Here is a 115,343-nt window from a genome sequence, read left to right as displayed (position 1 = left end):
CCACCGTCCAGCGAGGCATTCACTTGGCGATCAATCGGCGTATCGACCGGTACGTATGGCTGCTTCCGATGGCCCTGGTCATCTACCAGTGGCGCCGCCGCCTGCTCGATGATGCGCGGCAGAACCTCCTGTACGCCGCCGAGGCGGCGGAAACCGTGGCCGCGCCGGTCGATTGCGCCATGGTCCGCCGTTCGCTGGCAGGAACCCATTGGCGGCTCGGTGAGTACGACTTGGCGGTGGGCGCCCTGCGCAGGGCCGTCCGGCTCAGCGAGGAGGACCGCACCTCGGAAGGCCAGCTGAGTCTGGCCCGTACGCTGCACCGGCTCGGGCTCACCCTGCGCAAGCAGGACGACCTGACGGGAGCGGACGAAGTGCTCCGCCGTGCACTGGAGTTGTGCCGGGAGGTGTCTGACCGGGTCGGGGAAGCGGCTGTTCTGAACGTCCTTGGCGCGATCCACCTCGACCGGGGCGAGCACGAGCGGGCGCTCCGTCGGTGCGCCGACGCCCTGGGCGTGGTGGAGCGCACGACGGAGCGCAGCGGCCTGGCCGATGTGTTGTTCACCCTGGCCAAGGTGCACCTGGCCCGTGCCGAACGGGACGAGGCCATCACCCTGTACCGGCAGGCCTCCGACATCTACCGCGAACAGGAGAACTGGCCCAACGAGGAGAAGGTACGGATGCTCTTCGCTGATGTCCTGGTGTCCGCCGGCGACACCGACGGGGCGGTGCGGGAGTTGGAGAGAGTCATAGTGCTGCGTGAGCTGATGGACGGTGAGGGGGTGCGGGAGGTCCGGGCGCGGCTGGAAGGGCTGAGGTGACCCGCCCAGTCGGTGGCCGTCGGCTCACCGTCATAGCCGGGGCGGATGCGTGCGGTAGTACTCGGTCGGGTCCGGGCGCAGGCGTTTCGGTGGCCGTCGCGAGCCGAGCCGGGGCAGATACGGCCGGAGCCGGTCGAACACCTCACGGACGTCCGCCGGGCGCTCCGCCGCCTCCCACCGGACCATCCACAGCGCCAGGGAAGAGAACTCCGGGGGTAGTTCGGCGAGCCGGTCGGTCGGCAGCACCGGGGTACCTGCTTCCGCCAGCTCTTCGAGCCCGCCGTAGGGCAGCCGCATCACGGTCATCTCCAGCAGGATGCAGCCGAGTCCGAAGATGTCGGCCCGTCGTGTCAGCCGCCCTGCCGGGCAGGCGTCGGACTGCTCGGGAGAGGCCCAACCGCGGGTGCCACGTGACCAATCAGTCTCTTCACCCGCCACGACCGCGAGGCCCATGTCGATGAGCCGGAGGCGACCGTCCGGTTGCACGATGACGTTCTCGGGTTTGAGATCGCAGTGCACCAGATTCCGGTCGTGGACTTCCGCCAGGATTTCGCACAACTGGCCGATGACGGACGCGATAATCCCTGGATGCTTAACGGGCCGAGCCGCCCACAGGACGTTGTGCAGTTGGCGGCCCTCGACGAACTCCATGATCAAGCATCGGCGTCGTCGGTGTGTCCCCATGGCGATGATTTCGGGGATCGCCTGGATTCCCGACAGCATCATCATGTGTGACCCCTCCTTGACGAGATGCATGCCGGCCGAGCGGAAGGCGCTCTCGGGACCGAGGTCCCGGGCCTTCTGAAGCTTCAACGCCACCTTCTGCCCGCTGCTGCGGTCACGCCCGAGGAAAAGGTCGCCTTGGCCGCCGTCGCCGACCATGTCCAGCACTTCGTAGTGCCTCTCCACATCGCCGACCTCCTTGATCTCCCTCACGGCCGTCCACCTTTCCTCCGTACGGAAATGGAGCATGAAATGTCACAGCCATGGCTGCCACCCGACGGGGTGACTCGCACGTCCGACGTCATCACGGTATCCGCCGGAATGTTCAAGGGGGGAGAGTTCCGATGCCCCGCCGCTGACGCTCTCAAGACCCGCGGTTACCACACCACCGACCCCGTACCGCGCCGCCGTGAGCGGCTGGAGCACTTCGCCCTGGGCCCCTTCATGGCTGCCTGCGACATCCGTTCGGGGCCTGCCGGCCACCCGCCCCGGACACGTACCGGGCCCTTGCACGACGGTCTGCGGACCTGGTCCAAGCACGGCGTGACGTTGTACGAGGCGGCTTTCCCCCTCGACCCGGAACGCCCCCTGCACGAGGTGCCCGAGCCGTGGACGTACCGCTACCGGCCGTCCGGTCCCGACCCGCGCGACGCCCAGGAGTACCGCCTCACCGTGTGGGGCCGCTGCCTGGCTTCCCCCGACGGTGCCTACCGCGAGCTCCGTCTGCCCGTGCACCGCCTGCGGGACCTGCCGCCCGACGGGTTCACCGCGGCCGTCGCCCTGGTGCTGGCCGAGGGCGCCCCCGGACCACCGCCGGAGCACGTACGGATCGTGGAGTTCGCGCTCTTCGACGGCCGTACGCGGGAACTCTTCTCGGGAAGCCGGGAAGAGGCGCGAGCCCGGTACCGCGAACACGGCCCCGCTGCCCTGGCCGGTGTACTGGACGGGCGGGAATACCGCCCGGGGTCCGCCTGCGGCGGATGCCCCTACCTGTCGGTGTGCCCGGCCCTGCGCACAGCGCCCGGACTGCTGGGCGTCGAGACGAACGACCGGCCCCGCCGCAGCTGGTCGGTCACCAACGGGCGGGCCTACCGAGCCTGCCCGGCGCGTGACCACATGCGCCGGCTGCACCTGCCCACGGCGGATTCCGTCGAACGCGAGGTGACGGCCGAGCGCGGCCGGGCACTGCACGCCTACCTCGCCGAGCGGCACGCCCACGGATCGCCTCGGCCCTGCACGGTCGAGGTCCCCGAGGAGTGGGTACCGGAGGGATTCGACCTGCCCGCACACGAACGCGCACTCGGCGCCCTGCTGTTGCGGCGGCACGCCGCGGTCTGTCCGCTGCGGTACGTCCGGGACGGTACGGATGTGCGGACCGAGCCCCGGGTGGTGCGGCACGACACAGCTGCCGATGTGGTGGTCCTGGCCGCGCCCGACCTGCTCTACCGGGATGCCGGGTCATGGGTGTGGCGCGAGGCCAAGACCTCGGTTATCGATCGGCGGTCCGACCGCCCCCTGCTGGAGCGTTATCCGCAGTTGGCCCTGGCCGTCGTGCTGATCGCCCGCGGTGACCTGGGCGGTGATCCGTTCCGCGCGCGGGTCGAGTTGGAGGTGCTGCGCCCCGGCGGCGCCGACCTGGAGGTCATCGATCCCTTCGCCCCGGCCAATCGAGTCACCGCCGAGAAGGTGCTGCGGGCGATGGTGGCCGACTGGCACGGGGACGACCAGTACGCGGCCCGGCCCGGCCGCTCCTGCGAGCGGTGCGAAGTGGCACGCTGGTGCACGGTGTCGTCCGTCAGCGAGGCCGTGGCATGAGTGCGAGGTCGGCCGGTCGAACCGATCGGCTGGATGCCGGCGGGGGGCCCGAGGGCGTGGGCAGCGACCTCTTCGGCGAACTTGCCCGCATGGTGGCGGCTCTCTCCGAGGTCCAGGGGCTCCGCTCCTTCACCCTGCCCTATCCCGGCCTCGCCCAGCGGGCGCTGGATCACACGGTGATGCGCTGCGTCGATGTGGGGGAGGCGCCGCCGAGGAGTCTTCCGGAGCTGTGGGAGTGGTGCCGGACCAGGCCGTCCGACGACCCACTCTTCGCGGTCCCCTCCTCCCTGGTCTCGCCGGGCACCACGCTGGTGCACCGGGTCGGCCGTATGCCGACCCGGTCGTGTCTCGAGGTGGCCTCGCACGGACCGGACGGAGGCGTGGCGGGACACGCCCGCGCGCTTCTCGGGGACCTGCACGCGCGGAGTGGAACGGAGGAGCGCTACCGGCAGTGCAGGGCGTTCCTGGCGCGTCACCCGGTCGTCCACCAGCAGGACCGCTTCGCGCCGGGTTGGAACAGGGCGGTCTGGAGCCGGGTCAAGAACCTCTACGGTCCTTTGCCCGAGTTCCTGCTCGTCGACGGAGACTTCCTGTACTGCGCCTCGTGCAAGCTCCCCGCCCTGCCCCAGGATAGCGCGGTGCCCGTACCCGGACCGTCCGGCACCGGCGCGGAAGTCTGGTGCGAGGGGGAGGACTGCCCGCGCGACGCCCCTCCGCAGTTCATCCGTGAGCCGGACCAGGCGTGGATCCTGCAGCGCTCGCTGCGGTGGTACCTCGTACTGTCGCACCGCACCGACGAAGCCGCCTGGGAGGCACTGGAGCGCGCCGGCGTCGCGTACGAGACCCTGCCCGGTCCTTTGCCCGCCTACCGGCTCAGGGACACCGGCCCCCGCATCGTGGACATCCAGGTGTACGACCGCCTGCAGCCAGCGCTCCTCGCAGCCCATCTCACCGACAACACACCCCTCGCGGACCGCACCCTCGTCGTGGTCCCTGACGCGCTCGCCGGACGGGACGGCTACCGGCAGGCCTTTATCGATGCGCTTCCCGCGCTCCTGCGGGACCGGCTGTTGCTCACCATCCCCATGGACCTCGTGCCCGACCTGGGACAAGCCCGGCGAGAGGTGAAGGACGATGCGTAGTATCACCCCGCCCTTGACAGACGTGTTCAACGCGCTCAAAGCATTTCTGGGGTCCTCCGTGCCCCAGCCCGCGCTGGAAGCCCTCTGCCAGGTCGAACTCGGCCTGTACCTCCAGCAGAAGATGATGCCGGGCAGCCCCGCGGGCAGCGCCTGGGTGCTGTTCAGCGGGTACGGGTTCGCCGAGGCGCACTGGGCGCCGATGCCATCCGATGCGGCGAAGACCCTGCGTATCGCCAGGTACTCGCTGTGGACGCTGCGCCGGAGCCGTACCTGGCTCGAGGCGCTGGACACCTACCAGAGGTTCGACCCCAGGGTGCGCGCCTACGACGTACCGGACGCCGAGACACCCGCTGCCCGCCGCGACCTCTCCGTCGCCGGCGACCGCTTCTCCGTCTACGAGCAACTGCTGCGTGCCGCACCACCACTGGCGGGCAAGCGCCTGTCGGTTGCAGGTCAGGGCCCGCACGCCTTCCCCGTCAGTCGCACCATGGCCGTCGTCGACCTGCCGCCGGTCCCCCGCATCCCCCTCGTCGCCCACGACATGGACCTGGAACCGGCCGGCGGCGGCGAGCCCTTGATCTTCACCAGGAAGAAACTGGAGCGCACGGCGGCGGAGATGGACGCCCAACACGCTCGCTCCGGCAAGGGCCGGGCACCGCGGTGGCTGGAGCGGCTACGGTCGTTCGACCTGTCCACCAAGGAGAACGGAACCTTCCGCAAGGCGAGGGAGGACGAGGACTTCGCCTTCACGGTCGATGGCATCCAGCATCTGCTCGGCATCGTCGGCGCAGGCAAAAGCACACTGCGCGACATCATTGCCGTCCATCTCGCCAAGCTGGGCAAGCGCACCACCATCGTCGTCACCGATGTCGCTGAGGTTCTCAAGCTCGTCCGGCTCTACGACCTCTACACCGACGGCGCCGCCGCACCCGTGCTCGGCTCCTCGGGCCGTGAGCGGCACGCCCAGCGATTGCACCGTCGGCTGGCGGGCCGGGGCGAGCACCGACTGCTCGCCCACGACGACCCCGCCTTCGCCTACCTCGGCACGTCCTGCCTGCTCAACGTCAGACGGCAGGGCGCCACGTCGACGACCGAACCACTCGCCTACGGTGAGGCCCCCTGCTCCCGGCTCCGACCCCCTTCGGCTCTGCGGCGTGACCCGAGCGACGGACGGCACTCCGAGTGGCATAAGAGGGCGACGAGTTGCCCGTACTGGTCCGCCTGTCCCCGTCATCACGGAGCACGCACCCTGGTCGGCGCCCTGATCTGGGTGGCCACGCCGGCCGGACTGATCGATGCCGAGCCGCCCCGCCCCCAGAACGGCGAGCGCATCCGCTTCCTCGAACTCGCCTGCCGCCGTAGTGACCTCGTGATCATTGACGAGGCCGACCGTGTCCAGATGCAGCTCGACCAAACTTTCGCACCCGCCGTGGTCCTCGCCAGCGACGAGGACAAGGGCCTCATCGACCAGCTGAGCCGGCACAAGATCCGGGAACTCGCGGCCGGTGGACGCACTCAGCTCTCCGAACGGGACGTCGAGACCTTCGCCGCCGCCCTCAACACCGCAGGCGCGGCCACCGACCGGCTGTACGCGATGCTCGTCGCCGGGTACGAGCTTCGCAAGTGGGTGCGGACGGGCTACTTCAGCGCCTGGACGCTCCAGCTGGGGCTCCTCGACGAACGCTACGAACTCCCCGACGACAGCGGCCCGGACCACCCTCATCACGCCCCCCGCGAGGCTCTCGGGAAACTGCTCGACGCGTTCCGGGACAACCCCTTCGGTGACCGTCACCGCAGGACGGAGGAGGACTTCAGCCGGTTGACCGCCCTCCTCAACGAACTGCTCCACACCGGCAACCCGGAGAACACCCGGCGCCGCCTTACCGAGGTCATGGACGAGGTCTTCGCCATCGACCCGCAGTACATGACCGCCCGGCAGCGGAAGTACCAAGAGGCGTACGACAGGTGGCGGCGCGAGGAGGAGGAACAGGAGAAGAAGCGCGGACGCCGCAGGAAGCCCAAGCCTCCGCCCCAGACTCCCGAGGAATGGCGGAAGCAACTCGCGGAGCGCTTCGAGTTCACACTGTTGCTCAGCGCCCTGGAACCACGGCTCGCCATGATCAACGCCATGTGGCCACGCGCCGAGGCCGCCCTCAGCCTGGGCTTCAATACGATGTACCGTCGGCCGCCTGACTATGGCCCGATGGTGCCCGAGGCCCCGATGGGCAATGTGCTCGGCTTCCAGTTCCGCGTCCCGGGTGAGGACAAGGGCGGAGTCCGCAGTGGCGAACTGACCTTCTTCCGGTGCAGCGGCGTGGGACGTGAGCTGCTGCGCGCCATCCCCGATCTCACCTCCGTCGACGGCAGGCCCGGTGCTCACTTGCTGCTCATGTCGGGCAGCAGCTGGGCGGGCGCGTCCAGCCGCTACCACGTCTGCGTCCCGGTCGGTGTGGTCATCGAACCGCCGACCAAGGTGACCAAACGCATCGCCGACGAGAGCTCCATGCGCTTCGAGTTCATCGACGACGGCGACGAGAAACTGCGCATGTCGGGAACCGATCCGGACGACCGCCCGGAGAAGTTGCGCCGCATCGCGTGCCATCTAGGTGAGGGCGGAGACGAGTACGAGGTCACTGAAGGTGGTCCGCTCCAGCAGGAGTTGCGCTCTCTTCCTCCAGGGCGCGACCAGATCCTTCTACTGGTCGGCAGCTATGCCGAGGCCCGTGTGGTGGCCGACACGCTGCACAACCTCAACGTCCGCTGGCGCAACAAGGTGCTGTGCCTGGTGTCGGACGACGAGGAGATCACCGCAGAGGACGAGGCGCCGTCCGCCTATCACGCCCGATCACTGCGCCGGGGCGACGTCGAGCATCTGAAGGACCTCGAGGCGGACATCCTGGTGGCGCCACTGCTCGCGCTGGAACGCGGCCACAACATCCTCAATGAGGAGGACGAGGCGGCCATCGGCACGGTCTACTTTCTGGCACGGCCCCATCCGCACCCAGAGGACCTCCACCTGGCCGTCAATGCCGTCAACGACTGGGTCGTCCGCGCCGTTACCGGCGGTGACTTCGCCACCCTGGTACAGGGAAAACCCACCGTCGAGGAAGGAGCGGAGGAGTTCCGCCGCCTCGCCCGTTCGTACTGGTACCAGGTACTCGCCCGTTCGATGGCGTGGAGCCGTCTCGACGACGATGTACGAGAACAGATCACCTGGGACATGCTGGTCCTGTTGTGGCAGGTGATCGGGCGACTGGTACGCGGTGGCGTACCGGCCCGGGTGGTCTTTGTCGACGCCGCCTTCGCCCCCAACCGCGGTGCCGTACCGGCGCGGCCCGACACTCCCGAATCCAGTCTGCTGCACAGCGTCCTCGCCGTCCTGGACCCGTATTTCGACGGCGGCACGACGACTGCGGAGGAGCAGTTCATCGTCGGCGCCCTGTACGCGCCACTGCGCAGCATGCTCACCCGGCTGCTCGCCGCCGTACCCGCCCACCCGTAAGTGCCGAACCCCTGTCCCAGGAGGTAATTCCGTGTACCACCACATTCGCGTCGCGGCCTACGAACCCGATCCGCTCCACGGACCCTGGCGGGAGGAGATGAAAGTGCTGCGGCTCGGCGAGAACCTGCACGCCGAGCTCACGGGGATGCATGCCGAGGCGGACAAGAACTCCGTCCACCCCCACCGGCTCCCCGTGCGCAGGCTCAACTCCCTGCTCCAGGCGATGGCGCCAGGCGTCATCGCGACCGGTCGCAACGCCGGGACGGACGGCCGTCTGCCGTGGCTCTACGCGCGGGAAGCCGCCCCACCGGACGTGCTGGCCCCGGTGGTAGGAGCTTGGGCGGCGGGCATGCACCGGGAGGACGACGACTCGGAGGGCGCCGATCTCGAGGAGAGGCTCCGCTCCGGTGACCCGGCCGAGACGGTACGTCTGCCCCACTGGGAGACGGAATCGGTCGACCTCGCCGAGAGCGTGCTCTCGGCGGGCGGAACCGCCGAACCCGCCGCGCGACTCTACAGCCTGCTGCCCGAGTGGATCGCCTTCCGGCTGGCCGCCCGGACGTTCCGCACGGGCGGCACCACACTCCACTTCCGCGTCGAGAGCTCGGGTGACGGCGCGCGACTTGTCTCCTGGCCGCCTCAGCGATACGAGCGCCGACGGCAGACCTGGTACTACTCGGCCTGCCTCACCATCACCGTTCACACCGTGCCGTTCGCCCCGCGGTTCCGCGTCCATGTGTCCACCCAGGTACGCCGGTGGGCCACCCGACTGGATGTACGCCCCCACCAGCTCGGCGGTACGACCGTCCTGCTCGACACCCCACTGCCGTGGCCGGAAGGGCCGGACCGGGGCCACCGGCTGATGGTGAACACGATGGGCTACGACCGGCGGTCGAAGGAACTGGCCTGGCGCCGGCACAGCCCCGCACCGCTCGTGCCCGAACTGGACATCGTGCGCAATTATCCCCGGCCCGAAGCGCTCTTCTCCGACCCCGAACGCTGGATAAACGGCTCCGGGGACGTGGCCGCCGGCATCGTCTACCACCCGTCGATCGGCCCGCACGAGGTCGGACCCGGGCTCATGCCACGGGAGCGGGCGGATCTGGACGCCTGGGTCGAGGAAGGGCTGCGCCCCCTGCTGACCCGGGTCCCCGACCTCACGCGCGTCACCCGGAGCAACACACCCACCCTGCTTCCCCGTTCGGGCGCCGGACGCGTCCCGAGCGTCCGTGACGCCCAGCTGGCTCTGCAACGGCGGGCGGCGCTGACACGCGAACTGAATGGCCGCCCCCTGGAGATCGACGTCTTCTGGCAGTCCCCGGAAACCCGTGCGGCGCTGCTCGCCGAGCTGCCCAAGCTCATTGGTCTTCCCGCCGGGCAGCAAGTGCCGTCGGCCGACGGGGAAACCTGGCAGTGGCAGTGCGAGGGGGTCGACATCCGCGTCCGGGCCCGGCCCGCGGGACCTTTGGCCGAAGCCCTGCCGACCACCCGAGCCCGCGGGCGCCTCAGGGCCGTCCGGCTGGCCGAAGCCATCGAAGGGCGCTGCGGGCTCGTGGCGGACCGGGCGGCCCCGCTCCTCGGCGGGGCCGGAGTCGTGATCACGGAGATCGCCGGCAAGGAGCGCTTCGCAGCCGTCCCGGACTCCGACCCCAAGCACGCGCTGCGCATCGCCTGGGCACGGCAGGGACGGCTGACCCAGTTCGTGAACTCGCCCGACGACACCGACAGCGCTCTGGAGCACCGGGCCAGGTGGACCTGGCTGGATGCCTTCCGGCAGCTGGGCGCGATCAGCCCGCCCGCCCATCGGGTGGGAGCCGGCATTCCGGGCGACCTTCAGTACGCGGCCCTCTGGCTCGTGCGCCACACCAGGAAGGGGCCCACGCGATGCCCCGTCCACCGGCTGGTGGCGGTGCGGGTGCGCCCCGGGGACGGATCGGGCGTCATCGAGGGGTGGGACGCAGACCGAGCCGAATGGGTGCCGTATCCGAAGCTGTTGTTGCTGCTCTCCCAGGCACGGGAACCGGCGGCGAGCGGTGGGAAGGAGACCGGCACGGGGAAGCTCGTCGATGACTCGGCAGCCCCGGGGGGATCCCGGCCCACTGCCCGCCCGGGCGTGGAGCAGGACAGGCAGCGGGAGACCGAGCGGCAGATCCGAGCACTGCTCTTCCAGCTCCGCGACCGCCCGACGCTGCTGCTGGCGGACGCCGGCAATCTGCGCCAGTGCTGGCCTGGCCTGCGCAACGGTGCACTGGACCGCGACATGCTCGGCTTCGGGGCCGAACCCGCACAGCGGCACACGCTCTACGGCCACGACCTGCGGGTGCTGCTCGTACGGGACGCCAACGCCCGGGGCGAAGTGGCGGAGTGGTACGCCCACGACACCGAGGACGGGGTGGGCTTCGCCGAGGGTGTGTGGGGGACGGCGGCTACGGAGGGCCGTGTATTCGCGAGTACGGCCTCGAAGCCGCACACGGTGGCGAATCTGCCGAAGGGGCTCATGAAGCTGGTGCCCACAGCACAGGGCCGGACAGCGCCCGGGAAGACCGCGTGGAACCCCGGGCAACTGGAGATCACCGTGCTCGGCTGTCTGTCGGAGAAGGCGCTGACGGACTCGGGGCGTGCGGGTGACTCGCCCGACAGGCCAGCGGAGTGGGCGACGCTCGCGCACCAGCTGCGCTACCACGACGACTATCCGCCGCTTGCCCGGCCTCTCCCGCTGCACTGGGCGCGTCTCGCCGGTGAGTACGTGCTTCCGGTGGCCGGTACGAAGTCAGCGGAGAGTACGTCATCCGCTTCCTGAGCGAGGTGCCGCCTGCATGGAACGGCCCAAACGATCGACGCTGCTAAGAATCGATGCTTCCCGCGTGTGGGTGCCCGAAGCCGGCACCTGACCACGGTGGACGACGCGTGGTGCACTCCCTGCTGGGGTCACTGGGCGTCATTGTTTTCTCCGCCGTGACGCTCGTTTGACGCTCTTCGCGCCTGGTGGCTCCAAGGCGGACGAGAGACTTCACCTGACCTGCGGTTTTCTCTGATCCCACCCGGGTGACATGCTTCCGATGACTCATCATGTGGAGTGTGTGGCGATTTTGGAGCCTGCTGAGAAGGGCCGCTGACCCGCGGGTTCTCTGCGGCATCCGCCCCCCCCGGCACACACCCCCCGGCCCCCCCCCGCATCCGCCTGTGGCACGCACCTCCGTGCGGGCCACAGGCGTCTCGTGGTGTTCCGTCCCGTCAGCGGAGCGATCGGTGTGCAGGTGTTGTCTTCCGCTTTTGCGCCTCTGCTGGATGCTCTGGTCGAAGAGGAGGCGAAGAGGGGGCGAATAAGGTGTTCGGCGGGGTGCGTGTGCTCAGCGTCGAGCGTTCTCCGGCACCATGATCTGGCGCTCGCCCCAGCTCATCCGGGTCGTCGCCGTGTAGTTCACCGTCGTGCCCGCGTCGAGGCCCGCCTTCCGGGCGTCGGGCGACGGAGCGACCAACACCGTCTGGTCGGCGAGCATGTCGCCGGTGGACGGGTCCACGATCAGTCGCTGTTCCACGGTTCCCAGGGGTGTCCGTGTCGTGCCCGGGGCAGTGAATCCGGCGCCCGCGCGGCCCAGCGGATCGGTGACGCGTCCCAGTCCTCGGACGCCCGGCAGCTCCGCCATCACCCGGTACGCCGCCGCCCTGACGGCGGGCTTCACCGGCATCGTGATGAGGTCGGCCGCCACCCGCAGTACGTAGGTCGTGCGGCCGGCGCGGGTTTCGGCTCCGTCGGCGTCGGTTCCTTGGTCCTGCGCGTGCAGCTTCTCCAGCTGTCGGCGCAATTCCCCGCTGTCGGAGGGCAGTTCGCGCAGGTCCTGGTAGGAGACGTTGCGCGGGCCGAGGGCGTAGATCTTGTCCTCGGAGTCCGTCCGCATGACCGTCGGACGTGCGGGGCCCATCGTGTGACCGAGCGTGCCGCCCCCGTCGTTGCCCGGGACCTTCGCCTGCAGCGTGGCGGGGGAGCCGGCGGCTCGCCACCGTGCGGCGTCCGCCTCGGTACGGGGCTCGGTCACCGCGCGCAGACCGGAGACCAACAGACTCCGGGTCCCCGGGCGCACGCCCACCGACCACTCTGAAGTCGACTTGGTGCGTACGGCGATGGGGCGTCCCTTGTCGCCGTCCGCCGGGCCGGCGACGTTCACGTCCTGCGAGCGCGTGGTGGTCTGCCAGTACGTTCCTTCGGCGGTCGGTGCCTCAGCCTTCTTCGCCACGGTGAGCAGTTGGAGGCGGGTGTCTCGGGCGTCTCCGTGGCCGTTCGATGCCGATGAGCCCGGCTCCGTGGCCGCGTTGGAGGACTGCGCGGGGCCGCCGCCCGGTGGGTTCTGGTCGAGGGTGCTCACGACCACCGCGGTCGCCGCGACGGCGGCCAGGGCGGCTGCGGTTCCGAGCGGCCGGATCCCGAACGGTCCTCGCAGTCGTCGGGGCGCGCGCAGCCGTCGGGGCGCGCGCAGGCGTGCCGCGTGACTGGCAACATCCGTATCCGTATGCGCATCCGTCACCTCGGCCATGATGCGCGTCAAGTCCTCCTGCATGCGCGGGGAGTTCGCCAGACCGGACGGGTCCAGTTCGTCGGGCCGGGCGCTCGCGAGCACCTTCATGACGTCAGTCCTCGCGGACCGTTCGCGGGTGTTCTTCTTCATGTGAGTGCTCCTTTGCGGTCACTGCCGCAGGGGGGCTGTGCGAGGGGTGCGGGGGGTGCGGGGGGCGTCCTGCGTTCGGAATCCGGCTTCCGCTCGGGTACCGGTCCCGGCACCGGGGGCGTATCCGCCCCGTACGCCGGCTCCAGCGCCTTCCCCAGGCGGCGACGGGCCCGGTGCAGCCGCACGGTCAGCGTCGCGGTGGCGCATCCGAGGACCCGTGCGGCCTCTTTGGCGGTCAGCCCGTGCCAGGCGATCAGGGTCAGCAGTTCCCGGTCGGCGTCGGACAGGCTCGCCAGAGCCTGCAGCGCCGCTTCGCGCTCGGTGACGTCCGCGGCGACGTCGCCGACCGCAGCCCTGTCACCGCCGGTGAGGCGCTGGGCCTCCGCGGCGGCCAGGAGGTATTGGTGGCTGTCCCGGCGGCGCAGCTCGCGCACCAGGTTGCGGGCCACTCCCAGGAGCCAGGGCAGCGCGGGCTGCGGAATGTCCCGCACCCGCCGCCAGGCCACGGTGAACGTCTCGCTGGTCAGGTCTTCGCCCACCTGGCGTCCCACCAGGCTCGTGGTGTAGGCGAGAACGCGTGGATAGCACTCCTCGTAGATGTCCCGGAAGCGTTGGGCATGTGTCATGCGCCGTCCCTCGTATCGGCTCTCTTACCGAGCAATGCGCGCCGAGGACCACTTCTTACACAGGGAGCCGAAATTCATGCGATGGATGAGCTGTTCCCGGGCGCGAGGTGTCGCTGAGGCGCGTCGCCGGTGAACGGGACATCATGGCCATCGGCATGGCGATGGGCGGCATTGCCATGAGCGGCTTCGTAGTGGGCGGAAGGAACGGTACGTGGAGGAGTCGGCGTCAGGAGCTGTCTCGGGGAAGCGGGAGCGGGAGCGCGAGCTGGGGCCGGGGTCTGAGCGGAGGGTGCCGCCGGAGCCTGAGCAGCAGGCGCTCTTCGGGTGGGCGGACACCTCATCGGCACCGCCCGCCGCCACGCACGGCGCCTTCCGCGACAGTCCGCGGGCCCGCCGCATGCTCGACGTGCGCGAGGTCTACGCGGAGCGCGCCGCCCTCGACTCCCCGCGCGGTCAGCAGATCATGGCCCGGTTGCCGGGAGTGCGCGTGACCGAGGTCGACAGCCACTGGCGCATCCCCGCCCTCCACGGCAACGACGGCAACATCGCCCGGTGGGTCCGCACCAAGACCGAGACGCTCGTCCTCGGCGTCAAGCACACGCTCGCGACGCGCCCCAACGGCAGGTCGGCCGACTGGATCGCCCCCGGCCCTTCCAACGGCTGCGCGATGGCCTGCGCCTACTGCTACGTCCCCCGCCGCAAGGGCTTCGCCAACCCCATCACGCTGTTCACCAACATCGAGGCGATCGTCGCCCATGTCCGGCGCCACGTACGGGCCCAGGGGCCCAAGACCGAACCCAACCAGTGCGACCCCGAGGCCTGGGTCTACGACATCGGCGAGAACGGCGACTGCTCCGTCGACGCGCTCGTCTGCGACAACACCGCGGACCTCGTCGCCGCGTTCCGCGCGCTGCCGACGGCGAAGGCCTCCTTCGCGACCAAGTTCGTCAACCCCGACCTGCTCGCCCTCGACCCGCAGGGCCGCACCCGGGTGCGGTTCTCCCTGATGCCGCCGGACGACGCGCGCCTGCTGGACATCCGCACCAGCCCGGTCGGCGAACGGATCGCCGCTGCCGCCGACTTCCTCGACGCCGGGTACGAGGTCCACTTCAACCTCTCACCCGTCGTACTCCGTCCGGGCTGGCAGCGGGACTGGGCCGAGCTGTTCGATCATCTCGACGACGTCCTGCCCGCCCGCGTGAAGGAGCAGGCGGCGGCCGAGATCATCATGCTGACCCACAACCAGGCGCTCCACGACGTGAACCTGGGCTGGCACCCGCGCGCGGAGGACGTGCTGTGGCAGCCGGCCGCCCAGGAGACCAAACGCTCCCAGAACGGCGCCCTCAACGTCCGCTACGCCCAGGAGGTCAAGCGGCAGTCCCTGGCCCGCATCCAGGAGCTGCTGGCGGGCCACGCGCCGTGGCTGCGGGTCAGGTACGCGTTCTGAGCACGGTCAGGTACGCGTTCTGAGCACGGTTCGGCGTGCGGACCGCGGATCCAACTGACCAGGCACCGTCGTCCCCGTTCGCACCGACACCCTCCACCCTCATTGATACCTTTCGCTTGTCGAGTGAAAGCAAACGATGTCACTCGCGAGGAGAGGGGTAAGCGGCGTGCTGACCGAAGAGCGGCGTGAGGCGATTCTGCGCATGGTGGAGCGGCGGGGGGCGATCAAGGTCAAGGAGACGGCGGCCGAGCTGGGCGTCTCCGCCGTGACCCTGCGCCAGGACGTGCGGGACCTCGCCGGGCGGGGGCTGGTCGTGCGGGTGCACGGCGGTGCCCTGTCGAACGCCGCCGCCCAGCAGGCCGAATCGCCCGGACCCGCCGCCCCTGGCGCCGTGCCCCGGTCGACGGCCACGGGGCAGACGTACGCCCTCGGCCTCGTCGTTCCGCCGGGGAGCTACTACTACCCGGAGGTCATCCGGGGCGTGCAGGACGCGGCGCGCGCCCACGGCGTGCGGGTCGTCCTCACGGTCTCGGGCGAGACACTGGCCGACAACCAGGAGCAGGTGCGGCGGCTCGTCGCCTCCGGTGCCGACGGGCTGCTGCTCATGCCGCGCGCCGGGCTCGAACCGGCGGAGCGGGCCGAGCAGTGGCTGAGCGGCATCGACGTGCCCGTCGTCCTGATGGACCGCCGCGCCGGTGCGCAGGCAGGACGGCTGGAGCAGGTCGCGTCCGACCACGCGTACGGCGCGGGCCTCGCCGTACGGCACCTCGCCGCTCTGGGACATCGGCGGATCGCCCTCGTCGCCCGGGTGGAGAGCCCCAACACCCCCCTGATCCGTGAGGGTTACGCCGCCGCCTGCCAGGAGCTGGGCCTTGCGGCGGGGCCGGAGTGCCGCATCGGGTCGGCCGGTGAGCCCGCCCCCTTCGAGGCGCAGCTCGCGGAGCTCGTACGGGTCGTCGAGGCGGGCGAGGTGCGGGCCGCGCTGGTCCACAACGACCTGGACGCCGTCACTCTCGTCGGGCTGCTCCAGGCCCGTGGCCTGCGTGTTCCCGAGGATCTCGCCATCGTCACCTACGACGACGAGGTCGCCGAGCTGAGCGACGTGCCGCTCACCGCCGTGGCGCCGCCCAAGCGGGCGGTGGGGACGTGGGCCGTGGACCTGATGATGCGCCGGCTCGCCGACGTGGGCGGGCCGCTCGCCGAGTTGCTGCTCCGCCCCGAGCTGCGGGTACGTGCCTCCAGTGGGGCTGCTTCCGGTGGATCTTCCACCCCTTAGGCAGGAGGTCTGGGCGACCATAAACATCATTTGCTTTCGTTTGGCATTGAATGAAAGCAAAAGCATTGACGATGTGCTGCACCTGGCGAATGCTTTCGTTCGACACCCCAGCGAACGATCGGTGAACGTCATGCTGCGCAGAACCTCAGCCACCCTGGTCGGCTCCGTCACCGCCCTCGCCCTGCTCGCCACGGCGTGCGGGGGAGGGGGAGACGGTCAGGGAGACGGCGACTCCGCGGCCGAGAAGAGCGGAAAGATCACCTTCTGGTCCTTCGTGAAGGGTTCCGACGAGGTGGCCGCGGCCTTCAACCGGAGCCACCCGGACATCAAGGTCACCTTCGAGACGGTGCCTTCGGGCCAGGAGTACTACTCCAAGCTCACCAACGCCGTGAAGGCCGGCACCGCTCCGGACGTCGCCGTCGTCGAGTACCCGAACCTGCCGGAGTTCGCGTCCCAGGGGAAGATCGAGGATCTGAGCGGATCGCTCGGTCCCCTGGTCGAGGACCGATTCCCGGAAGCGTCCCGCCAGTTGGTCGACCTCGGCGGCAGGACCTGGGGGGTTCCGCGCGACGCGGCGCCGCTGATGATGATGTACCGCAAGGACTTCTTCAAGCAGCACGCCATCGGCGTACCCACGACCTGGGACGCGTACCGGGCCATGACCGAGAAGGTGAAGAAGGCCGACTCGCGCGCCCGCGGCGGGGTGCTCTTCACCGACAACCCCGGCCTGCTGAGCGCCCTCAGCTGGCAGGCCGGCGGGCAGTGGTTCAGCGCGGGAAAGGACGCCTGGAAGGCCTCCGTCGACGACGGGCCGTCCAAGAAGGTCGCGAGCTACTGGGGCGACCTCGCCCGCAAGGACCTCGTCCGCTCGCTGAGCACCCTCGACCCGTTCTGGACGAGCGTCCAGAAGGGGCAGACCGTCGCCTATGTCTGCACCAGCTGGTGTGCGGGGGCGCAGCAGGCGACCGTCCCCGACCAGAAGGGCAAGTGGGCCGTGGCCCCCGTGCCGACCTGGGACGGCAAGCCCGCATCGGGCATGTACGGCGGCTCGTCCTTCGTGATCCCGAAGGGGTCCGACCACAGGGGTGCCGCCGCCGAGTTCATCAAGTGGATCACCACGGACCCCGAGGGCATGAAGGCGTGGGTCACGTCCGGCACCAGCAGCATGTTCCCCGCCGACCCGAAGCTCGTGCCGGTCACCAAGGCCGCTTTCGGGACGGAGTACTTCGGCGGTCAGGACGTCTATGCCATCGGGGCGAAGTCCTACAAGGCGATCCGGCGCGGCTGGACCTGGGGACCCGTCATGGGCACCACCAACACCGCCATCGTCGACCAGCTCCCCAAGGTCGCCGACGGCAAGGCCGACCTGCCCGCGGTGCTCGCCCGCGCCGAGCGGACCACCGTCGCGCACATGAAGCAGCGCGGCATGAAGGTCACCACACCGTAAGCGCCGCCGGCTCGCGCCGCCTGCCTCCGCGCCCCGGCCGCCCCCGTCGCGCGCCGCCCCGCCGCGCCCCGCCCGACCGAGAAAGGCCGGTATGGCCACCCCCTCCACCCGTGGACAGCGCAGGACAGCCGCGCTGCTCCTGTCACCCTTCTTCGTTCTGTTCACGGCCGTCACCCTCGCCCCGCTGGTGTACGCGGGGTGGCTGAGCCTCTTCACCACCCGCACCTCGGGCCTCGGCTTCGGCGGCACCGAGGACGTCTTCACCGGCCTGGACAACTACGCGCGGGCGCTGAGCGATCCGGAGTTCCTTGGCGGCTTCCTCGTCGTCCTCGCGTACTGCGCCGTCTACATCCCCGTGATGATCGGCGGCGCGCTGGCCCTCGCCCTGCTGCTCGACACGGGCCTGGCCAAGGCCCGGTCCTTCTTCCAGCTGGCGCTGTTCCTGCCGCACGCGGTGCCGGGGCTGATCGCCGCGCTGATCTGGGTCTACCTCTACACACCGGGCCTGAGCCCGGTGATCGACCTGCTGGGCTCCGCCGGCATCCACGTCAGCTTCCTGTCGGCCGGCAACGCCGTCTTCTCCGCGGCCAACATCGCCGTCTGGGAGTGGATGGGCTACAACATGGTCATCTTCTACGCCGCCCTGCAGGCCGTGCCCCGCGAGACGCTGGACGCGGCGAAGGTCGACGGCGCGGGCGCCCTGCGGACGGCGCTGTCCGTCAAAGTGCCGATGATCCGCCCCGCCGTGGCGCTCTCCGTCCTCTTCACCGTCATCGGGTCGATCCAGCTCTTCACCGAGCCGAAGGTCATCTACAACGCCTCCAGCGCGATCGGCAGCAGCTGGACCCCCAACATGTACGTCCAGACGGCCGCCTTCCAGAACAACGACTTCGGCCTGGCGGCAGCCGCTTCGCTGCTCATCGCCCTGTTCGCCGCCGTCCTCTCGTTCGGCGTCACCCGTCTCTCACGCCGCGGGAGCAAGCCGTGACCAAGTCCTCCACCCTCGAATCCCGCGCCCGCGCGCCCAAGGACCCGCCCGCGACCGACCCCGCCCCGCGCGCCCGCAAGCGGCGGCGCTCCGCCAAGCCGCCGTCGGTCCTGCTGTCCAAGGCCGGGGTCACCGCGCTGCTGGCGCTCGCCACGCTCTACACCCTGCTGCCCCTGACCTGGCTGCTCCTGTCGTCCACCAAGAGCCGCGAGGACCTGTTCGGCACGAACGGGTTCGCCCTCGGCGGCGGGATCCACCTCGGCGAGAACCTGCGCCGGCTCTTCGACGCCGACGGCGGCGGCTACCTGCGCTGGGTGCTCAACACGGTGGAGTACGCCGGTGTCGGCGCCCTGCTGGCCTCGCTGTTCAGCGTCGCCGCGGGCTACGCGTTCGACAAGCTGACCTTCCCCGGCAAGGAGCGACTGTTCTCGCTGGTACTGCTCGGCGTGATGGTCCCCGGCACGGCCCTCGCGATCCCGCTGTACCTGCTCGCCGCCGAGGTCGGCGTGGTGAACACGTTCTGGAGCGTGTTCGTCCCCGGCCTCGTCTTCCCGTTCGGCGTGTATCTGGCGCGCGTCTTCAGCGCCGCCTACGTGCCGGACGAGGTGCTCGAAGCGGCGCGGATGGACGGCGCGGGGGAGTTCAGGGCCTTCTGCCGCATCGCGCTGCCGATGCTCGCACCCGGCTTCGTGACCATCTTCCTCTTCCAGTTCACGCAGATCTGGAACAGCTTCTTCCTGCCCCTGGTCATGCTCTCCGACAAGGACCTCTACCCGGTCAACCTGGGGCTGTACGTCTGGTACTCCTCCGCGCTCTCCCAGGGCCACCCCGAGGACTACCTGCTGGCCGTCGTCGGCTCGCTGGTCTCCGTCGTCCCGCTGATCATCGTCTTCCTGATGCTGCAGCGCTTCTGGAAGTCCGGCATGACCGCCGGCGCCGTCAAGTAGGCCACCACCGTGAGGAATCCCCGTATGCCCGCGCACGCAGCCTCCCGCCCCCGCGCCCTGTTCGCCATGGGCCGCCGGCACCGGGACGCGCTGTTCCCGCCCTGTGAGACACGGCGTCTGACGGCGTACGCCGACCTCGACCCGGACCACGTGGCCGAGGACTTCGACGGCGAACCGGCCCTGCGCGACGTGGAGGTCCTGATCACCTCCTGGGGGTGCCCGGTCATCGACGGGGACGTCCTGTCGCGGGCGCCCGCGCTGAAGGCGGTCGTGCACGCCGCAGGAAGCGTCAAGCACCATGTGACGCAGGCCTGTTGGGACCGCGGGATCGTGGTCTCCTCGGCGGCGGCGGCCAACGCCGTGCCCGTCGCCGAGTACACCGTCGCCGCGGTCCTCTTCGCCAACAAGCGGGTCCTGGAGATCGGCGGCCTCTACCGCGACCACCGGGCCGTGTCCGACTGGGCACGCCGCTTCCCCGGCTTCGGCAACTACCGCAGGACCGTCGGCGTCGTCGGCGCCTCGCTCGTCGGCCGCAAGGTGCTCGAACTGCTGCGGCCCCACGACCTGGACCTGCTGCTCGCCGACCCCCATGTCGACGCGGGACAGGCCGCGGCGCTCGGCGCCCGCCACGTCGGCCTCGACGAACTCGTCGCGGGATCCGACGTCGTCTCGCTGCACGCCCCGGCCCTGCCGGAGACCGACCACCTCATCGACGCGCGCAGGCTGGCGTCGATGCGGGACGGCGCCACGCTCGTCAACACGGCCCGTGGCTCCCTCGTCGACACCGCCGCGCTCACCGCCGAAGCCGTCACCGGGCGCCTCCACGCGGTCATCGACGTCACCGAACCGGAGATCCTGCCGGCCACCTCACCGCTCTACTCCCTGCCGAACGTCCTGCTCACCCCCCACATCGCGGGCTCGCTCGGCGGGGAGCTCCGGCGCATCTCCGCCGGCGCCGTGGACGAGGTCGTGCGCTACTGCGAGGGCAGACCGTTCGCCCACGCCGTGCACCGCGCCGCCCTCGCGACCTCCGCCTGACGGGCGGCCCCGTGCCGATCCCGCGATGCCCCGCGCTTCCGCGCGGCCCGCCAGCCCCTCCGGGTGCCCCCTCACGCCAACGCACCGCAAACCGAAGGAGTTCACATGCGACCACCCCAGCCGACGAGCAGGCGCAGCGTGCTGCTGGCGGGCGGCGGAATCGCGCTCACGGCCGCGGCGGCACCGCTGCTCGCCGCGCCCGCCCCCGCACACGCGTCCGCCCAGGCAGACCAGGACCGGCCCCGCGTCCGCATCACCGACCTCGGCCCCGGCCTCGTCCAGTTCTCGCTCATGAGCGGACTCCAGGTCGGCGACACCGTCTACATCGGATCCCGCAACCTGGCCCCCACCAAGGTCATCGGGTTCCACCTGCCGACCCGCAAGGTCGTCTCCGAGACCGTGCTGTCCTCCGGGCAGTCCGTCCAGGCGCTCGCCGCCGACCCGACCGGCAGGTACCTGTACGCGGGCGTCCTGTCCAAGTCCGGCGACGACAAGGCCAACCTCTTCCGGTGGGACCTGACCGCCCCCGACGAGCCGGCCGTCGCCCTGGGCAAGACCGGCGACCGGGACGTCCGCGACCTCACGGTCGCCCCGGACGGCACCGTGTACGCCGTGGGCGGGATACCGGGCAAGGCCCCCGCCCTGTGGCGGTACGCCCCGGCCGACGGCAAGGTCACGAGCCTCGGCGTCCCCGACCCGAAGGCCACCCTCGCCAGGGCCGTCACCGCGACGGACACCACCGTCTTCGTCGGAGCGGGCAGCGTCCTGTCCGGCGGGGGCGGCGCGGGCAGGGCGTCGCTCTACGCCTACGACCTGTCGGCGCGTACGTTCACCGACGTCACGCCGGCGGAGCTCGCCAAGGATCCCAGCATCCGGGAACTCGCCGTGATCGACGGCCGGTTGGTGATCGGCACCTCGGGGTCGACCGAGCCCGCGAAGCTGGCCGTGCTCGACCTGGCCGGCCTCTCCTCCGGCGGTGACCGCACGGTGGTCGCCACCGACGGCACGACGGTCAAGAACTTCACCTCGGACGGCGAGGGGATCTACTTCGCGGGCGACACCGGCCTGTTCCGCTATTCGACGAGGACGAAGGAGATCGCCCCCGTCGATTCCGACGCACCCGACCTCGGCGAGATCTGGGGCGTGGACCACGCCGACGGCACTCTGGCCGTCGTCTCCGCGTACGGCTTCGTCGCCGCACTGGACGTGGCCGCCCGCACCTGCGTCGTCACCGAACTCGCCGCCGCGGGAGCGCCCCTGGCCCCACAGCTCGGCATGGGAATCGCGGCCGACCGCCGCTACGCCTACCTCGGCGGCAACGGCGCCATCGCCCGCCACGACCTGCGCACCGGGAAGGTCGTCAACCTCCGGGCGCCCGGCGAGGCGAAGGACGCCGGCGTACTGCACGGAGTGCTCTACACCGGCCAGTACAACGCGCAGGGCATCTGGACGTACGACCCCGCACGGGGCAGGCCGCCGCACCAGGCCGCGGACTTCCCGAGCGAGCAGAACCGGCCGCTCGACCTCTGCTACGACCCGGTCAACCAGCTGCTGCTCACCGGCGTGCAGTCCGACACCGAGGGCGGCGGCGCCCTGTGGACGTACTCACCCGCCACCGGCCGGTCCAGGGCCCACGCCAACCCCATCGACGACCGCCAGCTCGTCCGGGCGGTCGCCACCCGGGCCGGCATCGCCTACCTCGGCGGCGACAACCCCTACAAGGAGGGGCCGCGCGGCACGCTCGTCGCCTTCGACCCCGTCGTGGGACGCGAGCGGTGGCGCCTGGATCTGCCGCTGCCCACCGGCGTGGCCGCGCTGGCCGTCCGCGGCGGGCACCTGTACGGGCTCACCCTCAAGGGCGGCTTCTTCGTCGTCGGCCTGCGGGCCCGCGAGCTGGTGCACACCGCCGACCTGCACGGCATCTGTCCCGGCTTCTCGGCCCTGGTCACCAGCCGGGGGGTGGTCTACGGCGTCTCGGACACCACCCTCTTCCGCTTCGACCCGAGGACCTTCGCCGTCACCACCGTCGTGCCCGAGATCAACGGCGCCTGGTACAGCGGTCCACACGTCAACGCCGACGACCGCGGTCGGCTCTACACGATGCGCGGCCACCACCTCGTCCGCGTCGACGACAGGCAGGTGAGCTGAGAATGGGGAACAGCATGCGGAACACGACGCGGCGGACGCACACGCGGTCGAAGAAGAACAGGATGCGCACGCGGGTGGCCGGAGCCGCGGCGCTGGCGGGGACCTTGACGGTCGCTTTCCTGGCCACCGCCGAGGCCGGTCAGGACACGTCGGACCCCGCCGCGCCCGGCAGGGCGCGCGGCTCCTCGACCCTGCTGGACGTCAACTACAAGGACGGCAGCAAGAATTCGGGCATCGCGGGGCTGACCACGAGCCACGCCGAGGCCAAGGACGCGTCGTACGTGGTCGACTCCGGGGACGACCACGCGATCGCCCACAAGGTGACGCTCGGCGATCCCGGCTACGAGTCCGACGGGGCCCCGCGCAGCGAGAGCGCCACCAACGACGTGCCCGGCGGGAAGATCCACGTGGGCGACGAGCACCGGTACGAGTTCAGCGTCCTGCTGAAGGACTGGAAGACGTACGAGCCGGGCGACTCGGACACCGGCGACATCATCTTCCAGGGCAAGCACGCCGGCGGCAACAAGCCGTCGTTCTACCTGATGACCAAGCGGAACGGCATCGCGTTCCGGTCGCCGGTCCTCGGCCTGCAGTCCACCGTGGTCGAGGACTTCAAGCCGCACATCGGCCAGTGGATGACCTTCCGCGTCGACGTGAGCTGGACGGACGACAAGACCGGCTACTACAAGGTCTCCACCCGGATGCCGGGCGAATCGGACTTCACCCTGCGCACGACGTACGACCACGTGCAGACCTTCCACCCGGAGAACCCGACCGACTTCGGTTACATCAAGTGGGGTCTCTACCGGCCCGACGAGTCGATCGAGAACGGAGACGTCCCGACGCGCTTCGTCTACCACGACGACATCCGCGTCACAGATCTCTCCTGAGACTGTCCCTGGTCGGCCGGCTTGCCGGGCTGGTCGTGGGTGGAGCAGTGGATGCCCCCGCCGCCGGAGGCGATGGTGTCGATCGGGATCTGCACGATGTCGCGCTGGGGGAAATGTTCCCGCAGGATGCCCTTCGCGCGCTGGTCGGCCTTCCTGTCGCCGAACTCGGGCAGGAAGACCGAGTCGTTGGCGACGTAGAAGTTGGCGTACGTCGACACGAAGTCGTCACCCTCGCCGGTGATCTCGTACAGATCGGGCTGCGGCAGGTCGATGATCTCGAAGGACCGGCCCTCGGCGTCCTTCGCCCCGCTCAGCACGTCATGCGCCTGGTCGGCCGCGCGCGACCAGGAGTCGGCGGGCGTGTCGGGGTGTGCGCGGTCCAGGAGCACCACACCGGGCGCGGTGAACCGTACGAGACTGTCCACATGGGCGTCGGTGATGTCCTGGCCGCGCACGCCCGCCAGCCAGATGACCTTCCTGATGCCCAGGGTCTCCTTGAGCTCGGCCTCGATGGTGTCCCGGCTCTTTCCGCGGTTGCGGTTGTCGTTGACGATCGAGCTCTCGGTGATGAGCAGCGTGCCCTCGCCGTCGGTCTCGAAGGACCCGCCCTCGGCGACCAGCGGCGCCTTCGCGCGGGGGATGTCGTACTCGGCGAGGAGGGTGCGGCCGACCTTGCCGTCGTGGGGGTGCTCCTGCTTGTTGCCCCAGCCGTTGAAGTTGAAGTCGACACCGACGACCTTGCCGTCGTCCTCCACGAACACGGGCACGGTGTCGCGGGCCCACAGGTCGTCGACGGCCAGCGGGATGACCTCGACGTCGCGCCCGCACGCCTTCTGGGCGGCCTTCTGCTGGTCGGGCCTGGCCATCATCACGACGTACTCGTACTCCGCGATCGCGCGGGCGATGCCGGCGATGTCCTCGCGCACGTCACGGAGGTCCTCGTGCCACACCGACTCCAGCGCGGGCCACGACATGAAGGTGCGCGCGTGGCTCTCCCACTCCGCTCCCATGCGCAGCCCGCCGGCGGCCGTGTCCTCGTCGCCCGCGGTGCTCGCGGCACCCGCGAGGTCGTCGCCGGGGCCGCAGGCGCAGGCGCCGAGCACCACGGTGCCGAGGCCGGCGAAGGCGCGGAGGGCCGAACGGCGGGAGGGGAGGGCGAACGACACGGTGAACTCCGATCATCGTGAGGGGATCAAGCTATCCGTCGGCTCGGTGGGCCGCCCGGCGAGCGGCTCCGACTCTGACACGGACTGAAAATTCAGTCAAAGCTGTCGCGTGGGCCGAGTGGGCCGAGTGGGCCGAGCGAACGGTCACTGGCCGCGGACGGAGGCCGCGGACGGAGGGGCGCGTCGCCGGTGCGCCGTCCCCGTCTCACAGGGCCCGGGTGTCCTCCGGCGGCCTGTCGCCCGAGATCACCGGGGCACGGCGCGCCCGGTAGGGTTCGGCTCCATGGCGCCTCGCACTACTCGGATCCTCGAAGCGGCCGCACGGCTCATCGCCCGTCGCGGAGTCCGTGGCCTGCGCGTCGAGGAGCTCGCCGCCGAGGCCGGCGTCTCGACCGGGCTGATCTACTACCACTTCAAGGACCGCACCGGGATCCTGCGCCACACGCTGGAGTTCATCAGCGACCGCGCCGAGCGCTACACCGCGGGCGGCGTGACGGACGCCGTGCCGCTGCCGCCGCGCGAGGAGCTCGCGGAGACCCTTCTCCTGGAGCTGCAGGACACCCCGGTGGTCAGGGAGAACAGCTCCGCCTGGGGCGAGCTGCGGGCGAGCGCCGTCTTCGACGAAGTGCTGCGGGAGGACCTCGCCAGGGCGACCCTGGTGTGGGTGCAGGAGGTGGCGGCCCTGCTCGGCCAGGTGCGGCCGACGGCCCCGGCGCCCGCTCTCGCCGCGGCCGGTGAGCGGCTCACCTCGCTGCTCGAAGGGCTCAGCATGCGCTGGCTGAGCGGCGGCCTCCAGATCGATCACGCGCGTGACCTGATGCGCGGCGCCATCGACGCCGAGCTGGCGCTGCTGCGGGAGAAGCAGCGCCAGGCCATCGACTGAAAATTTGATCAGTCGCCGCGAGGCTGCACGGCCCCATCGGTGACAGGGCCCGGTCCACCGACCGTGACAGGGGCGGGGTGACCGAGGGCGGCGCCTTGGATACGGTCTGGGATGTGCTCACGGAGGAGAGCACCGCAGGGCCCACGTATCCCCGTGTGCCCGGATCCCGAGAGGTGGAGGCCGCCCGTGAGTGACAACCAGATCCCGGCAACGCCCGGCGTCGTGGCCCCCGTCGGGGAGACGGGCACCGCCGAGTCCCCCGTGGACGGCGTGTGGTCGACGGAGGAAGGACTGCGGGTGGAGGCCCGGACCCTGCGCGAGCGGGTCTCGGGTCTGGAGAAGCAGGTGCGGGCCCGCACCCGGGTCGCCCTGGCCCAGGGCGTGCTCGTGGGCCGCTACGGCCTCGCGGACGCGGACGAGGCGTTCGAGGTGATGCGGGTCGCCTCGCAGCGCTCCAACATCAAGCTGCACCAGATCGCCGCGGCCCTGACGACGACGGCCGCCCCCGAACCGGGCGCCGCACAGTGGTTCCCCGGGCGCAAGCGCACACCTCCGCCCTCGCTGTCGGGGCTGCGCGCCGGCACGCTCGACGCGAAGAACCAGGCGCAGGTCCTCGGTGTCGCACTGGACCGCGTGCGGGAGATCACCGGGGGCGACGCGGGCAACGCCCAGCTGGCGGAGGCCGGGACGCTGCGCATGGAGAGACACGTGAACCACCCCCAGGCGTTCACGGACTACTTCGCCTTCGTCGAGGGCGGTACGTCCTGCTCCCGGGCTGCCGACGCTTCCCTGCAGGTCACCGTGCGCGACGTCGCCGTCGCGGACGTCTTCGACGACGAGACCCGCCAGGTGATCCTGGCGAGCGGCAGCCGGGCCTGCCACAGCGTGCCGATGAGCGGCCCCGACGGCCTGGTGCGGTGCGTGATCTCCAGCCACCACGCCCGTCCGCTCAAGGGCCTCGCGCAGACACAGCTCGGCGCGCTGGCCCGGGTCCAGGAGACGGTCGGCCCGTGGCTGCAGTGGTACGGCGACACCGTGGTCCTCGACGCGCTGGAATACCTTCACCACAGTGCCCGGAGCGCGACGCGCGACTCCTGACGGACGGCCCCGGGGCCGTCGCCGCAGTCGAGGGTGTGCTCCAGGACGTCCCGCAGCGGGTCGTCGATCTGGCCGGTGTTGACCAGGCCGGCCGTGGGGGCGTTGTCGTGCGAGTTCTCGAGCACGGATCGCTCACCCTGGGGCAGCCCCGGCACGGTCGGGAGGTCACCGACGATCACACGAAGGCGATCATACGAATGGGTCGTCTTTCAGGTGACTCATGTCGTTGTAGAACACGAGCGTCGCCGGGCGGCCGGGCGCGTAGCGGATGAGGGTCAGGGCCGCGTTGAAGTGGTACAGGCCGAGCCAGCGCGACGGCGGGGCGTCCAGTGCCGCCCGGATCAGCCAGGCGATCAGGAAGTTGTGCGTGACGAGGAGCTCGTGGCGCGGTTCGTCGCCGGGGACGGGGCCCGTGAAGCGGGTGACCGCCTCGCGGGCGAGGGCGGGGCCGGGACCGCGCTCCTCCTCGGGGAACTCCGCCAGGCGCCGCAGCGTCATGTCCGCCGTCTCCGGAGGCAGTTCCTCCCTCGCCGGGATGTACGGGACGTAGTCGCCCGCGGCCGCCGAGGGGCGCAGGGGGACGTCGTCGAGCTGCCCGGCGATCAGTCGGGCGGTCTGCTCGGCCCGGGGGAGCGGGCCGTGGTGGATCGCCGCGAGGGGAACGGTCCGCAGCCGCTCGCCGAGGAGCGCGGCCTGGCGGCGGCCCGCCTGCGACAAGCCGCTCTCGTCGGGCGTCGCCTCGCCGTGCCGGGTGACGTAGAGATGCCGTTCGGCGGTGGCGGGCGCGGTCGCGGATCCTGTCATGGCGGTGGGGCCCTCTCCGTTACGCATACGAGCCGGTGGCGTGCGCCCGGCGTGGCAGTGTCCAGGGACGCCGTCGCGCCCGCCCCGGTTCCGCCGGCGCGCTGTCGCCCGTGCCGCGTACGTACAGTGGCGGGACGCGAGAGACGAGGAGTGCGACATGGCCGCCGCGGGAAACGCCGGAGCGAAGCCCAGGGCCCTGGAGGGGCTCGACGCGATCAAGGGTGAGCTCGCCGGCCTCTATCGCGACCTGCACGCCCACCCCGAGCTGTCCTTCGAGGAGCACCGCACCGCCGCCGAGGTCGCCCGCCGCGCCGCCTCCTACGGGTACGAGGTCACGAGCGGAGTCGGCAGGACCGGCGTCGTGGCCGTGCTGGAGAACGGCGCGGGGCCGACCGTGCTCCTGCGCGCCGACTTCGACGCGCTGCCCGTCACCGAGGGCACCGGACTTCCGTACGCCTCCCGCACCGAGGGGGTCATGCACGCCTGTGGCCACGACATGCACGTCACCTGTCTGCTCGGCGCGCTGAAGCTGCTCGCGGACTCCCGCGCCGACTGGTCGGGCCGGATCGTCGGCGTCTTCCAGCCCGCTGAGGAGATCGCCAAGGGCGCGCAGGCCATGGTCGACGACGGGTTCTACGCACGGTTCGGCACCCCGGACGTCGTCCTCGGCCAGCACGTCGCGCCGTTCCCCGCGGGGACGATCGGCGCGCACCCCGGGCCCGCCTTCGCGGCGACCGACGCGCTGCGCGTGCGCATGTTCGGCAAGGGGGCGCACGGCTCGCGGCCCGAGGCGTCGATCGACCCCGTGGTGATGGCCGCGTCGACCGTGATGCGGCTGCAGACCGTGGCGTCCCGGGAGATCGCGGGCACCGAGACGGCCGTCGTCACCGTCGGCTCGCTGCGGGCGGGCACGAAGGACAACATCATTCCCGACGAGGCCGAGCTGCAGCTCAACATCCGCACGTACACGCCCGAGGTCCGCACGCGGGTCCTCGCGGCCGTCGAGCGGATCGTCAGGGGCGAGGCGGTCACCGCGGGCGCGGAGAAGGAACCGGAGATCACGGAGATCGACTCGTTCCCCGTCCTGGAGAACGACGCCGACGCCGTCGAGCGGACGATGGCCGCGATCGGGGGCGTCATCGGGCCCGACCGGGTCTTCGACCCGGGGCCGGTGACCGGCAGCGAGGACGTCGGGCACTTCGCGACCTCCGCGGACCGCGACATCCCGCTCTGCTACTGGCTGTTCGGGGGCGCCGACCCGGCGAAGGTCGCCGCGGCCCGGCAGGCGGGCACCTTCGAGCGGGACATCCCCTCGAACCACTCGCCGTTCTTCGCGCCGCTCGTCGAGCCGACCCTCAGCACCGGGGTCACCGCGCTGACGACGGCCGCGCTGGCCTGGCTGGACGGCCGGCCGTCGCGATGACGGCCGGCCGCCGGGCGGCGACGGGGGCTCAGCCCTCGTCGCCCCCGTCCTCCAGATTGCCCTCGGTCTCCAGGTAGGCCTGCTTCAGGGCCTCCAGGACCGCCGGGTCCGGCTTCGCCCACATGCCGCGCGACTCCGCCTCCAGGAGGCGCTCCGCGATGCCGTGCAGGGCCCAGGGGTTGTTCTCCTGGAGGAACTGCCGGTTGGCCGGGTCCAGGACGTACGTCTCCGTGAGCTTGTCGTACATCCAGTCGGCGACGACGCCCGTCGTGGCGTCGTACCCGAACAAGTAGTCCACGGTGGCGGCGAGTTCGAAGGCGCCCTTGTAGCCGTGGCGGCGCATCGCCTCGATCCACTTGGGGTTGACGACGCGGGCGCGGAAGACGCGGCTCGTCTCCTCCACCAGCGTGCGCGTGCGGACCGTCTCGGGGCGGGTCGAGTCGCCGATGTACGCCTGAGGGGCCGTGCCCCGCAGCGCGCGCACGGTCGCCACCATGCCGCCGTGGTACTGGAAGTAGTCGTCGGAGTCGGCGATGTCGTGCTCACGGGTGTCCGTGTTCTTGGCCGCCACCGCGATGCGCTTGTACGCCGTCTCCATCTCGGCGCGGGCCGGGCGGCCCTCGAGGCCGCGGCCGTACGCGTAGCCGCCCCACACCGTGTACACCTCGGCGAGGTCCGCGTCCGTGCGCCAGTCGCGGGAGTCGATGAGCTGGAGCAGGCCCGCGCCGTACGTGCCCGGGCGCGAACCGAAGATGCGGGTGGTGGCCCGCCGCTCGTCGCCGTGCTCGGCGAGGTCGGCCTGCGCGTGGGCGCGGACGTAGTTGTGCTCGGCGGGCTCCTCCAGCGACGCGGCGAGCCGCACCGCGTCGTCGAGCAGGCCGATCGTGTGCGGGAACGCGTCGCGGAAGAAGCCCGAGATGCGCAGCGTCACGTCGATGCGGGGACGGCCCAACTCCTCGTACGGGACGGCCTCCAGGCCCGTGACCCGGCGCGAGGCGTCGTCCCAGACGGGGCGGACGCCGAGCAGCGCCATGGCCTCGGCGACGTCGTCGCCCGCGGTGCGCATCGCGCTCGTGCCCCACAGGGACAGGCCCACGGAGGTGGGGTAGCCGCCGTTGTCCGACTTGTAGCGCTCGACGAGGGAGTCGGCCAGGGCCTGGCCCGTCTCCCACGCGAGGCGGGAGGGGACGGCCTTGGGGTCGACCGAGTAGAAGTTGCGGCCGGTCGGCAGGACGTTGACCAGGCCGCGCAGCGGGGAGCCCGAGGGGCCGGCGGGGACGAAGCCGCCGTTCAGGGCGTGCACCGCGTGATCGAGCTCGGCAGTGGTGGCCGCCAGGCGCGGGACGACCTCATGAGCCGCGAACTCCAGGACGGCGGCGACCTGTTCGCCCTGGCCCGCGGCCACCGAAGCCACCGCCGCCGGGTCCCAGCCCGCGTCGTCCATCGCCTGCACCAGCGCGCGGGCCCTGTCCTCCGCCTCGTCGGCGCCGGCCCGCGTGGCGGCGGACTCGTCCAGACCGAGCGCCTCCCGCAGGCCGGGCAGGGCCGTCGTGCCGCCCCAGATCTGGCGGGCCCGCAGGATCGCGAGGACCAGGTTGACGCGGTCGCCGCCCGCCGGCGCCTTGCCCAGCACGTGCAGACCGTCGCGGATCTGCATGTCCTTGATCTCGCAGAGCCAGCCGTCGACGTGCAGCAGGAAGTCGTCGAAGCCGTCGTCGTCGGGACGGTCCTCCAGGCCCAGGTCGTGGTCGAGCTTCGCGGCCTGGATGAGCGTCCAGATCTGCGCGCGGATCGCGGGCAGCTTCGCCGGGTCCATGGAGCTGATCTGCGCGTACTCGTCGAGGAGCTGCTCCAGGCGCGCGATGTCGCCGTAGGAGTCGGCGCGCGCCATCGGCGGCACCAGGTGGTCGATGAGCGTGGCGTGCACGCGGCGCTTGGCCTGCGTGCCCTCGCCCGGGTCGTTGACCAGGAAGGGGTAGATCAGCGGCAGGTCGCCGAGCGCCGCGTCGGGGCCGCAGGCCGCGGAGAGGCCGGCGTTCTTGCCGGGCAGCCACTCCAGGTTGCCGTGCTTGCCGAGGTGGACCATCGCGTCGGCGCCGAAGCCGCCGTCGGCCGCGGGCGCCGCGATCCAGCGGTAGGCCGCCAAGTAGTGGTGCGAGGGCGGCAGGTCGGGGTCGTGGTAGATCGCGATGGGGTTCTCGCCGAAGCCGCGCGGCGGCTGGATGAGGACCAGCAGGTTCCCGCGGCGCAGGGCGGCGAGCACGATGTCGCCCTCCGGGTCGCCGCCCCGGCCCACCCGGCTGCGGTCCAGGAACATCTCGCCGGGCGGCGGGCCCCAGTGGCCCTCGACGGACGCGCGCAGCTCCGCGGGGAGCGTGGCGTACCACCGCTTGTAGTCGGCGGCGGGTATGCGCACCGGGTTGGCGGCGAGCTGCTCCTCGGTGAGCCACTCCTGGTCGTGGCCGCCCGCGTCGATGAGCGCGCGGATCAGCTCGTCGCCGTCGCCGGAGACCAGGCCGGGGATGTCGGCCTCGGGGCCGAAGTCGTACCCCTCGGCGCGCAACCTGCGCAGCAGCTCGACGGCGGAGGCGGGGGTGTCGAGCCCCACCGCGTTGCCGATGCGGGAGTGCTTCGTCGGGTACGCGGACAGCACCAGGGCCAGGCGCTTGTCGGCGGCCGGGATGTGCTTCAGGCGGGCGTGGCGCACGGCGATGCCGGCGACGCGGGCCGCCCGCTCGGCGTCGGCCACGTACGCGGGCAGGCCGTCCTCGTCGATCTCCTTGAAGGAGAAGGGGACCGTGATGAGGCGGCCGTCGAACTCCGGCACCGCGATCTGGCTCGCGGCGTCCAGCGGCGAGACGCCCTCGTCGTTCTCCTCCCAGGCCGCGCGGGACCCGGTCAGGCAGAGCGCCTGGAGGATCGGCACGTCGAGGCCGGTCAGGGCGCCCGCGTCCCACGACTCGTCGTCGCCGCCCGCGGAGGCCTCGGCGGGCTTGGTGCCACCGGCCGCGAGGACCGTCGTCACGATGGTGTCGGCGGCGCGCAGCGCGTCGATCAGCTCGGGCTCGGGGGCGCGCAGCGACGCCACGTAGAGCGGGAGGGGCCGCGCGCCCGCGTCCTCGATCGCACCGCAGAGCGCGTCCACGAACGCGGTGTTGCCGCTCATGTGGTGGGCGCGGTAGTAGAGCACGGCCACCGTCGGGCCCTCGACCTCGCGCGCGGTGCGCTCCAGCGGGCCCCAGGAGGGTGCGGGCGCCGGCGGCTCGAAACCGTGCCCGGTGAGCAGCACGGTGTCGCAGAGGAAGCGGGCCAGCTGCTCCAGGTTCGCGGGGCCGCCGTGCGCGAGGTAGGCGTGCGCCTCGGCGGCGATGCCGACCGGCACGGTGGAGGAGGCCATCAGCTGGGCGTCGGGCGCCTGTTCACCGGTGAGCACGACGACCGGCAGGCCGGTGGCGATGAGCTGGTCCAGGCCGTCCTGCCAGGCGCGGACGCCGCCGAGGAGGCGGACGACGACGAGGTCGACGCCGTCGAGCAGGGCGGGCAGCCCGGTGAGGTCGAGGCGCGAGGGGTTGGCGAACCGGTAGTCGACCGGGCCTCCCGCCGCGCGGGCGCTGAGCAGGTCGGTGTCGGAGGTCGACAACAGCAGAAGCATGCGGGCGCAGGCCTTCCTCGGGGTGTCCGCGCCCCGGGTGGTCGTATGGACGGCAGGAGTTCCTGGCTCACCCCACACGGGTGGGGCTCACAGTGGCGGGACCGCGCCGGAATCGCACCGGGCTTCCTCCCTCGGGTCCTGGTGGACCCACGCCGTCGCTGGCGTCGGCGGACCTGTCGGACCGCCGCCTGCATAGTAAGTCCTGCCCGCGTCCGGCGGGGCGGCCACCTGCCGCGACGGCCCGTCCCGGCAGGCGACCGGCCGGATCCGCGTGGGTATGCTCGCCGCCATGCCGCCCACCCCAGCTCTCCCCCCAGACCAGGGCGAATCCGTCATACGCGACCGGGGTGACGCCTGCCCCGGAGCGCTTCGCCTGCACCTCGCCGACGACGGCCGGCTCGCCCGACTCCGCCTGCCCGGCGGCCTTTTGACGACCCGTCAGGTCGTGGCGCTGGGGACGGCGGCGGAGCGCCTGGGGGACGGGAACCTCAGCATCACCTCGCGCGGCAACATCGAGCTGCGCGGCCTGGGCGAGACGTGCGGCGGCGAGCTCGCCCGGCTGCTCGCCGACGCGGGCCTGCTCCCCTCCGAGCGGCACGAACGCGTCCGGAACATCGTGGCGTCCCCGGCCGCGGGAACCGACGGACTCGGCCACGCCGACGTGCAGTTGTGGGTCCGTGAGCTGGACGGACTCCTCTGCGCCGAGGAGTGGACCGCGGAACTCTCGGGCCGCTTCCTGTTCGCCCTGGACGACGGGCGCGGGGACGTGGCCGGGCTCGGCGGCGATGTGACCTTGATCGCAGAATCCGGCGGGACGGCGGTCGTACGGCTCGGGGACCTCGCCCGCCGCGTCGCCGCGCCGGACGCCCCGCGCGCCGCACTCGCCGCCGCCGGCGCCTTCCTCGCCGCCGCGCGCGCGGCGGGCAACGGGGCCTGGCGGGTGGCGGAGCTGCCCGGCAGCCCGGGTGCGGACCTTGCGGGGGCGCTGGAGCGGGCGGGCATCTGGGCCGAGTCCGTCGGGGCCGGGTCTGGCGGGGCCGGGTCCGCCGGGACCGTGCCGGTCGGGACCGTGCCCATCGGGGTTGCGTCCGCCGAGGCGGTGCCCGCCGGGGCCGTGCCTGTCGAGATCGCGTCCGCCGGGGCGGTGCCCGTTGGGGCTGCGCCCGTCGGGACCGTGCCCAGCGGGGTTGCGTCCGCCGAGGCGGTGCCCGCCGGGGCCGTGCCTGCCGGGACCGCGTCCGCCGGGGCGGTGCCCGTTGGGGCCGCGCCCGTCGAGGTCATGCCCAGCGGGGCTGTGTCCGCCGAGGCGGTGCCCGCTGGGATCGCGTCCGCTGGGATCGCGCCCGTCGGGGCCGCGCCCACCGGGACCCCGCCCGCGGGGACCGCGCCCGCCGGGATCGCGTCCGTCGGGGCGGCGCCCACCGGGGCCGCGCCCACCGGGGCCGCGTCCGTCGGGGCGGCGCCCACCGGGGCCGTGCCCGCCGGGCCCCCGCCGGTGACCCTAGGTGCCCCGCCGGCCCCGGGCGTCACCGGCCGCGCGGTCGCCGTCGACGTTCCCCTCGGCCGCGTCGACGCCGCCCAGTGGCGGGCCCTCCTGCCGCTCCCCGCCGACGAGCTGCGCGTCACCCCGTGGCGCGGCTTCGTGCTCCCCGGCTTCGCCGACGCGGACGCGGCCCGGGACCGCCTCGCCGTCCTGGCCGACGCCGGGTACCTCACCACCGCCGACTCGCCCTGGCGCGGCGTCGGCGCCTGCGCCGGCCGCCCCGGCTGCGCCAAGTCCCTCGCCGACGTGCGCGCGGACGCCGTGCCGGGCCTCGACGACGGGATCCCCGCCCACGGCGCGCTGCCCGTCCTGCCGGTCCATTTCTCCGGCTGCGAACGCCGCTGCGGACACCCGCGCGGCGACTGGGTCGACGTCCTCGCCACCGGCGGCGGGCGGTACGAGGTGACGGCGCGCACGGCCGGCGAGGCGATCCCCGTGCCCGACGGCACCCTGACCGACCGCGTCACCACGGCACGTACCCGCACAAAAACGGTACGTACCACCACGAACACCGCATGCACCACCACGAGAACGACGGCCACGAGATGAGCGAGAGCACAGTGTTCGACTACGAGAAGGACGGCGCGGCGATCTACCGCGAGTCCTTTGCCACCATCCGCGCGGAGGCCGACCTGAACGGGCTGCCCGCCGACGTCAGTCAGGTCGCGGTCCGGATGATCCACGCCTGCGGCATGGTCGACCTCGTGAAGGATCTCGCCCACAGCCCGCGGGTGATCGCCGACGCCCGCAAGGCGCTGCGCGACGGCGCGCCGATCCTTTGCGACGCGAACATGGTCGCCAGCGGCGTCACGCGCAAGCGGCTGCCCGCCGGCAACGACGTGATCTGCACCCTCGCCGACCCGTCCGTGCCGGACCTCGCGGCGCGGCTGGGCACGACCCGCAGCGCCGCCGCCCTCGAACTCTGGCGCGACCGCCTCGAAGGCTCGGTCGTCGCCATCGGCAACGCCCCCACGGCGCTCTTCCGCCTCCTGGAGATGATCGAGGAGGGCGCGCCCCGCCCCGCCGCCGTCCTCGGCATCCCGGTCGGCTTCGTCGGCGCCGCCGAGTCCAAGGACGCGCTCGCCGCGCACTCCTCGGGCCTGGAATATCTGGTCGTACGGGGTCGCAGGGGCGGCAGTGCGATGGCCGCGGCGGCGATCAACGCGATTGCGAGCGAGGCCGAGTGAACACCGAACAGAGGACCGAACGGCTCACCGAACAGAGCACCGAACAGAGCACCGAACAGCGCACCGAGAACGCGACCCGGGCCGCCGGGACCGCGCAGGGGCGGCTGTACGGCGTCGGGCTCGGCCCGGGCGACCCGTCGCTGATGACCCTGCGCGCCGTCGAGGTGATCGCGGCGGCCGACGTCGTCGCCTACCACTCGGCACGACACGGCCGTTCCATAGCCCGCTCGATCGCGGCCGCGCACCTGCGCGCCGACCACATCGAGGAAGCGCTGGTCTACCCCGTCACCACGGAGAGCACCGACCACCCCGGCGGCTACCGCGGCGCCCTCGACGACTTCTACGAGGAGGCCGCCGCCCGCCTCGCCGTCCACCTCGACGCGGGCCGCACGGTCGCCGTCCTGGCCGAGGGCGACCCGCTCTTCTACGGCTCCTACCAGCACATGCACAAGCGCCTCGCGCACCGCTACCCGACCGAGGTGATCCCCGGCGTGACCTCGGTGAGCGCGGCGGCGGCCCGCCTCGGCGAGCCGCTGGTGGAGGCCGAGGAGGTCCTCACCGTCCTGCCCGGCACGCTCCCCGAGGAGGAGCTGGCCGCGCGTCTGGCGGCGACGGACTCCGCGGTCGTCATGAAGCTCGGCCGTACGTTCGGGAAGGTGCGCGGCGCCCTGGAGACGGCGGGCCGCCTGGCGGAGGCCCGCTACGTCGAGCGGGCCACCATGGCCGGCGAGCGCACCGGCAGGCTGGCCGACGTGGACCCGGATTCGGTGCCGTACTTCTCCGTGGCGGTCCTGCCCAGCAGGGTGGCGCCGCTGACCGGCGGCCCCGCGCCCGAGCCGCCCGCGCGGGACGCGGAGCGCGGCGAGGTCGTCGTGGTCGGCACCGGCCCCGCGGGCCCGCTGTGGCTGACCCCCGAGACGCGCGGCGCGCTGGCCGCCGCCGACGACCTGGTCGGCTACACCACGTACGTCGACCGGGTGCCGCACCGGCCGGGACAGCGGCGGCACGGCTCCGACAACCGGGTCGAGTCGGAGCGCGCCGAGTTCGCCCTGGAGCTGGCGCAGCGCGGGCGGCGCGTCGCCGTCGTGTCGGGCGGCGACCCGGGCGTCTTCGCGATGGCCACGGCCGTCCTGGAGGTCGCCTCGCAGGACGCGTACGCGGACGTGCCGGTCCGGGTGCTGCCCGGGGTGACCGCCGCCAACGCGGCGGCGGCCCGCGCGGGGGCGCCGCTCGGCCACGACTACGCGACCCTCTCCCTCTCCGACCGTCTCAAGCCGTGGGAGGTCATCGCGGAACGCCTCGCGGCGGCGGCCGCGGCGGACCTCGTCCTCGCGCTCTACAACCCCGGCTCGCGCAGCCGCACCTGGCAGGTCGGCAAGGCCCGCGAACTGCTCCTTGAGCACCGCACACCGGACACGCCGGTGGTCCTCGGCAGAGACGTCGGAGGCCCCGAGGAGAACGTACGCGTCGTACGCCTGGGTGACCTGGACCCGTCGGACGTCGACATGCGCACGCTGCTGATCGTCGGCTCCTCCCAGACCCAATGGGTCCAGAGGAACGACGGCAAAAAGCAGATCGTCTGGACACCCCGCAGATACCCGGAGACCACACCGACGTAGACCCACGGCGCGCCTCGCGGACGGTACGGGGCACCCCGCGCCGGGGCGCAGGGTGTCCCAGGGGCGCGGGGAACCGCGCGACCGGCCACCACGGACGGGCGGGGCGGAGGGACTACGCCCCGCCCCGCGGGAGGAGGCGTACCCAGTCGGCCGCCTCCCCGGGCGAGGCGGCCACCGAGGCCGCATCCGGCACCGCGGGCCGCCGGACCACGACCACCGGAACCCCCGCCTCACGCGCGGCAGCCAGTTTCGGCGCCGTCGCCCCACCCCCGCTGTCCTTCGTCACCACGACATCCACCCCGTACCGGCGCAGCAGTTCACGCTCCCCGTCGAGCGTGAAGGGCCCCCGGTCAAGGAGCACCTCCATGCGGGCGGGACACGGCGGCTCGGGCGCGTCGACGGACCGTACGAGAAACCACAGCGCCGCGAGTCCGGGCCCCGAGAACGCGGCGAGCCCCATCCGCCCGGTCGTGAGGAACACCCGCTCGCCCAGCGCGGGCAGCACACGCGCGGCCTCGTCCAGGGAGCCGACCGAGTGCCAGTCGTCCCCCTCACCCGCGACCCAGCCGGGCCGACGCAGGGCGAGCAGGGGAACATGGGCCGACGCGGCGGCGGTCGCCGCGTTGAACGAGATCGTCCCGGCGAAAGGATGGGTGGCGTCGATGAGCGCGTCCACGCGGTGCTCGCGCAGCCACGCGGCCAGGCCCTGCGACCCGCCGAAACCACCCACGCGGACCTCGCCCGGCGGCATCCGGGGCGAGGCGACCCGTCCCGCCAGGGAGCTGGTCACCCGCAGTCCCGCCTCGTCCACGAGGAGCTCCGCCAGGCGGCGGGCCTCGGTCGTTCCCCCCAGAATCAGTACGTGCACGGAGTTCGGTTTCCTTCATGAGTGAGGCAAGCAAGCCAGACGAGCCGGGCCGGGCGGGCAAGCCGGGCAGGGCAAGTGAGGCCGAGGGCGGGCGCAGCGCCCAACTCAAGCACACCGGCCTGCGCCCCGGCTGGACGACCGGCGCCTGTGCGACCGCCGCCACCACCGCCGCGTACACGGCGCTGCTGAGCGGCGACTTCCCCGACCCCGTGACCATCACGCTGCCCAAGGGACAGACGCCCGCCTTCGCGCTCGCCGCGGAGGAGCTCGGCGGCTCCCACGCCATGGCGGGTGTCGTCAAGGACGCGGGCGACGACCCGGACGTCACGCACGGCGCGCTGGTGCGGTCCACGGTGCGCCGGCTGCCCACCGGGTCGGGCGTCGTCTTCAGGGCGGGCCCCGGCGTGGGCACCGTCACCCGCCCCGGGCTGCCCCTGGACGTCGGCGAGCCCGCGATCAACCCCGTGCCGAGGCAGCTGATGCGCGACCACGTGGCGCTGGTCGCCGCACGTGCCGGGGTCGCCCCGGACGTCGAGATCACCGTCTCCGTCGACCACGGCGAGGAGATCGCCCGCTCCACCTGGAACCCCCGCCTCGGCATCCTCGGCGGCCTGTCCGTCCTCGGCACGACCGGGATCGTCGTCCCCTACTCCTGCTCGGCGTGGATCGACTCGATCCGGCGCGGTGTCGACGTGGCGCGGGCCGCGGGGCGCACGCACGTCGCCGGGTGCACGGGGTCGACGTCGGAGAAGACGGTCGTCGCCGAGTACGGCCTGCCCGAGGACGCGCTCCTCGACATGGGGGACTTCGCGGGCGCCGTCCTCAAGTACGTACGACGCCACCCCGTGGACCGGCTCACCGTCTGCGGCGGCTTCGCCAAGCTGTCGAAGCTGGCGGCAGGACACCTGGACCTGCACTCGGCCCGCTCCCAGGTCGACAAGGGTTTCCTCGCGGAGCTGGCCCGCAGGGGCGGTGCCGGTGCCGGCCTCGCCGGACAGGTCGCCGCCGCCAACACGGGCCTCGCGGCACTTCAGTTGTGCGCGGCGGCGGGCGTGCCGCTGGGCGACCTCGTCGCGGTGGCGGCCCGCGACCAGGCGCTCGGGGTGCTGCGGGGCGCACCGGTCGCGGTGGACGTCATCTGCATCGACCGGGCGGGGAACGTCGTGGGGCGCAGCGGCCTCACGTGACGGGGCCGGCGCTCCCGCACGTCGCCCCGTCCCGGCCGGGAGTGTCAGCAGTCGTGCCGGTCCCGTTCCGCCGAGTACAGGTGACTGTCGCGGAACTGCGAGGCGCCCAGCGTCCGCCCCACCATGATGACGGCGGTGCGCACGATGCCCGCCTCCTTCACCTGGCCCGCGATGTCCGCCAGCGTGCCGCGCAGGATCACCTCGTCGGGGCGGCTGGCGAGGGCGACCACGGCGGCGGGGCAGTGCGCGCCGTAGTGGGGGAGGAGCTCGTCGACCACGCGGTCCACGTACCCCGCGGCCAGGTGCAGGACGAGGAGCGCGCCGCTGCGGCCGAGCGTGGCCAGGTCCTCGCCCTCGGGCATGGCCGTCGCGCGCTGCGCGACGCGCGTGAGGATCACGGTCTGGCCGACGGTCGGCACCGTCAGCTCCCGCTTGAGCGCGGCCGCCGCCGCGGCGAACGCCGGTACGCCCGGCACCACTTCGTAGGGCACCCCGGCCGCGTCGAGCCGCCGCATCTGCTCGGCCACCGCGCTGAACACGGACGGGTCGCCCGAGTGCAGCCGCGCCACGTCGAGGCCCTGCTCGTGCGCGTGCGTCAACTCGGCGGTGATCTCGTCGAGGTTGAGCCGCGCGGTGTCCACCAGCCGTGCCCCGTCCGGGCATTCGGCGAGCAGTTCGCGCGGCACCAGGCTGCCCGCGTACAGGCAGACCTGGCAGGCGGCGATCCGCCGCGCGCCGCGGACCGTGATCAGGTCGGCGGCGCCGGGTCCCGCGCCGATGAAGTACACGGTCATCGTTCTTCTTCTCCAGACTTGCTGCCGGACTTGCTGCCGGGCTCGGTGCCGGATGTGGCGCCGGACGGTGTGACGGACTCGGTGTCGGCCTTGGTGACGGACCATTGCGTGACCGGCATGGCCTGCCGCCAGCCGGTGAAGCCGCCCACGGGCACGGCCTGCGCGACCGCGAGCCGCACCAGCTCACCGCCGTGGAGCCGGTACCACTCGGTGAGCAGCGCCTCCGACTCCAGCGTCACGGTGTTCGCGACGAGGCGTCCGCCGGGCGGCAGCGCGGCCCACCCCGCGTCCAGGAGGCCGGGCGCGGTGAGGCCGCCGCCGATGAACACGGCGTCCGGCGCGGGGAGCCCGTCGAGCGCGGCGGGTGCGGCGCCGGTGACGACGCGCAGCGCGGGCACGCCGAGCCGTTCGGCGTTGCGGGTGATGCGCTCGGCGCGCACGGCGTTCTTCTCGACGGTGACGGCGCGGCACGACGGGTGCGCCCGCAGCCACTCCACGGCGATCGACCCTGAGCCCCCGCCGATGTCCCAGAGCAGTTCGCCGGGGGCGGGCGCGAGGGCGGCGAGGGTGGCGGCGCGGACGTACCGCTTGGTGAGCTGTCCGTCGCTCTCGTACGCGGCGTCGGGCAGCCCCGGCACGACGCCGAGCCGCAGGGCGTCGGGGGAGCGGCGGCACTCGACCGCGACGACGTTCAGCGCGGCGCCGGGCGCGTGCGTCCAGTCCTCGGCGACCCCTTCGTACGACGACTCCCGCTCCCCGCCGAGCTGTTCGAGGACGCGCAGGCGGCTCGGGCCGAAGCCGCGGTCGCGGAGCAGGGCGGCGATCTCGGCGGGCGTGGCCGCGTCGGCGCTGAGTACGAGGAGGCGGCGTCCGTCGTGCAGGGCGGCGGCGAGCCGGGCCGCCGGGCGGCCGACGACCGTGACGACCTCGGTGTCCTCGACGGGCCAGCCCAGGCGGGCACAGGCCAGGGAGACGGAGGACGGGTGCGGCAGCACGCGCAGCGCGGCGGCGCCGAGCTCCTCGGTCAGGGCCCGTCCGATGCCGTAGAACATGGGGTCGCCGCTGGCGAGGACGGCGATGCGGCGCCCCGCGTGGGCGGCGAGCAGACCGGGCACGGCGGGCCGCAGCGGCGAGGGCCAGCCCACCCGTTCGCCCGGACAGTGCGCCGGGGGCAGCAGGTCGAGCTGGCGGGGTCCGCCGATCAGCACATCGGCCTCGGTGAGGGCGGCGCGCGAGGCGGCCGGGAGCCCGTGCCAGCCGTCCGCCCCGATCCCGACGACGGTCACGGCCGGTATGCCTGCGGGGGGTGCGGGGGTCACTGCTGGTACCTGACCTCGGGTTTCGGGAAGAGTTGCGCAGCCGCACTCTACTGGGGACCGGGCGGCGTACCCTTATTGCGAACTACTTGCAATAAGCTGCGCGGCCGTACCGCGCGGCCCCCTGGGCAGAAAGGCCAACCCGCGATGGGCTCTCCGGTGGTGCTCGGCATCGAGTCGTCCTGCGACGAGACGGGCGCGGGCCTCGTCCGCGACGGACGGCTCCTCGGCCACGCGGTGGCGTCGAGCATGGACGAACACGCGCGCTACGGCGGCGTCGTCCCCGAGATCGCCGCCCGCGCCCACGTCCACGCCCTCACCCCGGTCGTCCGCCGCGCCCTGGACGAGGCGGGCCTGCGCAAGAGCGACATCGGCGCGGTCGCCGTGACCACGGGACCCGGCCTCTCCGGCGCCCTCCAGGTCGGCCTCGCCGGCGCGAAGAGCCTCGCCTACGCCCTGGACGTACCGCTGTACGGCGTGCACCACCTGGCCGGGCACGTCGCCGCCGACACCCTGGAGCACGGCCCGCTGCCCGACCCCTGCATGGTCCTCATCGTCTCCGGCGGCCACACGTCCCTGCTGCTCGTGCGCGACCTCGCCCGCGACCCCATCGTCCACCTCGGCGACACGCTCGACGACGCCGCCGGGGAGTGCTTCGACAAGGTCGCGAGGGTCTTCGGGCTGCCCTACCCGGGCGGGCCCGCGATCGACCGCGCCGCACGCGACGGGGACCCGGCCGCCGTGTCCTTTCCGCGCCCGCTGACCGGACCGCGTGACACCGCGTACGCCTTCTCCTTCTCCGGCCTGAAGACCGCCGCCGCGCGCTGGGCCGAGGGTCACGCGGGACGGGAACTGCCGGTCGCCGACGGGGCGGCCTCGCTCCAGGAGGCCGTCGCCGACGTCCTCACCCGCAAGGCGGTCGCCGCCTGCCGCGAGCACGGCGTCGGCACGCTGGTCGTGGTCGGCGGCGTCGCGGCGAACTCCCGGGTGCGCGCTCTCGCCGAGGAGCGCTGCCGGGCGGCGGGCCTCACGCTGCGCGTCCCGCCGCTGCGGCTCTGCACCGACAACGGCGCGATGATCGCGGCGGTCGGCGACCTGCTGGTGCGCGCGGGCGCCGAGCCCGCGCCCCTGAACGTCTCGATCGACCCGTCGGCGCCGCTGGAGTTCGCCTCGCTCAACCCGGTCGGCACGTTCGGCCGGGCCGTGGCCGCGTGACGCGGGCCGCCGCCGTCCTGCGGGTGACCGGCGCCGAACTGCTCACGGCCCACGCGCACGGCATACGCGCGGTCTACGCGGCGGCCTTCGGGCAGCCGCCCTGGAACGAGCGGCCTGCCGCGGCGGACGCCTACCTGGAGCGGCTCGCGGCCGATGCCGCGCGGCCCGGGTTCACGGCGGCGGTCGCGTTCGACGGTGCCGGGCCACCGGCCCGCGGCGCGGACCCGGCGCCGCGGACGATCGGCTTCGCCACCGCGTGGACGACCGGTACCCCGCTGCCCGACAGCCGTTCCTACCCCCTGGTCACCGCCGCACTCGGCCCCCGGCGCACCGAGCGGTGGCTCCACGGCGCCCTGCAGGTCGACGAACTGGCCGTCCGGCCCGAGGTCCACGGCCTCGGCGCGGGCCGGGCGCTGCTCGCCGCGGTGACGCGGGACGCGCCGGACGGCCGGTGCTGGCTGCTGACGTCGGCGCGGGCCGTGGACGCCGTGCGGTTCTACCGGCGCGTGGGCTGGCACGAGGCCGTCCGTCCCGGGGAGGGTGACGGGGACGTGGCGGTGTTCGTGGGGCCCGGCCATCCGGCCGCCGCCGAACTCCGGGACTTCGCGCGAAGGGCAGGCCGACGGAAGGCGTGATTAGCTTAGGCTAAGCTAAGTTGACGTTGGTGTGCCGGGGGTGAGGCGGCCTCCGCCGGTGCTCGCGAGGGCCGTTCTCCGTCGTGCGCTCTCCGGGGGCGTGCCGGAAATCCCGGAGCGAAAGGGGCGGTGGCCATGCGTACGGGGCCGAACCCCGGAGGACTCGTGGGGTCACACCCCGCGCGATCCACCGGGACGGGTGACGCGGACTCGGCGCGGGCCGACGCGGACGCCGCCGGCGACCACCTCCCCACCCCCGGGCTCGGCCCCACCCTCCAGGCCCTCGCCTCCCGCGTCGCCGCCGCCACCGAAGGGGAACTTCCCGTGCTCCTGGAGCGGTTCTGGGACGAGGCCGTCGCGCGCGGCGGCACTCCGCTGGTCGAGCCCCTCGACGGCGACCCCCGGCACCGGGACGTCACCTTCCTCTGGCGCGGGCACCGGAAGACCCGGCAGGTCCTGCTGATCGCCAACCGTCTCGTCGACCGCGAGCGGCTCGCCGACGCCCTGCTGACGCGGCTGCCCGGCACAGACGTCTGGTACCTCACGCACCGGCTGCGCGCCGACCACCGCGGCTCGTACCGGATCGCCGCCGACCTCGGTGACCTTGCCGACCGCCCTGGGAGCGGCATCCCCGCCGAGCCGGAGGCCCGGCTGCGCGCCCTGGCGACGCACGCGGCCCACGATCCCCTCAACCCCCACCGCATCGGCGACCGTTGGGGCCGGCCCGACGGATCCGTCTTCGCCCTGCCCGAGGCGCCCGCGCAGCCCTGGACGCGGCGGCGCGACGGCATCCCGCGCGGCCGCGTCGAGCGGCACCGGCTGCCCGCGGGGGCACTCGGCGCCGAGCGTGACGTGTGGGCGTATCTGCCACCCGGTGGCCCGCGGCCCGACAGTCCCGTGGTCGTCCTGTGTGACGGCGACATGTGGTTCGGCAGGCTCGCGCTCCAGGACACCCTGGACGCCCTCGTCGCCGACCGCGCCGCCCTGCCGCCGGTCGTCCTCGCGCCGGACGCGGTCGACCTGCTGACCCGCTGGCAGGACCTCACCGCCAGCGACGCCTACGTCCGGTTCCTCGCCGACGAGGTGCTGCCCTGGGCGGCCGGACGCTGGCCGCTGACCGGCGACCCGGCCCGCACCGTCGTCGCCGGCCAGAGCCTCGGCGGACTCACCGCGTTGTACGCGGGGCTGCTCAGACCCGAGCGGTTCGGCGCCGTCCTCGCCCAGTCCGCGTCCCTGTGGTGGCGGCCCGGACTGCCGCAGGGCGTACCCAAGTTGGCACCCAGCGACGAGACGCCGTGGCTCGTCGAGCGCTTCGCCGAGCAGCCGCGGGGCCCTCGCCCCCTCCTCAGGGTCCGACTCGACGTCGGACTCCACGAGGGTGCGATGGTCGACCACAGTCGGCACATGGACCGGACGCTGACCGCACGTGGCCACGCCGTGACCCGTACCGAGTACAACGGTGGCCACGACTACGCCTGTTGGCGCGGCGCCCTGGCCGACGGGCTCGCGGCCCTGCTCGCCCCCTGACCGGCCGACCGGCCGACCCGCCGGACCGCAGCGAGTGGCGAACCTCACGCAGTCGGCGTTCGAGGGCCCTTCGAAAGCCCTTCGAGGGACCGTTGACCCGGTGTTGAGGCCCTCGCCGCCGGCCGCCGCACCGAGCGCCCTCCGTGTCGCTGTTGGGCTGAACGGGTGACTTGGCGTAAGAATTGGCCGGTGCAGAGAACAAGTGCGAGCCAGGACGGGGTGGGCAAGTGAGCAGCAGTCAGCGCCACGACGTCACCGATGAACAATGGGAGGGGCTCGCCCAGGTCGTACCGTTGCGCAGCCGCAACGAATGGCCTTCCTGGCCCGGGCACCGCGCGCTGCCCGAGGCGGAGACGGAGACGCGCCGCCGCTTCGTGGTGATGCGGGTCAACGTCTTCTCGGACGCCCGAGAGGTCGCCGAGACCGTGATGGCGCAGATCCCGGTCCTGCTGGACCTGACCGGCGCCGAGACCGAAGTCGCCAAGCGCGTCCTGGACTTCAGCAGTGGCGTGGTGCTCGGCCTCGGCTGCGGAATGCACCGGGTCGACAAGAACGTCTTCCTCCTCGCGCCGCCCGGCACGGAGGTCCAGGGCCTCGTGGAGGCGGTGTCCCAGTCCTGAGACGGGGACAGGAACGGTGGCGGGGCGGGCGGTTCTGAGTTCCGGGGCAGCGGAGTCTCAGAGCGGGTGCCGGTTCGGCGCCTGCGCCGCGTCCACGTACTCGGGGTACTCGGGGTACTCGGGCAGCTCCACGACGGTGACCCCCTCGACCCCGAGGCGCCCCACGCCTTCCGTGTCCGCCTCGCCCGCCTCACCGTCCGCGCCGGGCGCCCGCCACGCGGTGACCACGCGCCGGATCCCCGCCTCGCGGACGAGCCGGGCGCAGGGGCGGCGGCGTGACGCGCGCCGCGTACAGGGCTCCAGGGGGCTGTGGAGCGTCGCGTCGGCCCGGCGCGGGTCGGCGGGACCCGAATCGGTGCGGCGGGCTAGGACGGCGTCCTCGGCGTGGACGTGGTCCTGTCCGTCGGCGCCGGTCGCGCGGGAGCGACCGCGGGCCAGTTCCGTGCCGTCGGCGGCCACGAGGACCGCGCCCGCGGCGAACGCGGTCCCGCCCGGCGGGTACTGCGCGGCGAGCTGGCGGGCCACCGCCGGCCACGCCCGGTCCGCGGTGGTCACTCCGGTGCCGGGGCCGGGCAGGCCGCAGGCTTCAGAGGTGGGGGTCACGTGATCCCCTTCGGTGCGGGGAGCAGTACCCACAGGTGCCGGTCCTCCGGGGGTCCTTCCGGGCGAACACGTGCGCGGCCGGCTCGCATCGCGTCCGCATCGGGCCCGCTCATGCGTACTCCCCCGATGGCCGGGGCGGGGGATCTTCGGGGTGAATCCCTCATACGTAGGAAGGTCGGTTGGGCGTAACGGTTATGCGGGTTCGCCGCCGCTTACCTTCCGGACATGACGGTGCATTCCCGGACCCCGGCCGCTGAGCCACCGGCGGGCACGGACCGGCCGCAGGTCACCGAGCTGCGGCTGTCCGCCTTCGCCGGGCACCGCGCCACGGTGCTCCCGCTCGGCCCGCTGACCCTGCTCGCGGGGCCGAGCGGCAGCGGCAAGTCCAGCGCGCTCGGCGCGTACGAGGCGCTGGCGCGGCTCTGCGCCGGGGCCGAACTGCCCGACGTCTTCACGGACCCCGTGGCCTGCGTGCCCGAACGCGCCCGCGCCGACCGGCAGCGGCGGCGCGGCTTCCGCATCGGCTGCACGGTCGACGGGCCCGCCGGAACGGTCCGGCTCGACCTCGCCGTGCAGGCCGAGCCGGAACTGCGGGTCGTCGGCGAGCGGCTGACCCGTGACGGCCTGGTCCTTCTGGAGACCGCGCTGCGCGATCCCGGCAGACGCGTGGTCCAGGCGGCCTGGCACACCGCGGGTGCGGCGCCCGTGACGCGCGCCCCGCTGCCGGACGACCGGCTCGGCACGGCGCTCGTACCGCTGCGCGTGGCGGGCAAGACCGACGGGCAGCGGCTGGTGCTCGCGGCGGCGGAGCAGGTCGTGGTCGCGCTGCGCTCGGCGTTCGCCTGCGATCCCAGGCCCAGCCGCATGCGCGCCCCGGTCCCCGCGGGACGGCTCGGCACGGGCCGCCTGCTGAGCGGCTGCGACAACCTCGCCGAGATCCTGCTGCGCACCCGCGCCGAATGCGGGGTGCGCCACGGGATGCTCGTCTCGGCGGTGCGTTCCGGGTGCGCGGGGCCGGTCGCCGACGTGCTGGCCGAGGAGGCGGCGGACGGCACGGTGCACGCCTTCGTCGACCGGGGCGGTGGTGTGCGCACCCCGCTCGGGCGGCTCGGCGACGGCGAGTTGCGGTACCTGGCCCTGACACTCGTGCTGCTGACCGGGCCCGGCGTGCTCGCCGTCGACCCGGCGGCCGAGGTGCCGCAGGCCTACCAGACCCTCACGGTCCTCGCCGACGGCCTGGACCGGCGCCTGGACGCGCGGCAGTCGCGGACCCTCGGCGACCTGGCGGCGCGCACCTGCGGGCGCGGGCACATCCGTCTCGTGGGAGCGGTGGGGGACGCGTCCTGGGCGGCGGGAACCGGAGCCTCGGTGGTAGACCTGGAGTCGTGACGGAACGACTTGATGTGGCGGGACTGCAGCGCAGGCTGGCCGAGTTCGCGGCGGCCCGCGACTGGGAGCAGTACCACACCCCGAAGAACCTGGCCGCCGCGCTCAGCGTGGAGGCGTCCGAACTGGTCGAGATCTTCCAGTGGTTGACGCCGGAGGAGTCCGCGCGCGTGATGCGGGATCCCGGCACCGCGCCCCGGGTGGCGGACGAGGTGGCCGACGTCCTCGCGTACCTGTTGCAGTTCTGCGAGGTCCTCGGGATCGACGTGCTGGCCGCGCTCGCGGCGAAGATCGAGCGGAACGAAGGGCGGTTTCCGGTGCCCGAAGGCCCCTGAGCCGGTGGCGCGACACGCCTCTCCAGAGCTCTGGAATCCCTGATTCCGATACTTTCGTCACTCTCCGGAGTGGATGCCTTGGCCAAACTCGACTGCTTGTCCACAGATTTCCGGCTTCCCCTGGCTTTTCGCCCGGATGGGTATCACTCTGGGTAGTGGACAGGGGAGTTCGGGCAATCGTGCGGCGAGTGCGCGCGGGATGGAGGGGCCGGGCATGAACGCGATGCGGCTCATCGAGGCGAACCGCCGCGCCCTGGCACACAGTCAGGAGCCCGCGGACATCGTCCTGGAGGTCTGGCAGTCCCAGGCGCTCGCGCAGGCGATCGGCAGCCACCTGGCGGTCGCGGGCCCTCCCGAATTACGGGGTGAGGCGCTCGGCCTGAGCGAAGTGGGCGGCAGAGCGTGCGGGGTGCTCGACGTCCCGCACCTCGGCACCGAGGACATACGGGCCACCCGGCTCACGGAGACCGGGGACGCGCAGCAGGTCCTGCTGGGACTCGGCAGGCTTCTCGGAGAGGTCGGCATCGCCCTCGTCGGCGTCGCCATGGGCGCCGAGGAAGAAGGGGTGTACTGGCAGTGCATGGAGGCGATCGACGCCGCCGACGAGTCGAGGGACCGGGTCCTCGAAATGCTGCGCAGGCTCGCGGTGCGGGAGGAGAGCCTGCCCGCGCCCGACTCGGCGGCGGGACCGTCATGAGCAGGCTCCGTGCCGACCCCGCCGCGGGGCAGGGCCGCACAGGCGGGGCGGGAGCGCCGGTGCCCTCAGCAGCGGCCGGGCTCGGCGTCGCCCTGCGGACGGACGCCCGCGGAAGGGGCGCCGGGAGGCGTGGACTGCTGCAGATCGGCGTCGAGCTGGGTCAGATCGGCGTTGAGCGCTGCCATCAACTCCTCCATCTGCTGCAGCAGGCCCTTGGGCGCGCCCTCCTGCGCGGGCACGGGCGCATCGTGCGCGGCCCCCTGTTCCGGCACGGCTTCCTGGGACATCACGGCCTCCTCGGCCCTCGCCCTCCCGCTGGGGGACGGCAGTTGACGCAGGCGACGCACCGGCATCGGCCGCCGGCGCGGGTGCCGGGCGGTCCGGCTCCGCCCGAGCCAACGATCACCCGAGGGACGGGGTCACTGCGGCGGGCCCGCACCGGCCGCCGTGTTGACGGATTTTCACTCGACCGGGGCGGCGGGGGATCGGCGGGACCGGCGGGGTTGACGGGCGTTCGAGCGTGCAGGATGGAGCCATGGATCTTCGAATCTTCACGGAGCCCCAGCAAGGGGCCACCTACGACACCCTGCTCACCGTCGCCAAGGCGACCGAGGACCTCGGCTTCGACGCCTTCTTCCGCTCGGACCACTACCTCCGCATGGGGTCCGCCGACGGCCTGCCGGGGCCCACGGACGCGTGGATCACGCTCGCCGGGCTCGCCCGCGAGACCAAGCGGATCAGGCTCGGCACCCTCATGACCGCCGGCACCTTCCGGCTGCCGGGGGTGCTCGCGATCCAGGTGGCGCAGGTCGACCAGATGTCGGGCGGCCGGGTCGAACTGGGCCTGGGCGCGGGCTGGTTCGAGGACGAGCACAAGGCGTACGGCATCCCCTTCCCCAAGGAGAAGTTCGCCCGCCTCGAAGAGCAGCTGGAGATCGTCACCGGCCTGTGGGCCACGGAGGTCGGCAAGACCTTCAGCCACGACGGCAAGCACTACCAGCTCACCGATTCCCCGGCCCTGCCCAAGCCCGCCCAGACCAAGGTGCCGGTCCTCATCGGGGGTCACGGAGCCTCGCGCACCCCGCGGCTCGCCGCGCAGTTCGCCGACGAGTTCAACATTCCCTTCGCCTCGCTGGAGGACAGCGAGCGGCAGTTCGGCCGCGTCCGCGCGGCCGCCGAGCAGGCCGGACGCAAGGGCAGCGATCTCGTGTACTCCAGCGCCCTCGTGGTCTGCGTCGGCAAGGACGACGCGGAGGTCGCCCGGCGCGCGGCGGCCATCGGCCGCGACGTGGACGAGCTCAAGGCGAACGGCCTGGCGGGCTCCCCCGCCGAGGTCGTCGACAAGATCGGGCGCTACGAGGCGATCGGCGCGAGCCGCGTCTACCTCCAGTGCCTGGACCTGGCCGACCTGGACCACCTGGAGCTCATCTCCTCGCAGGTCCAGTCGCAGCTGTCCTAGCCGCCGGACCGGCCCTCACACGTGGCCGCCGGGCGCACCCCTCCGGTGCCCGGCGGCCACCTCCTCGTCCGACGGGACTGAGCCCCCCGGGGGGCCCGGGGGAGGTTACTGCGTGGAGCCGGTGGAGCGGCCGAGGAACTCCAGCTCGGCGATGGCCACCTGACGGTTCTTCGCGACGCCGTACGCGGAGCGCAGGACCAGACGGGCGCTCACCGCGTTGCGTACGCGCACGTCGATCTTCTGCACGCCGCCGTCGTTGATCCGGCGGTGCATCGTGTGCTCCTTGCCCGCCGAGTCGTTGACCACCAGATCGAACTCCATGGGCCTGGCCTGCTCGGCGGCCTGCGCGCTGCGCGACGAGGTGCCGGGCGTGATCAGGAGGTTGAGCAGGTCGGTGGGCTGGCCGAAGTCGGCCTGCAGCCACTGGCCCGCCGCGTCGCCCGCGTAGCCGGTGCCCCACCAGGTGTTGGAGTAGCCGTCGAAGGCGAGCTTGGCCGCCTGCTTGGGGGCGGAGTGCGAGGCGCTGTAGCCGGTCGGGTGGACGGGGACCCGCTTGGCGAAGTGGTCCTGCACGGCCCGCGCGGCCGGCGGTCCGCCGAAGATCCCGCCGACGATCAGCCCGACGACCACCGCGATGCCCACGGCACGGGCGATCCAGCGGGTGCGGTCGCGGTGCAGCCGGGGCCGCTGGCCCGCGTAGGGGCCCTCGGCGTTCGGGGCGGCCGAGTCACCGAGGGGGATCGCGCAGTTGCGGCAGAAGTGGCGGCGGGGCGCGTTGGGCGTCCCGCAGCTCGGGCACGGCGGTCCGGACTCGGGCTCGGCGGCCACGGCGGCCTGCCGTACGCGGGGCCGGGGGGCGTCGGGCCTGCCCGGCAGCACACTGCCCGGCGTCTCCGGGGGCGCGACGGGCTCGGAGGCCTCGGGGACCGGGACGAGCAGGGACCGTATCGCGGTGTCCGAGGGGGCGCCGGGGGAGCCGGGAGCGGCGGGCGCGCGGTTGCTGACGTCCTGGCCGGTGGGGCCGGCCGGGGGGAGCGGGACGGTGGTGTCGTGGGACCCGGGAGGAGCGGCCGGGGGCGGCCCGGCCGGGCGCTCCGGCGCGGGGGCGTGGTGCGGCCGGCCCGTGTCGGGGGCGGTGGCGGGGGCAGCGGGGGTGCTGGTCGGGCCGCCGGCCGGGGTGTCCCAGCGCAGGAAGGCGCCGCAGGAGTCGCAGAAGGACTGGCCGTGCTGGCGGGCCGGGGTGCCGCACTCGGGGCACGGGGGTGTGGAGGAGGAGTTCGGCATCTCGTTCATCTCGGGCTGCTCGGGCATTTCTAGGTCCCTTCAGGGGAAGGTGCGGCGGTCACCTCGGCCGTGAAAGGGAGGTGGGCGGGGCGGGCTGCGGCGACGACGGACCGCAGGCGGTGCGGGTCCACCGACGCGGGGTCGCGCACGCGCAGGGCGACGTGCAGCGAAGGTCGAGGGGTGCCGGGGAAACCGCCGAGCGGGCGCGCGGACCAGGTCGCGCCACCGCTCTCGGTGATCTGCGGGCGTACGCCGAAGGCGAGTTCGACGGCGGCGGCGAGGCCGCGGCGGGTGCCACGGACGCGGTGCAGGTCCACGGCGGAGGCCACGGCGTGGCGGCGCATCCGCAACGGCTCGGTCCCGTCGAGCTCCGTGCCGACCCAGTCCGTCAGCCAGCCGAGGAAGTCCTCGGGCGCGAGCGAGGGCGTGAAGTACGCCTCCAGGCAGTCAAGGACGGTGAAGACGGGCGCGAGGACGACGTCGAGGCCGGAGACGAAACGCAGCGCGAAGTCGTCGTCGGCGAAGACGGCGGGCAGCTGCTCCCCGATGGGGTGGGCGGAGGACAGCCCCGGCAGCGAGCCGCGCAGCGAGTCGGACCCCGGGTGAACTCCCGCGCCGGGTTCGAGCGTTGCCACGGGGACGTCCTTGACCCACGAGACGGGCCGCCCCGCACCGGAACCGGCGTCGCCTCCCGCGGTGGCCGCGGCCTGCGTCGCCCCTGCCGATGCCTCGGGCGCAGAGGCGTGGGCGCCCGTGAGGTGGCCCGGCACCGTGAACTGGCCGGTGGCCGAGGAGGACTGCGCTCCCGGCACGCGCCAGGACCCCGTCGCGTGGCTGCCGTCCGGACCGGGCAGCTCGTCCGTCAGACGCGTCACTCCGGTGGAGGTGGTCGACCCCGGGGGAAGCTGCGCTCCCGGCGCGTCCCCCGACCCCTTGACGGGACCCGCTCCCGGGCCCGCCTCCGCGCCTTGGCCGGCCTCCGCGGCGGAGTGCTCCGCTCCTGCGGGGTAGGGCTGCGCGCCCGGCGAGCGGCCCGCTCCTGAGGCGGAGTTCCCCTCCGAAGGGTGCTCCGACCGCGCGGCGTGCCGTGCTCGCGGTGCGGGCCGCGATCCCGGGGCGGGCGCTGCTCTCTCGGCTCCCGAGGCGTGCCCTGACGTGGCGGGCCGACCCGTCTCCGCAGGCGGCTGCGCTCCCGGCGCGGGCTGCGCGCCCGGCCCGTGGCCCGCGCCCGGCGTGTGGTCCGGGGTGGGATCAGGGCCCGCGGGCTGTGCCCCCGGCGCATGGCCGTGCCACGCCCCCGACGCGCCGCCCGCCCTCGGGTCGGAGGCGGCCGGCGGACCGGGCTCCGCCCGCGGGGTGTCCTCGGGCCGCGCACGGCGCCTCGGGGCGTCTTGCGAGGAACCCTCACGCGCGGCGCCCCCGGAACGCCCGGAGCCGTCCTCCCGCTCCGGACCCCGTACGTCCTCGTTCTCTCCGTCGCCGTTCGTCATCGTGCCTCGATCACGCGGACGCGGTGGTCGAAGGGGAACAGCAGGGCGGACGGCGCGAGTTCGATGCGGTCCGTGGCGTCGCCCCGGCGGCCGGTGAGCGGGTCGGCGGGGTGCAGCAGGACCTCGTCGACCAGCTCCACGCCGGGAACCCGCTGGAGCGCGGCGAAGATCTCGCCCGCGCGCAGCGGACGGCCGAACTGCCAGCCCTCGCCGTGCGCACCGCCCGTCAGCGGGTCGAGATAGGCGTACAGCGCGTCGAGCGCCTCCGTGCGGACCCGCTCGGCCTGCGCCGCGCGGAAGGAGTGCAGCGTGGCGACCACGGTGACGCCCTGGTAGTAGGGCGGGCCCACCGAGAGGCGGGTGCCCAGCGGGCGGCGGTCGTCGAGGAAGTCGGTGACGCGGGAGAGGAGTTCCTCGCCGGGCACCAGCTGCTCGAAGCGGAGCCGGCCGCCCCGGTCCGGCACGGCCTGGGGGACGACGAGGACGCGCACCGCGTTCTCGCCGACCTCGTTCGAGTCCGCGGCCAGACAGTGGATCCGGGCCGTCTCGGGGGCGGCCCGCCGCGCCAGTTCCTCGTAGTCGCGCGCGGTCACCGCCCGCTCCTGCGCGCGCAGCGCGATCGGCGCGCGGATCTTGGCCTCCTCCACCGTCTCGCCGTCCACGCCGCCGCGCGCCGCCTCGCGGTTCTCCACCCGGGCGACGTAGGGAATGGAGCTGCGCAGGACCTGGATCGCGGAGCGGGCCACGTTTCCGGGGCGCCCGCCGCCGGTGCGGTAGCGGGTCGCGCGGATCGCCGCGCCCTTGCCGGGCACCGCGCCGTACTGCCGCAGCGACCCGTCCGGTTCGCGCACCGCGGGGCCGAAGGCGATCTCGCCGGTGGCCGCGTCGAGCGTGACGTGGCGGTCGTACGGGCCCGAGGCGGCGAAGTGGTCCACGACCTGCCACTCCTCCCAGCCCGTCCCCTCGCCGTCGGACACTTCGAGGACCAGCGGGGGCCGGTCGGCTACCACCGGGGCCTGGGCCAGGCGCACCCGCTGTCCGGGCACCCCCGTGGAGTCGCCGAGGAGTTCGTCGCGCACGACGTCGGCGTGCGCGACGGTGGTGGTACCGCCGATGGTGAACGCGGCCGCCGAACGCACCGTCGGCGACGAGCTGTAGAACGGCTGGCCTGGGGCGGCCTCGAGGACCCGGCAGCGCAGCCAGCCCGCGTCCTGCCGTCCGACGCGCGAGACGATGTGCCCGGCCGGGATGTGCAGGATGACCTCGCCGGGCCGGTTGAGACCGCCGGTGGAGTCCTCGTCCACCTCGCACTCGGTCCAGCCGTCGGCGGTCCACGCCTCCCACACCAGCGGCGGCTGGCGCGGGTCGACGCCGACGCCGTCCACGCGGCTGTCCAGCTGCAGCACGGCCGCACAGCGCGGCACGGCGTTGCTCAGCCCGAACAGGAGGGTGTCGCCCGGCTGCGGGGAGGCCGAGAAGACCGCCACGTCACGGTTGCCGAAGATGTCCTGCCCGCAGTCCTGCGGTGTGCCGCCCGACTCCTGGCGCAGCACGGACTGCAGCTCGCAGGGCACCACCGTCAGGTCCGCCTCGGTCGCGAAGGCCACCGCCTCCTCGGTCTCGGTGCGGCCGGTCGCCACCTCCGTGCCGACGGGCAGGATCACCGGCTCGGCCTGCGGCGCGGAGAGCCAGAAGGTGACGTCCGCGCGGGCCGCGGAGGGCGGGAAGAGGGTGACGCCGAGCAGGTCGAGGAAGGCCAGGTGGTTCTTCTCCGGCACGCGGTTGAGCCGGTAGACGATCTGGTCGGCCATGTGCGCGACCGCCTCGACGAGGGTGACACCCGGGTCGGAGACGTTGTGATCGGTCCACTCCGGGCAGCGCTGCTGGATGTAGCGCTTGGCGTCGTCGACGAACTGCTGGAAGCGCCGGTCGTCGAGGTGGGGTGCGGGCAGGGCCATCGGACTTCAGACTCCGCTCTCTGATTCCGTGGACGGGATCACGTAGAAGGGGAAGACGAGACTGCGCGGATTGTTGGTGCCGCGCACGCTGTAGCTCACGTCGATGAACAGGACGGACGGGTCGTCGGGCGCCGGACTGACCTCGACGTCCAGGACCTCGATGCGCGGCTCCCAGCGGTCCAGTGAGGAGCGCACCTCGTACCGGATCCGGCCCGCCGTCGCCTCGTTGACCGGCGCGAACACCATGTCGTGCACGGCGCAGCCGAACTCGGGCCGCATCGGACGCTCGCCCGGCGCGGTGGCCAGCACGAGCCGGATCGACTCCTCGATCTCGCGCTCGCGCCGGGCCAGGGCGATGCCGCCGGCCGCGTCCGTACGCAGCGGAAAGGTCCAGCCCGCGCCGACGAACTGTTCACTCATGTCCGGTGACCCCCTTGAGGCACACGTCGCTCAACTCTCTCCAGCCCCTGGAAGGGAATGCCGTTAGAAGGGAATGCCGTTGCGCAGGACGGCCGGTGCGCTCAGCGCGACGGTGGCCGGCGAGCTGATGGCGGCCGCCGCGCCCGCGCTGACGGCCACCGCGCCCGCCGCGGTGACGGAGACCGCGCCGACCGCGTTGACGGCCACCGCGCCGGCCGACTTGAGGCTGACGGCACCGGTCGCGTTGATGTCCGCCATGCCGCCCGCCGCGACGCCGAACTTCGCGCCGGCCTTGATGTCGACGGCCCCGCCCGCGCTCATCGTCAGGGAGCCGCCCGCGGTCAGGGAGAGGTTGCCGCCCGCCCTGATGCTGACGTTGCGGGTCCCGGAGATGGACACCGAGCCGTCGCTGCGGATGGTCACGCTGGTCCGCGTCTGGTCCAGGTGCACGGTGAGGCGGCCGTTGCCGGTCTGCAGCCGGATGCCGCTCTTCATACGGGACTTGGCGTCCACCAGCTCCATGGTGTGGCCGCTGCGCGAGGAGATGGAGCGCCAGTTGACGCGCCCGCTGGTCGGGTCGATCGGCTGGAGGCCGTCCGTGTTGGGCGTCGGCTTGTCGACGCCGTTGTACAGGCCCGCCAGCACGTAGGGGTGCTCCAGCGAGCCCCGGTCGAAGGCGACAAGCACCTCGTCGCCCACCTCGGGCAGCATCAGGCCGCCGCCCCGGACGCCGCCCATCTGCGCGATGCGGCACCAGTCGCTCTCGTACTTGTCCGAGAGCCACGGGAAGCGCAGCTTGACGCGGCCCATCCTGAGCGGGTCCTTGGCGTTGCTGACCAGCGCCATCGCGACGCCCGGCATGGGCGGCGCGGCGTCCGCGCCGCCGGAGGCGAGACCGTACAGGGAGCGGAACTGCCGGCCCGAGACGGTCAGCCACGTCGTGAACGGCCGCCCGGACTCGAAGAGATGGCGCACACCGGTCGCCGTGTACTTCCCCTCGAACGGGAATCCGGCCCCCTTCAGCGCCACCGGCTGCCCCGGCTTCAGGTCGGGATTGCCGGTGACCGCTACCTCGATCTCCGCGAACGACCCCGACACGTCGTCGGCCAGCGACTGCGCCGCGTGCGTCACCTGGGCCTGCGTCGTGTAGGGCGTCCCGGTGTCCGTCAGCTCCGCCTTGCCGAACGGCTTCGAGAGCTGGGCCGGGGTGATGTCGGCGACGATGTCCTTGCTGCTGATGGCCGGCGACTTCGCGGACAGGGCGCGCTTGGCCCGCATGTCCCACCCGCGTACCCCGGCCTTGGAGACCTGGCCCGCGGCGGTCACCGAGACCCGGCTGTGCTGCGCGTTGTGCCCGAACTCCAGCACGTACGGGCTCTGCGCGGCCGGTGTGGTGTCGGACGGCGCTCCGGAGGCGGGCTTGAGCTTGCCGAAGCAGAGCTTGCCCTTCTCGTCGAAGGAGAGGTGGGTGTCGTTCTCCTGGGCGAGGCGGGAGAGGAAGTCCCAGTCGGTGATGTTCGGCTGGGTGGCCAGCTCGTAGACCGTCGGCGTGGACTCGATCTTGCCGAGCTTCAGGCTGCTGAGGGCGGCGACCCGGCGCACGATGTCCGAGGCCGTCATGTTCGGGTAGCCCTGCACGCGGCGGTTGCGCAGCAGCCGGTGCCCCGGGTCGTAGCCGCGCACGACCAGGGACTTGCTGCCTCCGTCCGAGTCCACCTCCAGGGCGGTGACCTCACCGGTCAGCATCGGCTTGCCGCGCACCCCGTCGGTGAAGGGACACAGGACCGCCTCGGCGCCCACCTTGATCTGCGGGAACTTCTCCAGGATGTCCCCGCCGTCGTCGGCGAAGGTCAGCTGGAAGGCGGACGGCACGTTCATGCTGGCGTCCACCCAGCCCTCGACGAGCAGCACGGCCAGCTTGTCGGGCAGTACGGAACCGCCGATCTCGGCGTGCAGGACGCTCGTGTACGTCTTCTCGGTCATGCGGACTCCACGTGCGCGGGGGTGGGGCGGGCCTCGTCGGCGGCGGGCAGCAGCAGTTCGGTGCCGGGCCGCAGCCGCATCGGGTCGTCGATCTGGTTGGCCTCGGCGATCAGCCGCCAGCGCGTGGCGTCCCCGTACTCCCGCCAGGCGAGCGAGGCCAGCGAGTCGCCGGCGACGGTGCGGTGCACACGGCGGGCGGAGAGGGCGCCGGAGGTCGGGTTCTGCCCCTTGGTGGGCATCGAGACCTCGGTGAGCGAGAGCGTGCAGGTCGCGCGGATCGGCTCGCCGGTCGGGTTGAACAGGGTGTACGAGGCGCTGACGTTGGTCACGTACGCCACGAACTGGACCGTGTTGAACGATCCCCACGAGAACCGCACCCAGGGCGGCGAAGGACGCTTGGAGGTGACGCTCTGCGGTGTCACCTCGCAGCACGAGAGGAGCAGCTCCACCTGCTTCTGCACCTTGCCGGAGTTGGGGGTGCCCGAGGAGTCGAGGAAGACCTCGAGCTGCAGGGTGGCGGGGGCGGCACCGGTGAACTTGGGCGGGGCGCCGCGCGTGTAGGCGACGGCCCGCTGGGTCCGCCACTCCGCGGAGCGGCCCATCTGCAGCTGCGTCGGGTTGAACTGGAACTCCACCTCGCCGATCCGGCCGCCCATCGACCCGCCGAGGTCGGTGGGCGGCTGGTGGATGGCGAGGGCGGCACGCACCAGGCTGGCCCCGGCCTTGCCGCCGGTCGGCGCGGCCATCTCAGGCACCTCCCGCGTCGGTGAAGCCGTGATGCGCGATCTCCAGCGTCTCCGTCGCCACCGCCGGACTGTCCGGGCTCAGGCTCGGGCCCTGCCAGCGCACGGGCAGCACCTCGACGAGCCCCCACTGCGCGACGATCGAACCGTCCGCGCGCAGCGCCGCGATCTGCGCGGTGGGCCGCGTGATCCCGGTCGCGATGGACGAGATCCAGGAGGCCACCCGGGAGGTGTCGGCGGTCAGGGGCCGGGTGAGGCGGATGGTGGAGAAGGTCACGCGGGTCGGCAACTGCCAGACGAACCCGTTGTTGCCGCCCTCCTGCCGCTGCTCGACCTCCACCTCGGAGGACAGCCCGTCACAACCGTTGAACAGGCCGAGGTCCTGGCCGTCGATGGTGAGCTTGAAGAAGACGGTCGAGCCGGGATCCTTGGTGGAGGGCATGGGTTCTTTCCTGGTTCTTCCTGCGGTGGCTGGGACGGGTCGGGGTCGTGGGGTCGGGGTCAGCGGCCGTGGTCGCGCAGTCGCCCGATGCGCTCGCGGTCACTGCGGAGTTCCGCCCGCAGCAGCCGGGAGAGGGGGGCGAGCAGGCGCCGGGCGAGATCGTCCAGTTCGGCGGGGCTGGTTTCGGCGGTGGGCTTGGCGGCGGAGCCGGACCCCGAACCCGACCCCGAACCCGAGCCGGCGTCGGCGGATTCGGCCTCGGCCGGACCGCTCTTCGCCGAGCCGGAGCCGGAGCCCGCGGGGGTGCGGGCGACGGTGACCGGCCGACGGGGCGCGGCGAGCGGCTGCGGCGCCGGGGCGGGGGCGGGTGCCGGGGTGGGGGTGGGCGCCGGCGCGACCGCCCGCCGTTGGACGGCCGGGTTGGCCGGGGCAAGGGGGGAGGTGCGCACGGTCGTGGTGCGGTCCGGGCCCGGTGCGCGCGCGGGGGACGCGGCGGGCGTGGGCATGCGCCGCGCGGTCGGGGCGGCGGGCTTCCCGAGCGGTACGACGACGGGGGCGGCCTGCGCGGGGGCCTGACCGCCCGTGCCCTGCGGGCCGGCACCGGCGGACCGCTGGAGCGGCACGGGTACGGGGGCGGGCGCCGCGCCTGCCGAGGTGGCGGGCGGGGGAGCCGCCGCCGCGTGACGTGTCCCGGCCGCCGGAGCGGGCGGCGCCGGCGCCGGCGCGCCCGTTGCCGCCGGCGCGACCGTCAGGCCGCGGGAGGGGGCCAGGGGGAGGGGCCTGTGCCGGGCGGCGGAAGCCTCGGCCGGACGGTAACTGCCGGGCGCGATCCGCCGGTTGACCGGCACGACGGGCAGCGGCTGAGGCTCGGGGGCGCGTACGGGCTCGGGAGCGGCGACGGGGGCCGGGACCGGGGCCGGGGGCGTGTCGTTGTGGGCACCGCTGTCGGCGGCGGGGGCGGGCTCCGCCGGGGGCGCGGGAACGGGTGCGGGGGCGGCGACGGGTGTCGTCCCGCCGCGCGCCGCCTTCTGCACGGGAGTGATCGGCGCGCCGATCGGCGTCCGGCGCGGCCGGTCCTGCGGCGCGGGGCCGGGGGACGGCGCGGACGACTGGGGCAGGGGCTGGCCGAGTCCCGGGCGCGGGGCGCCCGTCGGAGCGCCGCCGCCGTCCGGCGCGCGCCGGACCCGTCGTACGTGAGGCCGCCGCTGTACGGGCTGAACGGGGGATTCCGCCCGCACAGCGACGGGGTCGGTGGCCGCCGGGGCGGCTGGAGCCCCCGGGCCGGCGGGGGATGCCGGCCCGGGGACATCGGTGGGCCGGACGCGGGTGGCGGCGTCCGGCGCGGCAGGGGTCGAGGGGGTGGCGCCGTGAGCTGCGGCAGCGGACGGGGCGGTGGCGCCCGTGTCGGTGCCGGGCGTCACCGGGACGGCGCGCTGCGCGGTGTCGTTCGGGGTGGCGGCGGACGGCTTCGTACGCGCCGCTCCGACGGGGAGCAGCCGCCGCTCCGGCACGACCGGAGGCATCGCCGACACGAGCGGGGAACGCGCGGACCTGGCCCGCTGCACGACCGGTACGGCACCGGAACGCGCCGGGGCGTCCGAGCCGGGCGCCCGGTGCGAGGGCCTTGCCTCGCCGACGCCCTTCGCCTGGGCGGCGGGCGCCGGGGTGCTGTCGGCGCCCGCCGGGGCGCCGGGGACGCCGGGGACGGGGAGGGCTCGGGCGCTGGCCAGGGGGGCGGTGCCGGTTGTGCCGGTGCTGCCGCTCGTGCCGGGCCTGCTGGACGTGCTGGTCCTGCTGGTCTTGTCCGGCCCCTCGGCCTTGTCGGTGGCGGCGCGCTGCACGGGGGAGCCGGGTGCGGGGCTCCCGGGGGCGGGGGCGGTGGTGCCCGGGCGGGAGCTGGGGCTGGGACCGCCGCCGGGGGTGTGCGGCTGCTGCGACTGGGGCTGGGACTGCTGTGGGGTCGGGGCGGTGGGCGTGGTGCCGGGGGCCGGGGCGGTCGGCGCGGTCGGGGCCGTCCGGGTACGGGTGCGCGGCGGCTGTGCGCCGGGCGTGGCGCGGCGCTGGACGGGCCGGTCCGCTTCGCCGGCGGTGCCGTAGCCCGCGGAGTCGGAGCCGGCGGAGTCGGCCGGCTTCGGAACGTCCGTTCGTGAGGCGGGAGTCGACGCTCCGAGGAGCGGCTTGTCCTTGGGCGTGTCGGCGCCGGTACCGCGCGTACGGCTGTCGCGCGCTGCCGTGTTCCTGGCCGGTGCGGGCTGTCCGCCGGACGTGGCCGCACGGCGCTGGACGGGCCGGTCCGGGGTGGAGCCGGGGGCGGCGGGGGTTCCGGACGCGGGGGACGGCCGGGCGTCTGCCGCCGGTTCCGGACCCGTCCCCTGACTCGGAGCAGGTCCGGGAGCGGGCGCTGGGCGCAGCGGCTTGCCCGGGGACGTGTTCGTACGGTCCGTGCTGCTGCCCGCAGCGGGCGGCGGGGATGCCTGTGCGGGCGGCTGCGAGGGCCGGCCGCCGGACGTGGCACGCCGCTGCACGGGCGGCCGGTCGGCCGCGGTTCCGGAGTCGACCGGCCGCTGAACCTCGGTCTCCGAGGAGGAGGCGGGAGCCGGAGTTCCGAGGAGGGGCTTGTCCTTGGGCGTGTCCGTACGACCGCCCTGCGCTGCCGGTGCTGCCTGGCCCTTGGGCGGCGTGGTGCGGGTACCGGGGCTCGGCGGGGTGGCGCCCGACGGGGACGACGGCGTACCCGAGGGGCCGGACTCCGGGGTACTGGGTCGGGACTTGGGCCCGGGAGCGCCGGACTTCGCGGCGTCGACACCCGAAGCGGCGGGCTGCGAAGAGCCGGGCCGCGAAGCGTTGGGCTGCGAAGCGTTGGGCCGGGAAGAGCCGGTCCTGGCAGCCGGAGCGTCGCCGGGCCCCGCCGCCACGCTCTTCTCCGCCCCGGCACCCCGCGCCGCCCGCTGTACGGGCCGACCGGCGGGGGGCCGACCGGCAGAGGGCTGAGCCGGGGAAGCGGCGGGCGACGACGCGGAAGCCGGCGCCGGAGCCGCCGGGGAAGAGGAAGCCGGAGCCGCCGGGGAAGGGGAGGGGGCGGAAGGAGAAGAGGAGGCGGCACGGGGTGCTGCCGTCCGAGAAGCCGGCGCGGCGCCGGGCCCGCCGGGAGCGGGCGAGGCGGAGCGGGCCGAGGGGGTCGAGCGGGCCGAGGGGGTCGAGCGGGCCGAGTGAGAGGGGAAGACGACGGGCGGGCCTGCGGGCTCGTCGGGCTCGGGCTCCGACCGCCCCCGCACCGGCAGCCGCAGCGACGGCAGGTCGAGGTCGCCCGGCCGTCCGGCCACCGGCGTGAGGACGTCGCGCAGCAGGCCTCCGGGGGCGGAGGACCGTACCGCGTGGCCGAGCTCGCCGCCGAAGGACGGGTTCTGGTGCGTGGCGAGCATCGCGCCGAAGCCCTGCTCGGCGACCGTACGAGGCGCCGCGAGGACACGCTGGACGGGCGGCACGGCGGCCCAGCCGCCACCGCCGCCACGAGCGCCGTCGCCCCCGGCACGCGAGCCGCCGTCGACCGCGGGCGAACCCTCGTCGAGCACACGGGAGCCACCGCCGTCACCGTCGTCCGTACCGGCACGGCCGTCCGCACCGGCCCGCGGCGCATCCGCCGCGCCCGGCACCGTCGCGTCGTCCGGCGCCGCAGCACCGTCCCGCGACCCCCGCCGCCACCTGAACAAGCCCATCACTTACCTCGACTCACCGACCGGCCACGTCACCGCCGCCCCGACCCGTCCTGCCCCGTCACTTCACTGCCTCGCCTCCGCCTGCTCCACCAACGTGGCGGTCCGCGACACGTACGCGCGCCGGTCCGCGTGTTCGAGGTCGAGGATGTCGTTCATGCCCCAGTGGAAGTGGTAGGCGAGGTACGCGACTTCCTCCTCGATGCGGTCGGCCGCGTACGTCACGATTCCCCCAGGCGGCTCCCGGCCAGCTCCACCTCGAAGGACTCCGAGCAGTGCGGGCAGGCCACCGCCGCGCGGGTGTGGCCCTCCGCGTTGATCTGCCGGTAGAAGTCCTGCAGGAAGGCCAGGTCGGAGGCGAACATGTTCTCCACCGTGCCGTCGTGGACGGAACCGAGCGTGCCGAGCCGGGTGATGACCCGGCCGAGCAGCACCACGGACAGATAGGCGGGGTTCTCGCGCACCCGCACGTCCCGCAGCGGCACCAGTTCGTCGCGTGCCGTCGCGAGCCGCATCGCGCCGTTGCGGTGCACGGCGCCCGACTCGTCCACGAACCCGCGCGGCAGTTCGAACTCGAACTCCGTGCGCAGCGGTTCACGCTCGCCGGTCACCGTCGCTCCGGGGGCTGCCGTGCCGGGTGCAGGCAGCCCCGCCGGGCCTTCGCGCCGCATTATTCGATGACCAGCTCTTCGAAGACGATGGTGACCTGCTCGGTCAGGGCGGCGGCGTCGCCCGCCTTGACCCCGCTGGTCTCCACCTTGCTGCACCAAGCGTTGCGCAGGTTGTACCGCTTCACCGGGCTGTTCTGGTAGTCCATCATCATGATCGTGGCGTTCTTGCGCGCCGAACCCATGTCACCCGCGATGGACTTGTTGATCCACTCGCTGAAGACGGGGCTCTGGGTCATGCCGCGGGTGACCGTGCACTCGCCGGCCTTCTTCACGCCGGGCATCTTCTTGACGACGGGCTTGCCGTCCGCGGAGACCTGCTGGTACTCGATGACGTCCTGCTCCATCGAGAGGCCGCTGACCTCCTGCAGGTACTCGACCATGACGCCGTCGATCTGCAGGCCGAAGTTGTGGGTAGTGAGCGCGTCACCGGGCTGAAGGGACAAGGAAGTTCACTCCTCTTGCGGATCGCGCGGACGCGTGGGCCTCAGGGGCCCACGCGTCCCGCGGATCTTCTGGATCTTGCGGGTGGCTGAGCGGAAGCGGGGTGGTACGGGCGGGGACTACTCCTCCAGCTCGCCGCCACCGCCGGAGAACTGCGCGAGGCGGAACACCACGAACTCGGCGGGCTTGACCGGCGCGATGCCGATCTCGCAGACGACCCGGCCGAGGTCGACCGACTCGGCGGGGTTGGTCTCCTCGTCACACTTCACGTAGAAGGCGTCCTCGGGGCGCGCGCCGAACAGGGCGCCCGAGCGCCACTCGTTCACCAGGAACGCCGAGACGTTGCGCCGGATGCGGGCCCACAGGGCGTGGTCGTTCGGCTCGAAGACGACCCACTGGGTGCCGATGAGGATCGACTCTTCGAGGTAGTTGAAGTAGCGGCGCACGTTCAGGTAGCGCCAGGCCGGGTCGGAGGCCATCGTGCGCGCGCCCCACACGCGGATGCCGCGGCCGGGGAACGCGCGGATGCAGTTCACGCCGACCGGGTTGAGCAGGTCCTGCTCGCCGCGGGTGATCTGCAGCTCCAGGTCCACGGCGCCGCGCACGATCTCGTTGGCGGGCGCCTTGTGGACGCCGCGCTCGGCGTCGTTGCGGGCCCAGATGCCGGCCATGTGGCCCGACGGCGGCACGACGACCGACTGGCCGGACGCCGGGTCGAAGGACTTGATCCACGGGTAGTACAGGGCGGCGTAGCGCGAGTCGTAGCCGGCCAGCTCCTGGCGCCACTGCCGGACCTGGCGGGCGTTGAGCGAGGGCGGCGGGTCGATGATGGCCATGCGGTCGCCCATGAGCTCGCAGTGCGAGATGAGGCCGAGCTGGACTGCCTTGACCTGCTCCTCGTCGATGAGGCCCTGCTGGTAGGCGGCCATCAGGTCGGGGACCGCGACCATGTTGACCTCGTCGAGGGCCTCCAGGCCGCCGAAGCCGGTGCGGTCCGCGGAGTCGCCGATGAACTGGGCGGTCTCGACGCGGGACACGGCGCCGTTCGACGCGGGCACGGCCGGCGGGGCCGCGGGAGCCGGCGGCGTGAGGGTCACGGTCTGCGCGTCGGGCTTGGCGAGCTGGCCGCCGGTCGTCGCCTCTTCCAGGGCGATGGCCTTGGAGCGCTGCTTGACCTGGGTGACGACGTAGTTGCGCGCGGTCTTCTTGGCGCTGACGTCGAAGCTCTCGACGACCTTGTCGCCGTCCTTGACGATCAGCTTGAAGCGGTCCGCCGTGCCCTCGCCCTCGCCGTCCTGCACCTCGACGGTGAGGGCGCCGCCCTCCGAGCTGCCCGCGGTGATCGCGGAGACGGAGAAGCCGCCGAGGGCCACCGGCTCACCGGCGGTGAGCTCCTTGGGCGCCTGCGCGGGGGCCGCGGGGCGCTGCTGCGGCTCGTCGCCGTCGGTGCCGCCGACGCGGACGACGTAGGCGGCGGAGCCACCGTTGTTGAAGAACCCGTACACGGAGTGCGCCAGGTAGTACCCGTCCGTGAACTCGCCGAACGCGGCCACGTACTGGGACCAGTTGGTCACCAGTGTCGGCTCGTTCAGCGGCCCCCGCGGTGCCAGACCGACGAAAGCCGCCACCGACGTGCCGACGCCTTCGATGGGGCGCGAACCGCTGGCGACTTCCTCGATGTAGACGCCGGGGGACAGGTAGTTGGGCATGCTGCTGTGCTCCAAGGTTCGAGGGTGGAGGACCGGCGCACAGCCGGCACGTGTTCGTACCGTGTCGACGATGTCTCACGCGCGGGCCGGTGCGTAGAGACGGAAGGACGTCAACGAGGGCAGATGCCGCTGCCCGTTCAGCCGCCGCGGGGCAGCCGCGGACCCGGGACCGCGCCGCGGTGCGCGTGCGGTCCCCGGCGCGGCGGCGCGCGTTGCCCGTCCGGTCACTCGTGCGGAACGCGGTCCCGGCGCCGGTCGGCGCCCGCACCGCCGCGTCGGCCGAATGTGGACGGTGGATGGCGCATATGGCCCGCCCCGGGTGTGCACAGCGTCAACACCTGGTCAACAAGGTGTGGTGAGTGCACCGCACGGGTCAGGTGACCTTTGGGGTTGACGTAACGTTTGGTGCGTGCGGTCCGGCGCGGCCGGTACGAACGGGCACTTCGCGGTGCGTCACAGGGCAAGGAGTACGGGCTGACAATGCAGGACGACGCGGACGGACTCCCGGGCCGGAGCGGCGAGAGGGACGACGGCCGGGACGACCTGGGCGGTGCGCTGTGGTTCCAGGTCCTCGGCCCGGTGCGGGCCTGGCGGGACGGGCAGCCCCTGGCGCTCGGCCCGCCGCAGCAGTGCGCGACCCTGGCGGCGCTGCTGCTGCGCGCCGGACACCCGGTGTCCGCGGCGGAGCTCGTCGACGCGCTGTGGGACGAGGAGCCGCCGCCGCGCGCGGTCGGCACGCTGCGTACATACGTCTCCCGGCTGCGCGCCCTGCTCGAACCGGACCGGCGCGCCCGCGAACCCGCGAGGCTGCTGGTGTCGGCGGGCGACGGGTACGTCCTGCGGGTGCCGCGCGGCGCCCTGGACGCCTGCGAACTGGAGGACCGCGTCGCCGCGGCCCGCGCGCTGCGCGTCGCCGGTGAACACGCCGGCGCCTACACCGAGTTGACCGCCGCGGTCGCCCTCTCGGACGGCACCCCGCTGGCCGGACTGCCCGGCCCCTACGCCCAGCGCCAGCGCGACCGGCTCAGCGAGCTGTCCGTCACCGCGCAGGAGGAGTTCTTCGCCTGCGCCCTCGAACTGGGCTGTCACGGCGAGACCGCCGGTCCCCTGAGCGTCTTCGCCGCCGAACACCCGCTGCGCGAGCGCGCCCAGGCACTCCTGATGCTCGCCCTGCACCGCGGCGGCCGACGCGCGGACGCCCTCGCCGTCTACGAGACCACGCGCCGCACCCTGGCCGCGGAACTCGGCGTCGACCCCGGCAGGGAACTCAGCACGTTGCACGAGGGACTGCTGAAGGGGACACCGCTCCCGGCCGCCGCCCCACGCCCGGAGCGGGCGCAGCTCCACGGCACCGACGGCAACAGCCGCGCCACGGAACGCCACCGCGCCGCGGTACCGGAGGAGCCCCGCGGCCGCACGGCCCCCGCGCCCCGCCCCCTGTCCCGGCCGCTGCCCCCGCCCCCGCCCCTGAACGGCGGCACCGCGCCCCCGACCCACTCCGTACGCAGCTCCGTCGCCGCTCCCGCGCCCCTCACACCCGCCCAACTCGTCCCCGACATCACCGACTTCGCGGGCCGCGAGACGGAGACGCGCCGGCTGACCGAGACGCTGCGCGCCGCCGCGTCCGGCAGCGCGATGGCCGTGGCCACCCTCACCGGCCTCGGCGGCGTCGGGAAGACCGCGCTCGCGGTGCACGCCGCCCACGCCGTGCGCGAGGAGTTCCCCGACGGGCAGCTCTACGTGGACCTGCGCGGCTCCGACCCGGCGCCCGGCGTGGACAGCGGCGGTGCCCTCGCCGGGTTCCTGCGCGCGCTCGGCGTACCCGAGAGCGCCGTGCCCGACGGCCTGGACCAGCAGACCGCCCTGTACCGCTCGCTCCTGGCCGGGCGCCGCGTGCTCGTCCTCCTCGACAACGCCCGCGACACCGCCCAGGTGCGGCCCCTGCTGCCCGGCACCCCGGGCTGCGCCGTGCTGGTGACCAGCCGCTCGCGGACCATCACGCTGCCCGGCGCCCGCCTCGTCGACGTCGAGACGATGGACGAGCGGCAGGCGCTCGGCATGCTCTGCGCCACGGCGGGCGCCGACCGCGTGGCCGCCGAACCGGCGGCGACCGGCGAACTGGTCGCCCTCTGCGGCGGCCTGCCCCTCGCCGTGCGGATCGCCGCCGCCCGGCTGGCCGCGCGCCCCGGCCGCCCCGTCGCCGACCTCGTGGCACGGCTGCGCGACGAGCACCGCAGGCTGGACGAGCTGCGGGTGGACGACCTGGGCGTCGAGGCCAGCTTCCGGCTCGGGTACGAGGCCCTGGAACCGGACCTCGCGCACGCGTTCCGCATGGTCTCGCTCTGCTACATGCCGTCCTTCTGCCGGGGAGCCGCGGGCGCGCTCCTCGACGTGAGCGACGAGGAGGCGGAGTCCGCCGTGGAACGCCTGGTCGACGCGGGCCTGATGGAGCTGCACGGCGAGGACCGCTACCGCTTCCACGATCTGGTGCGGCTCTTCGCCCGACGGCAGTGCGAGCGCACCGAGAGCGCCGGCGAGCGCGCCGCCGCCCGGCTCCGCTTCCTCGACTACGTGCTGGCCACGGTCATGACCGCGATCCGCCGCACGAAACCGCACAGCGTGCTGCCCGAACTGCTGCACACCCCCGCCTCCAGGGGCAAGTCGCTGCCCGACGAGAACGCCGCGCGCGACTGGCTCGTCGTCGCGCACTCCCGGCTGTGCGCCGCCGCCGAGAACGCGCTGCGGGACATCCCGGATGTCCCGGACGCCCCCGCCGACCCGTCCCGCACCCCCGCCGGCGGGCCGCCCGGCCTGCGCCCCACCGTCGACCTGCTCACCGCCTGGTCGCACCTGATCGTCGGCACGGCCCGCCACCGCGACCTTGAGCCGCTCGCCGAACTGGCCCTGCGCATCGCCCGGGGCCACGGCGACGACCGGTCGGCGGCCCGCGCCCTGCGCCTGCTCGGCGCCCCGCACTACGGCACCGAGACCTACGGCCGCGCCGAACGCGCGCTGCGCGAGAGCCTGCGCCTCGCCGCGGCCTCCGGCGACCTCCTGGTCGGCGCCGAGGGCAGCCACGAACTGGGCATCGTCCTCATGGGCACCGGACGCTACGCGGAGGCGCTGGAGCAACTGCGCCTGTCGTACGCCAGATTCGGCGCGCTCGGCGGGCACGACGACCGGATCCGCATCCTGTCCCACCTGGCACGGGCGTACGTCTGTCTCGGGCGGCGCACGGCCGCCGACGCGGCGATCGTCGAGGCGGTGAGCCAGGCACGCCGGTCGGGCAGCACGTCGATGCTCGCGCACGTCCTCTACCAGGCCGGGTGCGCGCTGCTGCGGGACGGCCGGGCGGCCGGGGCCGCGGAACAGCTGCGCGAGGCGCAACGCCTGCACGGCCGCTCCCACAATCCCCGCTGGGAGGCGCTGTGCTGGGCGCGGCTCGCCTCCTGCGAACTGGCCGAGGGCCGCCCCGGCGAGGCCATCCGCTGCGCGGACGCGGCGCTGGCCGTCGAGGGGGAGCTGGGCGACGCGTTCTGTCACGCGCTCGCGATGGCCGCGCGCGGCCGGGCGCTGCTCGCCCTCGGCGACCTCGACCGGGCCAGAGCCGCGCTGCGGATCGCGCACCGCGTCATGGAGCGGCGCGGCGCCCTGGAGGCCGCCGAGATCGCCGAGTTGCTCGCCCGGTGGCAGCCGCGCGCCAGGGCGCCGGGGCCCGTGCTGTCCGCGCACGGCTGAGCCGTCGGCGCGGCTGCCCGCGCCACCCGGCCGGGAGGGCAGCCCGGCCTGCCCCTGACGTCGCCCTTTCGTACAAGGAGAGAGCCCCGGGTGCCCTCTACCGTGCCCGTATGACGTGGTGGAACTCCCTTGACCCGGCCGCGGTGACCGTGGACCCCGGTGGCCGAGCGACCGTACGCCTCCGCGTACGCAACACGGGAGACACCGTCGAGGAGTACCGGCTGGGAGTGCTCGGCGCGGCGGCGGGCTGGTCCCGCGTCGAACCCGAGGTCCTGCGGCTCTACCCGGGCAGCGAGGGCACCGCCGAGATCTCCTTCGCGCCGCCCCGCTCGCCGGACGCGGCGGCGGGACCGACGCCGTACGGCATCCGCGTCGAGCCCCGCGAACACCCCGAGGCCCGCGACGTCGTCGAGGGTCAGGTCACGGTCTCGGCGTTCTCGCAGGTCCGGGCCGAGCTGCTGCCGCCCACCATCGTCGGACGCTTCCGCGGCCGGGCCTCGGTCGCCGTGGACAACCTCGGCAACACCCCGCTGACCGCGTCCCTCGTCGTCCGCGACGGCGCCGACCGGCTCTCCTTCGACGTCACCCCCACCACCGTCCACATCGCCCCGGGGCGCGCCGCGTTCGCCCGTCTCGCGGTCCGCCCCAAGGAGGTGCGGTGGACCGGGTCCGCCCAGCCGCACCCGCTCACCGTCTCGGTGCGCAGGGCCGGTGACGACCAGGCCCACGAACTGCCGGGCAGCTTCGACCAGCGTCCGGTCCTGCCGCGCTGGGTACTGGCCCTCGGCAGCCTGGTCGCGGCATCGGCCGTCGCGTTCGCGGCGCTCTGGTTCTTCTTCGCGCCCGACCTCAACGGGTCGACGCGCGAGGACCGGGCGGCCGCCGAACCGGGACCGGTTCCCCAGGGCGGCGACAAGGACAGACTCGACGACGCCCCGCCGCCGCCCAAGGACAAGACGGGTGGCGGCGGCCGGGGTGTCGACGACAGCACGGGTTCCGACGGCGGGGACGGCGAGGGGTCGGGCGGCGGCTCCTCCTCCGGCGGCGGTTCCTCCTCCTCCGGTGGAGAGAGCGGTGCCGTGGAGAGGGCGACGTCGGGCGAGGACGGCGGGAAGACCCGCACCGGCCCGCCCTGGCGGCGCGGCTACGCGTCCGACGTCGTGGTCGAGTACGCGCAGCGGCGCCTCGCGGCCCTCGGCTCCAAGAACCCGTGCACGCTCACCGGCGCCTGGAAACCCGGCGTCATCGATGCCACTACCGAGGCCAAATTGATCTGTTACCAGAAGGCCGTGGTTCGCACCGGCCAGAACTCCGGGCACAACAGCGCCCAGATATTCGAGACGGACCAGGAGGGCACGCTCGGCCGGGCCACCCTGACCTCCCTGTGGGCCCAGGGCATCCGCCCCGAGGACGTGAAGTCCGGTGCCGACACCTGGGAGGTCGTGCAGTTGCAGGCGGCGTTCTGGTGGGCCTCGCAGGCCGGCATCAGCGACGACGACCTGGACCGCGACCGGGCCTACGCGAAGCACGGCGTCGCCTACTTCAAGGACGACCGCACCCCGCCCACGACGGCCAGGTACAGCAGCAACACCGCGGCGCACATCAAGGACTACCAGGCCTCCGTCGGCCTGAAGGAGACGGGTGTCGCCGACACCGCGACCCTTCGGGCGCTCGTCGGCGGCAGCGTCAACCACCCCGGCGTGGCGGGGCGGTGAGCGGCATGTGGACCACGCTCGAACCTTCCGCGACCACCGTCGAGCCCGGCGCGGCGACCACCGTGCGCCTGCGCGTGCGCAACACCGGCGACACCGTCGAGGAGTACCGCCTCCAGGTGGTCGGCGCCGCCGCGGGCTGGGCCCGTGTGCAGCCCGACGTCCTGCGCCTGTACCCGGGTGCCGAGGGCACCGCCCAGGTGGAGCTCGCACCGCCGAGGACCCCGGACGCGCTGGCGGGCCCGACCCCGTTCGGCGTCCGCGTGGCGCCCCGCGAGGCACCGCACGCCACGGACGTCGCCGAGGGCCAGGTCACGGTCGGCCCGTTCGCCGAACTGCGCACGGAACTGCTCCCGTTGGTCGTACGCGGCCGGATGAGCGCCAAGGCGTCGGTGGCCGTCGACAACCTCGGCAACCAGCAGCTGACGGCCTCCCTGTCCGGCCGTGAGAACGGCGACGCGCTGGAGGTCGAGGCCGAGCCCGGCTCGGTGCAGGTCTCGCCGGGGCGCGCCGGCTTCGCGGACCTGCGCATCAAGCCCGGCGCGGTCAGCTGGGTCGGCGGCACCCGCAAGCATCCGTTCACGGTCTCCGTGCTGCGGGCCGGGGTGCCCGAGCCGGTGGAGCTGCGCGGCACGTACGAGCAGCCTTCGGTGATCCCCCGCTGGGCGATGGCCGTGCTCTCGGTCCTGGTCGCGCTGGGGCTCGCGTTCGCCGTGATGTGGTTCCAGCACAAGCCGACCATGGCCACGCAGGCCAGGGAGAAGCCCGGCAGGGACCAGGTGCTGCCGCACGACGACGGGATGAAGGAAGCCCCGAGCCCGTCGGCGAGCCCCAGCAAGGAGGAGGAGAAGAAGGAGGAGGAGCCGCCTCCGAAGGAGGAGAAGCCGCCCGCCGGGGGTGGCGGCGGCGACAAGAAGGACGACAAGCCCAAGGGCCCCAAGACGCACGTCATCCGCAGCAGCGAGGGCAGCGGCTGGTTCCTCGAGGTCAAGGAGGGGGCGCAGGCCGACGGCACGTACGTCGGGCAGAGCCCCTCGCGTCCCCAGGACAAGGCCGCCAAGTACCAGGACTGGATCCTCCACCACTACCCGGAGTCCGACACCTACGCCCTGGAGCCCGCCAACGCGCCGGGGGCCGTCATGGACCAGAAGGTGAACACCAACATCGTCCAGATCTTCCACGCCCCGCCGGAGAACATCAGGACCGGCCGGCTGCCCGGCAACCAGAAGTGGAAGCTGGAGAAGCGCAACGACGGCCTCACCCGCATCGTCGCCGTCGGCTCCGGCGAGTGCCTCGTCGACATGCAGAACGACAAGAGCGCCGTGACGTGGAAGTGCGACGACCGCAACAGCATGGGCTGGACGATCTCCGGCTGGCCCGAGTAGCCCGAGCAGCCCGAGCAGAGCGGACCGGAACGCGGCGCCGAACGACAGGAGCGGTGGCACCCCCTCGGGGGTGCCACCGCTCCTTCGTTTCACTGCCCGGTGCTCCCGCGGCTCACTGCCAGGGCAGCGACCCGCCCGGCACCAGCCGCCCCATCTTGCGGTACTCGCGCAGGGCCCCGGCCCGGACGTCCGCGCCCGACACCGGCCCGCCGTGCCCCGCCGCCAGATAGGCGGCGGTCACCGCGGCGGAGCGGATGGCGCCGCCCGCGAGCTCGAACTCCTTGGCGCAGAGCGTGAGTTCCGCCTCCAGATCCGGCGCGGTCGGCGTACCGGCCAGACAGGTCCGCCACAGGGCGACCCGCTGCTCGACGTCCGGGAACGGGAAGTCCACCACCAGGTCGAGGCGGCGCGTGAACGCGTCGTCGATGTTGGCCCGCAGGTTCGTGGTCAGCACCGCGATCCCGTCGAAGGCCTCCAGGCGCTGCAGCAGGTACGCGCTCTCCAGGTTGGCGTACCGGTCGTGCGAGCTCTTGACCTCCGAGCGCTTGCCGAAGACGGCGTCGGCCTCGTCGAAGAGCAGCACCGCGTCCGTGCGGTCCGCCTCCACGAAGATCCGCTCCAGGTTCTTCTCCGTCTCGCCGATGTACTTGTCGACGACCGCCGACAGGTCCACCACGTACAGGTCGAGGCCGAGCTCACCGGCCACCACCTCGGCCGACAGCGTCTTGCCGGTGCCGGAGTCCCCGGCGAACAGCGCGATCACACCGCGCCCGCGCCCGCCGCCGGTGCGCAGCCGCCACTCGCCGAGCACCTGGTCGCGGTGCCGGGCGCGCAGCGCCAGCTCGTGCAGCAGGCCCAGCGGTTCGTCCGGCAGCACGAGGTCGTCGAAGCCGACCTCGGGGCGGATCCGCCTGGCGTGCTTGTCGAGGGCGGGCGCGGACTGCAGCCGGGCGCTGAGCTGGAGGTGGGCGGCGGTCGGCGCGGTGCCGTCGAACGCGGCGAGACCGGCGGCGTCGCGTGCCGCCCGGCGGATCTGCGGCTCGCTGAGCCGGTAGGGCGCGACGGCCTCGCCGAGGTCGAAGTCCGGCTCGTACGCGGGGGAGTGCACGGCCAGTTCGTCCCGCCAGGTCCCGGCCACGTCGACGCCGTCCTGCGGTGCCTCGAGCGCGAGCAGCCCGACGTCGGGCGCCCAGCCCGGGTCGTATCCCTCGCTCCCGAAGAACACCACCGGCACGTCGCCGGTGGCGAGGGAGCGGACCAGGGCGCCCGGTTCGGGAGGCAGCGGCCCCACGACGAGCGCGGCCCGCCGCAGCCGTGCCTCGCGCACGAGCGCGGTGGCCACCGCAGCCGGGGCGTCCGACGCGCGCGCGGGCGGCCGGTACCGCAGGACGGGCGGACCGGTCGCGCTGAGCGCGTCCACCACCGGGCCTGCCGCGGTGCCCTCCCTGCGCTCGCGCAGGTGGACCAGGAGCGGTCGCCCGGCGGCGAGCGCGGCGAGGCGCACGGCGAGCGGATGGACGGGAGCGGTCGCTCCGCCGGGCACGAGATCGACCTGGAGGCCGACCAGTTCGGGATCCAGCGCGTCGTCGCCGAGCAGGTGCGACACCACCCGCTCCGGTACACGCAGGGCCCGCCCCGGCAGCGGTCGCTCCTCGTCCTCCAGGGCGATCAGGCCACCGGCGCGCAGCGGGGCCAGCGGGTGGAAGCGGGCGCGGGCCGAGGGGTCGTGCGGCCCGGTGCCCGCGAGGTCGAGGGCCAGCGCGACCGTGGCCCTGCGGCGCCCGACGTCGTCGTTGAGGTAGCCGTACAGCGGCTCGAAGCGACGGTCCACGTCGGGTGCGAGGGCGGCGAGGAGGATCTGCCGGTCGAGCGGGCTCAGCCCGAACCGCGCCGCCAACTCCTCCAGCGGGTCGCCCGGTTCGAGCCCTTCGTCCTTCGGCGGGGCGGCGGGCTGCGACGGGGGAGCCGTGGCGATGCGGTGCGCGGCCTCGGGCGTCACGTACAGGCCGCGCAGCGGATCGGCGGCCGTCGGGTCGTCCGAGGCGCGCCGCGCGACGAGCTCCGCGACGCGCCCGCGCAACGACTCCAGGCGCGCCGGTATCGCGTCGCCGCTCACCGCGTGCCCTTCCCGCTGCTCCCCTTGCTGCCGGTACTGCCGTTACTGCCGCTGTCGCCGTTGCTTCCGCTGTTCTCCTTGCCCCAGTCCGTCTCGGCAGGCCGCGGCGGATCCTCGGGCCGCTGCTTGCGCAGCATCCGGGGCCGCGCCTCGCTCGGCTCGCCGCCGAGGCCGCGCACGCCGACGGCCGCGCCCTCGGTGACCGGCGCTGCCACCTCGTACGTGGGCGACACCGGGAACGGCACGGTGATCACGACGTCCAGGGACGGCTTGAGCTCACCGCCGAGCGCCGACCAGATGTCCGCGATGGACCGCGACTCGGGCGGCGGCACCGCGACCGTCAGCGGCAGCGTGGCGCCCAGCGCGGCGAGCGCGTTTGGCAGCCGGTCCGGCGGCAGCAGCTCGTGCGCGAGCAGGGTGCCGAGGGCCGCGGACAGCAGCCGGTGCTCGTCCTCCGGGCGGTTGGTCCAGGCGGTGAGCAGGTAGGACAGCCGGAACCAGCGCGGCGGCTGCCGCCTGCGCAGCACCGTCCCGTCGGCACCGCGCTCCGCGAACGCGCCGCGCTCGCGCCGGGCCACGTCCTCGCGGATGTCGTACAGGTACGAGTTGAGCGTGGGCGCGTTGCGGCGCGCCGCCCAGTCGCGGGTCGGCGCCTCGAAGACGACCTCGCCGGTTCCCTCGGGCAGCGCGCCGCGCAGCAGCGCCCGCAGCGCCTCGTCGACTTCGTGGATCACGGCCGGACTCCCCGGGTGTGTGGCCGGGCTCCCCGGAAGTGCGGGGGGAGGTGGTTCGGTCGCATCAGATGTATCCCTCCCGCAGCGCGTACGCGACGGCATGCGCGCGGTTCTGCAGCTGCAGGCGCGTCATCAGCGCGTGCAGGACGTTCTTGACGGTGCGTTCGGAGTAGGCGAGCTTCTCCGAGATCTGCTTGGTGTCCAGGCCCTCGGCGATCAGCCGTACCACGTCCACCTCGCGGGGCGCCATGCCCAGCGTCGGCACGTGGTTGCCGGCGCCGGACGGCGAACCGTCGAGCGCCGAGAGCCGCAGGCGGCCCAGCTGCGTCATGAGGCGGTTGATGAGGTCGGGCGGCAGCTCCCCCTCGCCGCGCGCGGCGCTGTGCACGGCACGCAGCAGCTTCTGCGGGGTCGCCTGGTGCCGCCAGAGGATGGCGCGTACGCCGTACTCGACGACCGCGAGCAGCTCCGGCTCGCGCAGTTCGCTCGCGATCAGGACGACGCGCTGCTCGGTGGACCGGGCGAGGCGGCGCAGCTCGGCGCCTGCCGGATCGTCGAGCCGGTCCACGAGCATGACCGCGACCCGGTCCGCCGTGCTCACCGTCGCGTGCTCGGGGGGCGGGGTGGTCTGGGTGCCGTCCCCGACACGGTCGACCAGCTCCACGGTGGGTTGATGCCGGAGGTGACTGATGACCCCGGCCCGGCTGAGGGGGTCGGTGGCATGCACGGCCACCGGTATTCGTGTATCCGACAACTGACGTTCCCTGTCTCCCCCGAATAGCGACGGGCACAGGGTGCGACGGACCGATCAACAAACGATTGCCGATGAATCAACGGGGACGTTTACCGGGGCGCCCGGAAGGGATCCCGGCCCGGCCGGACCGGCCCCGACCGCCGGCCGAAGGGGGACGAACGCCCCCGTCGTCGGCAGGGCCGCGCCGATCTTCGTGAAGACGATGATCTCACCGAAGTGCCTCGATTCCCAGGCGTGGGCAGCGCCTTCCTTAAGAAGTACAGCTCCCGGCAGCGCGGTTCCCCTGCCTGGTGGGTTTGGTGAGCCGTTCGGCCGCGTACCCACGCACTCGCGGACACGGGACTTTCGTAACTGCCGTCCGTCCCCTCCCGTCTTGCAGCATGGAGGCATGAACAGCCAACCCGTCATCACAGCAGTAGACGGCTCCGACCACAGCCTCAAGGCGCTCGAATGGGCGCTGTCCGAGGCACGCGCGCGGGACGCGGAACTTCTGGTGGTGCACGTCAGGGGCGACTACGTGAAGGCCCTCTCGGTGCCCGGCGTTCCCCCGGTGATGCCCCCGCCCGTCGACGACGTGCCGGTGCTCTCGGCCGTCAGGGAACTCATCGAGGGGCGCCAGGACCTGCCGCCCGTGCGCTACAGCACGGTCGACGGCAGCCCGGCCTCGACCCTGGCGCTCCTCGGCGACGACGCGCAGTTGCTCGTGCTCGGCTCACGCGGGCGCGGCGGCTTCGCGAGCCTGCTCCTCGGCTCGGTCAGCAGGGCCTGCGCGGCGCGCGCCGCCTGCCCGGTCGTCGTCGTCCCGCACGCCGCGCGCGCGCACGACCCGCAGAGGGAGGAGGGCCCGGCGACCGTCGTGCTCGGTCTGGAGCCCACGGAGACCAGTGACGCCGCCGTGGAATTCGCCTTCGAGGAGGCGCGGCGGACCGGCGCGCGGCTCCAGGCGATCACGACGTACGCGGTGCCGCTCTCCAGCCTGACCCTGATGGGCGGATACGTCGACAGCGTCCGTGAGGCCGAAGGACCGGGGATCGAGAAGGAGTTGGGCGCGGCCCAGGAGGAGCGGCTGCGCCCCTTCGCGGAGCGCTTCCCCGAGGTCGACGTCGTCCCCGTGGTCACGGCGGCGGACGCGGCAGGACGGCTCGTCGTCGCGTCCCAGGCGGCGGACCTGCTCGTGGTGGGGCGGCACCGCAGGCGCCTGAGCGCGGACTCCTTCCTCGTGGGGTCGGCGGCCAACGCCGTACTGCTGCACGCGCACTGCCCGGTCGCGGTCGTCCCCGCGGAACGGGAGAGGGGCGAGGGCGCGGGGAGCGCGGAGGGCGCCTGACAGGCACCCTCGGCGAGGCGCGACCACGCCGCGCAGACCCCCCGCCCCACTGTGCGGGGCGGGGGACCTCGGGGTTTGGGCCCGCGCGATCGGGGGAGTTCGTGCCGGCGGCAGGGCAGCCGAGCCTCCCCGGGAGGGTTCGGAAGTGAGCCCGCCCGTCGCCCCTTGCCCATGGGCAAGGGGCGCGCCGATGGGCCGACGGGCAGCGGCGGACGGGACGGGTTTGCCCGGGGCCCGCGGGGTGAATATTCCCGGGTGCGTCCAGAGCGTTCGCTGTACGTTGTAGAGGCGCGCCGGAGAGGAAGGGCGAGGAGCCGTGCTCCCCGAAGCGCGCATTCCCGCCGCTCGGGCCCACCGGTGTCGGACGCGCCCGCGACGGTTGTCCGCCGCATCCGGCAGTTCGCTGAGGACCCGCAGCTCAGACCGTGTTTCGAGGCATGCCCAGTGTTCCTGACGATCGGCACCACCGGTACCTCCGAACGCCCCGCCACCGACCTCGGGTTCCTGCTGCACAAGCACCCCGACAAGACGCAGGCGTTCTCCACCTCCTACGGCACCGCCCATGTCGTCTACCCCGAGGCGACCGCCGAACGCTGCACCGCGGCGCTGCTCCTGGAGGTCGATCCCGTCGCGCTGGTGCGGCGCGGCAAGGGGAAGGGCAAGGGGCGCGGCCAGGCGCCCGACGCGGCGCTCGCGCAGTACGTCAACGACCGGCCCTACGCGGCCTCGTCGCTGCTCGCCGTGGCGCTGAGCGCGGTGTTCTCCAGCGCGATGCGCGGCGTGTGCACCGCCCGCCCCGAACGGGCCGCGCGGCCGCTGCCGCTCCACATCGAGGTGCCCGCCCTGCCCGCGCGCGGCGGCGCCGCCCTGGTGCGGGCGCTCTTCGAGCCGCTCGGCTGGACGGTGACGGTGACGCCTGTTCCGCTGGACGAGCGGTTCCCCGCGTGGGGCGACTCGCGGTACGTGCGGCTCGTCCTCGAAGCGCCCGACGGGGCCCTGACCCTGGGCGAGGCGCTGCGGCACCTGTACGTGCTGCTGCCCGTCCTCGACGACGCCAAGCACTACTGGGTCTCGCCGGACGAGGTCGACAAGCTGCTGCGGGCCGGCGAGGGCTGGCTCGCGGACCACCCCGAGCAGCAGGTCATCACCAGCCGCTACCTCGCGCGGCGCTGGTCCCTGACCCGTCAGGCCAGGGAGCGGCTCGAACTGGTGCGGCTCGCCGACGCGGACGACACGGACGTCGAGCAGCTCGACAACGCCGTCGACGAGGAGACGGACACCGAGGAGCAGCCGGTGCCACTCGCCGTGCTGCGCCGCGAGGCACTCGTCGCGGCACTGACCGCCGCGGGGGCCGGCCGGGTGCTCGACCTGGGCTGCGGGCAGGGCCAGCTGGTGCAGGAGCTGCTGAAGGACACACGGTTCACGGAGATCGTCGGGGTCGACGTGTCGATGCGCGCGCTGACCGTCGCCGCGCGGCGTCTCAAGCTGGACCGCATGGGCGAGCGCAGGGCGGAACGCGTCACGCTCGTCCAGGGCTCCCTCGCGTACACCGACAAGCGGCTCAAGGGGTACGACGCGGCGGTGCTCAGTGAGGTCGTCGAGCACGTCGACCTCGAACGCCTGCCCGCCCTGGAGTACGCGGTGTTCGGCTCCGCGCGGCCCCGCACCGTCCTGGTGACGACGCCGAACGCCGAGTACAACGTCCGCTGGGAGACGCTTCCCACAGGCCACGCGCGCCACGGCGACCACCGCTTCGAGTGGACGCGCGAGGAGTTCGGGGACTGGGCCCGCCAGGTCGCCGAACGACACGGCTACGGAGTGGAGTTCGTCCCCGTCGGCGACGACGACCCCGAGGTGGGGCCGCCCACGCAGATGGCCATGTTCACCCAGGCCGACCAGGCCACTCCGCCCACCCCGCGCACCGCGCACGCGACGAACACCACGAAGGAGGTGCGGGCCGCATGACGAACGACACCGACACCGGCATCGGGACCGGCACCGAGGCCCCGGGCCCGCGCCGCACGCTCACCGTCACCGACCTCTCCCTCGTCGTCCTCGTCGGCGCCACCGGCTCCGGCAAGTCCACCTTCGCGCGCCGCCACTTCAAGCCGACCGAGGTCATCTCCAGCGACTTCTGCCGGGGCCTCGTCGCCGACGACGAGAACGACCAGGGCGCGAGCCGTGACGCCTTCGACGTGCTGCACTACATCGCGGGCAAGCGCCTGGCCGCGGGCCGGCGCACCGTCGTCGACGCGACGAGCGTGCAGAGCGACAGCCGCAAGCAGCTGATCGAGCTGGCCAGGAAGTACGACGTGCTGCCCATCGCCATCGTGCTCGACGTGCCCGAGGACGTCTGCGCCGCGCGCAACGCCCGGCGCGAGGACCGGGCGGGGCTGCCGCGCCGCGTCATCCAGCGCCACCAGCGCGAACTGCGCCGCTCCCTGCGCCACCTGGAGCGCGAGGGCTTCCGCAAGGTGCACGTGCTGCGCGGCACGGACGAGATCGAGGGCGCCACCGTCGTCACCGAGAAGCGCTACAACGACCTCTCCCACCTCACGGGCCCCTTCGACATCGTCGGCGACATCCACGGCTGCGCCGCCGAACTGGAGACCCTGCTCGGCAAGCTCGGCTACGTCGACGGCGTCCACCCCGAGGGCCGCACCGCCGTGTTCGTCGGCGATCTCGTCGACCGTGGCCCGGACACCCCGGGCGTGCTGCGCCGCGTCATGTCGATGGTCGCCGCGGGCACCGCGCTGTGCGTGCCCGGCAACCACGAGAACAAGCTCGGCCGCCACCTCGCGGGACGCAACGTCCAGCACACCCACGGACTCGCCGAGACCATCGAGCAGCTGGACGGCGAGAGCGGGGAATTCCGCACCCAGGTGCGGGAGTTCGTCGACGGGCTCGTCTCGCACTACGTCCTCGACGAGGGCAGGCTCGTCGTCTGCCACGCGGGTCTCCCCGAGAAGTACCACGGCCGTACGTCGGGCCGGGTGCGCTCGCACGCCCTGTACGGCGACACGACCGGTGAGACCGACGAGTTCGGCCTGCCGGTGCGCTACCCGTGGGCGGAGGAGTACCGGGGCAAGGCCGCGGTGGTCTACGGCCACACGCCGGTGCCCACCGCGACCTGGCTGAACAACACCATCTGCCTGGACACCGGCGCCGTCTTCGGCGGCCGGCTGACCGCGCTGCGCTGGCCGGAGCGCGAGCTCGTCGACGTACCGGCGCAGCGGGTCTGGTACGAGCCGGCCAAGCCGCTGCGCACCGAGGCGCCGGGCGGCCACGACGGGCGGCCGCTCGATCTGAACGACGTGCACGGCCGCCGCGCGGTGGAGACCCGGCACGCGGGCCGCGTCGCCGTGCGCGAGGAGAACGCGGCGGCGGCCCTCGAGGTCATGAGCCGCTTCGCCGTCGACCCGCGCCTGCTGCCGTACCTGCCGCCGACGATGGCGCCGACCGCCACCTCGCAGCGCGAGGGCTACCTGGAGCACCCGGCCGAGGCCTTCGCCGCGTACGCCCAGGACGGTGTCGGGCGCGTGGTGTGCGAGGAGAAGCACATGGGCTCGCGCGCGGTGGCCCTGGTCTGCCGCGACGCGGACGTGGCCCGCGAGCGGTTCGGGGTCGAGGGCGGCCCGACCGGGTCGCTCTGCACCCGTACGGGGCGCCCCTTCTTCACCGACGCGGCCGTCACCGAGGAGATACTCGGCCGGCTGCGCACCGCCGTCACCGAGGCGGGCCTGTGGGAGGAGCTGGAGACGGACTGGCTGCTGCTCGACGCGGAGCTGATGCCGTGGTCGCTGAAGGCGTCCGGCCTGCTCCGTACGCAGTACGCCGCGGTCGGCGCCGCTTCCGGCGCCGTCTTCCCCGGCGCGCTCGCCGCCCTGGAGGCGGCGACGGCACGCGGGGTCGACGCGGGTGACCTCCTCGCCCGCCAGCGGGAGCGCGCCGAGGACGCCGCGGCGTTCACCGACGCCTACCGCCGCTACTGCTGGCCGACCGAGGGCCTGGAGGGCGTGCGTCTCGCGCCCTTCCAGATCCTGGCCGTGCGGGGGCGCAGCCTCGCCGGGCTCCCGCACGACGAGCAGCTCGCACTGATCGACCGCATGGTGGAGCACGACGGAACCCAGGGTTCCGACCTGCTGCAGACCACTCGCCGCCTCTACGTCGACACGGGCGACGAGGCGTCCGTGCGGTCGGGCGTCGACTGGTGGCTGGAGATGACCAGCCGCGGCGGCGAGGGCATGGTCGTCAAGCCGGTCGAGGCGCTGGTCAGGAACGCCGAGGGGCGGCTCGTCCAGCCCGGCGTCAAGTGCCGGGGGCGGGAGTACCTGCGGATCGTCTACGGGCCGGAGTACACGCGGCCGGAGAACCTGGCGAAGCTGCGTGGCCGCTTCCTCGGCCACAAGCGCTCCCTCGCCCTGCGCGAGTACGCGCTCGGCCTGGAGGCCCTGGACCGCCTCGCGGACGGCGAGCCGCTGTGGCGGGTGCACGAGGCCGTCTTCGCGGTCCTCGCGCTGGAGTCGGAGCCGGTGGACCCGCGGCTCTGAGCCCGGCGACGAGTGGGCGGGCATTGGCCGCAAAGACGGGCGTCGGCCGTCCGGCCGGGGAAAGATGGACTCCATGGGATTCCATGTCGACTCCGAGGCCGGGCGGCTGCGCCGCGTCATACTGCACCGCCCCGATCTGGAGCTCAAGCGGCTGACTCCGAGCAACAAGGACACCCTCCTCTTCGACGACGTCCTGTGGGTGCGCAGGGCCCGTCAGGAGCACGACGGCTTCGCGGACGTGCTGCGCGACCGGGGCGTGGAGGTCCACCTCTTCGGTGATCTGCTGACCGAGACCCTGGACGTGCCCGCGGCCCGGCTGCTCGTCCTGGACCGCGTCTTCGACGAGAAGGAGTACGGGCCGCTGGCCACCGACCACCTGCGTGCCGCGTTCGAGACCATGCCGTCGGCCGAGCTGGCCGAGGCGCTGGTCGGCGGCATGACCAAGCGGGAGTTCCTCGCGGCGCACCCGGAGCCGACCTCCGTGCGCTTCCACTGCATGGACCTCGACGACTTCCTGCTCGGCCCGCTGCCCAACCACCTCTTCACCCGCGACACCTCCGCCTGGATCTACGACGGCGTCTCCATCAACGCCATGCGCTGGCCCGCCCGGCAGCGGGAGACCGTGCACTTCGAGGCGATCTACCAGCACCACCCGCTGTTCCGGAGCGAGCACTTCAACATCTGGTCGCAGGGGCAGGCGGACTACCCCTCGACCATCGAGGGCGGCGACGTCCTGGTGATCGGCAGGGGCGCGGTGCTCATCGGCATGAGCGAGCGGACCACGCCGCAGGCCGTCGAGATGCTCGCGCACAAGCTGTTCGCGGCGGGCTCCGCGCAGACGATCGTGGCCCTGGACATGCCGAAGCGACGCGCCTTCATGCATCTGGACACGGTGATGACGATGGTCGACGGCGACACCTTCACGCAGTACGCGGGCCTCGGCATGCTCCGCTCGTACACCATCGAACCCGGCGTCGGCGAGCGGGAGCTGAAGGTCACCGACCACCCGCCCGAGCACATGCACCGGGCCATCGCCGCGGCCCTCGGCCTGGACGGCATCCGGGTGCTCACCGCGACCCAGGACGTGCACGCGGCCGAGCGCGAGCAGTGGGACGACGGCTGCAACGTCCTGGCGGTCGAGCCCGGGGTCGTCGTCGCCTACGAGCGGAACTCGACCACCAACACCCATCTGCGCAAGCAGGGCATCGAGGTGATCGAGATCCTGGGGAGCGAGCTGGGGCGCGGCCGGGGCGGGCCGCGGTGCATGAGCTGCCCCGTGGAGCGCGACCCGGTGCCGGGCGCGTAGCACGTCCCACCGCCGTCTCGCGGGCGGACACGCACCCGCCGTATATAAATGTGGAGCGTCGTATATAGTTTCAACGTCAACATGGCCTCGTCGTCCTTGTTGCCCCGTCGTCCCCCGTTCCCCCCTCCGCATCCCTGGAGCGCCCCATGGCCACCGACCTCACCGGCCGCCACTTCCTCAAGGAGCTGGACTTCACCGCCGAGGAGTTCCGCGGCCTGGTCGGCCTGGCCGCCGAGCTGAAGGCGGCCAAGAAGGCCGGGGCCGAGACGCGCCGGCTCCAGGGGAAGAACATCGCGCTGATCTTCGAGAAGAGCTCCACGCGGACCCGCTGCGCCTTCGAGGTGGCCGCCGCCGACCAGGGCGCGTCGACCACGTACATCGACCCCTCGGGCTCGCACATCGGCAAGAAGGAGTCGCCGAAGGACACCGCGCGGGTGCTCGGGCGGATGTTCGATGCCATCGAGTTCCGCGGGGACGCGCAGGACACGGTCGAGGCGCTCGCCGCGCACGCGGGCGTCCCCGTCTACAACGGCCTGACCAACACCTGGCACCCCACCCAGATGCTCGCCGACGTGCTCACGATGACCGAGCACACCGCCAAGCCCCTCACCGAGGTCGCCTTCGCCTACCTCGGCGACGCCCGCTACAACATGGGCAACTCCTACCTGGTCACCGGCGCCCTGCTCGGCATGGACATCCGCATCGTCGCGCCCAGGGCCTACTGGCCGGCCGAGGAGATCGTCGCGCGGGCCCACGAGCTCGCCGGGACGAGCGGCGCCCGGATCACGCTCACCGAGGACGTCGCCGAGGGCGTGCGGGGCGCCGACTTCGTCGGCACCGACGTGTGGGTGTCGATGGGGGAGTCCGTCCAGGTGTGGGCCGAGCGCATCGCCGCCCTCGTGCCGTACGCGGTGACGATGGACGTCCTGCGCGCCACCGGCAACCCCGACGTGAAGTTCCTGCACTGCCTGCCGGCCTTCCACGACCTGGACACCACGGTCGCCCGCGAGCTCCACGAGACGTACGGCCTGGACTCCCTCGAGGTGACCGACGAGGTGTTCGAGTCGGCGCACTCCGTCGTCTTCGACGAGGCCGAGAACCGTCTGCACACCATCAAGGCGATCCTGGTGGCGACGCTCGCCTGACCGGACCGCCGTCCGATCGCCCTCCCCGCCCGACGGGTCCCCCGTCCGATCGGCCCCGCGAACCTGCCCGATCCGCACCACCGGCACAGACTGGTGGAGCCGGAACACCACATCCGGCCCACCGGTACGCGGCCACCCTCGCCGCACCAGCACCACCAGAAACGAGAACCACCCCATGAGCCCCACGCGTACCACCGGGCTGCGCATCAAGTCCCCCGACCAGCTCGTCGCCGAATCGGGCGCGGACCTGGAGGGGCACGGCCTCCGGCGCACCATGGGGCTCTTCCAGCTCGTGTGCTTCGGCGTCGGTGCCATCGTCGGCACCGGCATCTTCGTCGGCCTCTCCGACTCGGTCGCCGAGGCGGGCCCCGCCGTCGCCATCTCCTACGTCCTCGCGGCCGTGACCTGCATCTTCACCGCGTTCTCGTTCGCCGAGCTGGGCGGCGCGATCCCCGTCTCGGGCAGCTCGTACTCCTTCGCCTACGCCTCGCTGGGGGAGCGCACCGCGTTCCTGGTGGGCTGGTGCCTGCTCCTGGAGTACGGCGTCTCGGTCTCCGCGGTCGCGGTCGGCTGGAGCCAGTACCTGAACGAGCTGCTGCACAGCCTCACCGGCTGGGAGCTGCCCGCCGCGCTCTCCGCAGGGCCCGGCGAGGGCGGCGTGGTGAACCTGCCTGCCGTCGTCGTCATCCTGCTCGCCGCCGTGCTCCTGGTGCGCGGCATCAGGGAGAGCGCGGGGGCCACCGCGGCCATGGCGGTGCTGAAGATCGGCATCCTGCTGCTCTTCCTCGCCATCGCCTTCACCGCGTTCGAGGACGGGAACCTCACGCCGTTCGCGGGCGCGGGCGTCTCCGGCATCACCGCGGGCGCCTCGCTCGCCTTCTTCTCCTTCATCGGCTTCGACGCGGTCACCACCGCCGGCGAGGAGGTGAGGAACCCGCGCAGGAACATCCCGCTCGCGATCATGATCTGCATCGGCGTCGTCACCCTGCTCTACGTCGCCGTGGCGCTCGCGGCCATCGGCGCCCTCGGCCCGGACGCCGTCGCCGACAAGCCCGCCGCGCTCTCCCTCATCGTCAACCAGGTCACCGGATCGACCGTGGGCGGCGGCATCATCGCCTTCGGCGCGGTCGTCGCCATCGCCTCCGTGGTGCTCGCCGTGATGTACGGCCAGACCCGCATCCTGATGTCGATGTCCCGCGACGGCCTCATGCCGCGCGTCTTCGAACGCGTCTCGCCGAGGACCGCGACGCCGGTCGCCAACACCTGGATCGTCGCGGCGGTCGTCGCCGTCCCCGCCGCGTTCTCCTCGCTCGACGTCGTCGTCAACCTCACCACCATCGGCACCCTGTCGATCATGGTCGTGGTGAACGTCGCGGTGATCGCGCTGCGCCGCTCGGCCCCTGACCTGCGGCGCACCTTCCGCGTGCCGCTCTACCCCGCGAGCCCGATCCTCGGCGTCGGCTTCTGCCTGTACCTGATCTGGGGCACGGGGTGGACGACGTGGGTGCAGTTCGCCGTGTTCCTGGTGGTGGGAGCGGTGGTCTACGCGCTCTACGGCCGAGGCCACTCGCGCCTCGGCAGGGCCGCCGTCAGCTCGGGCGCGGGGGCTTCGCGGGAAGCGTGAACCAGACCGCCTTGCCGGAGGCGGTGGGGCGGTGGCCGCAGGACGAGCTGAGGGTGCGGATCAGGAGCAGGCCGCGGCCGTGCTCCTGCCAGGGGTCCGGCTCGCTGTGCGGGCCCGGGTCGGTGAGATCGCCGGGCGGCAGCGGGTTGGAGTCATGGACCTCGACCTGACAGCCCGTCGGCAGCAGCTCGATCACCAGCTCTATGGGGTCCTGCCCCCCGGTGTGCTCCACGGCGTTGGCCACCAGCTCCGCGGTCAGCAGCTCGGCGGTGTCGGTGTCGGCCGACGACTCGATGTCGTTGAGCGCCGTACGGACCAGGGCGCGCGCGACAGGCACGGCTGCCGTGGTGTGCGGCAGCGCGATGCGCCACGAGGCGGGGGAAGAAGGTTCGAGCAAGGCGGGTCCGTTCAGGGCAGCAGGTGGCGGTCCTGCTTTCAACCGTACGAATCTTAAGCGCTATGTCGACAGAGGCGACCGGCGGGCATTTCCGGGACGTCCGTCCCTGCGGCGTCCCAGGGGACAAGACACGTATTTCGGTATTCCGTTCCCTCTCGAGGCTGCCGGGGCGGGACGGGCCGGGCCGTGGCGGGATCCGTCGTATCGCGCACTCATGACGACAGTCACAGAACGGTGATAACTTGGTGAGGCAGTCGACCGGCTCTCTCCGGCTGACTCCGCACACCAGGCAGCCCACTCCCGCCCCCAGGCCGAGGAGGCCGCACCTCGATGAGTCCCTTCACCGGCTCCGCGACCCGCACCCCCGACTGGCGTCACCTGCGCCTCGCCGTCGACGACGGCGTCGCCACGGTCACCCTCGCCCGCCCCGACAAGCTCAACGCACTCACCTTCGGCGCCTACGCCGACCTGCGCGACCTGCTCGCCGAGCTCTCCCGCGACCGGTCCGTCCGCGCCCTCGTGCTGGGCGGCGAGGGCCGCGGGTTCTGTTCCGGCGGCGACGTCGACGAGATCATCGGCGCGACGCTCGCCATGGACACCGCCCAGCTGCTCGACTTCAACCGGATGACCGGGCAGGTCGTGCGGGCGATCAGGGAGTGCCCCTTCCCGGTCGTCGCCGCCGTGCACGGGGTGGCGGCCGGCGCGGGCGCGGTGCTCGCCCTCGCCGCGGACTTCCGCGTCGCCGATCCCTCCGCGCGGTTCTCCTTCCTCTTCACCCGGGTGGGGCTGTCCGGCGGCGACATGGGGGCCGCCTACCTCCTGCCGCGCGTCGTCGGCCTCGGCCACGCCACGCGGCTGCTCATGCTGGGTGAACCGGTGCGGGCCCCCGAGGCGGAACGGATCGGCCTGATCAGCGAGCTCACGGAGGAGGGCCGGGCCGCCGAGGCGGCCCGGACCCTGGCCCGGCGCCTCGCCGACGGCCCCGCCCTCGCGTACGCCCAGACCAAGGCGCTGCTCACCGCCGAACTGGACATGCCCCTGGCCGCCTCCGTGGAACTGGACGCGGCGACCCAGGCCCTCCTGATGAACGGCGAGGACTACGCGGAGTTCCACGCCTCCTTCACGGAAAAGCGCCCGCCGAAGTGGCAGGGCCGGTGACCCCGATGCCGCCCACACCCCCGAAGCCCCGCCGTCCCCGCACGCCCCCGGCCGCCCCCTCCACCGAGACACCGACACCGGGCGCCGTCCCGCGGTGGCCCGCTGCTGCGCATGCCGGGCCGGAGGCGACGGACGCTGGACCGACCCAGCCGGACTCTGCCGAGCCCGCTCCGGCCGCTGCCCCGGCCGCACCGCCGGCCGGTGGCTTTGCCGGGGTGGCGACGGCGGGTGGCGGGGCGGGGTGGGTTGCGCCCGTCGTGTGGGCCGGTGGTGCGTCTGCCGGGTCGGTGACGGTGGCTGCCTGGCCGGCGCAGCCTGGTCCTGCCGAGCCGGCTGCACCGCCGGCCGGTGGCTTCGCCGGGGTGTCGGCGGCGGGTGGCGGACCGGAGCCGTCCGGCCCCGCCGCGCTCGCCGCCCAGGCGGCCGGTGGCTCCGTCGGAACGGCGGGCTCGGGGGCCGCCCCGAAGACGTCCGGGGCGGCGGCGCCCCCAGCCGGGTGGTCCCCGGTGGCCGGGCCCGGCGCCGCCCTGCCGTCCACGCCGCCCGAGGCGCACCGCATCGCCGTCATCGGGGGCGGGCCCGGCGGGCTCTACGCCGCCGCGCTGCTCAAGCGGCTCGACCCCGCGCGCGAGGTGACCGTCTGGGAGCGCAATGCCCCCGACGACACGTTCGGGTTCGGGGTCGTGCTGTCCGACGAGACCCTCGGCGGCATCGAGCACGCCGACCCCGCCGTCTACGCCGCGCTCCAGGCCGAGTTCGTGCGCTGGGACGACATCGACATCGTGCACCGCGAGGAGCGGTACACCTCCGGCGGGCACGGCTTCGCGGCGCTCGGGCGGCGCAGGCTCCTGGAGATCCTGCACGCCCGCTGCCGCGATCTCGGCGTCGAGCTCCGCTTCCGCGCCGAGGCGCCGCCCGCCGCCGAGCTCTCCACCGCGTACGACCTGGTCGTCGCCGCGGACGGGGTGCACAGCCTCACCCGCGAGGCGCACGCCGACGTCTTCGGGCCGCGCCTGACCACCCACCGCTGCCGGTACATCTGGCTCGCCGCCGACTTCGCCTTCGACGCGTTCCGCTTCGAGATCGCCGAGACCGAGCACGGCGTCATGCAGCTGCACGGCTACCCCTTCTCCGCGGCCGGCTCCGGCGCGTCCACCGTCATCGTGGAGATGCGCGAGGAGGTCTGGGAGGCGGCCGGGTTCGCCGAGCTCGACGAGCGCGAGTCCACCGAACGCTGCGCCAAGATCTTCGCGGACGCGCTCGGCGGCCGCCCGCTGCGCGGCAACAAGTCCGCCTGGACCACCTTCCGTACGGTCGTCAACGCCCGCTGGTCGCACGGCAACACCGTCCTCATCGGCGACGCCGCCCACACCGCGCACTTCTCCATCGGCTCCGGCACCAAGCTCGCCGTCGAGGACGCCCTCGCGCTCGCCGCCTGCCTCCAGGAACAGCCCGACATCCCGGCCGCCCTCGCGGCGTACGAGACGGAGCGCCGCCCCGTCGTCGCCTCCACGCAGCGCGCGGCGCACGCCAGCCTGGAGTGGTTCGAGCGGCTGCCGGACTACCTCGACCAGCCGCCGCGCCAGTTCGCCTTCAACCTGCTCACCCGCAGCCGCCGCGTCACCCACGACAACCTGCGCCTGCGCGACGCCGGTTTCACCCGTGCCGTCGAGCGCGCCTTCGGCTGCCCGGACGGCACGCCGCCCATGTTCACGCCCTTCCGGCTGCGCGGTCTCACCCTGCGCAACCGCGTCGTCGTCTCCCCGATGGACATGTACTCCGCGGTGGACGGCGTCCCCGGCGACTTCCACCTGGTGCACCTGGGCGCACGGGCGCTCGGCGGCGCCGGACTGGTCATGACCGAGATGGTGTGCGTCAGCGCCCGCGGCCGCATCACGCCGGGCTGCGCCGGGCTCTACACCGAGGGGCAGGCCGAGGCCTGGCGCCGCGTCACGGACTTCGTCCACGCGCGGGCGCCCGGCACGGCGATCGGCGTCCAGCTCGGCCACTCGGGCCGCAAGGGCTCGACGAAGCTGATGTGGGAGGGCATCGACGATCCGCTGCCCGACGGCAACTGGCCCCTGGAGGCCGCCTCACCGCTCCCGTACAAGCCGGGCGGCCAGACCCCGCACCAGCTCTCGCGCGCCGGACTGACCGAGATCCGGGAGCAGTTCGGCGAGGCCGCCCGTCGCGCCGCGTACGCGGACTTCGACCTCCTCGAACTGCACTGCGCCCACGGCTATCTGCTCTCCGGCTTCCTCTCCCCGCTCACGAACCGGCGCACGGACGCGTACGGCGGCTCCCTGGCGGGCCGTCTGCGTTTCCCCCTCGAAGTCTTCGACGCCGTAAGGGAGGTGTGGCCGGACGACAAGCCCATGACCGTCCGCGTCTCCGCCACCGACTGGGCCGAGGGCGGCACCACGGCCGAGGACGCCGTCGAGATCGCGCGCGCGTTCGCGGCCCGCGGTGCCGACGCGATCGACGTCTCCACGGGCCAGGTCGTCGCGGAGGAGCGCCCCGCGTACGGCCGCTCCTACCAGACCCCGTACGCCGACCGCATCCGCAACCTGACCGGCATCCCCGTGATCACCGTCGGCGCCGTCTCCTCCTGGGACGACGTCAATTCCCTGCTCCTCGCGGGCCGCGCGGACCTCTGCGCCCTGGCCCGCCCCCACCTCTACGACCCGCACTGGACCCTGCACGCCGCCGCCGAGCAGGACTACGCGGGCTCGGGTGCGGTCTGGCCCGTCCAGTACCGCGCGGGCAGCCGCCGCCCCCAGACCGGCCGCACGGACGCCCCCAAACCCCGGCTGAGGCTGGGCGGTTGACCTCGCGGGAGGGGGCCGCTCAGGAGGCGGCGTGCACGAACCCCGCCCCGGCCTCCCGCAGCCAGCCGTCCAGCGCCGCGAAGACCTCGGCGGAGCGGGCGCCGGGCCAGTGCGCGGGCAGCAGGTCGGCGGGCAGGCCCGGGTCGGCGTAGGGCAGCCGGCGCCAGGAGTCGAGTGCGAGGAGGTAGTCGCGGTACGCCTCCTCGGGGTCCGGCGGCGCGCCCTTGCGGGACTCCCAGGAGCGGAGCACCGGCTCGTGGCGGTCCAGGAACGCCTCGTGCTGCTTGGCGAGCGCGGCCAGGTCCCACCAGCGCCCGACCGCCTCGGCCGTCGCCGCGAAGCCCAGGTGCTCGCCGCGGAACAGGTCGACGTACGGGTCGAGTTGGAGCCGCTCCAGGGTGTGCCGGGTCTCCTCGTAGAGGTGCGCGGGGGCGATCCAGACGCCGGGCGCCGCCGTGCCGAAGCCGAGGCCCGCGAGGTGGGAGCGCAGCACGTGCCGCTTGTTGCGTTCCGCCTCCGGGACGGAGAAGACGGCGAGGACCCAGCCTCCGTCGCCGCGCGGTGCCTGATCGCCGCCCTGGACCGGGCGGGCCCCGGCGGTCCTCGGGGACGCCTCGGCCCGGTAGATGCGGCGGTCGCCGTCGTCCAGGAGCTGGCGGGCGTCGGGCGAGAGCGCGTACCCCGCCGCGCCCGTTCCCGTGCGCGCGGGCACGAGGAGCCCGCGCCGTTTGAGGCGGGACACCGACGACCGCACCGAGGGCGCGTCGACGCCGACCGGGGCGAGGAGGCGCACCAGTTCCGCCACCGGGACCGGGCCGGCGTCGGCCCGCCCGTAGGCGCCGTAGAAGGTGACGATCAGGGACCGTGGAGTGTGCTGCTCGGACACGTGATCACTCTACGGGCCCGGCTCGGCCGGCGGCCCCGGGCGCAGCCGGAACCGCTGCAGCTTCCCCGTAGCCGTCCTCGGCAGCGCCTCCAGGAAGACGATCTCGCGCGGACACTTGTAGGGCACGAGTTCCCCTTTGACGAACTCGCGCAGCCGGTCGGGGTCCTGCGTCGCGCCCTCGCGCGGCACCACGTACGCCACCACGATCTGCCCGCGCAGCTCGTCGGGGCGCCCCACGACCGCCGTCTCGGCCACGTCGGGGTGGCGGAGCAGGGCCTCTTCCACCTCGGGCCCCGCGACGTTGTACCCGGCCGAGATGATCATGTCGTCGGCGCGCGCGACATAGCGGAAGTAGCCGTCAGCGTCGCGCACGTAGGTGTCGCCGGTGATGTTCCAGCCGTGCCGTACGTACTGCGTCTGGCGCTCGTCGGCGAGGTAGCGGCAGCCCACCGGGCCGCGCACGGCGAGCAGGCCGGGCTCGCCGTCCGGCAGCGGGGCACCGGACGCGTCGACCACGCGCGCGTGCCACCCCGGCACGGGGCGGCCCGTCGTGCCGGGCCGGATCGACTCGTCGGCGGCGGAGATGAAGATGTGCAGGAGCTCGGTCGCGCCGATGCCGTTGATGATCCGGTGGCCGGTGTGCCGGTGCCAGGCCTGCCAGGTGGCCGCGGGGAGGTTCTCGCCCGCCGATACGCAGCGGCGCAGCGAGGAGACGTCGTGCGCGTCGAGCTGTTCGAGCATCGTGCGGTACGCGGTCGGCGCGGTGAAGAGCACCGAGATCCCGTGCCGCCCGATGGCGGGCAGCAACTGGGTGGGCCCCGCCTGTTCGAGCAGGACCGAGGAGGCGCCGAAGCGCAGCGGGAAGATGACGAGGCCGCCGAGACCGAAGGTGAAGCCGAGCGGCGGGCTGCCCGCGAAGACGTCGTCGGGCACCGGCTTGAGCACGTGCCGCGCGAAGGTGTCGGCGATGGCCAGCACGTCGCGGTGGAAGTGCATGCAGCCCTTGGGGCGGCCCGTCGTACCGGAGGTGAACGCGATCAGCGCGACGTCGTCGGCCGCCGTGTCCACCGCCTGGTAGCGGCCGGGCTGCCGGGCGGCGCGCACGAGGAGGTCGTCGGCGCCCTCGCCGCCGTAGGTGGTGATGCCGAGGCCCGGCACCCCGGCCTTGATCAGGTCGTCCACCGACCGGATGTCGCACAGCGCGTGCCGCACCTCGGCGAGGTCGCACAGCGTGGCGAGCTCCTGCGGGCGCTGCTGGGCGAGCACGGTCACGGCGACCGCGCCCGCCTTCATCACCGCGAGCCAGCAGGCCGCGAGCCACGGCGTGGTGGGCCCGCGCAGCAGGACGCGGGCGCCGGGACGCACGCCGAGCTCGTCGCTCAGCACGTGCGCGATCCGGTCGACGTGTGCCCGCAGCGTGCCGTACGTCCAGGTCTCGCCCGCGGGGGTGTGGAAGGCGGGGCGCTCGGCGCCGAACCGCCCTGCGGTCCGGTCCAGAAGCTCGGCGCCGCAGTTGAGGCGGGCGGGGTAGTGCAGTTCGGGGCGGTCGTGGACCAGCACGGGCCACTGTTCGCGGGGCGGGAGGTGGTCCCGGGCGAAGGTGTCGACGTGGCCGGACGGTGCCGGCCCCTGGTCGGCCGGATTGCCGGTGGGTTCCATGGCGGCTCTGCCCCCTTGCCTGCCGGTCGGGCGCTGTGGTGGGCTCGCTCCATGAGCGTATCGTGATGGTGACGGCAGTCAACGGTGCGCGATAAGAAAGGGTCCGGGGTGACGGCATTCTCGCTCAATCCTGAACAAACCACCCGTTGTGCGGAACTGCGCACGCTGGCCGCCGAGCGGCTGCGCCCGCTGGCGGAGAAGGGCGAGCCCGGCCGCGTGAACCGCCCGCTGCTGGCCGCCCTGGGCGAACTCGGCCTGCTGGACTGCCTGTTCGAGGCCGCACCCGCCGGCCGGGGCGCCCCCGCCCTGCCCGGCACGGACACCCCCGTGGCCCCCGGCGAGGACGGCCGGGCGGCGCCCCGCGTCGCGGGCGCGCGCCCGCGCGGCTCATCGGGCGCCCTCGGTCTCTGCCTGCTGCGCGAGTCGCTCGCGTACTCCTGCACGGAGGCCGAGACGGCCCTCGCCCTCCAGGGTCTCGGCGCCCACCCCGTGCACGCGCACGGCTCGACGGCGCAGCGGGAGCAGTGGCTGGCCCCCGTCCGCGCGGGGCACGCCGTGGCCGCGTTCGCGCTCTCCGAGCCCGGCGCGGGCTCCGACGCGGCGGCCCTGGCCCTCGCCGCGGCGCCCGACGGCTCCGACGGCTGGCGCCTCACCGGCGAGAAGTGCTGGATCTCCAACGCCCCCGAGGCCGACTTCTACACCGTCTTCGCCCGTACGTCCCCGGGCGCGGGGTCCCGCGGCGTCACCGCGTTTCTCGTCCCCGCCGACCGCGCGGGCCTCACCGGCACCCCCCTCGACATGCTCTCCCCGCACCCGATCGGCGCCCTTGCCTTCGACGGCGTGCGGGTCGGCGCGGACGACGTGCTCGGCGAGGTGGACCGCGGCTTCCGGGTCGCGATGACGACGCTCAACCGGTTCCGGCCGAGCGTCGGCGCGTTCGCGGTGGGCATGGCGCAGGCCGCGCTCGACGCGACCCTGGCCCACACCGCCGAACGGACCGCGTTCGGCGGCCCGTTGAAGGACCTCCAGTCCGTCGGCCACCAGGTCGCCGAGATGGCCACGCGCACGGAGGCGGCCCGCCTGATGGTGTATGCGGCGGCTGCGGCGTACGACAGCGAAGGCCCCCAGGCGCCCGGCACCGCCCGGCGCGCCGCCATGGCCAAGCTGATCGCCACCGAGACCGCCCAGTACGTGGTCGACGCGGCCGTCCAGCTGCACGGCGCCCGCGCCCTGCGCCGCGGTCATCTGCTCGAACACCTCTACCGTGAGGTGCGCGCACCCCGTATCTACGAGGGGGCGAGCGAGGTCCAGCGCACCATCATCGCCAAGGAGCTCTACGCCGACCCGCAGCGCCCCGCCCCGACGTCCGCCCAGGAGCCGCCCGCATGAGCAGCCTGCACCGCGTCAACCCCGCCGAACTCTCCCCGGCCACCGGCTTCTCGCACGCCGTCACCGCGACCGGTTCCCGCCTGGTCTTCCTCGCGGGGCAGACCGCGGTGGACGGTGCGGGCGAGGTCACCGGCGCGACCCTGCCCGAGCAGTTCGAGCGCGCGCTGACCAATCTCCTCACCGCCCTGCGCCACGCGGGCGGCACCCCCGCCGACCTCGCGCGCGTCACCGTCTACGCCACGGACGTCGCCGACTACCGGGCCCACGCCCCCGAACTGGGCCGCATCTGGCGCAGGTTGGCGGGACGCGACTACCCGGCGATGGCCGTCGTGGGCGCGGTCCGCCTGTGGGACGAGCAGGCCCTGGTGGAGCTCGACGGAGTGGCCGTCCTCGACTGAACCGCCGTCGGCCGAGCCGCCTTCGAGGGGCCGTGCCGGGTCAGTGGACGGCGAGCCCGGCGCCGGCCGTGTGCCCGACGTCCCGTCGCCGCGCCGCGGCCAGCGCGTGCTCCGGGGCACGGGTCCCGGTGATCACGCACAGCGTGTACGTGACGTCGTCCAGCTGCCGACGCAGTGCGGGGTCGACCGCGCCGGACGTGGTCCGCGCGCGCAGTGTTTCGTAGCGCTCGACCAGATCGGCGAGGACGGTGGGGTGCGCCTGCAGCATGGAACGGTCTCCTCGGGGAGGCGGTGGGGGCGATGCCCTGACGTGTCTGTCGCCTCGGTTACCCCCGGTTCCGAGATCTCATTCACCGTTCTGTTCGACGTCCCATTCACCGCGCCTTTCCGCGCCGCGCATTCCCCCTTTTCGTCATGCCATGCCGGAAAGAAAAGTGCTTCCCGTCGCTGCAGGCGGAATGGGGGATACCGCGTGAGGGAGGGGAATCGCTGGGTACGTGGTGACGACCGCGGCCACCGGGGCCGTGGGGAATCAGGACGTCCTGGCGTTCTGTGGAGAGGTGGCGACGTGCGCACGAGCAAGGTTTCGGGTCTCATCGGGATCACGGTGCTTTCGGCGGCTCTGCTGACGAGTTGCGGCGACAGCGACGGGGGAGGCGAATCCGGAAAGCCGTTCGCCAAGGACTCCGCCGATCAGATCGCGGCCAAGGCCGTAGCGGCCACCAAGGGCGCCGAATCGATGCGGCTCAAAGGTGACCTCCAGCAGACCGACGGGAAATCGGTGAGCCTGGACGTCGCGGTCGACCAGGAGAAGAACTGCGAGGGGACCATCGGCACCGGAGGCTCCTCGGCGGATGTCCGGCACACCGAGGGGGCGCTGTACCTGCGGGGCGACGAGCAGTACTGGAAAAACGCGCTCAAGAACAAGCCCGGCTCCGAGAAGGTGATTTCCAAGGTCGCCGACAAGTGGGTCAAGATGCCCGCCGACGACGCCTCGACCTCCGGCCTCTGCGACAAGCAGGGCCTGGTCGCGTCGATGGACGAGAACAAGTCGGAGCGCAAGGGCCTGAAGAAGGGCGACACGACGTCCATCGAGGGCAAGGAGGCCATCGCCCTGACGAAGAAGGCCTCCGGCGGCGAGACGCACACGCTGTACGTCGCCACCGAGGGCAAGCCCTACATCCTGCGCACCTCGGTGAAGGGCGGCGACAAGCCCAACGAGGCGACGTTCACCGACTACAACAAGCCGGTGAGCCCGAAGGCACCGGGCAAGGACGAGACGGTCGACCTCAAGGAACTGGCGGCTTCGGGGCAGTGACGTCCCGGGGCGGTGACGGCGGCGGCGCACCCGCCCCGCGGTGACGCGGGGCGGGTGCGGGGCGCGGTGCGTCGGGTGCGGGGCGCGGTGCGTGCCGTGCGACGGGCCGGATCAGATGTCCCGGAACGTCTCGATCTGCGCGCCCACCGAGTTGAGCCGCTCGGCCAGTTCCTCGTAGCCGCGGTTGATCACGTAGACGTTGCGCAGCACCGACGTGCCCTCCGCCGCCATCATCGCGAGGAGCACGACGACCGCGGGCCGCAGCGCGGGCGGGCACATCATCTCCGCGGCACGCCAGCGCGTCGGGCCCTCGACGAGCACGCGGTGCGGGTCGAGGAGCTGGAGGCGGCCGCCGAGGCGGTTGAGGTCGGTCAGGTAGATCGCGCGGTTGTCGTACACCCAGTCGTGGATGAGTGTCTTGCCCTGCGCCGCCGCGGCGATGGCCGCGAAGAAGGGGACGTTGTCGATGTTCAGGCCGGGGAACGGCATGGGGTGGATCTTGTCGATCGGCGCCTCCAGCTTGGAGGGCCGGACGGTGAGGTCGATCAGGCGCGTACGGCCGTTGTCGGCGGGGTACTCCGCCGTGCGGTCGTGGTCCAGGCCCATCTCCTCCAGGACGGCGAGCTCGATCTCCAGGAACTCGATCGGCACCCGGCGCACCGTCAGCTCCGACTCCGTGACGACGGCGGCGGCCAGCAGGCTCATCGCCTCGACCGGGTCCTCGGAGGGGGAGTAGTCGACGTCGACGTCGATGGTGGGGACGCCGTGCACGGTCAGCGTCGTCGTGCCGATGCCCTCGACCTCGACGCCCAGCGCCTCCAGGAAGAAGCACAGGTCCTGGACCATGTAGTTCGACGAGGCGTTGCGGATCACCGTGGTGCCCGCGCTGCGGGCGGCGGCCAGCAGGGCGTTCTCGGTGACGGTGTCCCCGCGCTCGGTGAGGACGATGGGGCGGTCGGGGGTGACGTCGCGTGCGACCTCGGCGTGGTACAGACCCTCGGTCGCCGCGATGTCCAGACCGAACCGGCGCAGCGCGATCATGTGTGGCTCGATCGTGCGGGTGCCCAGGTCGCAGCCGCCCGCGTACGGCAGCTTGAAGCGGTCCATGCGGTGCAGCAGCGGACCCAGGAACATGATGATCGAGCGGGTCCGGATCGCGGCCTCCGCGTCGATGGCCTCCATGTCCAGCTCGGCGGGCGGCACGATCTCCAGGTCGACGCCGTCGTTGATCCAACGGGTGCGCACGCCGATGGAGTTGAGGACCTCCAGGAGGCGGTAGACCTCCTCGATGCGGGCGACGCGGCGCAGCACCGTGCGCCCCTTGTTCAGGAGGGACGCGCAGAGCAGCGCCACGCAGGCGTTCTTGCTCGTCTTGACGTCGATGGAGCCGGAGAGCCGGCGGCCGCCGACCACCCGCAGGTGCATCGGCCCGGCATAGCCGAGCGACACGATCTCGCTGTCGAGCGCCTCGCCGATCCGGGCGATCATCTCAAGGCTGATGTTCTGGTTGCCGCGCTCGATGCGGTTCACGGCGCTCTGGCTGGTGCTGAGCGCCTCGGCGAGCTGCGTCTGTGTCCAGCCCCGGTGCTGCCGGGCGTCACGGATGAGCTTGCCGATGCGTACGAGGTAGTCGTCTGCCATGCGTCGCAGGCTATCTCAGATATGAGATGACGTACGCGCTGGGGTAGGCCATCCGGGGATCGGCCGTCCGGGGGGCCTTCCGGGCCTTTCCCGCCCGGCGGTTCAGCCGCAGCCGCACGAGGCGTGCCGTCCTCCGTGCACCGACGCGTACGCCGTGGGCCGGGGCCCCGCCGCCGCCCGCGTCACTCGGGCGGCGGCCGCGCGTCCTGCCGACGACTGTGCGTCGTGCACCACTGTGCCTCCGACGAGCGTGAGGCGCACCTCGGCGGAGCTGATATCAGCCACCGGACACCGCGTCACATCGCGGTCGAGCAGCACGAGATCGGCTGCTTTTCCCCTCTCGACGGTCCCGGTCATGTGCTCGGAGCGCAGTTGACGCGCGGTGCCCAAGGTGTGCATGAGCAGGGAGGACGTCCGGCTGATGGCTTCCTGGGCGCGATAGAGATCGCCCTCGCCCTCCATGCCCTCGCGGTCGACCGCGGTGCGTATCTGGTTCCAGACCTGCAGGGGGTCGACCGGCCAGTCCGAGCCACCCGCGAGCGCCGCGCGCCGGCTCCGGAGGCTGCGCGCCGGGTACAGCCACCGGTGGCGTGCGGCGCCGATGTAGGGCAGCAGGGAGTCCATCGTCCAGGTGTTGCGGGTCGCCCACTGGAGCTGCATGCAGGCCACGACGCCGAGTGCGGCGAAGCGGGGGAGGTCGGCGGGGTCGACCAGTTGGAGGTGGGCCGTGGTGTTGCGGAGATCACGGCGGCCGGTCCTGCGCAGGGCGTACGCGTACCCGTCCAGGGAGGTGCGCACGGCGCGGTCGCCGATGGCGTGGGCGTGCATCTGCCAGCCCTCGGCGTTGAAGGCGGCGCTCAGCCGGCCGTAGTCGGCGGCCGACACGTACAGGTCGCCGCGGTGGTCGGTGGGCCTGCCGTCCTCGTCGAGGTAGGGCTCCAGGAGCGCCGCGGTCTGCGCCGGGTGCTCGATGACGCCGTCGAGGAAGACCTTGACCGTGCCGAAGCGCAGTCCCCGTACGCCCTTGAAGTCCGCGCGCAGCTCCTTCGCGTACGCGAGTGCCGCCGCCGGATCCTTCGTCAGATCCGTCTCGACGCGCAGGGCGGGCACGATGCGCTGGGGGAGGCGCCCCGACTCGGCGAGCCGTTGATAGAGCGTCAGCTCGGCGCGGCCGACCACGGCCTCCATGAAGGTGGTGATCCCGGACGCGGCGGCCTCCGCGAGAGTCTTCGCCGCGGCATCCGCCAACCGGGTCTCGTCGGGCTCGGGGATGTGCCGGGAGACGAGCGGCTGCGCGTCGTCCTTGAGCACACCGGTCGGCTTGCCGTCCGCCCCCTTGACGATCTTCCCGCCGACCGGGTCGGGGGTGGACGCGGTGATCTTCGCGATGTCCAGGGCGCGCTGATTGGCCCACAGGTTGTGGCCGTCGCCGCCGCGCAGGGCCACGGGGCGCCGGGTCGGCAGGGCGTCGAGCATGGAGTGGTGCGGGGCGGTGCCGCGGGGCAGCAGCCCGACCGGGTTCCAGTCCTCCACGACCAGCCAGCCGTCGGGCTCCTGCTCGGCGGAGTCCTTGAGGAACCCGGTCAGCGTCTTCTGCAGCTCCTCGACGCTCTGCTCGGCGCCCGCGAGCGAGGGCCGCAGCGACCGGTTCGCGGCGTCCATCGGGTGGGCGTGCCCGTCGTGTACGCCGCTCATCACGGTGCCGCCACGGGCGTCCACGACGTCGGTGTCCCGCCCGACGAAGCGCCTGACGGCGGCGTCCGAGCCGACGGCGAGGATCCGCCCGTCCCGCCCGACGGCCACGGCCCGGTGCCGGTCGCCGTCCGAAGTCCCGGTGAAGACACGGGCGTTGTGCACGACGAGCGCGGCGGACCCGCGGGGCGAGGACGCGGCGGCGGGGCCCGTCACCGTGATGAGCCCGGCGGCCCCCGCGGCTCCGGTGGCCCCTGCGGCGGCCAGCAGGCCGCGCCGGGAGAGCGGTGACACGTACGACTGGGACACGACTACTCCAACGCGTGGACGACAGCGAGTGGAGGGAACCCTCGACGAGTAATCCGTTAACCAGAACCCGCCCCCGGCGACGGATTCCGTACGATGACCCGCGTGCCAGGGCCGACTCTCGCCGACATAGCCCGCGCCGCGGAGGTCTCGACGGCGACGGTCTCGCACGCCCTCAACGGCACCGGCAGGGTCGGCGACGCCACCCGCCGCCGAGTCCGCGAGACCGCGACGCGCCTCGGCTACGGCACCCCGGGGCCGCCGCGCAGCCGCACGCTCGGCATCGCGGTCACCACGTTCCCCGGCGCCTGGAACTACACGGAGATCGCCTACTTCTCCCGCGCCGTCACCGCGGCCACCTCCGCCGCCCACGCCCACGGCTACGCCCTCATCACGCTGCCCGCCGACCGCGCCGCCGACGACTCCTGGCACCGCCTCGCCGTCGACGGCATGCTGATCATGGACAGCCCGCGCGGCGACCCCGTGGTCCGCGCCCTGCGCGCCCGCGGCATCCCGCTCGTCTTCGACGGCGTTCCCGGCGACCCGCACCCCGGCGATCACTGGGTCGACAACGACCACGACGCGACCACCCGCACGGTCCTCGACCACCTCGCGGCCGTCGGCGCCCGCCGGATCGCCCTGCAGTCCGGCAACGGCGACGAGCACTACGCCCGTGCCGTGACGGCCGCCTACGCACAGTGGAGCGCGGAGCGCGGAGCGGCCCCGCTGGTCGTGCCCTTCGACGCGGACGACGCCCAAGGCCACGCGTTCGACGCCCTGTTGAGCGGCGAGGAACCCATCGACGCCGTCTACGCCGCCTACGACCCGGGCGGCCACCAGCTCCTCGCCGCGGCGGCCCGGCACGGCCTGCGCGTCCCCGACGACCTGCGCGTGGCATGCGCGAGCGAGGACCCCGGCTACGCGACGACGACACCGCCGGTGACCACGGTGACCCTCGACCCGGACCGCACGGCCCGAGCGGCCGTCACGGCTCTCATCACCCGCATCGAAAGCGGCACCCCGCCTCCCCCCGGTCCGGTCGTCGTCCCCGCCACGCTCCAGGTCAGGGGGTCGTCGGGAGGTCACCCCGCGGCGGGGCAGGCGCCGTGAACGGCGGATCCGCGCGCACGGCCCCGGTAGTACGCGGCGGGGACGCCCACCGCAGGCCGGACGTCGTCCGCAGGGCCGGGCGCCGTCCCACCGGGCCGGCCCACGGAGATGCGCGGCGCGTGGGCCGTCGCGGAGTCGCGGAGGAGACGGTGCTCCCGCGGCGCCACGCCCGCTGAGCGGAGGCCGTCCTCCTCGACGGCGCGGTGGGCCTGATCGTGGCACCGCGCGGACGCCTTCGCCTCGCGCTGCTCCTCACCGTGGAGGGCGAGCGGGTGACGGCGTACGAGGTGACCGCCGACCCGGTGAGGCTGCGCGCGCTGGACATGACGCTGCTCCCGCCGGCCTCCTGGCAGGGCCTCGCTCCCGTCGGCCGCGAAGCCCTTCACCCCTCCTGAGCCCTCTCCCCCCAAGACCCCCCGCCCCCCGGCGCCACCGCACCTCCCACCACCGACGTCACGACCTTGCGGACCGCGTCGGCGTCGGGCCGGGCGCCCTCCCGGTCCGCGAACAGCAGGTGACCGCTGCCGATCAGGGTCAGGGCGAGGGTGTCGACGTCGGTGTTCGAAGCGAGGCGGCCCGAGGTGCGTTCCGCGGCGAGGTAGCCGGAGAGCATCGTCCCGGCCTCGGTCAGCAGGGGGACGCCGACCGGCGTGGTCGCCCGCAGCCGGGTGCGCAGGGCGTCGCGCGAGGTGATGAGCCCGAGGACCGCCACGGCCAGCGGCCCGAAGAGCTCCGTCAGCGCCCCGGTGAGGTGGTCGACGACCGAGCCGCTCCCCGCGGCCCCGCGCAGCGCCGCCCCCTGGGCACCCACCCGCGCGATGCGGTCGCGCACGAGCTCGGCGAGGAACGCGTCGAAGTCGGCGAAGTGCCGGTGCAGCACGCCCTTGGCGCACCCCGCCTCCGTGGTGACGGCGCGGCTGGTCAGCGCGTTCGGGCCGGCGCGGAGCAGCACGCGCTCGGCGGCGTCGAAGAGCTGCTCCCGGACATCACGGATGGCCACCCCTGTCGGCATGCTGCGTCCCTTTCTCGTCACGAAGTCCCGCCACGAAGTCTCGTCGCGAACGTCGTCAACTTTGCCCGCTCCGTTGACGAGTGGGCGCGTGCCCACCAGAGTGGGCGCATGCCCACTATCTCTGAGAACGAGCCGCACCGGCACCGTCTGCTCGCGGAGTCCTTCGGCGTGGACGCCCCACGCTACGACCGGACCCGCCCCCACTACCCCGGCACCCTGGTCGACCGGATCCTCGCGGGCGCCCCCGGCCCCGCCGTCCTCGACGTCGGCTGCGGCACCGGCATCGTGGCCCGGCAGCTCGGGGCGGCGGGCTGCGCGGTCCTCGGGGTCGAGCCCGACGGGCGGATGGCGGAGCTCGCCAGGCACCTGGGCACCGAGGTGGACGTGGCGACGTTCGAGGACTGGGACCCGGCGGGCCGGGAGTTCGACGCGGTGGTCGCGGGCCAGGCCTGGCACTGGGTCGACCCGGTCGCGGGCGCGGCCAGGGCGGCGCGGGTACTGCGGCCGGGCGGCCGCCTCGTGGTGTTCTGGAACGTGCCCGAGCCGCCGCCCGCCGTGGCGCGGGCGTTCGCCGGGGCGTACCGGAAGGTCGCGCCCGACGTGCCGTTCGACGTGACGGCGGCGCCGCGGCCGGCCCGCGAGGGATACGGGCCGATGCTCGAAAGGACCGCCGACGGCGTGCGGCGGGCGGGTGGGTTCGGCCCGCCCGAGGAGTGGCGCGTCGACTGGGAGACGACGTACACGCGCGACGCGTGGCTGGACCAGCTGCCGACCCAGGGCACCCTCACGCGGCTCGCGCCGGCCGAGCGGGCCCCGGTGCTCGACGCCGTCGGCGCGGCCATCGACGCGCTGGGCGGCACCTTCACCATGAAGTACGCCACGGTGGCGGTCGCCGCGGAACGCGCGGCGGCCGACTGACCGAGAGGCCCGGCCGGGGCGGGGCCCGACCGGCGGCCCTGGCTAGGATCACCTGCCCATGAGCGCGAGCGCAGGACCAGAGATGACCGCCGTCCCGCCGGGCCCCGTCACGCTGTCGGACCGGCGCACCCGGCGCAGCTGGCAGGTCGAGGTCGCGCCGTACCGGCTCTCGGTCTTCCCCGTCACCCGGGGGCTGTACGCGGAGGTCACCGGGGAGCGGCCCGGTGCCGCGCAGGGGGTCGAGGGGGAGCGGCTGCCGGTGGAGGGCGTCTCCTGGTGGGACGCGGTCCGCTTCTGCAACGCGTTGTCCCTGCGTGACGGACACGACCCCGTCTACCGTCTGCCCGCCGGGCACGAGGACGCGGCCGACGGCATCGCGGCGGCCGATGACATCGCATGGGACACGTCGGCCGACGGATACCGGCTGCCGACCGAGGCCGAGTGGGAGCACGCCTGCCGCGCCGGCACGACGGGCCCGCACTACGGCCCGCTGGAGGAGATCGCCTGGTACCGGGGCAACTCGGGGGAGCGCCTCCACGAGGTGGGCGGCAGGCGGCCCAACGCGTGGGGCCTGCACGACATGCTCGGCAACGTCTGGGACTGGTGCTGGGACGTCTACGACGCCGAGGTCTACGGCGGGTACCGGGTGCTGCGCGGCGGCGGCTGGTTCGACGAGCACTGGAGCTGCCGCGCCTCGGCCCGGCGGCGCAGCCACCCGAGCTATCGGGTCGACGACGTCGGCTTCCGCGTGGCGCGCTCCGTCGCACGCTGAGTCGTGGACCGGCCCCCTGGGGGTACGCGGCCCGGTGCGGGCAGGCGGGCGCGCCTCGTCGTACCCGCGGGTGATGTACTAGAGTTATCTCGACATCGAGATATCTGCCGAGGCGCACCAGAAGCCGCCACTCGGTAAGGGTTACCTAACTAAGCCTTACCTTAGCGGATCGACGAGGAGTCGTGGCGGCAGGATGTGACGGAACGCGCATAAAAATGAAGGAGACTGTCGTGTCGGCGAACAGCTTCGACGCCCGCAGCACGCTGCGCGTGGGCGACGAGTCGTACGAGATCTTCAAGCTGGACAAGGTCGAGGGCTCCGCACGGCTCCCTTATAGCCTGAAGGTCCTCCTTGAGAACCTGCTCCGTACCGAGGACGGCGCGAACATCACCGCCGACCACATCCGTGCGATCGGCGGCTGGGACTCCCAGGCCCAGCCCTCGCAGGAGATCCAGTTCACGCCGGCCCGCGTGATCATGCAGGACTTCACCGGCGTGCCCTGTGTCGTCGACCTCGCCACCATGCGTGAGGCCGTCAAGGAGCTCGGCGGCGACGCGGACAAGGTCAACCCGCTCTCCCCGGCCGAGCTGGTCATCGACCACTCCGTCATCGCCGACAAGTTCGGCACCGCCGACGCGTTCGGCCAGAACGTCGAGCTGGAGTACGGCCGCAACAAGGAGCGCTACCAGTTCCTGCGCTGGGGCCAGACCGCCTTCGACGACTTCAAGGTCGTCCCCCCGGGCACCGGCATCGTGCACCAGGTCAACATCGAGAAGCTGGCCCGTACGGTCATGGTCCGGGGCGGCCAGGCCTACCCCGACACCCTGGTCGGCACCGACTCGCACACCACGATGGTCAACGGCCTGGGCGTGCTGGGCTGGGGCGTCGGCGGCATCGAGGCCGAGGCCGCGATGCTCGGCCAGCCGGTCTCCATGCTCATCCCGCGCGTCGTCGGCTTCAAGCTGACCGGTGAGCTGCCCGCCGGCACCACCGCCACCGACCTGGTGCTCACGATCACCGAGATGCTGCGCAAGCACGGCGTCGTCGGCAAGTTCGTCGAGTTCTACGGCGAGGGTGTGGCCGCCACGAGCCTCGCCAACCGCGCCACCATCGGCAACATGTCGCCCGAGTTCGGCTCGACCGCCGCGATCTTCCCGATCGACGACGAGACGCTGAAGTACCTGCGCCTGACCGGCCGTGACGAGCAGCAGGTCGCGCTCGTCGAGGCGTACGCCAAGGAGCAGGGCCTCTGGCTCGACCCGGCCGCCGAGCCCGACTTCTCCGAGAAGCTGGAGCTCGACCTCTCCACGGTCGTCCCCTCGATCGCCGGTCCCAAGCGCCCGCAGGACCGCATCGTCCTCGCCAACGCCGCGCAGCAGTTCGCCCTCGACGTGCGCAACTACGTCGACACCGCGGACGAGGCCGGCGAGGAGTCCTTCCCGGCCTCCGACGCCCCGGCCACCAGCAACGGTGTCCCGTCGCGCCCGACCACGGTCACGGCCCCCGACGGCTCGACCTACGAGATCGACCACGGTGCGGTGACGGTCGCGGCCATCACCTCCTGCACCAACACCTCGAACCCCTACGTGATGGTCGCCGCCGCGCTCGTCGCGAAGAAGGCCGTCGAGAAGGGCCTGACCCGCAAGCCGTGGGTCAAGACCACCCTCGCGCCGGGCTCGAAGGTCGTCACCGACTACTTCGACAAGGCCGGTCTGACGCCGTACCTCGACAAGGTCGGCTTCAACCTCGTCGGCTACGGCTGCACCACCTGCATCGGCAACTCGGGCCCGCTGCCCGAGGAGGTCTCCAAGGCCGTCAACGACCACGACCTGGCCGTGACGTCGGTGCTCTCGGGCAACCGCAACTTCGAGGGCCGCATCAACCCCGACGTCAAGATGAACTACCTGGCGTCCCCGCCGCTGGTCGTCGCGTACGCCATCGCGGGTTCGATGAAGGTCGACATCACGACCGAGGCGCTCGGCGCGGACCAGGACGGCAACCCGGTCTACCTCAAGGACATCTGGCCCTCCGAGGCCGAGGTCAACGACGTCGTCGCCAACTCCATCGGCGAGGACATGTTCAACAAGTCCTACCAGGACGTCTTCGCGGGCGACGCCCAGTGGCAGTCGCTCTCGATCCCGACCGGCAACACCTTCGAGTGGGACACCGAGTCGACGTACGTCCGCAAGCCCCCCTACTTCGAGGGCATGACGATGGAGACCACCCCGGTCTCCGACATCACGGGCGCCCGCGTCCTGGCCAAGCTGGGTGACTCGGTCACCACCGACCACATCTCCCCGGCCGGTGCGATCAAGGCCGACACCCCGGCCGGCAAGTACCTGACGGAGCACGGCGTGCAGCGCCGCGACTTCAACTCGTACGGCTCGCGCCGCGGCAACCACGAGGTCATGATCCGCGGCACGTTCGCGAACATCCGCCTGCGCAACCAGCTCGCGCCGGGCACCGAGGGCGGCTTCACGCGCGACTTCACCCAGGCCGACGGACCGGTGTCGTTCATCTACGACGCCTCGCGCAACTACATCGAGCAGGGCACCCCGCTCGTCATCCTGGGCGGCAAGGAGTACGGCTCCGGCTCGTCCCGCGACTGGGCCGCCAAGGGCACCGCGCTGCTCGGCGTCAAGGCCGTCATCACCGAGTCGTACGAGCGCATCCACCGCTCGAACCTCATCGGCATGGGTGTCCTGCCGCTGCAGTTCCCCGAGGGCCAGTCCGCCGACTCCCTCGGCCTGACCGGCGAGGAGACCTTCTCCTTCGCCGGCGTGACCGAGCTGAACAACGGCACGACCCCCCGCACGGTGAAGGTCACCACCGACACCGGCGTGGAGTTCGACGCGGTCGTCCGCATCGACACCCCCGGCGAGGCGGACTACTACCGCAACGGCGGCATCATGCAGTACGTGCTGCGCAGCCTGATCCGCAAGTAAGCGGTCAGGAAGCGTAGTTGAGGGCCGTACCCCCCGGCGTCGACCGGGGGGTACGGCCCTCTCGCTTGCCCGTGCGTCACCGCGTCACCGCGTCACGCGGTGACGAGGGCCGCCGGTGAACCGGAGCGCATCATGTGGTCGACCTGGATCAGGCGGGCGATGAACCTGCCGTTCGCCACGTTCCCCTCGATGCCCACGGGAGCGAGCGAGTTCCCGTCCGGGAGCCCCGCGTAGTACAGGCCGGGGAGGGCGCCGATGAGGCCCCTGCGCTGGAGCGGGGCGCCGTTCCCGTCGAGGACGTGGCGCGGCAGGATGCCGTAGTCCGGGCCGAATCCGGTGCACCAGACGATGCTGGTGACGCCGTGGTGCGCCAGGTCCAGGGTTTCGCCGAAGGAGCGCACGCCGGCCAGCGGCATCTCGGGCGCCGGGTGCTCCTCCGGCGCCGCGAAGCCGTGCTCGCGGACCACGGTGTCGATCACGTCGAGGGCCCGCACGAATGACCGCGCGGACTCCTTTGCCACCGCGACGACGTTGTCCTTGAGCAGGAGCCTGCCGCCGTCCGCCGCGCTCACGGAGCCGACCAGGGTCACGCCCTTCCCGGCCAGCGTGCCGACGTTGAGGTCACCGCTCTTGTCGTTCACGGCGGTGACCGGCAGACCGGGCAGGACCGGTCCGCCGTCGCCACCCGCCGCGCTGAACTCCTCGTACAGGGCGGGGAGCAGGCGGAGCCACTCCTGGACGCCGCGCCCGCGGTAGTGGCGCGGCCACGCGCGATGACGGCCGACCGACAGGAAGGTGCGCCGCCCGGACTCCGCCAGCTCGTCAGCGATCTGCTGGCCGCTGATGCCCGCGCCGACCACCAGGACGGCGCCGTCCGGCAGGGACCGGGGGTTGCGGTAGTCGCGGGAGTGGAGCTGGTGGACGGCCGGGTCGACGTCGGCGGCCGGGGCGGGGGTGCGGGGAGCGGCGTAACCGCCCACCGCCGCGACGAGGTTGCGGGATCCGACCACGCCGCCGGAGGCCAGGTGCGCCCTGAACCGGACGTCGTCGCGGGCGGAGACGTCCGGCGGGCACTCGACCCGCCGGACGGTCGTGTGCGGGCGCACCCTGAGCTGCCGTTCCGCCGCGTAACGGCGCAGGCGGTCGGCCACTTCGGGACCCGAGGGGCAGCCGTAGGGGTCGTCCCCGTCGTAGTCCTGTCCGGGGAAGCGGACCGACTGGTTGCCGCTGCCCACGAGCAGGCTGTCCCAGCGTTCGTGGGCCCAGGCCTGGCCGATCTCGCCCCGCTCCAGGACAAGTGCTTCCCTTCCCTGCTCCTGGAGGGCCCCGGCCACTCCGCACCCTTGCTGTCCGGCGCCGATGACGACGGTCTCCGCGTATTCGTCTGCTGCCATGGCTGAACCCCTCCGCCGCGCGGACGCAGCTACTTAGGCTTACCTAAGTGAGACCTTGCCTCGTCACGTCGTCTTGATGTCAACTGGGCTCATGGCGGGACGAAGTGCGGTCCTCATCGGTGAAGCGGCGGCTCTGTACGGGCTCGCGCCGTCCGCGGTGCGGTGGTGGGAGCGGCAGGGGCTGCTCGGCCCGCCCGCCCGTGCGGGCGGCAAGCGGCTCTACGACGACATCGGCCTGCGCCGCATCGGCCTCGCCTATCTGTGCCGTGTGGTCGGGCGGATGCCGCTGGGCCAAGCTGCCGTCGTCACGTCGGGGAAGGCCACGCGCGAGGCCTGGCGGCACGCCGTGGACGCCCAACTCGCGCAAGTGGAGCGGGAGATCGCGCGGTTGGAGGCGGCCCGTGGGTACCTCCGGCATGCGCTGGACTGCACGGACGACGACATCGCGGGTGACTGCCCCGTCCTGGACGCCGAACTGTCCGCGCACACCCCGCGCGGCCGCTTCCCGGGCTCCGACCTCGTCACCGCCGCCCGTGCGGCCCGCGGCGGCACTCGGGGCGGGCCCCCGCGTGACGAAAACGCGGCGGCCCGCCCCGAGTGTGACGAAAGTCCGGTGCTCTGCCCCGGCTGCCGGGGTCCGGTCACGGGGTCGTCGCGCGGACGGCCCCGTACGTACTGCTCACGCGCCTGCCGGCAACGCGCCTACCGCGCGCGACACCGCGCGTGACAGCTCACGGGGACGGCTCCCGATGCCCGGCCGGGGTTCGGCTACGCCTGCGGCTGCGGCCAACCGCCGTACGGCACCGTGATCAGTTCCATCGCGTGGCCCGCCGGGTCGAGGAAGTACACGCCCCGGCCGCCGTCGTTGGTGTTGAACTCGCCCGGTTGCTTCTTGTGCGGATCGGCCCAGTGGGTCAGGCCCCTGGCCCGGATCTTCTCGTACGCCGCGTCGAACTCCTGCTCGGAGATCAGGAAGGCGTAGTGCTGCGGGGTGATCGACTCCGCGGGGATGGTGGCGAAGTCCAGGGTGACCGCGTTCCCCAGGGCGACCGCGATGAACGGGCCCCATTCCTGGGCGATTTCGAGTCCCATGAGGTCCGCGAAGAACTCGGCGGACTCCCGGTTGTCCCGGGCGTGGACGATCGTGTGGTTCAGCTCGACTGACAAGGAATGCCTCCAGCAGGCATCTCCTGACACCTCCATGCCTCACCCGGTCGGTGACCGGCACGCGATGTCGGCGTGGATCTTAGACACATCGACATCGCGTTGTCGAGCGTGTTCGGCGACGGATGTCCGCGACAGCCTCCCGGGCGGGCCCGGCGCGGCTACTTCTCGCGCAGGGCCAGGAGTACGCCCGCCGCGGCGGCCAGCACGCCGATCGCCGCCCACCCGAACGCCGCCCGGAAGTCGGCTCCTTGGGGGCTCGAGCCGCCGACCGCCGTACCCACCAGGACCGCGAGACCCAGCGAACCGCCTAGCTGGTCGACGGAGCGCTGCACGCCCGACGCCGTGCCCGCGTCGTCCTCGGTGACGTCACGGAGTGCGGCGTTCTGCAGGGCCAGCAGCCCGATGCCCATGCCGGCCGCCACCGTCAGCATCCCCGGCACTACGTCCACCCACAGTCGGCCGTGGTCCGGCAGCCGGGCCAGCCATCCGAGCCCGCCCGCCGTGCACAGCAGACCGGTCAGCGCCGTGCGCTTCGTGCCGATGACGCCGATGAGCCGGGACGTCAGCGCGATGGCGAGCAGCAGCGCGGCGCAGAACGGCAGGTAGGCCAACCCGGCCTGGAACGGGGTGAGTTCGACGACTTCCTGCAGGTAGAGAGTGAGCAGGAAGAACGTCGTGGAGAGCCCGGCGCTGAGCGGCACCGTCGCCGCGTTCGCCACGGCGCGGGTGCGGTGGGCGAAGAAGGAGAGCGGGACGAGTGGGCTCCTCGTACGCGATTCGACGAGGACGAAGGCGGCGAGGAGCACCGCTCCGAGGAGCAGTGCGGCCGGTGCCGTGTCCACCGCGCCGTAGACGAGGGTGAGCGGGCCGCAGGTGAGGAGTGCGGCCCCGGACAGGTCGAGCCCGCGCCCCGACGCGCGTGGGCCGTCGGCCCGTACGACGCGGGGAGTGAGGGCGACGACGACCGCCACGATCGGCACGTTGATGCCGAAGATCCAGCGCCAGTCCATGAGTTGGACGATCGCGCCGGACAGCAGCACGCCGACGACGAGACCGCTCGCGGAGATGGCGCCCCAGACACCGAGCGCCCTGGCCCGCTCCTCGGGGGCGGGGAAGAGGAGCGCGATCAGGGACATGGCGGCGGGGGAGGCCAGCGCCTCGCCCGCGCCCTGCGCGAAGCGGGCGGTGACCAGCGTGGGGAGGTTTGGCGCGAGTCCGGCGGCGAGCGACGCGAGGGCGAAGAGCGCGGCGCCGAGCAGGAACATCCGGCGCCTGCCCAGCAGATCGGTGAGCCGCCCACCGAGCAGCAGCAGACCGCCGCCGACCAGGGTGTAGCCCGTGACGACCCAGGACAGGTCGGCCGGGCCCGCGCCGAAGCGGTCGCCGATGGCGGGCAGCGCGACGTTCACGACGGTGACGTCGACGGCGATGAGGAACTGCAGGAGCGAGAGCAGCGCCAGTGCGGGCGTGCGCCGCGCGGCGGCCCCGACGGGAAAGGTGTTCATGAGTGGGCACTCCAGATCGGCCCCGGGCCGGCGGAGCGGCGGGGGCTGAGAAAGACGGACGCTTCCGTGCCACGGACCCGCGTGGGGCGGGCGGGGCACCTGGAGTTACTTGGTCACGGACACGCTGGGCACGGTAGTGGACGGGGTGGCGTCACGCACGCGAATTGACCGGGGGCCGGGATCACCGCGGCGGCCGGACGGCCAGCCGGTGGCGGAACACGTCGCGCGGATCGTAGACCGCCTTGATCCGCTGCAGACGCGGGTAGTTGTCCTTGTAGTAGAGCGTGGACCAGGGCACGCCCGAGGTGTTGTGCTCCGGGTCGGCGAGGTCCGCGTCCGGGTAGTTGATGAAGGCGCCGTCGCTGACGTCCCCCGGCACCGGGACTCCGCCGCTGTCGGCGTACACGTCGCGGTACATCGACCGCACCCACTCGATCTCGCGGGCCCCGTCCTGCCGCGTCGCGTCCCAGCCCGCCATGTAGACGGCCTTGAGGACCGAGTCGCGCTGGGCGACGGCGGTGGCGTCGGGCGCGACGTCGTGGGACGCCCCGCCGTACGAGACGAGCCACAGCGTGCCGCTGATGCGCTTGGCCGGATCGTCGTCCGGGCGCAGGTGCTCGTGCAGCACGTCGATCTGACGGTCCGTGAAACTGCGGCGCAGATAGGCGCTCTTGACCTTGAACGGTGTGATGCCGGTGTCCCGGATGCCGGCCAGCGCGTTCAGCCACGACAGTGGCTGCTTGCGGTACGCGGGCTCCGCGCCCACCCCGCGCCCGACGGCGGCGATGTACTCGTCCACGAGCCGCTCCGCGCCGGGCACGCCCGCGTCGAGCACCCCGGCCACGACGGCACCGGACCCCGCCGCCGGGGTGGTGTTGACCATCAGCACGCTGAACAGGCCCGCGTACGGCGAGTCGGAGGCGCTGTTGTGCTCGTACCACTCGCCGTAGTTGCGCATCAGGCGCTTGAACCCCCGCGCGTCGAGGTCCTGCCAGGTCCAGCCCGCCCGGAACGCCACGAACGACGCCGGGGCCTTGGGCAGCAGCTCGGCCGGGTCGTCGCCCCGGGCGTCGGGGCTGCGGAACCAGTAGCGCGTCACGACCCCGAAGTTGCCACCGCCCCCGCCGGTGTGCGCCCACCACAGGTCGTGGTGCGGATCGTCGGGCTCGCGCGTGGCGACGACGGCGCGGGCGGTGCCGTCCTCGTCCACGACGACGACCTCGACGCCGTGCAGATGGTCCACGGACAGGCCGTGGCGCCGCGACATCACGCCGTATCCGCCGCCGACCACGTGCCCGCCGATGCCGACCTCGGCCGTCGCTCCCGCCGGAATGGTCACGCCCCAGCCGAGGAATAACTCGCGGTAGACCTCCGCAAGTTGGGCGCCGGGCCGGACGCAGAAGGCCCGTCGCCCCGCGTCGTAGGAGATCTCCCGCATCGGTGACATGTCGATGACGGCCTTGATGTCCGGGCTGTCGACGAAGTCCTCGAAGCAGTGGCCGCCGCTGCGTACGGCGATGCGTTTCCCCTCCCGGACCGCGCGCCCTACCGCCTCGACGACGTCACGGGTCGAGTGGGCCAGGCGGTAGTAGTCGGGCTTGCCGACGAAGCGCAGATTGCAGCCGCGGAGGCTGAGGGAGAGGTAGCGGGGGTCGTCGGGACCGATCGGACCCTCGGCCGCCTCGGCCGCGGCGCTCGCCGGGGCCGCTGTCGTTGGGGCCCCGCCCGACCCTCCGATCCCCTCGGCCGAGGCGGCCGCGGCCGCGGGGGCGCCCGGCGCGGCGAGCGCCGCGCCGCCCGCCGCCGCGGTGCCCACGGCGGCCGCAAGGACGCGCCTGCGGGTCGCTCCGGGCGACACGACTTCCCGCTCGGGTGCCGCCCGCTTCGGTACGGTCCGTTCGGGCGCTGTCTGCGCCGGAGCAGTCTGGTCCGGCACAGTCTGCTCGGATGCTGCTTGCTTCGGTACGGTCCCCCCGGCTGCCGCCTGCCCCGGCGTAGCCTGCTCGGGCACCGACTGTTCGCGCGCCGACCGCTCCGGCACCGCTTGCTCTGGCGCCGACCGCTCCGGCGCGCACCGATCCGCCCCCGCGGTCCCGGGCCCACGCTTCCGCTCCGTCATGGATCGTCCCCCGTCCGGTGAGGCGTGCTGACCCCACCACCATCGGGCCGGGCGTGACCCGCGGCATCCACCGTGAAGCCAAGGGTCCCGTGCTCCGCAGGGTGGAGAAGGACCCCCTTAGGGGTGGACCGGAGGCGGAGCGAGTTCCGGCCATGCTCGCGGAGTCGCGGGTCGGCGGCGATGGGGAACGGCCGAGATGCGCCGCCCCGGCCCTGGACTTGTCCGCGCGGCCTCAATACGCTCTCCCGGACCACACTCAGAGAGCGCTCTCAGAGAGTCAACTCCGCTCCACCACCCCCCTGTTGGAACGACGAGAGGTCCCCTTGTGAGACGCAAGACGAACATACGCGTCGGCCTGACCGCCTTCCTGCTGACCGCGGCCTGCGCCGGCACCGGCCTCGCCTCCACCGCTGCCGCCGCCCCCGCACCCGCGGCCCCCCAGGGCGAGTCGAAGGCCCCCGCCTCCGCGGCCCTCCTGGACGCGATGCGGCGCGACCTCGGCCTCACCTCCGCCGCTGCCCGCGAGCGCCTCGCCGACGAACGCGAGGCCGTCACGACGGAGCGCGCGGCACGCAAGGCGGCAGGCGCGGCGTACGGCGGCTCCTGGTTCGACGCGGAGAGCGGCAGACTCACCGTCGCCGTGACCGGACGGCAGGCCGCCGCCGACGTGCGCGAGGCTGGCGCCGACGCCCGGCTCGTCCAACGCGGCGCGGCACAGCTCGACGCGGCGAAGAAGCGGGTCGACCGGCTCAAGGCGCCCTCGGGCGTGGCCAGTTGGCGCGTCGACCCCAAGGCGAACAGCGTCGTCGTCGAGGTCGTCGACGGCCACCGTGCCGACAACGATGTCACCGCCTTCCTGCGGCGCGCCCGCGCCACCGCTCCCGTCCGCGTCGACACGGTCCCCGAGGGCCCCAGCACCTTCGCCGCGGGAACCGTCGGCGGCGACCCCTATTACACGGGCAACGTCCGCTGTTCCATCGGCTTCTCGGTGCACGGCGGCTTCGTCACGGCCGGGCACTGCGGCCGGGCGGGCGCGGGGGTGCGGGGCTGGGACGGCTCCGACATCGGCACGTTCCAGGGCTCCTCGTTCCCCGACAACGACTACGCGTGGGTGTCCGTCGGCAACGGCTGGTGGACCGTGCCGGTCGTGCTGGGCTGGGGCACCATCCCCGACCAGTTGGTGCGAGGCTCGGCGGAGGCGCCGGTCGGCTCCTCGATCTGCCGCTCCGGTTCCACGACGAAGTGGCACTGCGGTCGGCTCCTGGCGAAGAACGAGACCGTCAACTACTCGGACGGCACCGTCGTGCACCAGCTCACCAAGACCAGCGTCTGCGCCGAGGGCGGTGACTCGGGCGGCTCGTTCATCAGCGGCGACCAGGCCCAGGGCGTGACGTCCGGCGGCTGGGGCAACTGCGGCAGCGGCGGCGAGACGTGGTTCCAGCCGGTCAACGAGATCCTCCAGCGCTACGGGCTGACCCTGCACACCGCCTGACCCCGCACCCGTACTCCCCGCACACCCTCCCCATGAACGGCAGGACCCCGCACCCTGCGGGGTCCTGCCCGGCGGCACCCACCCGCGGCCGGGCGGCGGCGTGGCTGCATGATCACGTCGTACCGGTGGCCCAGGCGCCGCGTCGTGTCCAGGACCGATTCCCGCACGCCCTCGCGGACGTGCCCCACCGCTTCGAGCGGGACCGGGGCATGCGGCGGGGCGCGCTGCTCTTCCGCCACGACCGGGGCCGGCCCCGACCGAGGACCCGCACGGCCCGCTCGCCTCGGGCCGTCGGCCGGACGGGCGTCGGCAAGTGGCCGCACCGCCGACTCCTCGACGCGGATCCCGAGCGCGGCGACGCCCTCCTGCCGGCGCACCGGGCCGTGGCCGAGCACGCGGACCCGGCCCCGCTGATGGCGGCGGGGCAGGTGCCCGACGTCGTAGGAGGGGCGCTGCGCGAAGGGTGCGCAGAGCCTGTGCACCCGTGAGGGCGCGTGGTCGGGTCAGCCCGTGAAGGCCTCGATGAGCGTCCAGACGGCGAGTCCGGCCATGCAGACGGCGCCGATGCGCTGGACGGTCTTCAGGGGCACACGCTGGGCGATGAACCGGCCCACGAGCAGTGCGAGGGCGGAGACCGACATCAGCGCGAGGGCGGAACCGATCGCGGTCGGCAGCCAGCCGTTGCTGGCCGCCAGGTTGGCCGTGGTGATCTGGGTGAGGTCGCCCCACTCGCTGATGAAGACGGCCATGAACGCCGTGGTGTAGACGGGCCAGAAGCCGGTGACCGTCTTGGCGCCGCCGTCCTCGTCGTCATCGTCCCCGCCGCGCAGCAGTACGAACGCGCCGAAGGCGAACAGGGCGGCGGAGACCAGCTTGACGGCGATGTCGGGCAGCAGGCCGAGGAGGCTGCCGGCGCCGACGGCGAGGCCGACGTGCACGAGGAACGCGGTGGACGTGCCGAACCACACGTACAGCGGCCGCATCCGGGTGCCCATGGCCAGCGAGGCGAACATGGTCTTGTCGGGGAGTTCCGCGAGGAAGATCAGCCCGAAGGCGGTGAGGATCGCCAGGGGGTCGAAGGACATTCCCTTTGCTTTCTGCTGGGGCCGGGCCGCTCGGCTCGTACGGCACCCAGGAGGCGACGGGAGGAACCACTCGGCCCGGCACGACGGAACGACCCGCACACAAGTGCAGGCCGGATCATGCCTTGGCCGAAGGTCTCGTCCGCCCCGCACGCCGTGCGGAAGCCCGGTGGCCGGGGCGCCCTGGGGCGTCCAGTGTGTCGACCAGCGGTTTTCGGGACTACTCCCCTTCGCTGACATTCAGCCTAACAGGTGATCGGCGTCACCTGTCCGCCGCGAGGGCGAGCGACATGAGACGGCCGCACGACGTGAAAGGGCCGTGCGGCGCCGGACGTGTCACGGCACCGCACGGCCCTGGTCATGCCGGCCGGGCCCGGATCAGCTCAGGAGTTCCACCTCCGCCAGCGTCGACGCACCGTCCGGGACGAGCCGGTAGTGCGCGTAGGAGCCCGGGCGGGCCACGGTGAAGACCCGGGTCTGCTGGTCCCACGCGAAGGTCTCGCGGGACCGTTTGTCCAGGTCCTTCCACTTCCTGCCGTCCGCGGAGCCCTGAAGGACCCAGCCGCGCGGCGCCTTCGCCCTGTCCGTGGACGACGTCAGCGTGTACTGGAGCGCCTTCGTCCTCTTGGCGACCGGCAGCTCCACCGCGGAGTCCGGCGTGGCGTCCGTGGCACTGGAGTCGTCGAACAGCGCGCCGTCGCCCACCGTCGCGTCCTTGCGGGGCGAGGGAACCTTGTCGTCCTTGGTGACCGACGCCGGCTGGGCGTTCTTGCCACTGCCCCACGCCGACGGCTTCGGTCCCATGTCGAACTCCAGGACCCCGCCGCGCGCGACGACGTCGTGCGGGAGCGCGGTCGACTTCCACGCCTTCCCGTTGACCTTCAGGCCCTGCACGTACACGTTCTTCGCGCTGTTCTTGGGCGCCTTGACGACCAGGTCGCGGCCGTTGTCCAGGTGGACGGTCATCTTGGTGAACTGGGGCGAGCCGATCGCGTACTCCCCGCTGCCCATCACCAGCGGGTAGAAGCCGAGCGAGGAGAAGAGGTACCAGCCGGACTGCTCGCCGTTGTCCTCGTCGCCGTGGTAGCCCTGGCCGATCTCGCTGCCCGTGTAGAGGCGGGAGAGGACCTCGCGGACCTTCTCCTGCGTCTTCCAGGGCTGCCCGGCCGCGTCGTACATGTAGGCGGCGTGGTGGGCGACCTGGTTCGAGTGGCCGTACATGCCCATGCGGACGTCCCGGGCCTCTGTCATCTCGTGGATGACGCCTCCGTAGGAGCCCGCGAACTCGGCGGAGCCGGTCTCGGGGGTCGAGAAGTACGTGTCGAGCTTGTCGCCGAGGCCCTTGCGCCCGCCGTAGAGGTTGGCGAGGCCGCGCGAGTCCTGCGGGGCGGTGAAGGCGTAGCCCCAGGCGTTGGTCTCGGT

At 73.1% G+C, this 115,343-nt stretch carries 90 protein-coding genes and 1 riboswitch (2 of these 91 only partly in view); of the genes, 50 read left to right on the top strand and 40 right to left on the bottom strand.

Features of this window, described 5'->3' with window-relative positions:
* Positions 1-818, top strand: partial view of a tetratricopeptide repeat protein gene (locus ACZ592_RS17365; protein WP_471582390.1) — the end only. It extends 1,672 nt beyond the left edge of the window; 818 of the gene's 2,490 nt are visible here — the last part of the coding sequence; its start codon lies beyond the left edge, outside the window; the stop codon is at positions 816-818.
* 30 nt (positions 819-848) lie between these two features.
* Here ACZ592_RS17365 and ACZ592_RS17360 read toward each other — a convergent pair whose 3' ends face one another.
* Entirely contained in the window at positions 849-1,754 is a 906-nt protein-coding gene (locus ACZ592_RS17360; protein WP_471582389.1) for a serine/threonine-protein kinase, read from the bottom strand.
* Between the two features lie 39 nt (positions 1,755-1,793).
* Between ACZ592_RS17360 and ACZ592_RS17355 the strand changes: the two genes are divergently transcribed.
* From ACZ592_RS17355 to ACZ592_RS17340, 4 genes are read left to right on the top strand one after another with little or no spacing between them, the layout of a single operon-like run.
* Positions 1,794-3,356: a PD-(D/E)XK nuclease family protein gene (locus ACZ592_RS17355; RefSeq protein ID WP_471582388.1), complete on the top strand. Its 1,563-nt coding sequence runs from the start codon at positions 1,794-1,796 to the stop codon at positions 3,354-3,356.
* Positions 3,357-3,412: 56 nt separating this feature from the next.
* The gene (locus ACZ592_RS17350) at positions 3,413-4,498 is read left to right on the top strand and encodes a pPIWI_RE_Y domain-containing protein (protein WP_471582387.1); all 1,086 of its coding nucleotides are present in this window, start codon (positions 3,413-3,415) and stop codon (positions 4,496-4,498) included.
* A gap of 22 nt (positions 4,499-4,520) precedes the next feature.
* The gene (locus ACZ592_RS17345; protein ID WP_471582478.1) at positions 4,521-8,000 is read left to right on the top strand and encodes a pPIWI_RE_Z domain-containing protein; all 3,480 of its coding nucleotides are present in this window, start codon (positions 4,521-4,523) and stop codon (positions 7,998-8,000) included.
* Positions 8,001-8,031: 31 nt separating this feature from the next.
* The gene (locus tag ACZ592_RS17340) at positions 8,032-10,800 is read left to right on the top strand and encodes a pPIWI_RE module domain-containing protein (protein WP_471582386.1); all 2,769 of its coding nucleotides are present in this window, start codon (positions 8,032-8,034) and stop codon (positions 10,798-10,800) included.
* A 550-nt stretch (positions 10,801-11,350) separates the two neighbouring features.
* Here ACZ592_RS17340 and ACZ592_RS17335 read toward each other — a convergent pair.
* Positions 11,351-12,664, bottom strand: a complete 1,314-nt coding sequence (locus tag ACZ592_RS17335) for a CU044_5270 family protein (RefSeq protein ID WP_471582385.1) — start codon at positions 12,662-12,664, stop codon at positions 11,351-11,353.
* The gene (locus ACZ592_RS17330; RefSeq protein WP_471582384.1) at positions 12,661-13,290 is read right to left on the bottom strand and encodes an RNA polymerase sigma factor; all 630 of its coding nucleotides are present in this window, start codon (positions 13,288-13,290) and stop codon (positions 12,661-12,663) included. Before ACZ592_RS17330 ends, ACZ592_RS17335 begins: the two co-directional genes overlap by 4 nt.
* Before the next feature lie 289 nt (positions 13,291-13,579).
* Here ACZ592_RS17330 and ACZ592_RS17325 point away from each other — a divergent pair, with 289 nt between their 5' ends.
* The 8 genes from ACZ592_RS17325 to ACZ592_RS17290 all read left to right on the top strand — a co-directional run bounded on the left by ACZ592_RS17325 (position 13,580) and on the right by ACZ592_RS17290 (position 23,471).
* Positions 13,580-14,737: a spore photoproduct lyase family protein gene (locus ACZ592_RS17325; RefSeq protein ID WP_471582383.1), complete on the top strand. Its 1,158-nt coding sequence runs from the start codon at positions 13,580-13,582 to the stop codon at positions 14,735-14,737.
* A 166-nt stretch (positions 14,738-14,903) separates the two neighbouring features.
* Positions 14,904-16,013, top strand: coding sequence for a LacI family DNA-binding transcriptional regulator (locus ACZ592_RS17320; RefSeq protein WP_471582382.1), 1,110 nt, complete (start codon positions 14,904-14,906; stop codon positions 16,011-16,013).
* A gap of 130 nt (positions 16,014-16,143) precedes the next feature.
* Entirely contained in the window at positions 16,144-17,460 is a 1,317-nt protein-coding gene (locus ACZ592_RS17315) for an ABC transporter substrate-binding protein (protein ID WP_471582381.1), read from the top strand.
* A gap of 91 nt (positions 17,461-17,551) precedes the next feature.
* Positions 17,552-18,448, top strand: a complete 897-nt coding sequence (locus ACZ592_RS17310; RefSeq protein WP_471582380.1) for a carbohydrate ABC transporter permease — start codon at positions 17,552-17,554, stop codon at positions 18,446-18,448.
* Positions 18,445-19,395 carry a carbohydrate ABC transporter permease gene (locus ACZ592_RS17305; RefSeq protein WP_471582379.1) on the top strand — a complete coding sequence of 317 codons (951 nt, stop codon included), beginning with the start codon at positions 18,445-18,447 and terminating at the stop codon, positions 19,393-19,395. The genes ACZ592_RS17310 and ACZ592_RS17305 overlap by 4 nt, the downstream gene beginning before the upstream one ends.
* 24 nt (positions 19,396-19,419) lie before the next feature.
* On the top strand, positions 19,420-20,433 hold the full coding sequence (locus tag ACZ592_RS17300) for a hydroxyacid dehydrogenase (RefSeq protein ID WP_471582378.1): 1,014 nt from the start codon (positions 19,420-19,422) through the stop codon (positions 20,431-20,433).
* A gap of 105 nt (positions 20,434-20,538) precedes the next feature.
* Complete coding sequence (locus tag ACZ592_RS17295; protein WP_471582377.1) at positions 20,539-22,581, top strand: hypothetical protein; 2,043 nt, start codon at positions 20,539-20,541, stop codon at positions 22,579-22,581.
* A 62-nt stretch (positions 22,582-22,643) separates the two neighbouring features.
* Positions 22,644-23,471 (top strand): heparin lyase I family protein, encoded by an 828-nt coding sequence (locus tag ACZ592_RS17290; RefSeq protein ID WP_471582376.1) that lies wholly within the window; start codon positions 22,644-22,646, stop codon positions 23,469-23,471.
* Here the strand turns inward: ACZ592_RS17290 and ACZ592_RS17285 are convergent.
* Positions 23,435-24,637: an agmatine deiminase family protein gene (locus ACZ592_RS17285; protein ID WP_471582375.1), complete on the bottom strand. Its 1,203-nt coding sequence runs from the start codon at positions 24,635-24,637 to the stop codon at positions 23,435-23,437. The genes ACZ592_RS17290 and ACZ592_RS17285 overlap by 37 nt on opposite strands.
* Positions 24,638-24,920: 283 nt before the next feature.
* Between ACZ592_RS17285 and ACZ592_RS17280 the strand changes: the two genes are divergently transcribed.
* Complete coding sequence (locus tag ACZ592_RS17280; protein ID WP_471582374.1) at positions 24,921-25,520, top strand: TetR/AcrR family transcriptional regulator; 600 nt, start codon at positions 24,921-24,923, stop codon at positions 25,518-25,520.
* Positions 25,521-25,706: 186 nt separating this feature from the next.
* Positions 25,707-26,618 (top strand): ANTAR domain-containing protein, encoded by a 912-nt coding sequence (locus ACZ592_RS17275; protein WP_471582373.1) that lies wholly within the window; start codon positions 25,707-25,709, stop codon positions 26,616-26,618.
* Here ACZ592_RS17275 and ACZ592_RS17270 read toward each other — a convergent pair.
* Entirely contained in the window at positions 26,582-26,773 is a 192-nt protein-coding gene (locus ACZ592_RS17270) for a hypothetical protein (protein WP_471582477.1), read from the bottom strand. The two genes, ACZ592_RS17275 and ACZ592_RS17270, sit on opposite strands and share 37 nt — an antisense overlap.
* Positions 26,774-26,807: 34 nt before the next feature.
* Positions 26,808-27,422, bottom strand: coding sequence for a histidine phosphatase family protein (locus ACZ592_RS17265; protein WP_471582372.1), 615 nt, complete (start codon positions 27,420-27,422; stop codon positions 26,808-26,810).
* A gap of 157 nt (positions 27,423-27,579) precedes the next feature.
* On the opposite strand from ACZ592_RS17265, the gene ACZ592_RS17260 reads away from it, so the two are divergent.
* The gene (locus ACZ592_RS17260) at positions 27,580-28,845 is read left to right on the top strand and encodes an amidohydrolase (protein ID WP_471582371.1); all 1,266 of its coding nucleotides are present in this window, start codon (positions 27,580-27,582) and stop codon (positions 28,843-28,845) included.
* Between the two features lie 28 nt (positions 28,846-28,873).
* Here the strand turns inward: ACZ592_RS17260 and cobN are convergent, their stop codons facing one another.
* Positions 28,874-32,497, bottom strand: a complete 3,624-nt coding sequence (gene cobN / locus ACZ592_RS17255; protein WP_471582370.1) for a cobaltochelatase subunit CobN — start codon at positions 32,495-32,497, stop codon at positions 28,874-28,876.
* Between the two features lie 41 nt (positions 32,498-32,538).
* A riboswitch (cobalamin riboswitch) is annotated at positions 32,539-32,662 on the bottom strand.
* Positions 32,663-32,786: 124 nt separating this feature from the next.
* On the opposite strand from cobN, the gene ACZ592_RS17250 reads away from it, so the two are divergent.
* Genes ACZ592_RS17250 through ACZ592_RS17240 form a run of 3 tightly spaced genes read left to right on the top strand, consistent with a single transcriptional unit; the run spans position 32,787 to position 36,846 of the window.
* A complete protein-coding gene (locus ACZ592_RS17250) occupies positions 32,787-34,589 on the top strand; it encodes a cobalamin biosynthesis protein CobG (protein ID WP_471582369.1) in 1,803 nt (600 codons plus the stop codon).
* Positions 34,586-35,227, top strand: coding sequence for a precorrin-8X methylmutase (locus ACZ592_RS17245; protein ID WP_471582476.1), 642 nt, complete (start codon positions 34,586-34,588; stop codon positions 35,225-35,227). Before ACZ592_RS17250 ends, ACZ592_RS17245 begins: the two co-directional genes overlap by 4 nt.
* Positions 35,224-36,846: a precorrin-2 C(20)-methyltransferase gene (locus tag ACZ592_RS17240; RefSeq protein ID WP_471582368.1), complete on the top strand. Its 1,623-nt coding sequence runs from the start codon at positions 35,224-35,226 to the stop codon at positions 36,844-36,846. Before ACZ592_RS17245 ends, ACZ592_RS17240 begins: the two co-directional genes overlap by 4 nt.
* A gap of 112 nt (positions 36,847-36,958) precedes the next feature.
* On the opposite strand, the gene ACZ592_RS17235 is transcribed toward ACZ592_RS17240, so the two are convergent.
* Positions 36,959-37,714 carry a cobalt-precorrin-6A reductase gene (locus ACZ592_RS17235; protein ID WP_471582367.1) on the bottom strand — a complete coding sequence of 252 codons (756 nt, stop codon included), beginning with the start codon at positions 37,712-37,714 and terminating at the stop codon, positions 36,959-36,961.
* A gap of 17 nt (positions 37,715-37,731) precedes the next feature.
* Here ACZ592_RS17235 and ACZ592_RS17230 point away from each other — a divergent pair, with 17 nt between their 5' ends.
* Positions 37,732-38,901, top strand: coding sequence for a cobalt-precorrin-5B (C(1))-methyltransferase (locus ACZ592_RS17230; RefSeq protein ID WP_471582366.1), 1,170 nt, complete (start codon positions 37,732-37,734; stop codon positions 38,899-38,901).
* 44 nt (positions 38,902-38,945) lie between these two features.
* On the opposite strand, the gene cobM is transcribed toward ACZ592_RS17230, so the two are convergent.
* Positions 38,946-39,695, bottom strand: coding sequence for a precorrin-4 C(11)-methyltransferase (gene cobM, locus ACZ592_RS17225; protein ID WP_471582365.1), 750 nt, complete (start codon positions 39,693-39,695; stop codon positions 38,946-38,948).
* A complete protein-coding gene (gene cbiE / locus ACZ592_RS17220) occupies positions 39,692-41,014 on the bottom strand; it encodes a precorrin-6y C5,15-methyltransferase (decarboxylating) subunit CbiE (protein WP_471582364.1) in 1,323 nt (440 codons plus the stop codon). The genes cobM and cbiE overlap by 4 nt, the downstream gene beginning before the upstream one ends.
* Before the next feature lie 144 nt (positions 41,015-41,158).
* Here cbiE and tsaD point away from each other — a divergent pair, with 144 nt between their 5' ends.
* From tsaD to ACZ592_RS17200, 4 genes are all read left to right on the top strand, one after another.
* Positions 41,159-42,226 (top strand): tRNA (adenosine(37)-N6)-threonylcarbamoyltransferase complex transferase subunit TsaD, encoded by a 1,068-nt coding sequence (tsaD, locus tag ACZ592_RS17215; protein WP_471582363.1) that lies wholly within the window; start codon positions 41,159-41,161, stop codon positions 42,224-42,226.
* Positions 42,223-42,861 (top strand): GNAT family N-acetyltransferase, encoded by a 639-nt coding sequence (locus ACZ592_RS17210; protein ID WP_471582362.1) that lies wholly within the window; start codon positions 42,223-42,225, stop codon positions 42,859-42,861. The genes tsaD and ACZ592_RS17210 overlap by 4 nt, the downstream gene beginning before the upstream one ends.
* A 165-nt stretch (positions 42,862-43,026) precedes the next feature.
* Positions 43,027-44,388 carry an enterochelin esterase gene (fes, locus tag ACZ592_RS17205; RefSeq protein WP_471582361.1) on the top strand — a complete coding sequence of 454 codons (1,362 nt, stop codon included), beginning with the start codon at positions 43,027-43,029 and terminating at the stop codon, positions 44,386-44,388.
* Between the two features lie 227 nt (positions 44,389-44,615).
* The gene (locus ACZ592_RS17200; RefSeq protein WP_471582360.1) at positions 44,616-45,008 is read left to right on the top strand and encodes a cell division protein SepF; all 393 of its coding nucleotides are present in this window, start codon (positions 44,616-44,618) and stop codon (positions 45,006-45,008) included.
* A gap of 57 nt (positions 45,009-45,065) precedes the next feature.
* Here ACZ592_RS17200 and ACZ592_RS17195 read toward each other — a convergent pair whose 3' ends face one another.
* Positions 45,066-45,611, bottom strand: a complete 546-nt coding sequence (locus ACZ592_RS17195; RefSeq protein WP_471582359.1) for a cytidine/deoxycytidylate deaminase family protein — start codon at positions 45,609-45,611, stop codon at positions 45,066-45,068.
* A 225-nt stretch (positions 45,612-45,836) separates the two neighbouring features.
* Here ACZ592_RS17195 and ACZ592_RS17190 point away from each other — a divergent pair, with 225 nt between their 5' ends.
* From ACZ592_RS17190 to ACZ592_RS17180, 3 genes are all read left to right on the top strand, one after another.
* Positions 45,837-47,000 carry an AAA family ATPase gene (locus ACZ592_RS17190; RefSeq protein WP_471582358.1) on the top strand — a complete coding sequence of 388 codons (1,164 nt, stop codon included), beginning with the start codon at positions 45,837-45,839 and terminating at the stop codon, positions 46,998-47,000.
* Entirely contained in the window at positions 46,997-47,332 is a 336-nt protein-coding gene (locus ACZ592_RS17185) for a nucleotide pyrophosphohydrolase (RefSeq protein WP_471582357.1), read from the top strand. The genes ACZ592_RS17190 and ACZ592_RS17185 overlap by 4 nt, the downstream gene beginning before the upstream one ends.
* A gap of 214 nt (positions 47,333-47,546) precedes the next feature.
* Positions 47,547-48,029 carry a DUF6099 family protein gene (locus ACZ592_RS17180; protein WP_471582356.1) on the top strand — a complete coding sequence of 161 codons (483 nt, stop codon included), beginning with the start codon at positions 47,547-47,549 and terminating at the stop codon, positions 48,027-48,029.
* A 65-nt stretch (positions 48,030-48,094) separates the two neighbouring features.
* Here the strand turns inward: ACZ592_RS17180 and ACZ592_RS17175 are convergent, their stop codons facing one another.
* Positions 48,095-48,316: a hypothetical protein gene (locus ACZ592_RS17175; protein WP_471582355.1), complete on the bottom strand. Its 222-nt coding sequence runs from the start codon at positions 48,314-48,316 to the stop codon at positions 48,095-48,097.
* Positions 48,317-48,564: 248 nt separating this feature from the next.
* Here ACZ592_RS17175 and ACZ592_RS17170 point away from each other — a divergent pair, with 248 nt between their 5' ends.
* Entirely contained in the window at positions 48,565-49,488 is a 924-nt protein-coding gene (locus tag ACZ592_RS17170; RefSeq protein WP_471582354.1) for an LLM class F420-dependent oxidoreductase, read from the top strand.
* Positions 49,489-49,593: 105 nt separating this feature from the next.
* On the opposite strand, the gene ACZ592_RS17165 is transcribed toward ACZ592_RS17170, so the two are convergent.
* The 12 genes from ACZ592_RS17165 to ACZ592_RS17110 form a co-directional block, all read right to left on the bottom strand.
* The gene (locus ACZ592_RS17165) at positions 49,594-50,799 is read right to left on the bottom strand and encodes a discoidin domain-containing protein (RefSeq protein ID WP_471582353.1); all 1,206 of its coding nucleotides are present in this window, start codon (positions 50,797-50,799) and stop codon (positions 49,594-49,596) included.
* Positions 50,800-50,801: 2 nt separating this feature from the next.
* Positions 50,802-51,359, bottom strand: a complete 558-nt coding sequence (locus ACZ592_RS17160) for a phage tail protein (RefSeq protein WP_471582475.1) — start codon at positions 51,357-51,359, stop codon at positions 50,802-50,804.
* Positions 51,360-52,258: 899 nt separating this feature from the next.
* On the bottom strand, positions 52,259-54,220 hold the full coding sequence (locus ACZ592_RS17155; protein ID WP_471582352.1) for a putative baseplate assembly protein: 1,962 nt from the start codon (positions 54,218-54,220) through the stop codon (positions 52,259-52,261).
* 6 nt (positions 54,221-54,226) lie between these two features.
* Positions 54,227-54,640, bottom strand: a complete 414-nt coding sequence (locus ACZ592_RS17150) for a GPW/gp25 family protein (protein ID WP_471582351.1) — start codon at positions 54,638-54,640, stop codon at positions 54,227-54,229.
* A gap of 63 nt (positions 54,641-54,703) precedes the next feature.
* Complete coding sequence (locus tag ACZ592_RS17145) at positions 54,704-56,623, bottom strand: VgrG-related protein (RefSeq protein WP_471582350.1); 1,920 nt, start codon at positions 56,621-56,623, stop codon at positions 54,704-54,706.
* Positions 56,620-57,369 (bottom strand): CIS tube protein, encoded by a 750-nt coding sequence (locus tag ACZ592_RS17140; protein ID WP_471582349.1) that lies wholly within the window; start codon positions 57,367-57,369, stop codon positions 56,620-56,622. Before ACZ592_RS17140 ends, ACZ592_RS17145 begins: the two co-directional genes overlap by 4 nt.
* A gap of 1 nt (position 57,370) precedes the next feature.
* On the bottom strand, positions 57,371-57,808 hold the full coding sequence (locus tag ACZ592_RS17135) for a phage tail protein (protein ID WP_471582348.1): 438 nt from the start codon (positions 57,806-57,808) through the stop codon (positions 57,371-57,373).
* Between the two features lie 59 nt (positions 57,809-57,867).
* The gene (locus ACZ592_RS17130; protein WP_471582347.1) at positions 57,868-61,524 is read right to left on the bottom strand and encodes a DNA polymerase III subunit gamma/tau domain-containing protein; all 3,657 of its coding nucleotides are present in this window, start codon (positions 61,522-61,524) and stop codon (positions 57,868-57,870) included.
* A gap of 63 nt (positions 61,525-61,587) precedes the next feature.
* Positions 61,588-61,746, bottom strand: coding sequence for a DUF6760 family protein (locus ACZ592_RS17125; protein WP_361180980.1), 159 nt, complete (start codon positions 61,744-61,746; stop codon positions 61,588-61,590).
* The gene (locus tag ACZ592_RS17120) at positions 61,743-62,192 is read right to left on the bottom strand and encodes a hypothetical protein (protein ID WP_471582346.1); all 450 of its coding nucleotides are present in this window, start codon (positions 62,190-62,192) and stop codon (positions 61,743-61,745) included. The genes ACZ592_RS17125 and ACZ592_RS17120 overlap by 4 nt, the downstream gene beginning before the upstream one ends.
* Complete coding sequence (locus ACZ592_RS17115; protein ID WP_205040150.1) at positions 62,192-62,635, bottom strand: phage tail protein; 444 nt, start codon at positions 62,633-62,635, stop codon at positions 62,192-62,194. Before ACZ592_RS17115 ends, ACZ592_RS17120 begins: the two co-directional genes overlap by 1 nt.
* A 117-nt stretch (positions 62,636-62,752) precedes the next feature.
* Positions 62,753-64,342, bottom strand: coding sequence for a phage tail sheath subtilisin-like domain-containing protein (locus ACZ592_RS17110; RefSeq protein WP_471582474.1), 1,590 nt, complete (start codon positions 64,340-64,342; stop codon positions 62,753-62,755).
* Positions 64,343-64,822: 480 nt separating this feature from the next.
* On the opposite strand from ACZ592_RS17110, the gene ACZ592_RS17105 reads away from it, so the two are divergent.
* The 3 genes from ACZ592_RS17105 (at position 64,823) to ACZ592_RS17095 (ending at position 71,177) form a co-directional block, all read left to right on the top strand.
* The gene (locus tag ACZ592_RS17105; protein ID WP_471582345.1) at positions 64,823-68,080 is read left to right on the top strand and encodes an AfsR/SARP family transcriptional regulator; all 3,258 of its coding nucleotides are present in this window, start codon (positions 64,823-64,825) and stop codon (positions 68,078-68,080) included.
* Between the two features lie 110 nt (positions 68,081-68,190).
* Positions 68,191-69,795, top strand: a complete 1,605-nt coding sequence (locus ACZ592_RS17100; RefSeq protein WP_471582344.1) for a peptidoglycan-binding protein — start codon at positions 68,191-68,193, stop codon at positions 69,793-69,795.
* 5 nt (positions 69,796-69,800) lie between these two features.
* Positions 69,801-71,177: a hypothetical protein gene (locus ACZ592_RS17095; protein WP_471582343.1), complete on the top strand. Its 1,377-nt coding sequence runs from the start codon at positions 69,801-69,803 to the stop codon at positions 71,175-71,177.
* A 112-nt stretch (positions 71,178-71,289) separates the two neighbouring features.
* Here the strand turns inward: ACZ592_RS17095 and ACZ592_RS17090 are convergent, their stop codons facing one another.
* From ACZ592_RS17090 to ACZ592_RS17080, 3 genes are all read right to left on the bottom strand, one after another.
* Positions 71,290-73,293, bottom strand: coding sequence for an AAA family ATPase (locus ACZ592_RS17090; protein WP_471582342.1), 2,004 nt, complete (start codon positions 73,291-73,293; stop codon positions 71,290-71,292).
* On the bottom strand, positions 73,290-74,027 hold the full coding sequence (locus ACZ592_RS17085) for a Pvc16 family protein (protein ID WP_471582341.1): 738 nt from the start codon (positions 74,025-74,027) through the stop codon (positions 73,290-73,292). The genes ACZ592_RS17090 and ACZ592_RS17085 overlap by 4 nt, the downstream gene beginning before the upstream one ends.
* 64 nt (positions 74,028-74,091) lie before the next feature.
* Positions 74,092-74,781 carry a response regulator transcription factor gene (locus ACZ592_RS17080; RefSeq protein ID WP_471582340.1) on the bottom strand — a complete coding sequence of 230 codons (690 nt, stop codon included), beginning with the start codon at positions 74,779-74,781 and terminating at the stop codon, positions 74,092-74,094.
* A gap of 388 nt (positions 74,782-75,169) precedes the next feature.
* On the opposite strand from ACZ592_RS17080, the gene ACZ592_RS17075 reads away from it, so the two are divergent.
* The 6 genes from ACZ592_RS17075 to ACZ592_RS17050 all read left to right on the top strand — a co-directional run bounded on the left by ACZ592_RS17075 (position 75,170) and on the right by ACZ592_RS17050 (position 84,733).
* Entirely contained in the window at positions 75,170-76,108 is a 939-nt protein-coding gene (locus ACZ592_RS17075) for a universal stress protein (RefSeq protein ID WP_471582339.1), read from the top strand.
* 444 nt (positions 76,109-76,552) lie between these two features.
* The gene (locus tag ACZ592_RS17070; protein WP_471582338.1) at positions 76,553-78,073 is read left to right on the top strand and encodes a 3' terminal RNA ribose 2'-O-methyltransferase Hen1; all 1,521 of its coding nucleotides are present in this window, start codon (positions 76,553-76,555) and stop codon (positions 78,071-78,073) included.
* Positions 78,070-80,658, top strand: coding sequence for a polynucleotide kinase-phosphatase (locus tag ACZ592_RS17065; protein WP_471582337.1), 2,589 nt, complete (start codon positions 78,070-78,072; stop codon positions 80,656-80,658). The genes ACZ592_RS17070 and ACZ592_RS17065 overlap by 4 nt, the downstream gene beginning before the upstream one ends.
* 73 nt (positions 80,659-80,731) lie before the next feature.
* Complete coding sequence (locus tag ACZ592_RS17060) at positions 80,732-81,964, top strand: arginine deiminase (RefSeq protein WP_471582336.1); 1,233 nt, start codon at positions 80,732-80,734, stop codon at positions 81,962-81,964.
* Between the two features lie 146 nt (positions 81,965-82,110).
* A complete protein-coding gene (gene argF, locus ACZ592_RS17055; RefSeq protein ID WP_471582335.1) occupies positions 82,111-83,109 on the top strand; it encodes an ornithine carbamoyltransferase in 999 nt (332 codons plus the stop codon).
* A 175-nt stretch (positions 83,110-83,284) separates the two neighbouring features.
* Positions 83,285-84,733 (top strand): amino acid permease, encoded by a 1,449-nt coding sequence (locus tag ACZ592_RS17050; RefSeq protein ID WP_471582334.1) that lies wholly within the window; start codon positions 83,285-83,287, stop codon positions 84,731-84,733.
* On the opposite strand, the gene ACZ592_RS17045 is transcribed toward ACZ592_RS17050, so the two are convergent.
* Positions 84,699-85,172 (bottom strand): ATP-binding protein, encoded by a 474-nt coding sequence (locus ACZ592_RS17045; RefSeq protein ID WP_471582333.1) that lies wholly within the window; start codon positions 85,170-85,172, stop codon positions 84,699-84,701. The two genes, ACZ592_RS17050 and ACZ592_RS17045, sit on opposite strands and share 35 nt — an antisense overlap.
* A gap of 288 nt (positions 85,173-85,460) precedes the next feature.
* Between ACZ592_RS17045 and ACZ592_RS17040 the strand changes: the two genes are divergently transcribed.
* Positions 85,461-86,288 (top strand): enoyl-CoA hydratase family protein, encoded by an 828-nt coding sequence (locus ACZ592_RS17040; RefSeq protein ID WP_471582332.1) that lies wholly within the window; start codon positions 85,461-85,463, stop codon positions 86,286-86,288.
* Between the two features lie 506 nt (positions 86,289-86,794).
* Positions 86,795-89,116 (top strand): bifunctional salicylyl-CoA 5-hydroxylase/oxidoreductase, encoded by a 2,322-nt coding sequence (locus tag ACZ592_RS17035; protein ID WP_471582473.1) that lies wholly within the window; start codon positions 86,795-86,797, stop codon positions 89,114-89,116.
* A gap of 19 nt (positions 89,117-89,135) precedes the next feature.
* Here ACZ592_RS17035 and ACZ592_RS17030 read toward each other — a convergent pair whose 3' ends face one another.
* Both ACZ592_RS17030 and ACZ592_RS17025 read right to left on the bottom strand, forming a co-directional pair.
* Positions 89,136-90,002, bottom strand: coding sequence for a PaaX family transcriptional regulator (locus ACZ592_RS17030; protein ID WP_471582331.1), 867 nt, complete (start codon positions 90,000-90,002; stop codon positions 89,136-89,138).
* Positions 90,003-90,011: 9 nt separating this feature from the next.
* On the bottom strand, positions 90,012-91,661 hold the full coding sequence (locus ACZ592_RS17025; RefSeq protein ID WP_471582330.1) for an AMP-binding protein: 1,650 nt from the start codon (positions 91,659-91,661) through the stop codon (positions 90,012-90,014).
* A gap of 108 nt (positions 91,662-91,769) precedes the next feature.
* Between ACZ592_RS17025 and ACZ592_RS17020 the strand changes: the two genes are divergently transcribed.
* Entirely contained in the window at positions 91,770-93,050 is a 1,281-nt protein-coding gene (locus tag ACZ592_RS17020) for an acyl-CoA dehydrogenase family protein (RefSeq protein ID WP_471582329.1), read from the top strand.
* The gene (locus ACZ592_RS17015; RefSeq protein ID WP_471582328.1) at positions 93,047-93,448 is read left to right on the top strand and encodes a RidA family protein; all 402 of its coding nucleotides are present in this window, start codon (positions 93,047-93,049) and stop codon (positions 93,446-93,448) included. The genes ACZ592_RS17020 and ACZ592_RS17015 overlap by 4 nt, the downstream gene beginning before the upstream one ends.
* Before the next feature lie 40 nt (positions 93,449-93,488).
* Here ACZ592_RS17015 and ACZ592_RS17010 read toward each other — a convergent pair whose 3' ends face one another.
* Positions 93,489-93,716, bottom strand: a complete 228-nt coding sequence (locus ACZ592_RS17010; RefSeq protein ID WP_471582327.1) for a DUF5133 domain-containing protein — start codon at positions 93,714-93,716, stop codon at positions 93,489-93,491.
* Between the two features lie 300 nt (positions 93,717-94,016).
* On the opposite strand from ACZ592_RS17010, the gene ACZ592_RS17005 reads away from it, so the two are divergent.
* Complete coding sequence (locus ACZ592_RS17005) at positions 94,017-94,766, top strand: hypothetical protein (RefSeq protein ID WP_471582326.1); 750 nt, start codon at positions 94,017-94,019, stop codon at positions 94,764-94,766.
* A 111-nt stretch (positions 94,767-94,877) separates the two neighbouring features.
* Here ACZ592_RS17005 and ACZ592_RS17000 read toward each other — a convergent pair whose 3' ends face one another.
* Positions 94,878-96,407: a helix-turn-helix domain-containing protein gene (locus ACZ592_RS17000; RefSeq protein WP_471582325.1), complete on the bottom strand. Its 1,530-nt coding sequence runs from the start codon at positions 96,405-96,407 to the stop codon at positions 94,878-94,880.
* A gap of 102 nt (positions 96,408-96,509) precedes the next feature.
* Positions 96,510-98,408 carry an amidohydrolase gene (locus ACZ592_RS16995; protein WP_471582324.1) on the bottom strand — a complete coding sequence of 633 codons (1,899 nt, stop codon included), beginning with the start codon at positions 98,406-98,408 and terminating at the stop codon, positions 96,510-96,512.
* 93 nt (positions 98,409-98,501) lie between these two features.
* Here ACZ592_RS16995 and ACZ592_RS16990 point away from each other — a divergent pair, with 93 nt between their 5' ends.
* Positions 98,502-99,515 carry a LacI family DNA-binding transcriptional regulator gene (locus tag ACZ592_RS16990; protein ID WP_471582323.1) on the top strand — a complete coding sequence of 338 codons (1,014 nt, stop codon included), beginning with the start codon at positions 98,502-98,504 and terminating at the stop codon, positions 99,513-99,515.
* Between the two features lie 215 nt (positions 99,516-99,730).
* A complete protein-coding gene (locus ACZ592_RS16985; RefSeq protein ID WP_471582322.1) occupies positions 99,731-99,910 on the top strand; it encodes a hypothetical protein in 180 nt (59 codons plus the stop codon).
* On the opposite strand, the gene ACZ592_RS16980 is transcribed toward ACZ592_RS16985, so the two are convergent.
* Positions 99,898-100,527, bottom strand: a complete 630-nt coding sequence (locus tag ACZ592_RS16980; protein WP_471582321.1) for a TetR/AcrR family transcriptional regulator — start codon at positions 100,525-100,527, stop codon at positions 99,898-99,900. The two genes, ACZ592_RS16985 and ACZ592_RS16980, sit on opposite strands and share 13 nt — an antisense overlap.
* A 108-nt stretch (positions 100,528-100,635) precedes the next feature.
* Here ACZ592_RS16980 and ACZ592_RS16975 point away from each other — a divergent pair, with 108 nt between their 5' ends.
* The 3 genes from ACZ592_RS16975 (at position 100,636) to acnA (ending at position 105,162) form a co-directional block, all read left to right on the top strand.
* Positions 100,636-101,445 carry a class I SAM-dependent methyltransferase gene (locus ACZ592_RS16975; RefSeq protein ID WP_471582320.1) on the top strand — a complete coding sequence of 270 codons (810 nt, stop codon included), beginning with the start codon at positions 100,636-100,638 and terminating at the stop codon, positions 101,443-101,445.
* 58 nt (positions 101,446-101,503) lie between these two features.
* The gene (locus tag ACZ592_RS16970; protein WP_471582319.1) at positions 101,504-102,217 is read left to right on the top strand and encodes a formylglycine-generating enzyme family protein; all 714 of its coding nucleotides are present in this window, start codon (positions 101,504-101,506) and stop codon (positions 102,215-102,217) included.
* Positions 102,218-102,447: 230 nt separating this feature from the next.
* Positions 102,448-105,162, top strand: coding sequence for an aconitate hydratase AcnA (acnA, locus tag ACZ592_RS16965; protein WP_471582318.1), 2,715 nt, complete (start codon positions 102,448-102,450; stop codon positions 105,160-105,162).
* Positions 105,163-105,254: 92 nt separating this feature from the next.
* On the opposite strand, the gene ACZ592_RS16960 is transcribed toward acnA, so the two are convergent.
* Positions 105,255-106,556, bottom strand: coding sequence for a flavin-containing monooxygenase (locus ACZ592_RS16960; protein WP_471582317.1), 1,302 nt, complete (start codon positions 106,554-106,556; stop codon positions 105,255-105,257).
* Between the two features lie 91 nt (positions 106,557-106,647).
* Between ACZ592_RS16960 and ACZ592_RS16955 the strand changes: the two genes are divergently transcribed.
* Positions 106,648-107,283 (top strand): MerR family DNA-binding transcriptional regulator, encoded by a 636-nt coding sequence (locus ACZ592_RS16955; RefSeq protein ID WP_471582316.1) that lies wholly within the window; start codon positions 106,648-106,650, stop codon positions 107,281-107,283.
* A gap of 41 nt (positions 107,284-107,324) precedes the next feature.
* Here ACZ592_RS16955 and ACZ592_RS16950 read toward each other — a convergent pair whose 3' ends face one another.
* The 3 genes from ACZ592_RS16950 to ACZ592_RS16940 form a co-directional block, all read right to left on the bottom strand.
* On the bottom strand, positions 107,325-107,723 hold the full coding sequence (locus ACZ592_RS16950) for a VOC family protein (RefSeq protein WP_471582315.1): 399 nt from the start codon (positions 107,721-107,723) through the stop codon (positions 107,325-107,327).
* Between the two features lie 158 nt (positions 107,724-107,881).
* Positions 107,882-109,228, bottom strand: a complete 1,347-nt coding sequence (locus ACZ592_RS16945) for an MFS transporter (RefSeq protein WP_471582314.1) — start codon at positions 109,226-109,228, stop codon at positions 107,882-107,884.
* 181 nt (positions 109,229-109,409) lie between these two features.
* A complete protein-coding gene (locus tag ACZ592_RS16940; protein WP_471582313.1) occupies positions 109,410-111,086 on the bottom strand; it encodes an FAD-binding oxidoreductase in 1,677 nt (558 codons plus the stop codon).
* Between the two features lie 586 nt (positions 111,087-111,672).
* Here ACZ592_RS16940 and ACZ592_RS16935 point away from each other — a divergent pair.
* Both ACZ592_RS16935 and ACZ592_RS16930 read left to right on the top strand, forming a co-directional pair.
* A complete protein-coding gene (locus ACZ592_RS16935) occupies positions 111,673-112,839 on the top strand; it encodes a S1 family peptidase (RefSeq protein ID WP_471582312.1) in 1,167 nt (388 codons plus the stop codon).
* Positions 112,840-112,871: 32 nt separating this feature from the next.
* Entirely contained in the window at positions 112,872-113,327 is a 456-nt protein-coding gene (locus tag ACZ592_RS16930; protein ID WP_471582311.1) for a hypothetical protein, read from the top strand.
* A 15-nt stretch (positions 113,328-113,342) separates the two neighbouring features.
* Here ACZ592_RS16930 and ACZ592_RS16925 read toward each other — a convergent pair whose 3' ends face one another.
* A complete protein-coding gene (locus ACZ592_RS16925; protein ID WP_471582310.1) occupies positions 113,343-113,924 on the bottom strand; it encodes a TMEM165/GDT1 family protein in 582 nt (193 codons plus the stop codon).
* Positions 113,925-114,299: 375 nt separating this feature from the next.
* Positions 114,300-115,343: the end of a GH92 family glycosyl hydrolase gene (locus ACZ592_RS16920; protein WP_471582309.1), read on the bottom strand. Its footprint extends 2,862 nt past the window's final position; only the last 1,044 of its 3,906 coding nucleotides appear in the window; the start codon falls outside the window, past its right edge — the gene reads right to left on this strand; its stop codon occupies positions 114,300-114,302.

The sequence above is a fragment of the Streptomyces sp. NPDC040622 genome (genome assembly GCF_055593965.1).
This window is presented reverse-complemented; position numbering and strand designations above follow the sequence as displayed.

Coding starts and splice junctions, on each gene's coding strand:
- ACZ592_RS17145 (WP_471582350.1), bottom strand. CDS start 56,623: ATGACCGAGAAGACGTACACGAGCGTCCTGCACGCCGAGATCGGCGGT.
- cobM (WP_471582365.1), bottom strand. CDS start 39,695: ATGACCGTGTACTTCATCGGCGCGGGACCCGGCGCCGCCGACCTGATC.
- ACZ592_RS17120 (WP_471582346.1), bottom strand. CDS start 62,192: ATGCGGCGCGAAGGCCCGGCGGGGCTGCCTGCACCCGGCACGGCAGCC.
- ACZ592_RS17100 (WP_471582344.1), top strand. CDS start 68,191: ATGACGTGGTGGAACTCCCTTGACCCGGCCGCGGTGACCGTGGACCCC.
- ACZ592_RS17000 (WP_471582325.1), bottom strand. CDS start 96,407: ATGGCAGACGACTACCTCGTACGCATCGGCAAGCTCATCCGTGACGCC.
- ACZ592_RS16970 (WP_471582319.1), top strand. CDS start 101,504: ATGAGCGCGAGCGCAGGACCAGAGATGACCGCCGTCCCGCCGGGCCCC.
- ACZ592_RS17095 (WP_471582343.1), top strand. CDS start 69,801: ATGTGGACCACGCTCGAACCTTCCGCGACCACCGTCGAGCCCGGCGCG.
- ACZ592_RS17025 (WP_471582330.1), bottom strand. CDS start 91,661: ATGGAACCCACCGGCAATCCGGCCGACCAGGGGCCGGCACCGTCCGGC.
- ACZ592_RS17260 (WP_471582371.1), top strand. CDS start 27,580: ATGGCCGCCGCGGGAAACGCCGGAGCGAAGCCCAGGGCCCTGGAGGGG.
- ACZ592_RS17310 (WP_471582380.1), top strand. CDS start 17,552: ATGGCCACCCCCTCCACCCGTGGACAGCGCAGGACAGCCGCGCTGCTC.
- ACZ592_RS17355 (WP_471582388.1), top strand. CDS start 1,794: ATGTCACAGCCATGGCTGCCACCCGACGGGGTGACTCGCACGTCCGAC.
- ACZ592_RS17180 (WP_471582356.1), top strand. CDS start 47,547: ATGAACGCGATGCGGCTCATCGAGGCGAACCGCCGCGCCCTGGCACAC.
- ACZ592_RS17290 (WP_471582376.1), top strand. CDS start 22,644: ATGCGCACGCGGGTGGCCGGAGCCGCGGCGCTGGCGGGGACCTTGACG.
- ACZ592_RS17015 (WP_471582328.1), top strand. CDS start 93,047: ATGAGCAGCCTGCACCGCGTCAACCCCGCCGAACTCTCCCCGGCCACC.
- ACZ592_RS17245 (WP_471582476.1), top strand. CDS start 34,586: ATGAGCGAGAGCACAGTGTTCGACTACGAGAAGGACGGCGCGGCGATC.
- ACZ592_RS16975 (WP_471582320.1), top strand. CDS start 100,636: ATGCCCACTATCTCTGAGAACGAGCCGCACCGGCACCGTCTGCTCGCG.
- ACZ592_RS17315 (WP_471582381.1), top strand. CDS start 16,144: ATGCTGCGCAGAACCTCAGCCACCCTGGTCGGCTCCGTCACCGCCCTC.
- ACZ592_RS17335 (WP_471582385.1), bottom strand. CDS start 12,664: ATGAAGAAGAACACCCGCGAACGGTCCGCGAGGACTGACGTCATGAAG.
- ACZ592_RS17040 (WP_471582332.1), top strand. CDS start 85,461: ATGAGTCCCTTCACCGGCTCCGCGACCCGCACCCCCGACTGGCGTCAC.
- ACZ592_RS16980 (WP_471582321.1), bottom strand. CDS start 100,527: ATGCCGACAGGGGTGGCCATCCGTGATGTCCGGGAGCAGCTCTTCGAC.
- ACZ592_RS16955 (WP_471582316.1), top strand. CDS start 106,648: ATGGCGGGACGAAGTGCGGTCCTCATCGGTGAAGCGGCGGCTCTGTAC.
- ACZ592_RS17140 (WP_471582349.1), bottom strand. CDS start 57,369: ATGGCCGCGCCGACCGGCGGCAAGGCCGGGGCCAGCCTGGTGCGTGCC.
- ACZ592_RS17050 (WP_471582334.1), top strand. CDS start 83,285: ATGAGCCCCACGCGTACCACCGGGCTGCGCATCAAGTCCCCCGACCAG.
- ACZ592_RS17300 (WP_471582378.1), top strand. CDS start 19,420: ATGCCCGCGCACGCAGCCTCCCGCCCCCGCGCCCTGTTCGCCATGGGC.
- ACZ592_RS17155 (WP_471582352.1), bottom strand. CDS start 54,220: ATGGCCCTGCCCGCACCCCACCTCGACGACCGGCGCTTCCAGCAGTTC.
- ACZ592_RS17295 (WP_471582377.1), top strand. CDS start 20,539: ATGCGACCACCCCAGCCGACGAGCAGGCGCAGCGTGCTGCTGGCGGGC.
- ACZ592_RS17010 (WP_471582327.1), bottom strand. CDS start 93,716: ATGCTGCAGGCGCACCCCACCGTCCTCGCCGATCTGGTCGAGCGCTAC.
- ACZ592_RS16930 (WP_471582311.1), top strand. CDS start 112,872: ATGAACGGCAGGACCCCGCACCCTGCGGGGTCCTGCCCGGCGGCACCC.
- ACZ592_RS17130 (WP_471582347.1), bottom strand. CDS start 61,524: ATGGGCTTGTTCAGGTGGCGGCGGGGGTCGCGGGACGGTGCTGCGGCG.
- ACZ592_RS16960 (WP_471582317.1), bottom strand. CDS start 106,556: ATGGCAGCAGACGAATACGCGGAGACCGTCGTCATCGGCGCCGGACAG.
- ACZ592_RS17105 (WP_471582345.1), top strand. CDS start 64,823: ATGCAGGACGACGCGGACGGACTCCCGGGCCGGAGCGGCGAGAGGGAC.
- argF (WP_471582335.1), top strand. CDS start 82,111: ATGGCCACCGACCTCACCGGCCGCCACTTCCTCAAGGAGCTGGACTTC.
- ACZ592_RS16990 (WP_471582323.1), top strand. CDS start 98,502: ATGACCCGCGTGCCAGGGCCGACTCTCGCCGACATAGCCCGCGCCGCG.
- ACZ592_RS17170 (WP_471582354.1), top strand. CDS start 48,565: ATGGATCTTCGAATCTTCACGGAGCCCCAGCAAGGGGCCACCTACGAC.
- ACZ592_RS17135 (WP_471582348.1), bottom strand. CDS start 57,808: ATGCCCTCCACCAAGGATCCCGGCTCGACCGTCTTCTTCAAGCTCACC.
- ACZ592_RS17150 (WP_471582351.1), bottom strand. CDS start 54,640: ATGAGTGAACAGTTCGTCGGCGCGGGCTGGACCTTTCCGCTGCGTACG.
- ACZ592_RS17060 (WP_471582336.1), top strand. CDS start 80,732: ATGGGATTCCATGTCGACTCCGAGGCCGGGCGGCTGCGCCGCGTCATA.
- ACZ592_RS16945 (WP_471582314.1), bottom strand. CDS start 109,228: ATGAACACCTTTCCCGTCGGGGCCGCCGCGCGGCGCACGCCCGCACTG.
- ACZ592_RS17190 (WP_471582358.1), top strand. CDS start 45,837: ATGACGGTGCATTCCCGGACCCCGGCCGCTGAGCCACCGGCGGGCACG.
- ACZ592_RS16925 (WP_471582310.1), bottom strand. CDS start 113,924: ATGTCCTTCGACCCCCTGGCGATCCTCACCGCCTTCGGGCTGATCTTC.
- ACZ592_RS17265 (WP_471582372.1), bottom strand. CDS start 27,422: ATGACAGGATCCGCGACCGCGCCCGCCACCGCCGAACGGCATCTCTAC.
- cobN (WP_471582370.1), bottom strand. CDS start 32,497: ATGCTTCTGCTGTTGTCGACCTCCGACACCGACCTGCTCAGCGCCCGC.
- ACZ592_RS17065 (WP_471582337.1), top strand. CDS start 78,070: ATGACGAACGACACCGACACCGGCATCGGGACCGGCACCGAGGCCCCG.
- ACZ592_RS17230 (WP_471582366.1), top strand. CDS start 37,732: ATGAGTGAGGCAAGCAAGCCAGACGAGCCGGGCCGGGCGGGCAAGCCG.
- ACZ592_RS17330 (WP_471582384.1), bottom strand. CDS start 13,290: ATGACACATGCCCAACGCTTCCGGGACATCTACGAGGAGTGCTATCCA.
- ACZ592_RS17175 (WP_471582355.1), bottom strand. CDS start 48,316: ATGTCCCAGGAAGCCGTGCCGGAACAGGGGGCCGCGCACGATGCGCCC.
- tsaD (WP_471582363.1), top strand. CDS start 41,159: ATGGGCTCTCCGGTGGTGCTCGGCATCGAGTCGTCCTGCGACGAGACG.
- ACZ592_RS17250 (WP_471582369.1), top strand. CDS start 32,787: ATGCCGCCCACCCCAGCTCTCCCCCCAGACCAGGGCGAATCCGTCATA.
- ACZ592_RS17110 (WP_471582474.1), bottom strand. CDS start 64,342: ATGCCCAACTACCTGTCCCCCGGCGTCTACATCGAGGAAGTCGCCAGC.
- ACZ592_RS17280 (WP_471582374.1), top strand. CDS start 24,921: ATGGCGCCTCGCACTACTCGGATCCTCGAAGCGGCCGCACGGCTCATC.
- ACZ592_RS17165 (WP_471582353.1), bottom strand. CDS start 50,799: ATGCCCGAGCAGCCCGAGATGAACGAGATGCCGAACTCCTCCTCCACA.
- ACZ592_RS17075 (WP_471582339.1), top strand. CDS start 75,170: ATGAACAGCCAACCCGTCATCACAGCAGTAGACGGCTCCGACCACAGC.